The organism is Streptomyces sp. col6 (assembly GCF_008042035.1).
In the GTDB taxonomy this organism is placed as follows: Bacteria; Actinomycetota; Actinomycetes; order Streptomycetales; family Streptomycetaceae; genus Streptomyces.
The window spans coordinates 325948-440610 of sequence record NZ_RDBL01000002.1; the positions used below are offsets into that span (position 1 = coordinate 325948).

Below are 114663 nucleotides of genomic sequence, written 5' to 3' on the forward strand. Positions count from 1 at the left end.
CGCCCCGACCCCGGCCGACCACGAGGCCCCCACTCGGCCCGTGAAGCTGCGCGGCAAGGCCGACGGCAGCCGGGCCGCGACCCTGTCCTGGGGCGGCTCCACGGACGATGTCGGCGTCACCGCGTACGACATCTACCAGGAGGGCTCACGCATCCACAGCGTGCCCGGTACGCAGACCACCGCGCGGCTGACCGGACTGCGCCCCGGCACCGTCTACACCTTCACGGTCCGCGCCCGGGACGCCGCCGACACCTCCTCGCCCGACAGCGACGGCCTCGACATCACCACCGCTTCGGCCCCCGGCGCCCCCGCCTCCACCGCCCCCACCGACCTGCGGATCACCACTGGGGCGGACGGCAAGGAGTACGCCGTCGACCTGGACTGGAAGCAGCCCGAGACGGGCGGCAAGATCCCCGCGTACCAGCTCTACATGAACGGCCGGCTGACGACCACCATCGTCTGGGGAGGCGAGCCGCCCGCCGGCCGGGCGCACTACCGGCTCACCGTCAACGACCCGCGCGGCACCCGCTACACGATGAAGATCCGCGCCAAGCTGCCGGACGGCACGTGGGGCGACTTCTCCGCCGTACGCACGGTGGTGCTCGGGGACTGAGGCATCCGCCGGGAACAGTCCGGGCCCCGGACCGTCCCGAGGGTCAGCCGGGGACCCGGACCGTCTCGATCCACGACGGCGGCTGCGGGGCCTCCGTCCCGATGAGCGCGGCGATGAGCCGGCACGAGGGCGACTCGTCGGGCCAGGGCGTGCAGCCGTCGGTGAGGACCACCACGATGCCGGGCCGCTCCGGGGCGGCCAGCGCCCTCGCGATGCCCACCCGCATGTCGGTGCCGCCGCCCCCGCCGAGCGTGATCTGCTCGGCGGACGTCACGCGCGAGACGGCGTGCACATCGGCGTCGCAGGCCAGTACGGAGACCCGGTTGCCCCGGATGCCCACCTCCCGGAGCACGCCGGTGACCTCGCCCAGCGCGGCGGCCAGCTCCCCTTCGCCCATCGAGCCCGAGGTGTCGACGACGACGGCCACCCGGGGCAGCGGCCTCCGCAGGCTCGGCAGGACGATGCCGCGCAGGGCGGCGCTGCGCCGGGACGGGCGGCGGTAGGTGTAGTCCACCGCCCCGGAGGCCCAGGCCGCCGCCTCCCGTACCGCGCCGGCCAGCGCCTGCCGCCAGTCGACGGTCGGCTCCAGGACCTCGTCGGCCCAACGCCGCCAGCCCTCCGGCAGGTTGCCCCGGGTGCGCCGGTGCGCCCGCATCGCCTCCGCCGTCCGGCGCCGCAGGGCCTCCGCCTCGGTCGCGCTCACCGGCGACGGCCCGTCCGGGCCGGCCAGCTCCCACGGTTCGGGACGGCCGTGCGCGCCCGAACCGCAGTTGTGCGGCGGCGGGCCCGGCGGCAGCGCGGGGAGATACGCCTCGAAGAGCTGCCCGTTCGGGAGGCCGAACAGCGCCGGCTCCATCCGCCCCTCGGGCAGCGCCAGACCGTCGCTGATCAGGTCGTCGTTGATCTCGCAGTCCTGGGCGACGTTGACCCGGTGCGCGTCGCGCTGATCGGCTGCCGGGAGCCGGCCGGCCCTGCCGTGGTGGTCGCGCAGAAGATGCGCGACCTCGTGCACCCACACCCCGGCCAGCTCCGCGACGGGCGTGCGCTCGACGAAGGCGGGCGACACATAGCACCGCCAGTGCCGGTCCACGCCCATGGTCGGCACCCGGTCGCTCTCCACCACCGACAGGGCGTACAACGCCGTGGCGAGATAGGGCCGTTCGCTCGCCGCCCGGTAGCGCGCGGCCAGCAGCTTGGTGTGGTCCAGCCGCGCGGGTACGGGCACGGCTCAGCCGCTCCCCGGCAGCGCGCCGGAGAGCTGGAGCAGTTCCAGGAAGGCGTCGATGCCCTCCGGCACCGGCCAGTCGGTGTCCCGCATCGACGCCAGGTCCACCGCGGCCCGCGCCGCCACATCCGGCACCCCCGCCGCCACGGCCTTCGCCAGCACCGCCCAGCCCGCCTCCCAGCGGGGCCGGGTCGGCTCGGCCTGGACGGCGGCCACCACCGCGATCAGGAAGGCCAGTTGCCGGTCGCCGCGGTCGGGCAGGGCGAAGGCGTCCGGGTCGGCCAGCACCCGGTCGGGGTCGGGCAGGTCGAGGTTCTCCAGATACGAAAGCAGCTCGATGCCCGCCCCGTCCCCCACGGCCCCGGTCAGCGCGGCGGCGACGGCCTCCCGGCCGGTGCCGGTCGCGTACCCGGTGGCGAGCAGCCGCAGCGCCATGTCCCAGGTCCGGGGCGACGGCCAGGCCCTGCCCCGGCTCTCCGCGTCCTCGGGCAGATGGTGGACCAGGCCCGGCCGCGCGGTGAGGAAGCCGGAGACCGCGCCCCGGGCCCGCGCCACCGCACCGGCCGCCCTCGCGGGGTCGACGACCGGGACGGCGGCCTCGGGCCAGGTGCCGGCCATGCCCCGGGCGACGGTGCGCGGGTCGTGCGTCCAGTGCAGGTGCACGAAGCGGTTGGCGAGCGGCGGGCTGAGGTGCCAGCCGTCCGCCGCGCTCGACGGCGGATTGGCGGCCGCGACGATGCGTACGCCGTCCGGCAGCTTCAGGCTGCCCACCCGCCGTTCCAGGACGACGCGGAGCAGGGCGGCCTGCACGGCCGGGGGAGCGGAGGACAACTCGTCGAAGAACAGCAGCCCCTGACCCCGACGGGCCAGCCGGACCGCCCAGTCCGGCGGCGCCATCGGTACCCCGGTCGTGGCCGGGTCGTCACCGACGACGGGCAGACCGGCGAAGTCGGAGGGCTCGTGGACGCTGGCGATCACGGTCTCCAGGTCCAGGCCGAGGCCCGCCGCGAGCTGTTCCAGCCCCGCCGACTTGCCGATGCCCGGCTCGCCCCACAGCAGGACCGGCTGGTTCGCGGTCACCGCGAGGGCCAGCGCCTCCAGCTGGGGGCTGTCGACGGTCTCGGTGCGGGTGGCGCGCAGCCGCTGGTTGAGCGCGTCGGCGGCGTCCAGCGGGTGCGCGGCCGCCTGTGCCGGGGCGCCGGAGGCCATGGTGGTCACGCGTCCTCACCTTCCTCGTCGTCGTTCTCGTCCTCGTCGTCGTCCCACTCGTCCCACCACTCCGCGCCGATGTCCGGGTGGGCCGCGAGCACCCGTTCCGCGAGGAACCTCAGATCGGTCCGCCGGTACTTGCGGATCATCTGCTCCAGCGACAGTTCCGTCTGGTCGGTCACGTCGGTGCGGGCGCCCGCGTCGAGCAGCGCCTGTACGAGGTCCGCCGGGCCCTGGCCCGAGACCGCGACGCTGAGCGGGGTGCGCTGCCGGTGGTCCCGGGCCTCCAGGTCCAGCCCTGCCTTCAGCAGCCGGGGCAGCAGCACGGTGTGGTCGAGCAGGGGCAGGACATGGAGCAGCGTGTGCCGGCCGCCGTCCCGGAGGTGCGGATCGACGCCCGCGTCCAGGAGCGCCACGACGCCTGCGGTGTCCCCGTGCTGGGCGCGCAGGAAGAGGTCGCGGCGCTGGGCGGCGAGCGCCTTGGGGAGGCGGCCGGTGCCGGTGCGGCAGGCGTGCTCCACGGCGAAGCAGCCGGTGACCGCGCCGCCGAACGCGCGCAGGGCGTTCTCGCGCTGCCGCTCCTGCGGGGTGTGCGGCGAGGCGAGTGTCCCGTCCTGGAAGCGCACTTCGTGCCAGTCGCCCCGGCACCGCACCCGCACCGGCGCGGGCGGAGTGGGCTCCGGCGGGCCGAACGGGCCCTCGTGGCCGGGGAAGAGCGCCCCGCCCACCATCGGGTGCAGCTGGGACGGGGTCACGATGCCCTCGGCCAGCAGCTCCAGGTCGGGCAGCCTGCGCCAGACCGCCGCGGGCAGGAACGGCGCGCTCCCGGCCGCCTCGCGGTCGACGATCCTGATCCGCATCCGGCCGCCGGGTCCCGGACGGGTGAAGTCGAGCAGGGCGCGCGCCCGCCAGTCCTGGCCGATCTGGAATTGCTGTGCCGTGCCGAGCGCGGCGAAGCGGCGGACCTCCGCCTCCAGCCGGGCCAGGTCCAGGTTCAGGGCGGACACGATCGATTCGGGGGCGGTCCGGTAGTACGAGGGCATCTCCGGAGGCGTCGGATCCCACTCGATCCCCGCCTCCGCCAGCGCGTCGGCGACCCGGCCCTCCCGGTACACCAGGTGCAGCCACTCGGCACGGCCCACCGGGTCCCCGGCGCCCGGGTCCCGGTCCGGCAGCCGGTCCTCCGGGAGCGGTGAGCCGCCGGTGTCGAGGAACGGCAACCGGTCCAGGCCGCCGGACCGTTCGCGCAGTTCGCCGGCCCGGCTCGCGCGCCACAGGTGCCCGAGGCTCCGCCAGTCGTCGGTGCCGCCGGAAGCGGCCCGGCTGCGCTGCGGGCCGACCCGGAGCAGGACCCGCTGGGGGCCGTCGACCATGGGTACGGTCCGCAGCTGGAGGTACGCGGTGCCGGCGTCCGGGCCCTCCGCCCCGGAGGCGTAGCCCGCGAGGAGCACGGTCCGGTCGGTGGCCAGCGTCGAGCGTCCGGCGAGGATCCGCGGCAGATGCCAGCGCAGCAGGTCCGGCACCAGGTCGCGGAGGTCGTCCAGAACGGCCTCGGCCACCGGGGTGCCGTAGCGGTCGGCGACCTTCGCGAGGTCGATGCGCACATCGAAGCCGGCCGCCGCGCAGGCCCCCTGCCAGTCACCGGCCGCCCGGCGCGCGGCCACGGCCTCGATCATGGTGCGCGGCACCGCGTAGCGGCGGACCTGGCGCCAGCTCGCCGCGTCCTGCGAGCCGAGGAACCATACGGCGTCCCGGGGGCTCATCGGTACAGACTCCTGACCGCCCGCAGATCGGCGTGGGCGCCGCCGTCCGGGCGCAGCAGCGTCGCGAAGGACCGCTTCACCCGGCGCGGCAGCCCCGGGCCGAGCCCCACGTACTCCAGCCGGGAACCGGGCTCGACCGCGGCGAGCAGGGTCTTGGCCCCGCGACCGGTCAGCCCGGTGTGGCTGAGTCCCAGTCGGCGCAGCGGACTGCCCGCCAGCGCCTCGGCCAGCGCGCCCGCGCCGAGGTCGCCGGTGACGTTGGGCGGGGCGCCGAGGCTGCGCTCCGAGGGCGGCCGGCCGAGGTCCAGCGCCTCGATCCCGTCGAGCGCGCCGGCGAGGGCGCGGGCTCCGGCGGGCCCGATCCCGTTGCCGCCGAGACCGAGGCGGACGGGCCGGGCGGGGTCGGCGGCGGCCGCGAGCACGGCGGCGCCCTCGTCGCCGAGGTGGTTGGACGGCAGGTACAGCTCCCGCACCCCGGCGTCCAGGATCAGCCGGGCCAGCAGCGGCGCGTCGGCGGCACCGAGCCCGTTGCCCCCGAGGAACAGCCGCTCGACGGGGCGCGTCCGGGTGGTGAGGACGTCCAGCAGGGCCGTAAGACCGTCGGCCGTGACGCCGGTGTTGACCAGGTCGAGGGTGCGCAGTGCGGTGTTGCGGCGCAGCATCGGGACCAGGGCGCGGACGCCGGCGTCCCCGAGGGGGTTGCGCTTGAGCCAGAGGGCCCGGACGGTGGCGTCGTCCGCCAGGGCGGCGGCGAGCGCGGCGGCCCCGTCGGAGCCGATGCGGTTGCAGCCGAGGTAGAGCGTGTGCAGCCCGTGGTCGCCGCCGACCGCAGCCGCGACGGCCGACGCGCCCTCGTCCCCGAGGGAGTTGGTGCCGAGCAGGACGTGGGTGGCGTGCGCGGACCGGGCGACGGCGGGCATCACCCGGACCGCCCCGGCGGCGCCCAGTCCCTGCTTGCACAGGTCGACCCGGCCGTCGGCCCGCAGCGCGCCCAGCGGGAACGTCTCGTCGGCCCCGACGGGCTCCGCCGCCGCCAGCCGGTCGAGCAGTGGGCCGAGCAGTTCCGGGTCGGCGAGGGGCAGGTCCGGATGTTCAATGGCCGGACAGCGCACCGGCATCGGCTGCGACATCGCTTCTCCCCAGTCCCCCGTCGGGCCGGTTCCCGGCGGGGGAGGGCGACCGTGCGCTCCGCCCGCTCGGGACGAACCGACTCCGTCGACTCTCCTCTACGAAAAGGTGGCAAGACAGGTCGGATTCGAACCGACGTCCTCCAGCTTGCTGCTTGGGCGCGACGACCTCTGCGCTACAGCCTTGCCGTCGATGATCCTAACCATGACACCGGGCAATTCGCACACCTGCGCCATCAGTTGCCGGGGCGCGAGGGGGGTCCCTGTGTCCGAATCTCAAGTGGTCTGTACCTCTTGACGGCTTGGTCCAGACCAATTACCTTCCCGTGTGCTCCATGGCACGACATCCGCACCTCCCCGAGGACCGCCTCACCGGTCCCTGCCGTAAGGGAGAACCATGTTCGAGCACCTGACACTCAGACGGAGGACGGCGACCGCGCTGCTCGCCGTCCTCGGTCTCCTCCTCACCCTGCTCTCGCTGCAGGCCGTCCCCGCGCACGCGGCCGGCAAGCTCACGGCGACCTTCACCTCCGCCGACAACGGCCCCTGGTGGAAGGGCACCTACGTCCTGCACAACGACACGGACACCGCCGTCACCGGCTGGAGCCTGGAGTTCGACCTGCCCGCCGGGGTCGCCATCAGCTCCTCGTACAACGGCACCGTCACCACCCAGGGCAGCCACCTCACGGCGGTCAACGCCCACTACAACGGCACGGTCGCCGCGCACAGCACCACCGAGCCGTACAGCTTCTGGTTCGTCGCCACCGGCCCGATCAAGGCGCCGACCGGCTGCCGGATCAACGGCGACAAGTGCGACGGCTCAGCGGACGCGCCCCCGGGCGTGCCCGGCGGGCTGAAGCAGACCGATGTCACCGCCCGTACCGCGTCGCTGTCCTGGACGGCCGCCACCGCGGGCGACTTCCCCGTGGCCTCGTACGACATCCTCGCGGGCGGCAAGGTCGTCGGCTCCGCCACCGCGGCCACCTCCGCGACGGTCACCGGACTGACCCCGGCGACCACCTACGCCTTCACCGTCCGGGCCAAGGACACCCGGGGCAACGTCTCCGCCGAGAGCGCCCCGCTGACCGTGAAGACCGTCGACCCGGCCACCGACACCTCCGCCCCGACGGCCCCCGGCGCCCTGCGCTCCACCGCCACCGACTCCTCGTCCGTGACGCTCGCCTGGACCGCGTCGACGGACAACCAGCGCGTCGCCGCCTACGACATCTACCGGGGCTCCGCCCTCGCCACCACGGTCTCCGGCACCACGACCACGGCGACCGTCGGCGGCCTCTCGCCCTCCACCTCGTACACCTTCACCGTGAAGGCCCGGGACCCCGCCGGCAACGCCTCGCCCGCGAGCAACGCCCTCACCGTGAAGACCGACGACATCGTCGGCGCCGGCAACTACGCGAAGGTCGGCTACTTCGTCCAGTGGGGCATCTACGGCCGCCAGTACTTCGTCAAGAACCTGGAGACCTCCGGCGCCGCGGCCAAGCTCGACATCGTCAACTACGCCTTCGCCAACATCGACCCCAACAACCTCACCTGCCTCAACGGCGTCACCAAGGGCACGACCGCCGACCCGCAGGACCCCGAGCAGGGCACCGGAGCGGGCGACGCGGACGCCGACTATGCCCGTCCGTTCAGCGCCTCCCAGTCCGTGGACGGTGTCGCGGACGACGGCTGGGGCAAGCTGCGGGGCAACTTCAACCAGCTCAAGAAGCTGAAGAAGCTGCACCCCGACCTGAAGATCGTGGTCTCGCTCGGCGGCTGGACCTACTCCAAGTACTTCTCCGACGTCGCCGCCACCGACGCCGCCCGCAAGAAGTTCGTCTCCTCCTGCATCGACATGTACATCAAGGGCAACCTGCCCGAGTACAACGGCGCGGGCGGTCCGGGCAGCGCGGCCGGCATCTTCGACGGCTTCGACATCGACTGGGAGTGGCCCGGCACCGGCACCGGACACCCCGGCAACCACTACTCGCCCGACGACAGGAACAACCTCACCCTGCTGCTCGCCGAGTTCCGCAAGCAGCTCGACGCGCTGGGCGGCGGCCACCGCCTCCTCACCGCCTTCACCCCCGCCGACCCCCAGAAGATCGACGAGGGCTGGGACCTGTCCAAGGTCTTCGACTCGCTCGACGTCGCCAACGTCCAGGGCTACGACTTCCACGGCTCCGGCAGCGACAACTCCTGGGAGCCGAACCGCACCGGCCACCAGGCCAACCTCTACAACGACACCCAGGACCCGTACGACTTCCACTTCAGCGCGGACAGCGCCATCAAGGCGTACACCGACGCGGGCGTCGAGCCGCGCAAGCTGACCCTCGGCATCCCCTTCTACGGGCGAGGCTGGCAGGGCGTCACCGACGGTGGCGTCGCGGGCGAGTGGCAGCCGGCCGGCGGAGCGGCCCCCGGTCAGTTCGCGGAGGAGGCCGGCACCCGCGGCTACTCCAACCTCATCGGTGCCTATCCGACGATGACGGTCCATCACGACGAACAGTCCATCTCGACGTACGGCTACACCGGAAGCCAGTGGTGGTCCTTCGACGACACCTGGTCCATCGGAAAGAAGACCGACTACGTGAAGGACAAGGGACTGCTCGGCGTCATGGTCTGGGAGATGTCGGGAGACACCACCCAGGGCACGCTGATGGGCGCCCTGGACAACGGACTGAAGTAGCGCCTACCTGCTCATTTCCCTCAAATCGAGACTTACCGCACATAGCGGTAGGCTGGTCGCGGCGGTGCCCCTCGTGGCACCGCCGTGCCTCACCACCGGATCCGGTACGGGGTCCGGCCCCCAGCCATTCGATGCGTGGGAGGAACCATGACCAGTCCCGACCAGGACCCGAACCAGCAGGAAGGCCCCGCGGACGGTGGTGCGGCCGGTACGCCGGGCGTCCACGACGGCGGCGCGGACGGCGGGGCCGAAGGTCCCGCGGACGGCGGTGCCGCGGGCACGCCGGGCGTCCACGACGGCGGCGCGGACGGCGGGGCGGAAGGTCCCGCCGACGGTGGTGCGGCGGGTACGCCCGGCGTGCACGACGGCGGTGCGGACGGTGGCGCCGAGGGTCCGGCGGACGGTGGTGCGGCGGGTACGCCCGGTGTCCATGACGGCGGCGCGGACGGCGGGGCGGAAGGCCCTGCGGACGGCGGCGCGGCAGGCACCCCCGGTGTGCACGACGGCGGCGCCGACGGCGGCGCGGACCGTTCTTGAGTACGTCCCCGGCCGGCATCCAGGACCTCCGGGCCGCGAACGCGCTGCCCGGGGTCCTGGAGTCACGTCTGACGCCCGGCACGAGCCGGGAGGCGTTCGCCCGTGACATCTGGGCCCGCACGGCCCTGCTCACCCGCCGGGCCGGCGACTTCTCCGACCTCTTCTCGGCAGGCGCCGTCGACGAACTCGTCTCGCGGCGCGGACTGCGTACGCCGTTCCTCCGCGTCGCGAAGAACGGGGCCACGCTGCCCGAGGCCTCGTTCACCTCGCCCGCCGGGGCGGGCGCCACCATCGCCGACCAGGCCGACGACACCGCGCTGTGGCGGGAGTTCGCCGACGGCGCCACCCTGGTCCTGCAGGCCCTCCACCGCACCTGGGCCCCCGTGGGCGACTTCACCGCCGCGCTCGCCGCCGAACTCGGCCACCCGGTGCAGGCCAACGCCTACGTCACCCCGCCGCAGAACCGGGGCTTCGACGCCCACTACGACGTCCACGACGTCTTCGTGCTCCAGATCGAGGGCACCAAGCGCTGGATCGTCCACCCGCCCGTGCACCCCGACCCCCTGCGCGACCAGCCCTGGACCGACCACCGGGGGGTCGTCACCGAGGCCGCCCGGGGCGAGCCGTATCTCGACACCGTGCTGGCACCGGGCGACGTCCTCTACCTGCCGCGCGGCTGGCTCCACGCCGCCGAGGCGCAGGGCGAGGTCTCGGTCCACCTGACGCTCGGCGTGCACGCCTGGACCCGGTACGCCCTGGCCGAACAGCTCATGCGTGCCGTGCTGGCGGACCTGCGCGAGGACCCGTGGATGCGCGGCTCCCTGCCGCTCGGCGTGACGGACCCGGCCGCCGAGGCCGCCCCCGTACGCGAACGCCTGCGCGCGGCCCTCGCCGCGGCCGACCCCGTGCCGCACTTCCACCGCACCCGGCGCGCCCAGGCCCGCCCCGCACCGCTCGGCCCGCTGGCCCAGCTCGCCGCCGTGGACGGGCTCGGCCCCGGCACCCCGGTCCGGCTGCGCGACGCGCTGGAGGCCCGCCTCGAAGGCAGGCGCCTGGTGACCCGGGTGGGCTGGCTCGACTTCCCGGACGCCGACCTGCCGGCCCTGGACCGCCTGCTCGCCGGCGAGGTGCGCACCGCCGGCGACCTCGGCCTCGCCTGCGCGGGGAGGCTGCTGCGCGCGGGCGTCCTCGTCCCGGCCGCGCAGTGAGAACGGAACGCTTCTTCTGCGCCGACGCGGCGCGGGCCCGCGGCGACGCGCTCCCGGGCACGGCGCCGTACGGCCTCGTCTGGGTGCTCGTCGAATACCACGCGCCGTGGCCGGCCAACGGCTACGACGGCCTCGCGCTCGACCCCGGCGCCAAGGAGCTCCTCTTCGAGGCGGCCCGCGCGGTCCGCGCCCGCATCCTCCTGATCAGACGCCACGGCCGCCGAGCGGGGGACGCCGGCCCCCGGCGCTGGGCCGTACTGCGGTACGACGCCACCGGCGCCCACCGCCAGCAGTGGGGCACCTGGGAGCGTGACGAGGACCTGGCCAGGATCGCCGACGTACTCGAAGCACCCGGGGAGCCGGGGGAGACGGGCCTCCCACCGGTCGTCCTCGTCTGCACCCACGGCCGGCACGACACCTGCTGCGCCCTGCGCGGGCGTCCGGTGGCCGGCGCGCTGAGCGAGCGGTGGCCGGACCTGGTGTGGGAGTGCACGCATGTGGGCGGCGACCGCTTCGCCGCCAATGTGCTGGTCGCGCCCGACGGCGTCTACTACGGCGGCCTGGACGCCGCTTCGTCCGTCGCCGTCGTCGAACGGCACCTCGCGGGGTGCGTCGACGCCGAGCACCTGCGCGGCTACACCGATCTCTTCCCGGCCCAGCAGGCGGCCCTCGCCGCCGTACTCGCCCGCTACGGCCCGGCCGCCCGCCACGCCTACACGGTCACCGGCACCACCCGCGCGGGCCCCCACTGGCTGATCCGCCTCACCGGCCCCGCCCCGAGCACGACGGCCTACGACGTGGAGGTCACCGCCCACCGCACCCCGCCCCGCCAACTCACCTGCAACGGCCTGGCCACGAGCGCGGCGATGGTTCACGAGGTCACGTCGATCCGGGCGGGCTGAGACGGGGCCCCGTGCGGTGGTGCGGCCGATCGTGGCCGGGCCACCGCTGCTCAGGTGCGGTTCTCCTCGGCGAGCCGCACCAGGACATCCAGGTCCGGGACGTCGAGCGCCGGTATCCGCAGCCAGGCGAACGGGAATCCGTGCGCGCCGCCGTCGACCTCGTACTCCATGCGGAGCATCGCGCCCAGTTCCTCCTCGTCCTCGGAGAAGATGACGAAGCCGTAGTGGCATGAGGTGATGGTGTGCCAGGGGATCCTCGTGCCGTCATGGTGCAGCCCGTCCGCCGTGGCGGTCAGTGGGCCGAAAACCACCTGGCCGCCGGTCGCGAGTGTCGCCTTGGCCCTGGCGAGATGCAGTTCGGTCACCGGAGTGTTGACGCGCTGCATCAGCGACGCGATGGCAGAGGGCGGCGAGGACGACAACCGGCCGGTGCGGAAGGCGGGCTCCGGCGTGGTGACGGGCGGGTCGGCCAGCAGTGAGCCCACGACCGTGCCGTCGGTGAACTCCAGCAGCAGCTCATGCAGCCACTTCGTAATCATCACACCGTCGGCCGCTTCGCCGTCCATGTCGTTGGCGTGCCACAGGTGGGCGACCTCAGACCACTGGTAGGCGCGGCGCTCATCGCCGTCGGTCAGCACTACGCCGTCATCGTGCACGGCGAGCGTCACCGCCCGCCGCCCGCCAGGTCCGTCGATATGCGCGGGCAGCGTGCCGCGTACCGACCCGGCCGAGAAGTCCGGCTCGCCGGTCACCGGCACGCCCTTCTCCGGCGGGGACTTCTTTCGCCACCAACCAGCCATGAGCTCTCCCCCCGGCGCCGGTACTCAACACCGGTGTAGTTCACCGGAGTTGGTCAACTCGGCCTCGGCGATCACACTATCCGGCGGACAGGATTCGGGGCCAGGGCATCACGACAGCCGTGCAGACCGGGGTGATCGTTCCTGGCGGACCGGAACGAGGGGGCGGGCCGTATGGCGGCGAGCGGCGGCGCAGGGCGGACATCGTGCGCTACTGGCGGGCGGTGGAGATGTTCAGCCCGCAGAAGGTGGAGAAGGCCTCGCCGCCGAACGGCATGTACCCCGTGGAGTCCGGGCGCCCGCTGCCGTGGGAGGACGGGCATCCCGTACGGCGGCGGAGTCCCGGCCGGAACATGGTCAGGCAGCACACCGTCTACTGCGGGGTGTACCCGGTCGCGTCCGTCCGGGAAGCCCTGCTCGATGCTGGTCCTTGGCGCGGGCGGGGAGAAAGCAGGCCCATGCGTCCGGGCCGCGTCCACCCCGACGACCGCTCCCGGCGCCGCACGGCACCGGGAGCGGATGGGTATGCGACCGGAGTCAGCGCAGCCGCTCGTACGCCGGCAGCGTCAGGAAGTCCGCGTAGTCCTGGTCCAGGGAGACCTGGAGGAGGAGGTCGTGGGCCTCCTGCCACTGGCCGGCGGCGAAGGTTTCCTCGCCGATCTCCGCGCGGATCGCGGCCAGTTCCTCGGCGGCGACCTTGCGGGCCAGGTCCGCGGTGGCGTGCTCGCCGTTCTCGAAGACCACGTCCGCGTTGATCCACTGCCAGATCTGCGAGCGCGAGATCTCGGCGGTGGCGGCGTCCTCCATCAGGTTGAAGATGGCGACCGCGCCCATGCCGCGCAGCCAGGCCTCGATGTAGCGGATGCCGACGGCGACGGCGTTGCGCAGGCCGTCGTACGTGGGCTTGGCGTGCAGGGTGTCGATGGCGATCAGGTCGCCGGGCGCCACGGAGACGTCCTCGCGCAGGCGCTCCTTCTGGTTCGGCTTCTCGCCGAGGACCGCGTCGAAGGAGGCCATGGCGATCGGGACGAGGTCGGGGTGGGCGACCCAGGAGCCGTCGAAGCCGTCGTTCGCCTCGCGGTCCTTGTCGGCCTTGACCTTCTCGAAGGCGACCTTGTTGACCTCGGCGTCGCGGCGGGACGGGATGAAGGCCGCCATGCCGCCGATGGCGTGGGCGCCGCGCTTGTGGCAGGTGCGGACGAGGAGCTCGGTGTACGCCCGCATGAACGGGGCGGTCATCGTCACGGCGTTGCGGTCCGGCAGGACGAACTTGGCGCCGCCGTCACGGAAGTTCTTGACGATGGAGAAGAGGTAGTCCCAGCGGCCCGCGTTCAGCCCGGAGGCGTGGTCGCGCAGCTCGTAGAGGATCTCCTCCATCTCGTACGCGGCGGTGATCGTCTCGATCAGGACCGTGGCGCGGACGGTGCCCTGCGGGATGCCCAGCTCGTCCTGGGCGAAGACGAAGATGTCGTTCCAGAGGCGGGCCTCCAGGTGCGACTCCGTCTTCGGCAGGTAGAAGTACGGGCCCTTGCCGAGGTCGATCAGGCGCTGGGCGTTGTGGAAGAAGTAGAGGCCGAAGTCGACCAGCGCGCCGGGCACCGGGGTGCCGTCGAGCTGGAGGTGGCGCTCGTCCAGGTGCCAGCCGCGCGGGCGGGTGACGACGGTCGCCAGCTCGTCGGCCGGCTTCAGCGCGTAGGACTTGCCGGACTTCGGGTCGGTGAAGTCGATGGAGTGGTTGTACGCGTCCATCAGGTTGAGCTGGCCGAGGACCACGTTCTCCCAGGTGGGGGCCGAGGCGTCCTCGAAGTCGGCGAGCCAGACCTTCGCGCCCGAGTTCAGGGCGTTGATGGTCATCTTGCGGTCGGTCGGACCGGTGATCTCCACCCGGCGGTCGTTCAGCGCGGCCGGGGCCGGCGCGACCTTCCAGGAGTCGTCCGCACGGATCGCCGCGGTCTCCGGCAGGAAGTCCAGCGTGGAGGTGCGGGCGATCTCGGCACGGCGCTCACCGCGGCGGGCGAGCAGCTCGTCGCGCCGGGGCGTGAACCGGCGGTGCAGCTCGGCCACGAACGCGAGGGCCGCGGGGGTGAGGACCTCGTCCTGCCGGGGCAGGGGCTCGGCATCGACGATGGCCAGCGAGGACGGCGCTGGTGCGGACATGAGCTGTCACTCCTTCAGCGGGCGGTGCGGACGGCGTCACGGCCGCCGGGCCACCCGATTCGGCACGGCGTGCCAGGGCTCCGGGATACGGCTGTGGCCGCCGTCTGAGGTGCAGAGGGCTTCTGATCAGTGGATAGTAGTTTCCTCATGGTGGAAGTTCAATGGTTTGTTGACGTCGAGATTCTTCGGGTCGACACAACCGCCCGCTTGTTGGCGCAGCGTGCCAGGGCCCTCACTCCAGGTGCGAGAGGTCCGCCGGGGTGTCGATGTCGTACGCCTGTGCCACGTCGGCGCACTCGACGAGCCGCAGCTGCGCCCGCTGCTCCCGCAGATAGGCGCGAGCTCCCTGGTCGCCCACCGCACCCGCCGCGATGTCCGCCCACAGGTCCGCCCCGAACAGCACCGGATGGCCGCGTTCCCCCGCGTACGAGGCCGCCACCAGGCTCGTCCGGTCCCGGTACGCCGCGCACACCCGGGCCACCGCCCGCGCGTCGATGCCCGGCTGGTCGACCAGCAGCACGAGCGCCGCGTCCGCCCCCGTGCCCGCGAGCGCGCCGAGCCCCGTCCGCAGCGAGGAGCCCATGCCCTCGGTCCACTCCGGGTTGACGCTCACCGCGCAGCCGGCCAGATCCGCCCGCGCCCGCACCTCGTCGGCCGCCGCGCCGAGCACCACGTGGACCAGGCCGCAGCCGCCCTCGCGCAGGGTGCGCACCGCGTGCTCCACGAGCGGGCGGCCACGGTGTTCCAGCAGGGCCTTCGGGCGTCCGCCGAGCCGCCGGCCGCCGCCCGCGGCGAGCAGCAGCCCGGCGATGTGTGCATGTGTCATACCGCCCTGGATACCCCACCGCGGCCGTCAACGCGCACCGGCTCGTACCCGTACGGCGTGTGTTACGTACGCGGAGTGGCGCCCGGCACCTTTTATGGCGTTAACTTGCCCGCACTCCCGGACACTTGACCACGGTCCGGGAACCGGTCGGAACACTGGCACAAAGGTGTGCGAGGGGGAGCTTTGTTGAAGAGCGTCGGGCAGGAGCGGGTGACCGGCAGCGGTGAGGACCCCAGAGTCGCGGAGCTGCGCACGGCGGTCTCCCGGCTCCGGCGGGCCCTGGCCGGCCACCCCGCGCAGTTCCCCGACCGCGCCATCGCCGAGGACGAGCTGGCGGCGCTGGACGCCATGGCGCTCAGCGGGACGCCCGAGATCCCCCGGTTGCGCCGCTCACTGCTGCTGATCGCGGGGGCGATCGGTTCGGTCAGCGCCCTGGCGTCGGCGCTGCGGGACGTGCGGGTCGCCGTCGACCTCTTCGGCGAGCCGCCGCGCCGCTGACCCCGGCGGGCTCAGCGACGGATCAGCCTGCGGGCCGTCGCCGCCGCCACGGCGGCCGTGCGCGAGTCGACGCCGAGCTTGGCGTAGATGTGGACCAGATGGGACTTCACGGTCGCCTGGCTCAGGAAGAGCCGCTTGCTGATCTCGGCGTTCGACAGGCCCTCGCCGACCAGTTGCAGCACTTCCAGCTCGCGCTTGGTGAGCGCCTGGGCGGGGGTGCGCATCCGGTCCATCAGCCGGTGCGCGACCGCCGGGGCCAGGGCCGAGCGCCCGGCCGCCGCCGTGCGGACCGCCGCGGCCAGCTCCTCGGGCGGCGCGTCCTTCAGCAGATAGCCCGCCGCCCCCGCCTCGACCGCGGCCAGGATGTCCGCGTCGCTGTCGTACGTCGTCAGAATCAGCACCCGGGGCGCGTCCGGCGCCGCCGTGATCGCGGCCGTGGCCTGCGAGCCGTGCATCCCGGCGCCGAACTGGAGGTCCATCAGCACGACGTCCAGCCCGCCCGCGGCCGCACGGGCGACGGCCTCCTCGGCGGTGGCGGCCTCCGCGACCACCCGGAAGTCCGGCTCGGTGTCCAGGACGGCCCGCAGCCCCGCCCGGACCACCGGATGGTCGTCGGCGAGCAGCAGCCGTACGGGCGCGCTCATGCCGCGTCCCGCCCGGTCCGGCCCACCGGGAGCGGCAGCGTCAGCGCGACGGCGGTGCCCTGGCCGGGCGCCGACTCGACGCTCAGGGTGCCGCCGAGCGAGCGGGCCCGGGAGCGCATCGCGGGCAGCCCGAAGCCGCCGGACGCCGTGGAGGCGCGCGCGGGGGCGTCCTGCGCGAAGCCGCGTCCGTCGTCGACCACGTCCAGCGCCACCGAGGTGTCCATGAAGCTCAGCGTGATCTCCGCCCGCCGGGCCCCCGCGTGCCGCACGGTGTTCGCCAGCGCCGACTGGGCGGTCCGCAGCAGCGCCACCTCGTACGGCGTCGGCAGTTCGACCGGTGTGCCGCTGACCGCGAACTGCACGGTGAGCGCGGGCGTGGTGCTACGGGCCGAGAGGCGTTCGAGGGCAGCGGTCAGGGAGCCGTTCTCCAGGTCGGGCGGGGTCAGGGCGCGGACGAAGCGGCGGGCCTCGGCGAGGTTGTCCTGCGCCGCCTCGCGCGCCCGGTGCACATGGGCGGTGGCCGGTGCGTCCTCGGGCAGGGTGCGCTCGGCGGCGCGCAGCAGGAGCTGGATGGAGGACAGGCCCTGGGCGAGGGTGTCGTGGATCTCGCGGGCCAGCCGCTCCCGCTCGGCGAGGGTGCCGGCGGTGCGCTCCGCCTCGGCCAGCTCCGCGCGGGTCGCGACCAGCTCCTCGATGAGCTCGCGGCGCCGCTCGCTCTCCCGGAACAGCGCCTCGTAGCCCAGGACCGTGGCCACGGCGACGGCCGCGCCCAGCAGCGGACCGATGAACGGGCCGGGTGTGACCGCCTGCCCGTGGAGCAGGAAGCTCGCGATGGCGGCCGCCGCCGTCGCCACCACGGCGGGCAGGCTCCAGCGGATCGGCAGCAGGTGCAGCTGGAGGAAGTAGAGAGGGAAGGCCACCCACAGCGCGTCGGGGGACAGGACCAGCAGCACCGCCCACAGCAGACCGAGCAACGCGAGCCATGCGGCGCCCGCCCGGGTCCCCGGCTGCACGGACCCGGCCGCCGCGCCGGCCACGTACACCGCCGCCAGTACACAGGCGAGAGCGGTCACCGCGCCGGGATGCGGGCCGCCGTCCCCGTACGCCTTGGCGGCGGCGAGGGCCAGCAGGCCCAGCATCAGCCCGTGCAGACACAGCCGCAGCGCGGCGGCGACCGGGGGGTGAACGCGCGTTTCCATGATGGATCCAGCGTAGGCGCGGGCCGCCCCGGACCGGTCAATCGAAAGGTTGATGTCGTCACCAGCCCGGGGGCGATGTCTCCCGGCCCGGACGGAACGACGCTGGAGCCATGTTCGTCGCATGGAGAGATCTACGGTTCGCCAAGGGCCGGTTCGCGCTGATGGGCGCGGTGGTCGTGCTGATCACACTGCTCGTGGGCCTGTTGTCCGGCCTGACCGCCGGGCTGGCCCGGGAGAACACCTCGGCCGTCACCGGGCTGAACGCCGACCACCTGGCGTTCGCCGCCCCGCCGGACGGCCGGTCGGTGTCCTTCACCGACTCGTCCGTCGAGGAGTCCGCCTGGCGCGCCTGGGCCGGGCGGCCCGGCGTGGAGGCCGCGCAGCCGCTCGGCATCCGCACCCTGAACGCCACGGCCGGTACGGGGAAGCGCACCGCCGCCGTCTCCGCGTTCGGCGTCGAGCCGGGCGGCAGTCTGGCGCCCGCCGGGGTCGGCCCCGGCGAGGCGGTGCTCTCGCGCGCGGGCGCCGACGAGCTGGGCGTGCGCAAGGGCGAGCGGCTGGGGCTCGGCGACCGGGAGGTCACCGTGGCCGCCGTCGCGGGTGATGCCTCGTACAGCCACACCCCGGTCGTGTGGACCGACCTCGGTGACTGGCAGCGGGCCGGGCACGCGGACGGCGGCGCCACGGTGATCGCGCTGACCACCACGGGCTCCGCCGATCTGGCCGCCGGTGACCGGGCGGCGGGCACCCGCACGCTCACGCTGGACGACTCCCTGACCGCGATCGGCTCCTACCAGGCCGAGAACGGCTCGCTCCAGCTGATGCGCGGCTTCCTCTTCGCCATCTCCGCCCTGGTCATCGGCGCGTTCTTCACCGTCTGGACGATCCAGCGCAGCGGAGACGTCGCCGTCCTCAAGGCGCTGGGCGCCTCCACCCCGTATCTGCTCAGGGACGCGCTCGGACAGGCCGTCGTGATGCTCGTTCTCGGTACGGGGCTGGGCGCCGCCCTCGCCTCCGGCATCGGGGCCCTGGTCGCCGGCGGGGCCGTGCCCTTCGTCCTGGACGCGGCGACGGTCCTCGTCCCGGCCGCCGTGATGACCGCCCTCGGCGCGGCCGGGGCCGCCCTGTCCATCCGGCGGATCACCGCCGTCGACCCGCTCACCGCGCTCGGGAGTGCCCGATGACCCTCACGCTCACCGATGTCACCCTCACCTACCCGGACGGCGACGGGCGCCTCACCGCGCTGGACCGCGTCGCGCTCGACGTGCCCGCCGGCACCCTCACCGCCGTCGTCGGCCCGTCCGGCTCCGGCAAGTCGAGCCTCCTCGCGGTGGCCGCGACGCTGGTCGCCCCGGACGCCGGCGCGGTCGTCGTCGCCGGTACGGACACCACGGGCCTCGGGCGTGCGGAGAAGGCGGCGCTGCGCCGCGAGCGGATCGGGATCGTCTTCCAGCAGCCCAACCTGCTGCCGTCCCTGACCACCGTCGAACAGCTCCAGGTCATGACGCACCTCTCGGGCGGCCGGGCCGGGGCGGCCCGCGCGCGGGCGCTCGACCTGCTCGACGCGGTCGGCCTCGGCGGGCAGGCCGGCCGCAGGCCCCACCAGCTCTCCGGCGGCCAGCGCCAGCGGATCAACATCGCCCGCGCCCTGATGAACGACCCGGCCCTGCTGCTCGTCGACGAGCCGACCAGCGCGCTGGACCACGAGCGCGGGGCGGCCGTCCTGGACCTGCTGGTCTCGCTGACCCGGCAGCGGTCCACCGCGACGGTCCTGGTCACCCACGACCGCACCCACCTGGACCGCGTGGACCGGACGGTCACGATGCTCGACGGCCGGCTCACGGTCCCGGCGCCGACCTGAAACGCGGGCGGGCCCGGACCTCTCGGAGGTCCGGGCCCGCCTTACGGTTTCTCAGCCCGCCGCGCCGCTGCTGGCCAGCGCGTCGGACAGCTCCTTGGCGGCCTGCTGGAGGATCGGCACGATCCGCTCGGTGGCCGCCTCGGTGACCCGGCCGGCCGGGCCGGAGATCGAGATCGCGGCGGAGGTGGGGGAGTTGGGCACCGACACCGCCAGGCACCGGACCCCTATCTCCTGCTCGTTGTCGTCGACGGCGTAGCCCACCCTGCGGACCTGGTCCAGCGCCTCCAGGAAGCCGTCCGGGGTGGTGATGGTCTTCTCGGTGGCGGCGGGCATCCCCGTACGGGCCAGCAGCGCGCGCACCTCGTCCGGCGGGGTGTGCGCCAGCAGCGCCTTGCCGACGCCGGTGGAGTGCGGCAGCACCCGGCGGCCGACCTCGGTGAACATGCGCATCGAGTGCTTGGACGGCACCTGCGCCACGTACACGATCTCGTCGCCGTCGAGCAGCGCCATGTTGGCCGTCTCGCCGGTCTCCTCGACCAGCCGGGCCAGATACGGGCGCGCCCAGGTACCGAGCAGCCGTGCGGCGGACTCGCCGAGGCGGATCAGGCGGGGGCCGAGCGCGTAACGCCGGTTGGGCTGCTGACGTACGTAACCGCACTGGACCAGCGTGCGCATCAGGCGGTGGATCGTCGGCAGGGGCAGTCCGCTGCTCGCGGAGAGCTCGCTCAGACCGACCTCGCCCCCCGCGTCGGCCATCCGCTCCAGCAGGTCGAAGGCGCGCTCAAGGGACTGCACACCGCCGCTGGATCCGGCGGGCTTGGAGTCGGAAGTGCTGGCGTGGGACGGCGGCACGTCAACGGTCCTTTCGAAGCGGAGGAGCAAGGCAGCAGCCTACCGGGCCCTTTCCGATCGGCCCACAGCCGACGGGGGCCGTCCTGGCCGGTCAGCGCCCGTTTGTCCGGGTGTCCGCAGGCCGGGCGGCAGCCCGGCCGCGCCGCACCTGGCCCATTCTACGTTCCGCACTCCGAAATTACCCTTCTACTTTGTGGAAACGTCCAGTGGAGGTGTCGAAGGGCCCGGGGTGCGGGGAAGAGGTCTTGACGGGTCGCGCTCCCGAGTGAAGACTCCTTCAACAGTTCGTTGAAAGTCCGATGTGAGGAGCACAGGTGTCCGGTTCGGACGTGAAGCTGCTACTGCGCTCGACGCGCGTCGTCACCCCCGAGGGGACCCGGCCCGCATCGGTCGCCGTCACCGGCGGGACCATCGAGGCCGTCCTGCCGTACGACACCGAGGCCCCCGCCGGCGCCCGCGTGGAGGACTTCGGCGACGACGTCCTCATGCCCGGCCTCGTCGACACCCACGTCCATGTGAACGACCCCGGCCGCACCGCGTGGGAGGGCTTCTGGACCGCCACCCGCGCCGCCGCGGCGGGCGGCATCACCACGCTGCTCGACATGCCCCTCAACTCGCTGCCGCCCACCACCACGGTTGAGCACCTGCGGGTCAAGCAGGGCGTCGCCGAGCCCAAGGTGCACGTCGACACCGGCTTCTGGGGCGGCGCCGTCCCCACCAACGTCAAGGACCTTCGCCCGCTGTACGAGGCCGGGGTCTTCGGCTTCAAGTGCTTCCTGTCGCCCTCCGGCGTGGAGGAGTTCCCCGAGCTGGACCAGGAGCAGCTGGCCCGGTCCATGGCCGAGATCGCGGGCTTCGGCGGGCTGCTCATCGTGCACGCCGAGGACCCCCACCACCTGGCGTCCGCGCCGCAGCAGGGCGGCCCCGCCTACGCCGACTTCCTCGCGTCCCGGCCGCGCGACGCCGAGAACACCGCCATCGAGGGCCTGATCGCCCACGCCCGGCGGCTCAACGCCCGCGTCCACGTCCTGCATCTGTCCTCCAGCGACGCCCTGCCGCTCATCGCCGCCGCCAAGCGCGAAGGCGTCCGCGTCACCGTCGAGTCCTGCCCGCACTTCCTCACCCTCACCGCCGAGGAGGTCCCCGACGGGGCCACCGAGTTCAAGTGCTGCCCGCCGATCCGGGAGGCCGCCAACCAGGACGCGCTGTGGCAGGGGCTCGCCGACGGCACCATCGACTGCATCGTCTCCGACCACTCGCCCTGCACCACCGACCTCAAGACCCCGGACTTCGCCTCCGCCTGGGGCGGTATCTCCTCGCTCCAGCTCGGCCTGCCCGCCATCTGGACCGAGGCCCGCCGGCGCGGCCACACGCTCGACGACGTCACCCGCTGGATGTCCGCCGCCCCCGCCGCCCTCGCCGGGCTGCACCACAAGGGCGCCATCGAGGCCGGCCGCGACGCCGACTTCGCGGTCCTGGCCCCCGAAGACACCTTCACTGTCGACCCGGCCGAGCTGTTCCACCGCAACCAGGTCACCGCGTACGCCGGCCGCACCCTGCACGGCGTGGTCCGCTCCACCTGGCTGCGCGGGGTACGCATCGCCGCCGACGGCGTCCTCACCGAACCCACCGGCCGCCTCCAGACAAGGGACAACCGAGCATGACGGCGACAGCGCACTTCACCGGCGACGCGAACCCGTACGGGGGCGGCGACCCGTACGCCGACTACCGCGCCGCGGACCTCCCCTTCACCCACCTCGTCGACCTCGCCGACCGGCGGCTCGGCGCGGGCGTGATCGCCGCCAACGACGAGTTCTTCGCCGAGCGCGAGAACCTGCTCAAGCCGGAGCCCGCCCACTTCGACCCGGAGCGCTTCGGGCACAAGGGCAAGATCATGGACGGCTGGGAGACCCGCCGCCGGCGCGGTGCGGGCGCCTCCGAGCCGCACCCGACGGACGAGGACCACGACTGGGCCCTGATCCGGCTCGGCGCCCCCGGCATCGTGCGCGGCCTGGTCGTCGACACCGCCCACTTCCGCGGCAACTACCCGCAGGCCGTCTCCGTCGAGGCCGTCTCGCTGCCCGGTTCGCCGTCCCCCGAGGAACTGCTCGACCCCGGCGTGAAGTGGACGACGCTCGTCCCCCGTACCGCCGTCGGCGGCCACGCGGCCAACGGATTCGCCGTGGACACGGAACGCCGCTTCACGCACCTGCGGCTCAACCAGCACCCGGACGGCGGCATCGCCCGTCTGCGGGTCTACGGCGAGGTCGCCCCCGATCCCGCCTGGCTGACCGCGCTCGGCACGTTCGACGTCGTCGCCCTGGAGAACGGCGGCCGGGTCGAGGACGCCTCCGACCGCTTCTACTCCCCGGCGACCAACACCATCCAGCCCGGCCGCTCCCACAAGATGGACGACGGCTGGGAGACCCGCCGCCGGCGCGACCGGGGCAACGACTGGATCCACTACCACCTCGTCGAAGAGGCGCACATCCGCGCCGTCGAGATCGACACCGCGTACCTCAAGGGGAACGCGGCCGGCTGGGCGCGGCTGACGGCCCGCGACGCGGAGACCGGCGAGTGGACCGAGTTCCTGCCCCGGACCCGGCTCCAGCCCGACACCAACCACCGCTTCGTCCTGCCGGACGCCGTACGCGCCGGCCAGGTCCGGATCGACATCTTCCCGGACGGCGGCATCTCCCGGCTGCGCCTCTTCGGCACGCTCACCGAACGCGGCGCGGCCCGGCTGACCGCCCGCCACACCGAACTCGGCGGCTGACGGAACGGGACCCCGGGGCGCCTCAGAACTCCTCGTGCTCCTCGGGGTCCCCGCCGAACCGCTCCCGCCGCCCGTTCGAGATCCGCCCCAGCTCCTCGGGCGTCAGCTCGAAGCCGAACAGGTCCAGGTTCTCGCGCTGCCGCCCCGGATCGGCCGACTTCGGGATCGGTACGGCACCGAGCTGCGTGTGCCACCGCAGCACGGCCTGGCCCGGGGTGACGCCGTGCGCCTCGGCCACGGCCACCACGTCCGGGTCGGCCAGCAGATCACGGCCGCGCCCCAGCGGGCTCCAGCTCTGCGTGACGATCCCCATCGCCGCGTGCACCGCCCGCAGCTCCTCCTGCGGCAGCCGGGGGTGCAGCTCGATCTGGTTGACGGCGGGCACCACGCCCGTCTCCTCCTCCAGCCGCTCCAAGTGCTCGGCGGTGAAGTTGGAGACCCCGATCGACCGTACGAGCCCCTCCTCGCGCAGCTTGATCAGCGCCCGCCAGGTGTCCACGTACAGCCCCACCTTCGGAAGGGGCCAGTGGATGAGATACAGGTCCACGTAGTCCAGGCCGAGGTTCGCCCGTGACTCCTCGAACGAGGCCAGCGTCTTCTCGTACCCGTGGTGCCGGCCGGGCACCTTGGTCGTGACGAAGACCTCCTCGCGCGGCACCCCGCTGCGGGCGATGCCGCGCCCCGTACCGGTCTCGTTGCCGTAGTTCAGCGCGGTGTCCACGAGCCGGTAGCCGAGGTCCAGGGCTCCGGCGACGGCCTTCTCCGCCGCGTCGTCGTCGAGCGGGTAGGTGCCGAGCCCGACCGCCGGGATCGTACGGCCGTCGTTCAGCGTGTGCGCCGGGGTACCGGACATGATCGTCCCTTCTCGCCTGTTCACCGTCTCGCGGTATGCCTCCCCGCCCAGCGTAGGCGGGGAGGCGGCGAGCGGCAGAGCGACGGGGGCGCCCTCCGGTCAGGCGGCGTGGCCGCCGTCCGCGACCAGTTCGGCCCCGGTGACGAAGGCGGCCTCCTCGCCCGCGAGGTACGAGATCAGCCCGGCGATCTCCGCCGTGGTGCCGAACCGGTCCAGCGCGTTGGCCGTGCGCTGCCCGTCGGCGTACGGGCCGTCGGCGGGGTTCATGTCGGTGTCCACGGCGCCGGGCTGGACCAGGTTGACGGTGATGCCGCGCGGTCCCAGCTCGCGGGCCAGCGGCTTGGTCAGCCCGGAGAGCGCGGACTTGCTCATCGCGTAGAGCGTTCCGCCGGGGCCGCCCGCGTGCCGGCTCAGGGCCGTGCCGACGGAGATGATGCGCCCGCCGCTCTCCATCACCTCGGCCGCCGCCCGGCAGGCGAGGAAGACAGCCCGGACGTTCACAGCGAGCACCCGGTCGACATCGGCGGGCGTGAGAGTGCCGATCGGGCCGAGCACGCCGATCCCCGCGTTGTTCACCAGGATGTCGAGCCTGCCGAGGGACTCGACGGCCCGGTGCACCACCTCGGCGGCGGCGTCCGGGTCGGCCGAGTCGGCGCTTAGGGCGACCGCGCGGCGGCCGGTCGCCTCGATCGCGGCGACGACCTCCTCGGCGCCCCGCTCGTCCCGGACGTAGGTCAGCGCCACATCGGCGCCGTCCCGGGCCAGCCGCAGGGCGGTCGCGGCGCCGATGCCCCGGCTGCCTCCGGTGACGAGCGCGGTGCGGGGCGTGGGGAGGGTGCTGTTCATCGTGGTTCCTGTTCGTCGCCGGTCGTGCTGACGGGAACCAGGAAAGTCGTTCGGCGCCCCGGACACCGGCGGGAATTGGACGCCGAATCCGGTGCGGTCAGCGCCAGTCCGGCGAGCGGCCGAGCGCTGCCAGTACGCGGGGGAGCGGGCCGCCCTCCGCCACGGGCAGCGCGGGCCGGAAGGCGGCGCCCGGCCCCTCGCGCGCCGGTCCGCCCGGGACCCGCAGGGCGACGGGCAGGGCCGCCTCCACCACGTCGTCCGGCAGCGCGAGCGGCAGCCCGAGCGCCGCGGCCACGTCCCAGGAATGCACGACGTAGTCGAGGAAGTGGAACCCCATCGCGGTGGCCGCGGGGAACGTCGCCTCCGTACTGATCTCCGGCAGCGTGAACCGCCGTTGCGACGCCTCCGGCCGGTCGAAGGCGTCGAGCACGGTCCGGGCCGTCCCCCGGTACCAGGCGGCCGGATCGTCCCCGGCCCGCCGGGGCTCCCAGACGGCGGCGTCGCTTCCCTCGCCCCGTGCGGCGGCGGCGAACCCGAGGTGCTGGCCGCCCATGTGCTCCACCAGCGCGCGCAGCGTCCAGCGGTCACAGGGAGTGGGGCGGCTCCAGTCGCCGGGGCCCGCCCGGTCGACGAGGCGTACGGATGCGAGCACCGCGATCCGGTCGAGCCGGATGATGTCCATGGCTGGTGTCCCTTCGTCGTGCGTGTGGTGCGGGCCGGGCGGGCCGTGCGGGGTCAGCGCGTGGCCGCGGGCCACGGCTCCGTGCCCGACACCAGTCGCCACGCGGAGTCGTACACGGCGGACCTGTCGGTGAACGGGGCCGTCCAGGTCGCCGAGCGCAGGGTGCCGCGGCCTTGGTGGGCGCGGACGATCCGCCGGTGGTCGGGGCGGGCGACGAAGCCCAGCAGGTGTGTGTGCGCGGTCCAGACGGTGATCGAACCGGAACGGTTCATCCGCGGGCCCAGGTCCACCCAGAGCCACATGCCGACCGCGCCCGGCGTCCCCGGCCAGGTACGGCGCAGCCGCATCCCCTCGGCGCCCACGGAGAACGTGCTCCAGGGGCGGTGCGTGACGAACTCGGTGACTCCGACGACCACCTCCGCGCCGGGCTCCACGGACCCGGCGGCGGAGCCGGGCTGCCATCGGGTGCTCCAGAGCATCTGCGGCACGGTCGGTCTCCTTCTAGCGCGCGGGTCCGCCCGATGGCGGCTGCTCCGAGCCTATAACTAGACGAACGATCGTGCTAATAGTTTCTCCGGTGAGCTGAGCGTCGTATCCGGACAGGCTCTGGGTCTACGCGCCGGCGGGCAGCGACGCGGGGTCCACCGCCACCGCCCGGAGCCGCCCCAGGATCGCGCGCCACGCCCGCGTATAGCTCTCCGCGCTGCCCCGCAGCACCGAGTCGCCGTTCGCCAGCTCCAGGAACGCGATGATCTCGAAAGCGAGCTGGGCGGCGTCGCAGTCGTCGCGGATCTCGCCCAGGGCCCGTGCCTCCTCGACGCGCCGCTCCACGAAGGCGAACCAGCCGGCCTGTGCGGTCGCCAGCGCGTCGTGCACCGCGCCCTCACGGGCGTCGAACTCGGCGAGCGCGGCATAGAAGAAGCAGCCGCCGGGGAACACCCGGTCCCGCGAGTAGGCGATCCACGCCTCGCACATCCGCCGCACCCGGCCCAGGCCGGCAGGGGTCTCGCGCGTCGGCACGACTACGTGCTCGTCGTGGATCGCGACCGCCGCCCGGACGGTCGCCAGCTGAAGTTCCTCCTTGGAGCCGAAGAGCGCGAACACCCCGCTCTTGCTCAGCCGGAGGTCCGTGGCGAGACGGCCGAGCGACAGCCCTTCGAGGCCCTCCACCGAGGCGACCTCCGCCGCACGGGCGAGGACCAGCTGCCGGGTGCGGTTGCCCCGTTCGACCCTTCCGTCCTGGCGTGTTCCGGCCATCGCGCGACTCCGTGCTCCGTGGGTGCGGGCGGCCGCCGACGGGCCGGTCCCCGGGGCTCGCCATTGTAGGAGGGTGCCCGGTAGCGTGATCGTTCCCCTGTGCGAGCCGGTGCCGTCTCCACGTCGTCCCCTGTGGAGAAACGGGAGTTCCAGGTGTCCTCCGTCGTCGTCACCGTCCCAGTCGTCGCCCCGCCGCGCCGGGCCTGGCTCACCGATCTGCCCGTCCTGCTGGTCGCGGTGGTCTGGGGCTCCAGCTATCTCGCCGCCAAGGGCATCACCACCCCGCAGACCGTCGTCGCCGTCCTCGTGCTGCGGTTCGCCGTGGTGCTGCCCGTCCTGGTGGTCGCGGGCCGGCGCCGGCTGCGCGCGCTGAGCGCCGCCCAGTGGCGGGGCGCCGGGCTGCTGGGCCTCGTACTCAGCGGGATCTTCCTGCTGGAGACGTACGGCATCGTGCACACCTCGGCGACCAACGCCGGGCTCATCATCAGCCTCACCATGATCTTCACCCCGCTCGCCGAGGCCGCCGTGACCCGGGCCCGGCCGACCGGGGCCTTCCTCGCCGCCGCCGGGCTGTCCGTCGCGGGCGTGGTGCTGCTGACCCAGGGCGGCGGATTCACCAGCCCCTCCGGGGGTGACCTGCTCATGCTGGCCGCCGCTCTCGCCCGGACCCTGCACGTCCTGCTCATGGCACGCGTCAAGGCCGTGCAGAGCGCGGACTCGCTGTCCCTGACGACCGTGCAGCTCGGCAGCTCCGTCGCCGTCTTCGCCCTGCTGGCCGCCGCGCCGGGAACGGGTGAGGCGCCCTGGACGGTCGCCGCCGGGTTCGGGGTCCGGGAGTGGGGCGGGCTGCTCTTCCTCTCGGTGTTCTGCACGCTCTTCGCGTTCTTCGTGCAGATGTGGTCCGTACGCCGCACCTCGCCGTCCCGGGTCAGCCTCCTGCTCGGTACGGAACCGCTGTGGGCCGCCGCCGTCGGCATCGCGATCGGCGGCGAACGCCTGGGCGCCGCCGGGATCGCGGGTGCCGTACTCGTGCTGGCCGGAACGGCGTGGGGGCGGCGCGGCGCGGGCCCGGCCGCCCCCTGAGCGCGCCGCCCCTCACTCCTTGATCGCGTCCGAGGCGACCATCACCGCCGCCCCCGCCACCACCAGCACGATGGACACGTACAGGGAGTAATCCGAGGCGAACGGCAGCCGCTGCACCAGGTTGAAGAAGCGGAACCAGTCGAACCATTCATGGAGCAGCCCCGCGACCCCCTGGACGAAGACCAGGAAGCCGACCGTCTCGCAGAGTTTCTTCATGGCCACGAGCCTGGCCGCCGGCCCGCCGCCAGCGCATCGGCCGGTGGGCTGCCCGCCGGGTCCGAAAGTCTCCGACCGCGCGACTTTGGTCGCTCCGGCGCCCCGAAGCCCCGGAAGCCGCCGCCCACCTGCGTAGCTTTGACGATATGACGCGTACGGAGTACCCCTGGCTGCTGCCCTCGGCGATGGCCGACCCCGAGCTGCCGGGCGACCGAGGCCGGTCCCGCCGCACCGTGCGGGACTGGGCCGTCGACCTCACGGCCTTCCTCTGCGCGGCGGGCATCGGCCTGGCGGCCCTCACCACCATCGAGGCCGACCCCACCACATCGGACACCTTCGTGCTGGTGGACTCCCTCGTCGGCGCCGCCGCCTGCTGCGCCCTGTGGTTCCGGCGGCGCTGGCCGGTCGGGCTGGCCGTCGCCCTGACCCTGCTGTCCACCGTGGAGCCCGTCGCGGCCGGGGCCCTGCTGGTGGCGCTGTTCAGCGTGGCCGTCCACCGGCCGTTCCGGCCGGTCGCCCTCGTCGGCGCCGGGGCCCTCGTCGTCGTCCCCGTACAGCCGTATCTGCGCCCCGACCCGAACACGTCGTTCCTCGCGTCCACCATCATCGGGGTCCTGCTGATCCTGCTCGTCCTCAGCTGGGGCATGGTCGTGCGCTCCCGCCGCCAGCTCGTCATCTCCCTGCGGGAACGCGCCCGGCGCGCCGAGACCGAGGCCGCCCTGCGCGCCGAACAGGCCCAGCGGCTCGCCCGCGAGGACATCGCACGCGAGATGCACGACGTGCTCGCCCACCGGCTGACCCTGCTCAGCGTCCACGCCGGGGCCCTGGAATTCCGGCCCGACGCACCCCCGCCCGAGGTCGCCCGCGCCGCCGGAGTCATCCGGGACAGCGCGCACGAGGCGCTCCAGGACCTCCGCGAGATCATCGGCGTACTGCGCAGCCCGCGCGACGGGGACACCGACGGCAACCGGCCGCAGCCCACTCTCGCCACGCTCGACGCCCTGATCGCCGAATCCCGGCAGGCCGGCATGAAGGTCACCCTCGACAACCGGATCGACGACCCCGACGCCGTGCCCGCCGCCTCCGGGCGCACCGTCTACCGCATCGCCCAGGAAGCCCTGACCAACGCCCGCAAGCACGCCCCCGGCGCCGAGGTCACCGTCACCGTCACCGGCGGCCCCGGCCCCGGCATCACCGCCGAGGTGCGCAACCCGGCCCCCACCGAACCCTTCGCCCGGGTGCCCGGCTCCGGCCAGGGACTCATCGGCCTCACCGAGCGGGCCACCCTCGCCGGGGGCAGCCTCGACCACGGGCCGGAACCCGGTGGGGGGTTCGCGGTCCGGGCCTGGCTACCGTGGGCCTCATGATCACCCCCGCCGGGCCCGTCCGGCTGCTCATCATCGACGACGACCCGCTCGTCCGGGCCGGCCTCACCCTGATGCTGGGCGGCGCCGACGACATCGACATCGTGGGGGAGGGCGCCGACGGCAGCCAGGCCGCCGCCCTCGTCGACCGGCTGCGGCCCGACGTGGTCCTGATGGACATCCGGATGCCGGTCATGGACGGGCTGAGCGCCACCGAACTGCTGCGCCGGCGCCCGGACGCCCCCGAGATCGTCGTCCTGACCACCTTCCACGCCGACGAACAGGTCCTCCGCGCCATCCGCGCCGGAGCCGCCGGCTTCGTCCTCAAGGACACCCCGCCCGCCCAGATCGTCGAGTCGGTGCGCCGCGTCGCGGCCGGCGACCCGGTCCTGTCGCCCGCGGTCACCCGGCAGCTCATGGCCCGCGCGGCCGGCCCCGGACGCGAGGAACGGGTGGACCGGACCGCACGGGCGCGCGAACGACTCGCGCTGCTCGCCGACCGGGAACGCGAGGTGGCCGTCGCCGTGGGACAGGGGCGGTCCAACGCGGAGATCGCCGCGACGCTCTACCTCAGCGTCGCCACGGTGAAGACCCAGGTCTCCCGCATCCTCGCCAAGTTCGGCTTCAACAACCGGGTCCAGATCGCCCTGCTCGTCCACGACGCCGGTCTGCTCGACGACGAGAGCGGATCGAGCCTGCCCTGAAGGCTCGTTCCCGGCGGGCCGCCCGGCCTACGCTGAACGGGCCGGCCCCAAGGGCCGGGACGAAGCGACCGGGAGGGTGGGCCCATGTCCGAAGTCGAGGTAGATCTGCGCGGGTTGACCGATTTCACCGCGGATCCCTATCCCTACTACGACCGGATGCGCGCCGCCGGGCCCGTACACCTCATCCGCACCGACGAGTTCGAGCGGGCCTGGCTCGTCGTCGGCTACGACGAGGGCCGGGCGGTCCTCGCCGACCAGCGCTTCGGCAAGGACTGGCGGGCGCTGCCCGGCGAGATGGGCGGCGACCCGATCAACGCCAACATGCTGGAGATGGACGCCCCCGACCACACCCGGCTGCGCAAGCTCGTCGTCCGCGCCTTCACTCCGCGCCGGATCGAGGCGCTGCGCCCCCGGGTCCAGGAGATCACCGACGGACTGCTCGACGTGATGGTCCCGGAAGGCCGCGCCGACCTTGTGGACGCGCTCGCCTTCCCGCTGCCGATGACCGTCATCTGCGAGCTGATCGGCGTCCCCGACCTGGACCGGTCCGCCTTCCGCAAGCTGTCCAACGGGGTGGTCGCCCCCGCGAACGCGCTGGAGGAGGGCGAGTCGATCCGCGCCATGGGCGTCTATCTCGGCGAGCTGATCGAGGACAAGCGCCGCTCACCCGGCGACGACCTGCTGAGCGCGCTGATCGCCGCCCGCGACGAGGACGACGTCGCGCTGTCGCCGGACGAGCTGGTCGGCATGGCCTTCCTGCTGCTCGTCGCCGGCCACGAGACGACGGTCAACCTCATCTCCAACGGCGTCCGCGCCCTGCTCGCCCACCCCGACCAGCTCGCCGCGCTGCGCGCCGACCCGGGCCTCCTCGACGGCGCGATCGAGGAGATGCTGCGCTACGACGGACCCGTGGAGACGGCCACCATCCGGTTCGCCCGGGAACGCGTCGAGATCGGCTCCCGCACCGTCGAGCCCGGTGAAGCGGTGCTGGTCTCGCTCGCCGGCTCCGACCGCGACCCGGCCCGCTTCCCGGAGCCCGACCGCTTCGACATCCGGCGCGACACCCGCGGCCACCTCGCCTTCGGGCACGGCATCCACTTCTGCCTGGGGGCGCCGCTGGCCCGGATGGAGGGCCGCATCGCCGTCCGTACGCTCCTGGAGCGCTGCCCCGGCCTGGAGGCCGATCCGGAAGGCGCCCCGTTCGACTGGCTGCCCGGCACGCTGATCCGGGGAGTGCGCCGCCTGCCGGTGCGCTGGTGAGCGACGCGCCGCCCGCCTCCGCGTGCCCCTCCGGGTGACGGCGGGGCGGGCTCGGGGATACTTGCCCAGCCGGGCCGGGACCACACAGGGCCCCGGCACCACCGGGAGCACAGCGAGCAGCACAAGAAGGGCACGGCGTCGTGGCAAGGGTTCGGACAGGGGTACGTGCGATGGGCGCCGTGCTTGCGGCGGTGCTGGGGGTGTCCCTCATGGGATGCAGCAGCACCGGCGGCAAGCGGGCGGAGGAGCGTGCGGCCAAGGCCGCGGCCGAGGGCCGGGCCGCGGTGAACACGCCCCGCTGGACCTTCGCCATGGTCACCCACTCGGGCGACGGCGACACCTTCTGGGACATCGTCCAGAAGGGCGCCGAGATGGCGGCCAAGAAGGACAACATCAACTTCCTGTACTCGAAGAACGACGAGGGCCAGCAGCAGGCCCAGCTCGTGCAGGCGGCCATCGACAAGAAGGTCGACGGGCTGATCGTCACGCTCGCCAAGCCCGACGCCATGAAGGACGTCGTCGCCAAGGCCGTCCGCGCCGGCATCCCCGTCATCACGGTGAACTCCGGCTCCGCCGAGTCCAAGGCGTACGGCGCCCTCACCCACATCGGCCAGGACGAGTCCATCGCCGGCGAGGCCGTCGGCGAGGAACTGAACAAGCGCGGCCGCAAGAAGGCCCTGTGCATCCTGCACGAGCAGGGCAACGTGGGCCACGAGCAGCGCTGCGCCGGAGTGAAGAAGACCTTCGACGGCCGGCTGCAGAACCTGTACGTGGAGGGCACCAACATGCCCGACGTCCAGGCGTCCATCGAGGCCAAGCTCCAGTCCGACAAGGACATCGACGCCGTCGTCACGCTCGGCGCCCCCTTCGCGGACGCCGCCGTCAAGGCGAAGCAGACCGCCGGCAGCAAGGCCGAGATCGACACCTTCGACCTGAACTCCAAGGTCGCCGCCTCGCTCCAGTCCAAGACCCTCGGCTTCGCCGTCGACCAGCAGCCCTACCTCCAGGGCTACGAGGCCGTCGACCTGCTCTGGCTCTACCGCTACAACCGCAACGTGCTCGGCGGTGGCCGTCCGGTGCTGACCGGCCCGCAGATCATCACCTCCGACGACGCCGCCCAGCTCGCCGAGTACGCCGACCGGGGCACCCGATGACCGCCGGCCCCGGATCGTCCGCCGTCGTCGACGAGCGGCTGGTGCGCACCTCACCGCTGCGCAAGCTCCTCGGCCGCCCGGAGCTGGGCTCCGTCGTCGGCGCGCTCGCGGTCTTCCTCTTCTTCGCGCTTGTCGCCGACAGCTTCCTGCGCGCCACCAGCTTCGGGACCGTGCTGTACGCGGCCTCCATCATCGGGATCATGGCGGCGCCGGTCGCGCTGCTGATGATCGGCGGCGAGTTCGACCTGTCCGCCGGTGTGATGGTCACCAGCTCCGCGCTGATCTCGTCGATGTTCAGCTACCAGATGACGGCCAACGTCTGGGTCGGCGTCTTCGTGTCCTTGCTGGTCACGCTCGCCATCGGCGCGTTCAACGGCTTCATGCTGACCCGCACGAAACTCCCCAGCTTCATCATCACGCTGGGCACGTTCCTCATGCTGACCGGCCTGAACCTGGGCTTCACCAAGCTGATCAGCGGCACCGTCTCGACGAAGACCATCGGCAACATGGAGGGCTTCCCCTCCGCCCGCAAGCTCTTCGCCTCGTACTGGACCGTCGGCGGCGTCGAGCTGAAGGTGACGCTCCTGTGGTGGGCCGGCCTGGTGGCCGTCGCCACCTGGATCCTGCTCCGCACCCGCTTCGGCAACTGGATCTTCGCGGTCGGCGGCGGGGCGGACGCGGCCCGCGCGGTCGGCGTCCCGGTGATCCGGACGAAGATCGGTCTCTACCTCGGCGTCGCCTTCGCCGCCTGGGTCTCCGGGCAGCACCTGCTGTTCAGCTACGACGTCGTGCAGTCCGGCGAGGGCGTCGGCAACGAGCTGACCTACATCATCGCCGCCGTCATCGGCGGCTGTCTGATCACCGGCGGCTACGGCTCCGCGATCGGCTCGGCGGTCGGTGCCTTCATCTTCGGCATGACCAGCAAGGGCATCGTGTACGCGGAGTGGAACCCGGACTGGTTCAAGTTCTTCCTGGGAGCGATGCTGCTCCTGGCCACCCTGCTCAACGCATGGGTACGCAAGCGCGCGGAGGCGACGAAATGACGGCCCCCCAGGCCCAGGACGGGCCGCAGGACGCCGGCCGGCAGGCTCTCGTCGAGCTCGACGACGTGGCCAAGTACTACGGCAACATCAAGGCGCTGGAAGGCGTCTCGCTGGAGGTCCACGCGGGCGAGATCTCCTGCGTCCTCGGCGACAATGGCGCCGGCAAGTCCACCCTCATCAAGATCATCGCGGGGCTGCACCGGCACGACGCCGGGCGGTTCCTCGTCGACGGCGAGGAGACCACCCTCGCCAACCCGCGCGACGCCCTGGACCGGGGCATCGCCACGGTCTACCAGGACCTGGCCGTCGTCCCGCTGATGCCCGTCTGGCGCAACTTCTTCCTCGGCTCCGAGCCGACGACCGGCGCAGGACCGTTCAAGCGCCTCGACGTCAAGCTGATGCGCGAGACGACCCGCTCGGCCCTGCTGCGCATGGGCATCGACCTGCGCGACGTGGACCAGCCCATCGGCACCCTGTCCGGCGGCGAGCGCCAGTGCGTGGCCATCGCCCGCGCCGTCCACTTCGGCGCGAAGATCCTCGTCCTGGACGAGCCGACGGCCGCGCTCGGCGTCAAGCAGTCCGGGGTCGTCCTGAAGTACATCGCCGCCGCCCGGGACGCCGGCCTCGGCGTGGTCCTCATCACCCACAACCCGCACCACGCGTACCTCGTCGGTGACCGGTTCGTCCTGCTCAAGCGGGGCGTCATGGCCGGCAGCCACACCAAGGAGAGCATCACGCTCGACGAGCTGACCCGCCAGATGGCGGGCGGCAGCGAGCTGGAGGAGCTGAGCCACGAGCTGAAGCGCGCCACCGGCCCGGGTCCCGTCGACAAGGCGTAGGACCACAGCCCGTCCGCCCCGTCCGACGGCCGCACCCTCCGGGCAGTGGCAGAATCGGGACGGACGGGCGCCGTCCGCCACCGGGACCACACCCTCCCGGTCACACCGATCCACCCAGGGACGATGAGCACGTACCGCGACTTCGCACACCGCGGCTCCGCCCGCGCCACCGTCCTGCGGACCGTGGGCACCCGGGAGAGGCGCTCCCATCTGACGGCGCCCCGGGTCCCCACCGTCGGTATCGACATCGGCGGGACCAAGGTCATGGCCGGTGTCGTCGACGCCGACGGCACGATCCTGGAGACGGTGCGCACCGAGACCCCGGACAAGTCCAAGAGCCCCAAGGTCGTCGAGGACACCATCGTCGAACTGGTCCTCGACCTCTCCGACCGCCACGACGTGCACGCCGTCGGCATCGGCGCGGCCGGCTGGGTCGACGCGGACCGCTCCAAGGTGCTCTTCGCCCCGCACCTCGCCTGGCGCGACGAGCCCCTGCGCGACGCCATCGCCTCCCGGCTCGTCGTCCCCGTCATGGTGGACAACGACGCCAACACGGCCGCCTGGGCCGAGTGGCGCTTCGGCGCGGGGCGCGGCGAGGACCACCTCGTCATGATCACGCTCGGCACCGGCATCGGCGGCGCCATCCTGGAGGACGGCCAGGTCAAGCGCGGCAAGTACGGCGTCGCCGGTGAGTTCGGCCACATGCAGGTCGTGCCCGGCGGCCACCGCTGCCCCTGCGGCAACCGCGGCTGCTGGGAGCAGTACAGCTCCGGCAACGCGCTGGTCCGCGAGGCCCGCGAGCTGGCCGCCGCCGACTCCCCGGTCGCCCACCAGATCATCGAGCGGGTCAAGGGCAACATCCCCGACATCACGGGACCGCTCATCACCGAACTGGCCCGCGAGGGCGACGCGATGTGCGTCGAACTCCTCCAGGACATCGGCCAGTGGCTCGGCGTCGGCCTCGCCAATCTGGCCGCCGCGCTCGACCCCTCCTGCTTCGTCATCGGAGGCGGCGTCAGCGCCGCAGACGACCTCCTCATCGGACCGGCCAGGGACGCCTTCAAGCGCCACCTCACCGGCCGCGGCTACCGCCCCGAGGCCAAGATCGCGAAGGCGCAGCTCGGCCCGGAGGCGGGTATGGTCGGCGCGGCCGACCTCGCCCGGCTGGTGGCCCGCCGCTTCCGCCGCACCAACCGCCGCCGCGTCGAGCGGTACGAGCGGTACGCGCAGATCTACGACCAGGCCGCGAGCACCCTCCGCAGCAACCGCAACACCCGCACCTCGTAGGGACCCCCACACCCATGACCGCAGCCGAGCACCCCGTCGTGCCGCGCCAGTCCCCGCCGCCGGACGACGAAGAGGGGCGGCGGGGCGAGACCCGCAGGCACCTGATCCGCCGGCGCCTGATCACCGCGACGATCATCGTGCTGCTCATCGGCGTCCCGGCCGGCTATCTGCTGATCTCGGCGGGCCAGAGCCGCCGCTCCGGCCAGGACAAGGCCGCCGAGGCCGCCGCGCAGGGACTGCGTCCCGGCTGGCCGTCGCGGATGCTGCGCCGGATCTTCGAGGTGCCGATCCCCGGCTATGCGACCGAGGTCCAGTACTACGAGACGAACAACTGGAAGGCCAGCCGGATGTACGCGCAGTTCCGTACGACGTCCAACGGCCTGGACAGCTTCCTGACCGCGATCGGCACCGGCCGCGCGGCCCTGGAGCCCGGCAAGGTCACCATCGGCGAGCGCGACACGAAGATCGCCGGCTGGTACTTCGGCAAGGGCGTCTCCTGGGCGGGCACCACCCACACCAACAAGGACCCTCGCCCCACCCAGGACATCACCGTCGACATGACGGACCCGATGTCACCCGTCGTCTACGTCGTCTCCGCCGCGACCCCCTGACGCGGCGGACGGCGCCAGCGCCTGCACGTCCCCGTACGACAGCGTCCCGCCCTTCACCGGCCGGCCGTCGCGGATCGCGGCGGCGGTGGCGACGGCCCCGGACAGCGCCTCCCGGTAGAGCAGTGAGCCGAGGCTGACCCGGCGCACGCCGAGGGCGCTCAGCTCGGCGGGGCCGGGCCCGGCCGGGCTGTACAGCACGTTCAGTGGCGTGACGAGGGCGGCGGTCAGGGCGGCGATGCCCGCCCGGTCGGCCAGCCCCGGCACGAACACCCCGTCCGCCCCGGCCCGCTCGTAGACCGCCAGCCGGTCCGCGGTCCGCCCCTGCTCGCACCCGAGCCAGTACGTGTCCGTGCGGGCGTTCACGAACAGCCCGGGTGCGGCCTCCTTGACGGCGGCGATCTTCGCTGCGTGCAGCCCGACGGGGGTCAGGGTGCCGTCCGGCCGGCCGTCCTCCAGATTGATCCCCGCCGCCCCCGCCTCCTGGAGCCGTCGGGCCAGTACGGCGACCTCGGCCGGGTCGTCGCTGAAGCCCCCCTCGGCGTCCACGCTGAACAGGAACGGACCCCGCCCCAGCCGCCGGGCCAGGGCCACGGTCGCCTCCTCGGTGGCCGCCGCCCCGTCCGCCAGGCCGAGGCCCGCCGCGACCCCGAGGCTGGTGGTCCCCACCGCCTCGAACCCCTCGGCGGCCAGCGCGGCGGCCGACGCGTAGTCCCAGGCATTGGGCAGCAGGAAGGCTTCGCCCCGGTGGTGGAGCCGGGCGAACGCGGTCATCGCGCGCCCGAGCAGCCCGTCGGCGTCCGGCGGGGGAGGGACGAGCGCGGGGTCGGCGGGGGCCGCCCGGGTTTCCGCGTACCGGCTGAACTCATGGGGCGTCGCGTGGCTCATGGCTCCCACGCTAGGGCCGGAACACTTCGGCAGCCGCCGAACCGTCCCTGCGGCACCATGAAGGCATGTCCTCACTCGCCGACACCGCCGCCCTCTTCGCCGACCGCACCCGGGCCGCCTTCTGCCAGGCGCTGCTGGACGGGCGCGCCTGGACGGCGGGCGAGCTGGCGCGGCACGCGGGCGTCGGCGCGTCCACCGCCAGCGAGCAGATCTCCCGCCTGGTCGCCGGCGGCCTGCTGGCCGAGGAGCGTCAGGGCCGGCACCGCTACGTACGGCTGGCCGGCCCGGAGGCCGCCGCCCTGACCGAGGCGCTTGCCGCGTACGCCCCGGGCACGCCCCGCCCGCACACCCTGGCCGCCTCCGGGCGCCAGGACGCCGAGGCACGGGCGCGCACCTGTTACGACCATCTGGCGGGCCGGCTGGGCGTGGCCCTGGCGGACGCGATGACCGCGCGCGGCCTGGTCGACACGGGCTCCGGGATCGCCGTCACCCCGGCGGGCCGGGACTGGCTGGCCGACGCCCTGGACTACCGGCAGCCCGCCGGCGCCCGCCGCCCCCTCGTCCGCACCTGCCTGGACTGGACCGAGCGCCGCTCCCACCTCGCCGGCGCCCTCGGCGCGGCCCTGTGCACGACGGCCCTGGAACGCGGCTGGGTGCGGCGGGTCGGCTCGGGGCGGGCGGTGAAGGTGACGCCGGAGGGGAGCGAGGCGTTCGGGAGACTGCTCGGGGTGGAAGCGTGAGCGGGCGTCAGCGCCAGGCGACCTCGGTGGAGGCGAAGTAGGGCAGGTCCCGGTCGGTCCACAGCCGTCCGTGGTGGGCCAGGCGGGCGCGGTACTCCTCCCACGCGGGAGCCCGCCCGCACCACGCGGCCTCCGCCACCGAGGGCAGCCGCGGCAGCAGGAGCAGGGAGACGTCCTCGAAGCCCTTGAACCGCTCGGCGAAGACCGTGGCCTCCACGCCCGCGATGTTCGCGTCCGGGACGGCGTACGCGGCCGGGTCCCATGCCGCGGTGTGCCGGACGCCCAGCGGCCGGTATCCGTCGAACCCGAGCCGGGCGGCCTCGGCGGCCTGCTCGGGCGGAGCGAACCCGGCCGCGTACGGGCGGTCCAGATACAGGTGCGACTGAGGTGACAGCAGGACGCGTCCGCCCGACTCGACCACCCGCCGGAAGTCGTCGTCGGTGGGGGCGAAGAACTTCTTGAGCGCCGCGATGATCTCCATGGACCGCCCGGCGGCCACGAGTTCGGGGCGCGCGGCCAGCTCCTCCGCCGTGTCCGGGAGGTCCATCATGGCCACGTCCACCCAGTACTGGGCGATGTCCTCGGGCCCGATGCCGGCGCGTGCGGACTCCTGCCAGGCCACCGGGCGCTTGCCCAGCCCGCGGACGAGCGCGCGCAGTTCGCGTACGGAGGCGTCGAAGCTCTCCGGGGTCGCGCCGAACGCCTCGTCGGCGCCGATGTGCACGTACGGGCCGGTCGTCAGCGCGCAGACCTCGGTGAGGATGCGGGTGACAGCGGTGCGGGTCGCCCCGTCGGTGAGGTCGAGCGGGGGGACGAAGGGGAAGCGGTCCGCGAGTCCGGCCGGGGCGGGGGCCGGGGGCAGTCCGGGCACGGCCGCCCGGAGCGTCGCGCAGTGGCCCGGCAGGTCGATCTCGGGGACGACGGTGACGAAGCGCCGGGCCGCGTACTCCTGGAGCGCGCGGTAGTCGGCCGCCGTGTAGAAGTCCGCATCCGCCGCCGTCAGTCCTGGGGTGCCGGGCAGTTCGATGCGCCAGCCCTCGTTGTCGGTGAGGTGCAGGTGCAGGACGTTGAGCTTGTAGAGCGCGGCGAGGTCGATGACCCGGCGCACCTCGTCCGGGGTGAGGAAGGTGCGGGCCGGGTCGACCATGAGGCCGCGCCAGGCGTAGCGCGGGGCGTCCGCCAGTTCCTGGTACGGGAGTTCACCGGTGACGGGGGCGGTGGCGATGAGCTGGAGGGCCGTCGTGGCACCCCGGAACACCCCTTCCGGGGTGCGGGCGAGACACGTGATGCCGTCGGCGTCCACACACAGCCGGTACCCCTCGTCCACCGGGTCCGCGCTACCGCCGGGGGCGATCCCGAGGGGCGCCGCGGACGTCACGTCGTCCAGGCCGAGGGCGAGTTCGCGGGGCGCGCCGCCGGCCGCGTCCGGCAGGTGCGGGGCGAGCAGCGCCCGTACGGTCGCCGCCACCTCCTCCAGCGCCGGGTCGGCCGCCCGGACGTGCCACGCGCCGGCGACGGGCAGGGCGCCGGCGGGGGAGGACGGTCGGGTGTCGGCGTGCGGAATGAGGGCGTTCACGGGCTTCTCCCTGATGCGTGCGCGATGGGCCGGGGAGCCGGAGCGGCGGCGTCGGGTTCCGGCGGGTCCGGCTCCCCTGGCGTTCGGCGGCGGGGCGAGACCGGACCGGCCGCCTCTTCTCCCGTACCGCTGCCACCTGTACGCTAACACGAAAACCGATCAATGAACGTTTTTCGCGGAGTGGGGTCACGGCCCGCCTCCGGGGCGAAAGGAGAACCCGATGGTGAACGAGGCCGGACCCGGTTTCGCGCTGCCGGAAGGCTTCCTCATGGGAGCGTCGACCTCGGCCCACCAGGTCGAGGGCAACAACGTCTCCAGCGACTGGTGGACCCTGGAGAACCACCCCGGGAGCTTCGTCCAGGAGCCCAGCGGGGACGCGGCCGACAGCTTCCACCGGTGGCCCGAGGACATGGACCTGCTGCGCGGACTCGGCTTCGACGCCTACCGGTTCAGCATCGAGTGGGCCCGTGTCGAACCGGAGCGCGGCCGGATCTCGCAGGCGGCCGTCGCGCACTACCGGGCCATGGTGCGCGGGGCACTGGAGCGTGGGCTGACCCCGGTGGTGACACTCCACCACTTCACCTCGCCGCAGTGGTTCAGCGACCTCGGCGGCTGGACGGCCCCCGGCGCGGAGGAGCTGTTCGCCGACTACGTGCGCACCTGCGCCGGCATCCTGCGCGAGGGCGTCCGTCATGTCGCCACCATCAACGAGCCCAACATCATGGCCCTGATGTACGCCCTCAAGCGGTACGCGGCCGAGCACGGCTGGGAGAGCGTCGCGCACGGGGCGAACGCCGCCCGCGAAGCCGGCGCTGCCGCCGTCGACCCGGCCGCCTTCGCCCCGGACCCCGAGGTGATCCGGGCCCTGATCCGCGCCCACCGGGCCGCCACCGCCGTGCTGCGGGAGACCGTGCCCGGGGTCCGGGTCGGCTGGACCGTGGCCAACCAGGTCTACCAGCCCGAACCGGGCGCCGAGGCCGCCGCGACCGCCTACGCGTGGCCCCGCGAGGACGTCTTCCTGGAGGCCGCCCGCGAGGACGACTGGGTCGGCGTCCAGGCGTACACCCGCCACCGGATCGGGACCGACGGCACCCTGCCCCCGCCCCCGGGCGCCGAACTGACCCTCACGGGCTGGGAGTTCTATCCCGAAGCTCTCGGGGATGCGGTGCGGCACACGGCGGAGGTCGTCGGCCGTCACGTGCCGATCCTGGTCACCGAGAACGGCATCGCCACCGACGACGACGAGCGCCGCATCGCCTACACCGCGCGCGCCCTCGCGAGCCTCGCCGAGGCGATGGGCGAGGGCATCGACGTACGCGGCTATCTGCACTGGAGCGCCCTCGACAACTACGAGTGGGGGAGCTACCGGCCGACGTTCGGGCTCATCGCGGTCGACCGGGAGACCTTCGTCCGCACGCCCAGGGAGTCGGCGCGCTGGCTGGGCGGACTGGCCCGGGACCGCCGGCTGCCGGCCGCCGGGCCGCTCGGCTCGGTGACCGCCCCGTCCTCGCGTTAGGGTGACCGGCATGGCGAAACGGGGCCCGTACGAGAAGGGCGAGGCCAAGCGCAGCGAGATCCTGCACGCGGCACTGGAGATCTTTGCCGCCGAGGGGTACCGCGGTACCTCCCTGCGCAAGGTGGCGGCGAAGTGCAGTCTCAGCCTGCCCGGCCTGATGCACTACTTCGACTCCAAGGAGGACCTGCTCACCCAGGTCCTGCGCATGCGTGACGAGACCGCGCGTGCGCGGCAGGTGGAGCGCGCCGATCCGCACGCCTACCGCGAGATCATCCGGGAGGGTGCGAAGACCCCCGGCCTGGTCGAGCTGTTCGTCTCCATGGCCGCCGCCGCCAGCGACCCGGCCCACCCCGCCCACGCCCACTTCGCCGAGCGCTACCCGGTGCTGCGCGAACGCGTCGCCGACTTCGTCCGGGACGGGATCGCGGAGGGGCGGATCAGCTCCACCGTGCCGCCGGAGCGGCTGGCCGTCCTCCTGATCGCCGTGGCCGACGGCATCCAGCTGCAATGGCTGATCGACCGGTCCACGGACATGGAACAGCCCATCGAGGACCTGCTCTCGATTCTGGATCCGCGTACGGCGTCCGAAGGGGCCTGAACCGCGCAAAGGTGGAGGGGCGGCGCGATCGCGCCGCCCCTCCACCTCTCCCCTCAGGGCCCGTACGGGTCAGAGCGCCGTTGCCGTGCGTGCCTCGACCTCGTCGGCCAGGGCGGGCAGGCTCTCGGGGGACAGCGGGCTCTGCGGGAACTCGCAGATGACGTCGAGCGGCACCCCCGCCAGGAACCGCCGCATCACGGGGTCGGCCAGCGCGCCCGCGCCCTCCTGCGAGGAGCCCGTACGGGCCTTGGCGAACGCCTCCCTCAGCAACGGGCCGCCCACCGGGTGCTCGAACCACTCGGCGAGGGTGTTGCGGCCGGTCAGCCGCAGCCCCGACGGGTCGCCCTCCACCTCGGTCTCCGCGCAGGCGCGGATGTCGCGCGAGGAGGCGCCGGCCTCGAAGCGGTAGCGGCCGCCCTCGGTCTTCCAGCGGCCCTCCCGCTCGCTGAAGTACGCCAGGTCGTGCCGTGCCACGCGCACCGCCACCTCGCGGCTCTCGCCCGGCTCCAGGAACACGGAGGCGAAGCCGCGCAGTTCGCGCACCGGCCGCAGGACGCGTGAACCGTCCGGCCCGGCGACGTAGATCTGGACGACCTCGCGCCCTGCGACGGAGCCGGTGTTGGTGACGGTCAGCGTGACGTGGAAGCCGTCGCCGTCCTCCCGTACCGCCAGGTCCGCGTAGTCGAACGTCGTGTACGACAGGCCGTGGCCGAAGGGGAACGCGACCTCGCGGCGCTGGGCGTCGTAGCCCCGGTACCCGACGAAGATCCCCTCGCCGTAGCGGGCCCTGCCCTCCTCGCCCGGAAACGTGAGGTGGCTCGGGGAGTCCTCCAGGCGCAGCGGTACGGTCTCCGCCAGCTTCCCGGACGGGTTGACCGCGCCGAACAGGACACGGGCGAGGGCACCGCCGCCCGCCTGGCCGAGCAGCCAGCCCTCCACGAGCGCGGGCACCCGCTCGTGCCACGGCGAGGTGCGGACGACACCGCCGTTGGACAGCACCACCGCCACGCGCGGGTTGGCCTCCAGGACCCGCAGCAGCAGCTCCGTCTGGGCGGCCGGCAGGTCCAGGTGGTCGCGGTCGAAGCCCTCGGACTCGTCCTGCGGCGGCAGCCCGAGGAAGAGCACCGCCGTGTCCGAGCTGCCCGCCAGCCGCACGGCCTCGTCGGCCAGTTCGGCGTCCGAAGGACCCTTTTCGGCGCCGGGCAGCGTGTACCCGGCGGCGAACCGTACGTCCGCGCCCGTGGCCAGCTCGCGCAGGCTGTCCAGCGGGACGTCGAGCCGGGTGGGGGTCACCTGGGAGCTGCCCGCGCCCTGGAAGCGGGGTGTCCGGGCGAACTCACCGATGACGGCCACGCTGCCCCGCGCCGGGTCCAGCGGCAGCAGCGCGTCGTCGTTCTTGAGGAGCACCACGCACGCGTCGGCGGCCCGCCCGGCGAGGCGATGCGAGGCGTCCGCGTCGAACACTCCGGGGGTGCCGGTCCCGCCCGTCGTGCGGTCGGCGAAGAGGGCGAGGCGGTCGACGGTCCGGTCGAGCAGCGCCTCGTCCAGTGCACCCGACTCCACGGCAGCGGCCACTTCGCGGTCCGTGCGCCCGCCGGGGCCGGGCATCTGGAGGTCCAGGCCGGCCCGGAGGGCGGCGACCCGGTCGCGTACGGCGCCCCAGTCGGAGACGACGATCCCGTCGAACTCCCACTCCTCGCGCAGGATCTCGGTGAGCAGGCGGGTGTTCTGCGAGACGGGCACGCCGTTGACGCCGTTGTAGGAGGCCATGACGGACCAGGGGCGGTCGCGGCGGACGACGCGTTCGAAGGCGCGCAGATAGATCTCCCGCAGCGGGCGCTCGTCGATGTCGGCGCTCACCCGCATCCGGTCGGTCTCCTGGTTGTTGGCCGCGTAGTGCTTCAGGGACGCCCCGACCCCGGCGTTCTGCAGCCCGCGCACCATGGCGCCGCCCAGCTCCGAGGAGACGAGCGGGTCCTCGGAGAAGTACTCGAAGTTACGGCCGCACAGCGGCGACCGCTTGATGTTGATGCCCGGTCCGAGCACGACGTGCACACCGTGCTCCACGGCCTCGGCGGCGATGGCACCGGCGACCTCCTCGGCCAGCTCCGGGTTCCAGCTGCTGCCGAGGGCGACGGCGGGCGGGAAACAGGTGGCCGGGCCGGCGCTGTGCAGGTCGAGCTGGCCGCCGTCGCCGCTCTCGCGGGGCAGCCGCAGCCCGTGCGGGCCGTCGGACATCCGGACGACGGGGATGCCCGCCGCCTCGGACCCCTGGCTGACGAAGTCCCCGGAACCGCTGGTCAGGGCGGCCTTCTCGGCGAGCGGGAGGCCGGCGGCGGGGGAGGGGCGGGGCGCGGATCGCTGAGTCATACGGGTACCTGTCGGGCTTTCGTGAAGGAGGGGCGGCCGGGCGGGCCGTGCCGTCCGGTGGAGCGAATCGGGGCAAGACGGCATGCGACCCAAAAACGTATGGTGATCGGTTTTCGCTGTCAAGGGTCCCCGCGCGCGGCGTCCGGCGGCCCCTCGATCGGCCGGATTTCATTTCGGTCGCGACTCTTGACGGTCAGAAACCGATCACCGTACGGTTTTCGTGCTCGGGCGGTCCGCTCCGATGAGCTCTCTGCTGCCGTCCGCCCCGTCGGCTCCGCTCTCCCATGAATCGAGGAACGGTCATGTCGGTATCCGGTCGGTCGACCACCCCCGCGCGCCGCGAGGCGGGCCACCCGTCCCGCGCCCCGCGCCTGGCCCTCGCGGCGGCGGCGGCCGTCGCACTGCTGGCGGGCGCCGCCTCGCCCGGCGTCGCGGCCCCCGCCGCCCCGGCGTCCAGCGACGCCGTGCGCTACGTCGCGCTCGGCGACTCGTACAGCTCCGGGCCCGGCATTCCGCAGCAGACCGACACCGTCTGCGGGCGCTCCGACCGCAACTACCCCTCGCTCGTGGCGGCGGCGGTGGGCGCCGATTCGTTCACGGACGTCACCTGCGCCGGGGCCGACACCACGCACATGGCGGGCGCGCAGGACACGGTGGCGCCGCAGCTCGACGCGCTGCGGCCCGACACGACCCTGGTCACCCTGGGCGTCGGCGGCAACGACCTCGACCTGGCCGGGGTCATCACCCGCTGCGTGCTGGTGGGGTACCTCGCGCCGCACGGCTCGCCCTGCAGGAGCAGCTTCACCCTGTTCGGCACGGACGAGATCGGCTCCCGCATCAACGCCACCGCACCAAAGCTCGACGCGGTGCTCGACGCGATCCACGCCCGTTCCCCGCAGGCCCGGGTGATGCTCGTCGGCTACCCCTCGCTGCTGCCCGACGACGGCGGCTCCTGCCGCGCCACGATCCCGCTGGCCGAGGGCGACTTCGGCTGGGTGCGGGACAAGGAGAAGCAGCTCGACGCGATGATGGCGCAGCGCGCGGGCACCCACGGGGCCGGGTACGTCGACACCTACGGCCCGTCCGTCGGGCACGACGCCTGTCAGGCCGCCGGTGTGCGCTGGATCGAACCGGCCGACTCGGACCAGGGCGCGGGCTTCCACCCCAACGCGTCCGGACACAGGAGCATGGCCGATGCCGTCCTCGCCGCCCTCGGTCACTGATTCAGCCGCGCCCCGCCTCCACGCCGTACCGCCGGAGGAAGGCGCGGACCTGCTCCGCCATGTCGACCGCCCCGGGCTCCAGCAGCCACTGCGTCTGGAGCCCGTCCATCAGGGCGAGCAACTGCTGGGCCACGGTGGCCGGATCGTCTTGTGCGTCCGCCGCCGCGAACAGCTCCGCCAGCAGGCCGGTCGTCTCGCGGCGCAGGACCTGGTAGCGCCGTACGAAGTAGAGGTGCGCGGGGTGCTCCGGATCGGACGCCTCCGCCGACAGCTTCGCGTACAGCGCGACCAGGCCGGGCGTCCCCGCGTTGCGGGTGACCACGTCCAGCAGCCGGCGCAGCCGCTCCGCGGGTTCCGGTTCCGGGTCACCCGGGGCCAGGACGCCGGGGAACAGCCGGCGTCCGTCCAGCTGGTCGCGCCGGCCCAGCACGTCGAGCAGCAGGGCCTCCTTGCCCGGGAAGTGGTGCAGCAGCCCGGCATGGGTGAGCCCGGCGTGGGCGGCGATGTCGCGCAGCGAGACCGCGAGATAGCCGGAGTGGGCGAACAGCTCGGTCGCGGAGTCGAGGATGCGGGCGCGGGTGCGCTCGCCCTTCGACAGCCGCCGGGTCGCCTCGGGTGCGGGGTCGGTCACTTCGGTCGTCTCCTGCCGCGGTCGGTCCTCGTCGGGCAGAACTTACCGGCTGGTTGATTCCACCGAGCAAAAACCTACCAAGTGGTTAATTCCGTATGTAGGCTCACCCGCAATCTTCGCCGGGGCGGTGCCCCCGGCTCTCCAGACGGAGCGAAAGACATGAGCAGAACCTCCCGAACCGCGACGGTGGCCGCCTGCGTCGCGGCCTCGCTCGCCCTCGCGGGATGCGCCGGCGAAGGCGGCGGCGCCGCGGGCGCCGGATCGTCCACGCTGAACATCGCGACGATGACCCTCCCGCAGAGCCTCGACCCCGCCGTGGCCACCGGCAGCGCCCTGCCGTACTTCCAGGCGGTGTACGACACCCTCATCAAGCGCGAGCCCGACGGCACCTTCAGCCCGATGCTCGCCACGGAGTGGACGTACGACAAGACCCGCACCCACCTCGCGCTGACCCTGCGCAAGGACGTGAAGTTCGCCGACGGCACCGCCTTCGACGGCGCGGCGGTCAAGGCCAACATGGAGCGCTTCCAGAAGGGCGGCGGCGCCTCCGCCAAGTGGCTCGCCGACCTGAAGGCCGTCGACGTCACCGACGCCACCCACGTCACGCTGGAGCTCGCGCAGCCCAACCCGGCGATGGAGTTCTACCTCAGCGACGCGCCCGGCCTGATGGCCAACCCCAAGCGGTTCGCGAACGCCGACAGCCTCAAGACCACCCCCGACGGCACCGGTCCGTACCGCCTCGACAAGACGCGGACCACCGTCGGCACCAAGTGGTCCTACACGCGCAACGCCGGTTACTGGGGCAAGAAGCTTCCGTACAAGAACATCACCTTCAGCTTCTTCGACAACGAGACCGCGATCACCAACGGCCTCAAGACCGGGCAGATCAACGCGGCCCTCCTGCAGACCGCCGACCAGCAGACAGCCATCGAGACCGACGTCACGACGCAGAAGCAGGAGTTCGACTTCCAGGGTCTGCTGCTCTTCGACCGCGACGGCAAGATCACCCCCGCCCTGCGCGACCCGCGCGTGCGGCAGGCGCTCAACTACGCGGTCGACCGCGACACGATGCTCGACCGCATCCGCCAGAACCGCGGGCAGACCACCTCGCAGGTTTTCGGCCCCGAGACCCGGGCGTACGACAAGAAGCTCGACACGTACTACGCGCACGACCCCGCCAAGGCCAAGTCCCTTCTCAAGCAGGCTGGTTATTCCAAGGGCTTCACGTTGAAGCTGCCGAGGATCACCGCGATCGTCAACGACGCGCTGGCCGCATCCCTCCAGTCCGACTTCAAGGCCGTCGGCGTGAAGCTCGTCTGGGACACGCTCGACGGCGCCTCGGCCGTCCAGAAGGTGTTCAAGGACCGCCAGTACTCCGGCATGGTCATGAACATGGGCCAGTCCACCTCGGACTGGGCGGCGGCCGACGAACTGGTCACCCCGGGGGCGTTCAACATGTTCGGCACCACGGACAAGGTGACGCAGAAGCTGCTGCCCGCCCTCAAGTCCGGCACCGAGGCCGAGTCGAAGACCGCCGCGCGCGAGCTGAACCAGCACCTCGTCGAGGACGCCTGGTTCCTCCCCTTCTACCGGATGAGCTACCTGCACGTCTCGGACGGGACCGTGAAGATCTCGCCGCAGTCCGGCATGGCCGTCCCCTCGATCTACAACTATGCGCCCGCCAAGTAGCGCACCCGCGCCGACGGATACCGAGTGTCATGCTGAACTTCATCGCCCGCAGGATCGCCTCGGGAGCCGTGCTCCTGGTGGTGATCTCCTTCCTCTCCTATCTGCTGCTATCCGTCCCGCACATCGACGTGGGCCGGCAACTGCTCGGGGAGAGCGCGTCCCAGAGCGCCATCGACGCCAAGAACGCGTCGCTGGGCCTCGACGAGCCGGTGCTCCAGCAGTACGGGAGCTGGCTCGCCCACGCCGTCCGGGGCGATCTCGGCACCTCCTGGTTCACGAGCGAGGACGTGGGCCAGGCCGTCGGCAACCGCCTCCCGGTCACCGCCAGCCTGATGCTCGGCGTCACCGCCGTCACCACGGTCCTCGCCTTCCTGCTGGGGGTGTGGGCCGGGGTGCGGCGCGGAGCCGCCGATCGCTTCGTGCAGGTGCTCGGTGTCGTGGGGTACGCCCTGCCGGGATTCCTGCTCACCCTGGTCCTGGTCCTGGTCTTCGCGGTACGGCTCCGCTGGTTCCCCGCCATCGGGTACACCGGCTTCACCGAATCGCCCAGTGGCTGGCTGTCCACCATCACCCTGCCGGTGCTCTCCCTGTCGGTGGCCTCCGTCGCGGGCGTCTCCCAGCAGGTGCGCGGCGCCGTCATCGACGCCCTGCGCCAGGACTACGTACGCACCCTGCGCGCCCGCGGACTGCCCGCGTCCCGCATCGTGTTCAAGCACGTCCTGCGCAACGCCTCGGCGCCCGCGCTCTCCGTGCTCGGCATGCAGTTCGTCGGCCTGCTCGGCGGGGCCGTGCTCGTCGAGCAGATCTTCGGACTCCCCGGCATCGGCTCCATGACCGTCACCTACACCACCCGCGGCGACATCCCCGTGATCATGGCCCTCGTCATGCTCACCGTGGTCGGTGTCGTCCTGATCAACCTCCTGGTCGACATCCTGATCGGCTGGCTCAACCCCAAGGCGAGGGTCGCATGAGTACCGGCCGCACCCTGCGCAGGGTCCTGCGCAACCCCCTGGGCGGACTCTCCGCCGCACTGCTCCTGCTCATCGTCGCGGCCGTCCTCCTGGCTCCCGTGATCGCCTCGCAGGACCCGGGCGCCTCCTCGCTGAGCCAGGCGTTCGCCGGCCCGAGCGGCGGCCACCCCCTCGGCATGGACTCGGCGGGGCGCGACATCCTCGCCCGGGTGCTGTACGGCGGACGCACCACACTCGGCGGCGCGCTGCTCGCCCTGGCCATTGCCCTGGCGCTCGGCGTGCCCACGGGACTCTTCGCCGGATACCGGGGCGGCCGGTTCGACTCCGTCGCCAACTGGACCGTCAACCTCGTCATGGCCCTGCCCGCCATGGTCGTGCTGCTCGCCTCCCGCGCCATCCTCGGCCCGGACGTCCACGTCCTGATGATCGTGCTCGGCGTGCTGGTGGCGCCCAGCTTCTTCCGCCTGGTGCGCGGCATCGTCGCCAACGTCCGGGGCGAGCTGTACGTGGACGCCGCGAAGGTCTCCGGCCTCTCCGACACGCGGATCGTCGCCCGGCACGTCCTGACCGTCGTACGCGGCCCCATCATCATCCAGGTCGCGCTGGTCGCGGGCATCGCCATCGCCCTCCAGGCCGGACTCGAATTCCTCGGCGTCGGCAGCGGATCGACGGCGACCTGGGGTGCCATGCTCAACGAGGCGTTCCAGAACATCCAGCGCGCTCCCCGGCTCATCCTCTGGCCCGGCCTCGCCCTCGGCCTCACCAACTGCGCCCTCGTCCTGCTGGCCGGAGCCGTGCGCGACGCCCTGGAGGACCAGGCGCCCCGGCCCGCCCGCCGCCGGCGCGCCGTGCGGGCCGCCGAGCCCGCGGAGTCCGCCGATTCCGCCGCACCGCGCGCCGCGCTGCTGTCCGTGCGCGGCCTCACCGTCGCCTACGCCCGGCCCGACGGCACCGATAAGGAGGTCGTGCACGGCGTCGACCTCGATGTGCGCCCCGGTGAAATCGTCGGCCTGGTCGGGGAGTCGGGGTCCGGGAAGACGCAGACCGCGTTCTCCGTGCTCGGCCTGCTGCCCGAGGGCGGTCGCGTCACCCGGGGCAGCATCACGGTCAACGGCCGCGAGACGGCGGGGATGCGGGAACGCGACCACCGCGCGCTGCGTGGCCGCACCCTCGCGTACGTACCGCAGGAACCCATGAGCAACCTCGACCCCGCCTTCACCATCGGCAACCAGCTCATGGAGCCCGTACGCCACCACCTCGGACTCGGCCGCAAGGAAGCCGCCGACAAGGCACGGGAGTTGCTCCGCCTCGTCGAGATCCCCGACCCGGACCGCACCCTGCGCCTCTACCCGCACGAGATCTCCGGCGGCATGGCCCAGCGCGTCCTGATCGCCGGCGCGATGTCCTGCGACCCCGACCTCCTGATCGCCGACGAGCCGACCACCGCGCTCGACGTACGCGTCCAGGCCGAAGTGCTCGACCTGCTGCGCCGGCTCCGGGACGAACGCGGCCTCGGCGTCCTCCTGGTGACCCACAACCTCGGTGTCGTCGCCGACGTCTGCGACCGGGTGGCCGTGATGAACGCCGGCCGCATCGTGGAGACCGGCACCACCGAACAGATCCTCGGCGCACCGCAGGACCCGTACACCCGCACCCTGCTGGCCGCCGTGCTCGACGACGCCCCGGCCCGCGCCCCCTGGAAGCCCCGAGAAGCAAGGACCGTCACCGCATGAAGAAGACCCCCGACGCCCTGCTCGATGTGCGCGACCTGCGGGTCTCCTTCCCCGGCAAGGGCTGGCGCGCCCCGGACACCGAAGTCCTCAAGGGCGTCGCCCTGTCCGTCCGGCCCGGGGAGACCCTAGGCCTGGTCGGCGAGTCCGGCTCGGGCAAGTCCACCATCGGCCGCGCGGTCCTCGGGCTTGTCCCGGTCCGCTCCGGCTCGGTCACCTTCGACGGCGAGCGCATCGAACACGCCGACGCGCGCCGCCGCCGGGCCCTCAGCCGCGACCTCCAGGTCATCTTCCAGGACCCGTACACCTCGCTGAATCCGTCCCGCACCATCGGCGACACGCTCGCCGAACCGCTCATCGGCCAGGGGACGAGCGCGCGGGAGGCCCGGGGGAGGGTCGCCGGGCTGCTGGAGCGCGTCCATCTGCCGTCCGACGCGGCGGGGCGGCTGCCCCGCGAGTTCTCCGGGGGCCAGCGGCAGCGGGTCGCCATCGCACGGGCACTGGCCCTGCGGCCCCGGCTGGTCATCTGCGACGAGCCGGTGTCCGCGCTGGACCTGACGACCCAGCGGACGGTGCTCGACCTGCTCCTGGAGATCCAGGAGGAGACGGGCGTCTCGTACCTCTTCGTCTCGCACGACCTGGCCGTCGTGCGCTTCATGAGCCACCGCGTGTCGGTCATCCACCGCGGCGAGATCGTGGAGACGGGCGACGCCGCCACGGTCACCACGGAGCCGGCACACCGGTACACGCGCACCCTCCTGCTCGCCTCGCCGGTGGCGGACGTGGCCGAGCAGCGCAGGCGCCGGGAGGCGGCCGGAGCCGGGGCATCCCAGGTCTGACCTGCAGGGAAGGCGGTACGGAACGGGGCGTCCGACGGGCGCCCCGTTCGTGTGTACGGCCCGCTTCGGGCAGAGCCGCTATCGGCTACTCAGGGTACTTGTCGCACTTTTCAGAGTGTTACGCCGTATTTATCCCGAGAGTCATGGCATCTCTTAGGCGATCGGTTGATCAGTACGACAATCATCCCGGCTCGAAGGAGTTCAGCATGCGTATGTCCGCTTCTGCCCGTTCCCGCAGCGCTCGCGCGGCCGCCGCGATCGCCGTCGCCGCAGCCACGCTGGGCGGGGCGTCCGCCGCCTACGCCGCCCCCGGCGACAGCGGTGACATCGACATCCGCTCGGGCGGCTGGGCGGCGCGCGGTGGCGACGGCAACGAGGTCTGCAAGTTCGTCCTCCAGGCCAGCAACTTCGGCGACATGCCGGCCGTCCCGTGGACCATCACCGCGCAGCCCCCGACCGTTCCCCCGGGGGACACCCTGGCCAGCACCCTGCCGCTGGTGAACGGCTCGGCCCGCAGCCAGGAGTACCTGCTCCCCGAGGGCACGTACCAGCTGGTGTGGATCGTTCCGTCCGGCCCGAAGAACAAGGCGTTCAAGGTCGACTGCACCAAGCCGGCCGGCAACAACGGCTCCGCCGGCAACAGCGAGCGCGGCTCGGCCGCTTCGGGCTCCGAGGCCGGTTCCGAGGGCGGCTACGAGCAGCCCTCCGGCGGGGTGCCCGCCGGTGGCGGCGGTGTTCCGGACATGGACAGCGTCAGCTCCGAGAGCGACTCGAACATCGGGACCACCGCCGCGCTGGCGGCCGGCGCCGCCGGAGCCGCTGGGCTGATCATGGTCCGCCGAGCCGCACGCCGCCGTGCCCGCAACGAGGCATAGTCCGCGCAGAAGACGCCGACGGGGCCCGAGCCGGGCATGTCGTCTCACGATGACGTTGTGCGTGACCTTCTCGCTGGTGACCGGCATCGTCTGGGCGAGTTCCGACTCGTCCGACGATCCGGTCGCCGCCGCCCACGGCAATGACGCCGCGGGCGGCGGCGACCGGCCGGCCTCGCACGCACCCCTGTCGCCGTCGCGGCCGGTGAAGGTCGCGGTGCCCGCCATCTTCATCGAGGCGCCGGTCACCGGCCTCGGGCTCGACAAGAAGGGCCACCTGGGGGCCCCGCCGATGAGCAGACCGAGGGAGGTGGGCTGGTACAGCGACGGGCCCTCGCCCGGCGAGCAGGGGACCTCCCTGATCGTCGGCCACCGCGACACGGAGACCGGGCCGGCGATCTTCCTCAACCTCAACGCCCTGCACAAGGGCGACAAGGTGACGGTCACCCGGGCCGACAAGCAGACCGCCGTCTTCTCGGTCGACGCGGTCGAGACGTACACCAAGGACAAGTTCCCCGACGACAAGGTGTACGGCAGCACCGGGCGCCCGGAACTCCGGCTGATGACGTGCGGCGGACGTTTCAACAAGAAGGACGGCTACGCCTCCAACGTCGTCGTCTTCGCCCATCTCACGTCACTGAAGAAGCAGAAGGTCTGACGGGTCCTCACCCCGCCTGCGGCTCCCGGTTGGCGAAGGCGTTGAGGGTCAGGGCCAGGCTCGCGGTGAGCCGCCGCGCGTACGGCACGTGCAGCGACTCGTTCGGCCCGTGGGCGTTGGCCCCCGGGCCCAGCACTCCGCAGGCGAGGAACTGGGCCCCGGGGAACTGCCGGGACAGCTTCCCCATCAGCGGAATGGTGCCGCCCTGCCCGATGCGGGCCACGTCCGCCCCGCCGAAGCAGGCCCGGCTCGCCTCCGACAACGCGTCGCTGAGCCATGGCTCCTCGGCCGGTGCGTGCCAGCCGTCCGCGAGGACCCGGTCGGGCCTGAAGCGGACCGTTGCTCCGTACGGCGGGTCCGCCTCCAGGAGCCTGCCCAGCTCCGCGACGGCCGTCGCGCTGTCCACCGTGGGCGGCAGCCGCAATGTCAGCTTCACCCGGGTGTGCGGGCGCAGCACGTTGCCGGCCGAGCCCACCGGAGGCAGTCCGTCCGCCCCGGTAACCTCCAGGCTGGGCCGCCACGCCCGGTTGAGCAGCAGTTCCCCGGGATCGGCGGCCACCGCAGAGGTGCCCTCGTACCAGTCGAAACGCTCCCGCACCCCGTCGCCGAGCAGTGCCGCCGCCGCGCGGGTCTGTTCCCGGCGGTCCGGCGGGACCTCGGCGTGCAGTACGGCGGGGCGCAGCGTGCCCGTCGCGCTGTCCTCCAGGCGGTCGAGCACCTGCCTCAGCACCCGGAACGACGACGGCACCACGCCTCCGGCGTCCCCGGAGTGAGCGCCGTCACCGAGTACCCGCACGTCCAGCGTGCCGCCGCAGGCCCCGCGCAACGACGTGACCAGCCAGAGCCGTTCGTAGTCGCCCGCGCCGGAGTCCAGGCAGACCACCAGGCCCACCTCGCCGATCCGGCCGGCCAGGACCGCGAACCAGTGGTCCAGGTCGGGGCTGCCCGACTCCTCCCCGGCTTCGAACACACCGACGCACCGGGGCCGGGCCGCGCCCTGTCCGGCCAGGGCGCGGATCGCGGTGAGCGACGCGGGCAGCGCGTAGCCGTCGTCGGCTCCGCCCCGGCCGTACAGCCGGGTGCCGTCGAAGGACGGCTCCCACGCGGTGCGTCCGCCGCTCCACCCGTCGCCCTCGGGCTGCTTGTCCAGATGGCCGTAGAAGAGGACGACCTCCTCGGACCGGGCACCTTCGCCGGGGACCTCGAAGAAGACCAGGGGCGTACGGCCGGGCGCGCGCAGGACCTCGGTCCGCAGTCCCGGCAGCGGCACTGCGCGCAGCCAGGCCGCCGCCGCGTCGACGGCCCGGTCGAGGTGCCCGCGGGCCTCCCACTCCGGGTCGTACGCGGGGCTGACCGCCGGGACGCGGATGTGGTCCCGGACCAGCGGAAGGACCTCGGTCTCCCACTGCGCGTCGCAGAACTCCCGTACGGGGCCCGGGGCGGCGACGGTCGGCTCAGACATGGGCGAGCGCCTGCGCGGCCGGGGCGAACTCGATGCCGAGCAGTGTCTCCACGGGGGCGTACACCTCGGGCATGTACATCGTCGGCGACAGCAGCAGGTTCTCCGCCGGGGCGACCAGGACCTCGACCCGCATTCCCACCTCGACATCGGCGGAGGCGAGCGGCTGCCCGGCCCCGTCGAACGTCGTGATCAGGTCGGGGAACGCGGCCCGGCGCCCGCCGGCCAGGTCGAGCGCCATGTACTCGTTGACGAAGTGCAGCGTGGTGCCCGCCGCGTCGTCGAGGACGGCGACGCCGACGTCCAAGCCCTCGCGCTGCTCGCAGCGGTACTCGCGCACCGTCCCCGAAGCGGCGATCTCGCCGCCCAGGTGCTCTGCCGCGCCGGCCGTGCCCTCGGCCAGGAAGCGGTGCCCCAGCTCGATGGCGAAACCGATGGCGCCCGGTGCGCCGTTGCGGACCGCGTAGCCGACCTCGACCGGATTGCGGGCGACGCCCACCCAGCCGCCCGCCTCCACGGAGGCGCGGCGCACCACATTCGAGGTCGCGTCCAGGCGGCCGGAAACGGCGCCCTCGACGTAGGCGTGCGGCTTGCCGCCCGCGTAGCCCTGGCTGGACCGGTAGCCCTCGCGGCGGTGCAGGCCCATCGCCCCCATCTGGCTGGAGGGATGGGCGCGGCCGTTGCAGGCCAGATCGATGACGGGCAGGCCGGTCAGCGCCGAGTGGAACCAGCCGTTGATCGTGGTCTCCGCCCCGTTCTCGTTCGTGTGCAGCGCGACCAGCGGGCTCGGGAGTTCGCGACGCAGCAGCTCCAGGGCGCGCAGCAGATGGGTCGGCAGCACCTGCGGGTCCGGGGCGGCGGGGGCGCCGACGAGGGCCACGGTCGCGGTGAGGTCGCCGTCGGCGAACTCGTCGGCGCTCCACAGCTCCGGCGTGCCGACCTGGAGGGCGAGTCCGGCGGTCCGCAGGCCGCGCTCGACGAACCCGCCGCCTCCTCCGCCCAGTACGGCACCGCCGTATACGGCCGCGCGGATGTCGTCATGGGTGAGCTGTCGCTTCACGGGTTCTCCCAGGGTGGTGCTGTGCGGGTGGTACGAGTGGGTGGAGTGGGGTCCGGCTACTTCGCGGCCTTGAACACGCCGTTGCCGAAGGAGTAGAGGGCGTCGCCGGCGATCGCCCCGCCGGCGAAGACCTCCAGGTCGCCCTTGACGTCCTTGCCGAAGAGACGCGGGGCGAGGACACGGGTGGTGATGCCGGCGGCGACCATCCAGCCGGCCATCGGGGTGGTGATGAGGAGCCCGGTCGCGAGCAGGATGCCGAGCTGGCGCCTGGACCCGCCGATGATCTGCACGAGCGCGCCGGGGATCGCCCACAGCGCGAGGTGCCGGGCGGTCTCCATGGACGGGCCCGCCTTGATCGCGGCGACGTACGCGGCGTCGATCGGAGCGGTCTGCCCGTTGTCGAAGAACATCCGGTACGAGATCAGAACGACCACGATGGCGACGCCGAAACCGATCATCGCGGCGATCAACTGCTGGCGGCGGCCCTCCAGTTCGAAGGCGGGATCGACGTCCTCGCCGCGCAGCAGATAGCCGGTCCTCAGGTCGTAGCCCATGTCCGCGAAGGCCGGACCGGTCGCGGCCGTGAAGCCGGACAGCACGACCAGCGCCTCCGGCGGGAAGCCGATGAGGATGCCGAGCAGCAGCGTGATCAGGGCGATCGCGAAGGCCGGGAACCAGCCGGAGTGCATGGCCGCGATGCCCACCAGCAGCTCGTGCAGGAACGCCGCGACGGTCGCGTACACCAGGAAGCCGATCAGCATCCCGGGGCTCATGTGCGTCGCCGCGCCGGTGCCGAAGGCCAGGAGCACCGAGATGACGAGGTAGGCGCCAAAACCGAGCCGCATCGAGCGGCCCATCCGCCGGGCGCCCTCGCCGGTGTCCTCCGCCGCGCGGGCCTGAGCCGCGTTCGTGCGCCGGGCCTTGAGGATGGTGTGGCCGACCTGGACCAGGGCGACCAGACCCGCGCCGATCATCATGCCGTGCGGCAGATACATCGCGTCGATGTCGAGGCCGAGCAGCGAGTCCGCGTACTGGCTGAACAGCAGGCCGACGCCGAAGGCGGCCATGGCGCCGAACCCGCCGATCAGGGCCACGCCGAAGGCCGACATCGGCAGAGAGAACGCCGCACCCACCAGACCGGTCAGCAGGCCCAGGCCGAGCACCTTGGCGCGCCTGCCGCCCTCGTCGCCGGCCTTGATCGCCTCGGCGGCGGCGAGCCCGAGCGGCCAGGGGTTCTTCGCGGGGAACGCGGGGGTGTCGTACATCCGGTACAGCAGCCAGGCGTCGACGAGCATCGCGGCGGCCACCCCGATCAGCATCGGGACGATCATGTCGTCCATCCCGAACAGGAACGGGATGCCGATCGGCAGGAACAGGCTGTTCGCGGCGCCGAACGTGGCCGAGGAGATGCTCGTCTGCGCCAGGTTCTGCGCGTGCACCGAACGGAAGCCGCGCAACGCGACGAGCGGCACCCGGGCCAGCGTCATCGCGGCCAGCGCACCGATGAGGGAGGTGCTGGGGGTGACGCCGAGGGTGGCGAGCAGTTGCACGCCCACCACGGCGCCGAACACGCTGAGCACCACGGTCAGGATCAGATTCCCCGGTGCGAGGGCGCGGGGATGGCGCGCTCCGCCGGCCGCTGCGGGCGGGGCGTCTGTGACGGCCTGGGGCGTCGCGTCGGTACTCATGGATCTCCGGTGCTTCCGTGCGGGGCGGCGTGCCCACCACCCCAGAAGTTCTAAAATATGGAACCGTGTGTGAATATCTGGATGTGCTGGATCATCTCCGGGGCACGCCCACCCGTCAAGGGGGTGGCAGGCGGTCTCGCCATGTGGGCGCCGCTTACGATCAGACGCACGAGCTCCGGGAGCTCGGGGGAGGCAGGAGAACGGTGAGCACACTCGCCAACGCGCGGGACGTCCTGCGACTGATGGCGCGCCTGCAGCGGGATCTGACGGTGACCGATGTTGCGGGCGCCCTGGACCTGCCCAAGAGCTCCGTCTCGCGGACACTGAGCATGATGGCCGAGTACGGCTTCCTGGACCGCGACCCGGTGAGCCGCGCCTACCGGCCCGGCGAACTCGTCATGGAGGCCTCATACCACTTCCGCGCCTCGCGCAGCACCGCCTCGCTCCTGGAGGAGGAGCTGGCCCGGCTGGTCGCCGACATCGGTTACACGGGGTACGTAGATGTCCTCGACGGTGCCGAATCGCTGGTGCTCCACATGCGGATCGGCACCGTCGGCGCCCTCCAGGCCTACACCCCCGCCGGCACCCGCGCCCCCGCCTACGCCAGCTCCATGGGCCGCGCCCTGCTGGCGCGCCTGGACGACGCGCAGGTGCTCCGGCTCGTCGACGCCCGCCTTGAGCAGAGCACCGGATCGGCCCCACGCACCCCCGGCGAGCTCGTCTCCTCGCTGGCCCGGGTGCGCGCCGACGGCTGGGAGTCCTCGCGCGGCGAGTTCGTACCGAACGTCGCGGGCATCTCCGCGGCCGTCGTCGACAGCGATACGGGCCAGGTCTTCGGCATCGGAATCGCCCTGCCGGCCCCCGAGCTGCGCCACGAGAACGAAGCGCGCTTCGGCCGTGCGGTGCGGGATGCCGCCCGGCGGGTGGGGAAGCCCCGGAGATGATCCAGCACATCCAGATATTCACACACGGTTCCATATTTTAGAACTTCTGGGGTGGTGGGCACGCCGCCCCGCACGGAAGCACCGGAGATCCATGAGTACCGACGCGACGCCCCGGGTACGAAGGTGGTGGCGGTGAGGTCGGGTCGGTCGAGGTAGCCGTGGGCGAGGCCGTGGCCGGTGAGGTAGAGGTGGCCGGTGACGCCGGGGGGTACGGGCTGGAGGGTGGCGTCGAGGATGTAGGCGGCCTTGTTGGTGAGGGGTGTGCCGATGGGGATGGTCGGGTGGGGTTCAGGTGTCGCCGTGATGGTGTGGGTGGTGGTGAACCCCATGGATTCGGCGGGGCCGTAGCCGTTGACGACGGTGGTGTGGGGCGCGAGTTGCTGGAGCCGGTGGACGTGGGCGGGGGAGGCTGCCTCGCCGCCGGTGTAGGCGACGGTGACCGAATCGAATGCTTCGGGGTGTTCGTCGGTGAGGTAGTTGAAGAGGCCGGCGGACAGCTGGAGCATGGTGACGCCGTGCCGGCGGGACAGGTCCGCGATGAGGGCGGGTTCTGGCTTCTGGCCGGGCTGGAGGACGGTGGTGCCGCCGTGGAGGAGGGCGCCCCAGAATTCGAGGCTGAAGGCGTCCCAGGAGACGGGCGAGCACTGGAGGAAGACCTCGTCGGGTCCGAAGGTGCCGTAGGTCTGCGCGCTGACGGTCGAGACCAGGTTGCGGTGCGAGGAGACGATGCCCTTGGGCCGCCCCGTGGACCCCGAGGTGAACATCACGCACGCCACGTCCTGGGCGCCGATCGGCACATCGAGGTTGCCGGAGTCGTGGCCCAGCACGTCGTCGGGGCCTTCGGTGCAGGTGGTCCAGGTTCCGGGGAGGCGGTCGGCCGACTCCGGCCGCGTGACCAGGTGGCTGATGGCGGCCTGGGTTGCCGCCGACCGCAGTCGCTCGTCGGGGAAGTCCGGGTCGAGCAGTACATGTCCGGCGCCGGTCTTGAGTACGGCGATGAGGGCGGCGGCGAAGGTGGCGTTGCGCTCAAGGAGGATGCCGGCCAGCTGCCCGCGTCCCAGGCCGTGTGAACGCAGCGCGCGTGCCCAGCGGTTGGCGGTCGCGTTGAGCTCCGCGTACGTGATCCGCTGATCGCCGTCGATGAGCGCGACGGCCTTCGGTGCGCGGGCGACCTGCTCCTCAAATCGCCGTACCAGTGAGGTGTCCGCGATGGTGGCGGACGATCCGGCCCACGGCCCGAGCAGCAGTCGCCGCTCGTCCTCCGACACCACCTCCAGCGCTCCGAGGCGCACGTCGGGATCGGCCAGCGCCTGGCGCAGGACCGTGGCGAGCACGTTCACCATGCGCTGGACGGTGGCGTGGTCGAACAGGTCCTCCGCGTAGAGGACCGTGCCGTGCATCCCCTGGCCGTCCTCCGTACGGAGCAGGAATTCCAGGTCGAACTTGGCCGCCCCGCTCGTGACCTCCGGGATCGCGGTGGCCCGGGTGTCCCCGAGCCGCAGTTCCGGTACGGCTCCGGATTCCAGGGTGAGGCAGATCTGGAAGAGGGGGTGGCGGGAGAGGGTGCGGGTGGGGTTGAGGGCGTCGAGCACGAGGTCGAAGGGGGCGTCCTGGTGGGCGAAGGCGTCCAGGTCGGCGGTCCGGACGCGGCCGAGGAGTTCGCGGAAGGTGGGGTCGCCGTCGGTGTGGGTGCGCAGGACGAGGGTGTTGACGAAGAAGCCGACGAGGTCGCGGAGTGCTTCGTCGGTGCGGCCGGCGACGGGGGAGCCGATGGCGAGGTCCGTGCCGGCGCCGAGTCGGGTGAGGGCGGTGGCGAGGGCCGCGTGGACCACCATGAAGGGGGTGCAGCCCTCGGCGCGGGCCAGCTCTCCGACGCGTTCGAACAGGTCGTCACCGAGGGCGACGTCGACCTGACCGCCCCGGTGCGAGGCCCGTGCGGGGCGCGGGCGGTCCAGGTTCAGGGCGTGCTCCTCGGGGAGCCCTTCCAGGGTCTTGTGCCAGAAGGCCAGCTCCTGCGCGAGCACGCTGTCCGCGTCGTCGGACGCGCCCAGCACGCGCTGCTGCCACACCGCGTAGTCCGCGTACCGCACCGGCAGCGGCTCCAGCGCGCTTGCGGTCGCACCCGCGCTCCGGGCCTCGTAGGCCCGTGACAGGTCGTCGAAGAACACACCGGTGGACCGGCCGTCCGTGGCGATGTGGTGGACCAGGAGGAAGAACACCCAGGAGTCGTCGTCGGCCTCGAACAGTGAGGCGCGTACGGGGAGTTCGCTCCGGAGGTCGAAGACATGGCGAGCAGCCTCGGTGATCTCCCCGGCCAGCTCGTCGGCAGTCACCTCGCGCCGCTCGATGGGCACCTGGGCTTCTGCGGCAGGAAGGACGTGCTGGCGGGGTTCGCCGTCGACCGTGGTGAACACGGTCCGCAGTGGGGTGTGGCGTGCGACCACGTCGTGCAGCGCGGCTTCGAGCAGATCCGCGTCCAGGGGGCCGGTCAGCCGTACGGCCATCGGGACGTTGTACGCGGCGCTGCCGCCGTCCAGTTCGGCCAGCAGCCACAGGCGGCGCTGGGCGAAGGACACGGGCGCGTCGCCCTCGCCGGCCCAGGCGTCCGGGGTGAGGGGCGGCAGCGCGGGCCGCCCGTTCAGCGAGGCGATGTGCTGGGCGAGGCGTGCGGGCGTCGGGTGCTGGAACACGTCCCGGATCGTCAGCCGGATGCCCAGGACTTCAGCGAGGTGGTTGGTGAGGCGGGCGGCGAGCAGGGAGTGCCCGCCGTGGGCGAAGAAGCTGTCCTCGACGCCCACCGGCCCCTGCGTGCCCAGGACCTTGCTGAACAGAGCGACCGTGACCTCTTCGAGCTGGCTCTGCGGCGCACGGCCCTCGGACACGACAGCCGTCGGCTCGGGGAGCGCGCGCCGGTCGATCTTCCCGTTGGGGGTGAGCGGGAGCCGGTCGAGGACGGTGAGGTGCGCGGGGACCATGTGCTCGGGCAGCCGGTCCGCGAGGTGGCGGCGCGCGTCCTCCACGGTCACCGTGTCGGTGTCGAGGACGACGTAGGCGGAGAGCTGGTCGTGGTGCGTGGTGACGGTGGCCTGGGTGATGTGGGGGTGGGTGAGGAGCGCGGCCTCGATCTCGGCCGGCTCGATCCGGAAGCCCCGGATCTTGATCTGCTGGTCTGCCCGGCCCTCGTAGTGCAGCCGCCCGTCACGATCGAACCGGGCGAGGTCGCCGGTGCGGTAGAGGCGGGTGCCGGGGGTGCCGTAGGGGTTGGGTACGAAGGTGGTGGCGGTGAGGTCGGGTCGGTCGAGGTAGCCGTGGGCGAGGCCGTGGCCGGTGAGGTAGAGGTGGCCGGTGACGCCGGGGGGTACGGGCTGGAAGCCGGAGTCGAGGATGTAGGCGGCCTTGTTGGTCAGGGGTGTGCCGATCGGGATGGTGGGGTGCGGGGCATCGGCGGGCTCGACGGTGTGGGTGGTGGTGAAGCCCATGGATTCGGCGGGGCCGTAGCCGTTGACGACGGTGGTGTGGGGCGCGAGTTGCTGGAGCCGGTGGACGTGGGCGGGGGAGGCTGCCTCGCCGCCGGTGTAGGCGACGGTGACGGTGGTGAACGCTTCGGGGTGTTCGTCGGTGAGGTAGTTGAAGAGGCTGGCGGAGAGCTGGAGCATCGTGACGCCGTGCCGGTGCGAGAGTTCGGCGATGAGCGCGGGTTCGGGTTTCTGGCCGGGCTGGAGGACGGTGGTGCCTCCGTGGAGGAGTGCGCCCCAGAACTCCAGGCTGAAGGCGTCCCAGGAGACGGGCGAGCACTGGAGGAAGACCTCGTCGGGCCCGAAGGTGCCGTAGCTCTGCGCGCTGACGGTCGAGACCAGGTTGCGGTGCGAGGACAGGATGCCCTTGGGCCGCCCCGTGGACCCGGACGTGAACATCACGCACGCCACATCGTCACCCCGGACCGGCACACCCGGGTTGCCGTCCGACGCGTCCGCCGGTGCCCCGCCGGAGCAGGAGACAACGGTCCAGGGGCCCTCCACACGCGGCCCGAGGGCGTCGTCCGTGAGGAGCAGGGCGATACCCGCGTCGTGCGCGGCGGAGCGCAGGCGCTCGTCCGGGAAGTCCGGGTCGAGCAGGGTGTAGCCGGCCCCGGCCTTGACCACCGCGATCACGGCACCGGCGAAGGTGGCGTCGCGCTCCAGGAGGATGCCGGCCAGGTCACCCCGGCCCAGGCCGCGCGCACGCAGCTGGTGCGCCCAGCGGTTGGCCGTGGCGTTGAGCTCCGCGTAGGTGATCCGCTGCTCGCCGTCGATGAGGGCCACGGCGTCCGGGGTGCGGGCCACCTGCTCCTCGAACCGCGCGACGAGTGAGGTGTCGTCGATGGCGGCGGCGGTCCCGGCCCACGGCCCGAGCAGCAGTTCCCGCTCGGCGTCCGACACCACCTCCAGCGCCCCGAGACGCACCTCCGGGTCGGTCAGCGCCTGACGCAGCACCTCGCCCAGGGCGGTCACCATGCGCTGGACGGTGGCCTGGTCGAACAGGTCCTCCGCGAAGACCACCGCACCGTGGAGGCGGCGGCTGTCGTCCGAGCGGAGCAGGAATTCCAGGTCGAACTTGGCCGAGCCGTTGGTCAGCCCGCGCACCTCGGCCGTACGACCACCGCCCAGTTCCAGCGCCGGCGCCTCCCCGGCCTCCAGGGTGAGGCAGATCTGGAAGAGGGGGTGACGGGAGAGGGTGCGGGTGGGGTTGAGGGCGTCGAGCACGAGGTCGAAGGGGGCGTCCTGGTGGGCGAAGGCGTCCAGGTCGGCGGTCCGGACGCGGCCGAGGAGTTCGCGGAAGGTGGGGTCGCCGTCCGAACTCGTTCGCAGGACAAGCGTGTTGACGAAGAAGCCGACCAGGTCACGCAGTGCTTCGTCGGTGCGGCCGGCGACGGGGGAGCCGATGGCCAGGTCCGTGCCGGCCCCGAGTCGGGTGAGGGCGGCGACGAGGGCCGCGTGGACCACCATGAAGGGGGTGCAGCCCTCGGCGCGGGCCAGCTCTCCGACGCGTTCGAACAGGTCGTCACCGAGGGCGACGTCGACCTGACCGCCCCGGTGCGAGGCGACCGCCGGACGGGGGCGGTCGAGGCTCAGCCCGTGCTCCTCCGGCAGGTCCGCCAAGGCGGCCTGCCAGAAGTCCAGTTCCGCCGAGAGCGCGCTGTCCGCGTCCTCGGGCGTCCCCAGCACGCGCTGCTGCCACACCGCGTAGTCCGCGTACCGCACCGGCAGCGGCTCCAGCGCGCTTGCGGTCGCACCCGCGCTCCGGGCCTCGTAGGCCCGTGACAGGTCGTCGAAGAACACTCCGGCGGAGCGCCCGTCCGTCGCGATGTGGTGGAAGAGCAGGAAGAGGACGGTGTGCCGGTCACCGGTCTCGAAAAGAGTGGCCCGCAGCGGGTTCTCCGTCCGGAGGTCGAAACGGTGCCGGCCGGCCGCGTCAAGGTCGCCGTCCAGCGACTCCGGCGTGGACGCCCGCCGCTCGACGGCGACGCGGGCCCGCTCGGCCGCCTGGACGAGCTGCCTCGGCTCGCCGCCGACGCTCGCGAACACGGTCCGCAGGGGAGCGTGGCGTTCGACGACGTCGTTGAGTGCGGCTTCGAGCGCGTCGACGTCGAGCGGCCCTTCCAGGCGCACGGTCATCGGCACGTTGTACGCGGTGCTCCCGCCGTCCAGTTCGGCCAGCAGCCACAGGCGGCGCTGGGCGGACGAGACCGGGCTGTCGGAGCCGTCACCCGCCTCACCGGCGACCGGGGACGGCAGCGCGGGCCGGCCCTTCAGCGAGCCGATGTGCTGGGCGAGGCGTGCGGGCGTCGGGTGCTGGAACACGTCCCGGATCGTCAGCCGGACGCCCAGGACCTCGGCGATGTGGTTGGTGAGGCGGGCGGCGAGCAGGGAGTGCCCGCCGTGGGCGAAGAAGCTGTCCTCGACGCCCACCGGCCCCTGCGTGCCCAGGACCTTGCTGAACAGAGCGACCGTGACCTCTTCGAGCTGGCTCTGCGGCGCGCGCTCACTGCTCCCCACCGCGACCGGTTCGGGCAGCGCGCGCTTGTCGATCTTGCCGTTCGGTGTGAGGGGGAAGCGGTCGAGCGGGGTGAGGTAGGCGGGGACGAGGTGTTCGGGGAGGCAGTCGGCCAGGTGGCGTCGGAGGTCGGCCGTGTCGCCGCTCGCCACCACGTAGGCGGAGAGCTGGTCGTGGTGTTTGGTGACGACGGCCTGGGTGACCTGCGGGTGTGCGAGGAGCGCGGTTTCCACCTCGGCGGGTTCGATGCGGAAGCCCCGGATCTTGATCTGCTGGTCCGCTCGGCCTTCGTAGTGGAGGCGTCCGTCGCGGTCGAAGTGGGCGAGGTCGCCGGTGCGGTAGAGGCGGCTGCCGGCGGGCCCGTAGGGGTTGGGTACGAAGCTCGCTGCGGTGAGGTCGGCGCGGTTGAGGTAGCCGTGGGCGAGGCCGTCACCGGACACGTACAGCTCACCGGTGGCGCCGGGTGCGCACAACTGGAGTGCAGGATCGAGGACGTAGAGCGGCTTGTTGACCAGCGGCGTTCCGATCGGGATGACGGTGTGCGGCTGATCGCTCGGCTCGATGGTGTGGGTGGTGGCGTAGATCATCGCCTCCGCCGGGCCGTACCCGTTCATCACCCTGATGCCGGGGCGTGCCGTCTGGAGCTTGTGCACGTGGGCGGGCGAGGCGGCCTCCCCGACGGTGTAGGCCGTGGTGACCGACGCGAACGTCTCGGGGTGTTCGTCGGTGAGGTAGTTGAAGAGGGTGGCCGACAGCAGGAGCGTTGTCACGTGGTGCTTGGGGGCCAGTTCCGCGATGAGCGAGGGTTCCGGCTTCTGCCCCGGCTGGAGTACGACACGCGCGCCGTGCAGGAGCGGGCCCCAGAATTCCAGGCTGAAGGCGTCCCAGGAGACGGGCGAGGACTGGAGGTACACCTCGTCCGGGCCGGTCGGGAGGTAGGTCTGGCCCACCAGGGTCGATACAAGGTTGCGGTGCGAGGAGAGGATGCCCTTGGGCCGGCCGGTGGACCCGGAGGTGAACATCACGCAGGCGAGGTCGTCTCCCTGGATCGGCACATCGAGGTTGCCGGAGTCGTGGCCCAGCACGTCGTCGGGGCCTTCGGTGCAGGTGGTCCAGGTCCCGGGGAGGCGGTCGGCCGACTCCGGCCGTGTGACCAGGTGGCTGATGGCGGCCTCGGTCGCTGCCGACCGCAGTCGCTCGTCGGGGAAGTCGGGGTCGAGCAGTACGTGTCCGGCGCCTGTCTTGAGTACGGCGATGAGGGCGGCGGCGAAGGTGGCGTTGCGCTCAAGGAGGATGCCGGCCAGCTGTCCGCGTCCCAGGCCGTGTGGACGCAGCGCCCTGGCCCAGCGGTTGGCGGTCGCGTTCAGTTCCGCGTACGTGAACGTGCGCTCCCCGTCGATCAGCGCGACCGCGTCAGGGAACCGCGCCACCTGCTCCTCGAACCGGGCCACCAGCGACACATCGTCCCGGTCGGCCACCGCCCCGGCCCACGACCCGAGCAGCAGCCCCCGCTCGTCCTCCGACAGCACCTCCACCTCACCGAGGTGCGTCTCCGGGTCGGCCAGCACCCGACGCAACACCTCGTCGAGCACGTTCACCATGCGCTGGACGGTGGCGTGGTCGAACACGTCCTCCGCGAAGATGACCACACCCCGCAGCCCCTCGCCGTCGTCCGAGCGCAGCAGGAACTCCAGGTCGAACTTGGCCGAGCCGTTGGCGAACGTCCGCACGGCCGCCGGACTCGTCCCGGGCAGAGCCAGCACAGGTGTGCCGGTCTCCAGGGTGAGGCAGATCTGGAAGAGGGGGTGGCGGGAGAGGGTGCGGGTGGGGTTGGCGGCGTCGAGGACGAGGTCGAAGGGGGCGTCCTGGTGGGCGAAGGCGTCGAGGTCGGTGGTGCGGACGCGCTCCAGCAGCTCACGGAAGGTGGGGTTGCCATCGGTCCGGGTGCGCAGGACCAGCGTGTTGACGAAGAAGCCGACCAGGTCGCGGAGCGCTTCGTCGGCGCGGCCGGCGACGGGTGAGCCGATGGCGAGGTCCGTTCCGGCACCGAGCCGGGTGAGGGCTGCCGCGAGTGCCGCGTGCACGACCATGAAGGGCGTGCATCCCTCGGCGCGGGCCAGCTCACCGATGCGGGCGAACAGGTCGTCGCCCAGCTCGACGTCGACCTGACCGCCCCGGTGCGAGGCGCGTGCGGGGCGCGGGCGGTCCAGGTTCAGGCTGTGTTCCTCCGGCAGGCCGGCCAAGGCCTGGCGCCAGAAGCCGAGTTCCCGGGCGAGTACGCTGTCCGCGTCGTCGGGCGAGCCCAACACCCGCTGCTGCCATACCGCGTAGTCCGCGTACTGCACCGACAGCGGCTCCAGCACCGGGCCTTCGGCGCCCGCGACCCGCGCCTCGTACGCACGGGCCAGGTCCGTGACGTACACCTCGCCCGACTGGCCGTCCGTGGCGATGTGATGCAGCACGATCACCAGGTGGTGCACGGTCTCGGCCAGCCGGAACAGGTCGACGTGGAGCGGTAGTTCGTTGCGGAGGTCGAAGGCGCGGCGGCCGGCCTCGGACAGCGCACCGTCCAGCTCCTCCGCGTCCACCTCACGGCGGTCCACGACCACCCGCGCCTCGGTGGCCGGGAGGACGCGCTGCCGTGGTTCGCCGTCGATCGTCTCGTACAGGGTCCGCAGGGGAGCGTGGCGCTCGATGACGTCGTTGAGCGCGGCCTCCAGGGCATCGGTGTCGAGCGGCCCTTCCAGGCGCACGGTCATCGGCACGTTGTACGCGGTGCTGCCGCCCTCCAGGTCCGCCAGCAGCCACAACCGCCGCTGGGCGAACGACATCGGGGCCGAGCCCTCGCCCGAGCCCTCACCGGCGGTCAGCGGAGGCAGCGCGGGCAGGCCCTTCTCCGTACTCACCTTCTCCGCGAGCCGTGCCACGGTCGGGTGCTCGAACACATCCCGGATCGTCAGCCGTACGCCCAGCACCTGGGCGATCCGGTTGGTGAGACGGGCGGCGAGGATCGAGTGCCCGCCATGGTGGAAGAAGTCGTCGTCGATCGTCAGGGCGCCGGGCACGTCGAGCGTGCTGGTGAAGAGGCCGGCCAGGGTCTCCTCCAGCAGGGTGCGCGGGGCACGACCGCCCGTCGAGGCCAGGACCGGTTCGGGCAGCGCGCGCTTGTCGATCTTGCCGTTCGGTGTGAGGGGCAGGCGGTCGAGCGGGGTGAGGTAGGCGGGGACGAGGTGTTCGGGGAGGCGGTCGGTCAGGTGGCGTCGGAGGTCGGCCGTGTCGCCGCTCGTGACCACGTAGGCGGAGAGCTGGTCGTGGTGTTTGGTGACGACGGCCTGGGTGACCTGCGGGTGTGCTAGGAGGGCGCTCTCCACCTCGGCGGGTTCGATGCGGAAGCCCCGGATCTTGATCTGCTGGTCCGCTCGGCCCTCGTAGTGCAGCCGCCCCTGGCGGTCGAAGTGGGCGAGGTCGCCGGTGCGGTAGAGGCGGCTGCCGGCGGGCCCGTAGGGGTTGGGTACGAAGCTTGCTGCGGTGAGGTCGGCGCGGTTGAGGTAGCCGTGGGCGAGGCCGTCACCGGAGACGTACAGCTCACCCGTCGCACCCGGCGGGCACAGACGCAGGGCAGCGTCGAGGACGTACAACGGCTTGTTGACCAGCGGTGTGCCGATCGGGATGACGGTGTGCGGCTGATCGCTCGGCTCGATGGTGTGGGTGGTGGCGTAGATCATCGCCTCCGCCGGGCCGTACCCGTTGACCACCTTGATGCCGGGGCGTGCCGTCTGGAGCTTGTGCACGTGGGCGGGGGATGCCGCCTCACCCACCGTGTACGCGGTCGTGACCGATGCGAACGTCTCGGGGTGTTCGTCGGTGAGGTAGTTGAAGAGGGTGGCCGACAGCAGCAGGGTCGTCACGTGGTGCTTGGGGGCCAGTTCCGCGATGAGCGAGGGTTCCGGCTTCTGCCCCGGCTGGAGTACGACACGCGCGCCGTGCAGGAGCGGGCCCCAGAATTCCAGGCTGAAGGCGTCCCAGGAGACGGGCGAGGACTGGAGGTACACCTCGTCCGGGCCGGTCGGGAGGTAGGTCTGGCCCACCAGGGTCGATACGAGGTTGCGGTGCGAGGAGAGGATGCCCTTGGGCCGGCCGGTGGACCCGGAGGTGAACATCACGCAGGCGAGGTCGTCTCCCTGGATCGGCACATCGAGGTTGCCGGAGTCGTGGCCCAGCACGTCGTCCGGGTCCTCGGTGCAGTTGGTCCAGGCGCCCGGCAGGCGGTCCGCCAGCCCCTCACGCGTGACCAGGTGGCTGATCCCGGCCTCGCCGGCCGCCGACCGCAGCCGCTCGTCCGGGAAGTCCGGGTCGAGCAGCACATGTCCGGCGCCGGTCTTGAGTACGGCGATGAGCGCGGCGGCGAACGTGGCGTCGCGCTCCAGCAGAATCCCCGCCAGCTGTCCGCGTCCCAGGCCGTGTGAACGCAGCGCCCTGGCCCAGCGGTTGGCGGTCGCGTTCAGTTCCGCGTACGTGCAGCTCTGCTCCCCGTCGATCAGCGCGACCGCGTCAGGGAACCGCGCCACCTGCTCCTCGAACCGGGCCACCAGCGACACATCGTCCCGGTCGGCCACCGCCCCGGCCCACGACCCGAGCAGCAGCCCCCGCTCGTCCTCCGACAGCACCTCCAGCTCCGCGACGCTCCGGTCACCCGGCTCCGCCGCGTCCAGGGAAGCGGTGAGGAACGCGGCGAAGCGGTCCTGGTGTGCGGCGACCGCCTCGGCGTCGACACCGTCCACGGGTGTGTCGAAGTCGATCCGCAGGCCGTCCGCCGCGCCCAGGTCGTACACCGCGACGCTGAGGTCGTCCACCGGGCCGTTGCTCACGTTGTGGTTGACCGTGGGATGGCCGCAGACGGTCAAGTCCGCGTTGAAGCCCATGATGTTGAGCACAGGACCGGTCAGCCGGCGGCCTCCGGTGAGCGTGCCGGCGTCCCGTCGCAGGTCCTCGTAGCGGGTCAGCTGGTGGCGCAGACCGTGCTTCACCTCGGCGGACACCGCACGCACCAGGGTGCGCAGCGTGTCGTCGGCGCCCACCCGCAGCCGCAGCGGGACGACGTTCGACGCCATGCCGGGCGTGCTGCGGGCGGTCTTCGTGGTCCGGCCCGCCACCGGCAGGGCGACCATCAGCTCGTCCTGGGCAGTCACCCGGTGCAGGTACACCGTGAACAGGGCGACCGTCAGCACCGGCCACGAGACCCGCTCCGACCGCGCGACCGTACGCAGCCGGTCCGCGTCCCGCGCCGGGATCAGGACCGTACGCCGCGCGAAGGGCAGCGCGCTCCGGGACGGGACCGCCCGTCCGGCACCCCGCACCAGGCTCGGCGCCGTCCCCGGAGCGCCGCCCAAGTGCCCGCGCCACGCGGCCCGTTCGGCGGCGGCTTCCTCGGAGCACCGGTAAACGGCGTCCTCGGCGTGCAGGTCCGTCAGCCGGCCGAACGGGGAGTCGCCCCACGGCTCACCCGCGACCGCCCGCTCGTACAGCTCGACCAGCCGGTGCAGGAGCATCGACACACTCGCGCCGTCGACGAGCAGGTGGTGGAAGCCGTAGAAGTAGAAGTACCGGTCCTCGGCCAGCTTGATCAGCGCGCAACGGACCGGGGACTCGCGGGTCAGGTCGAACGGTGCGCCGATCGCCGCGTCCACCAGACCCCAGGCCGCGCCCTCCGGGTCGGCCTCGCCGCTCACATCGGTGTATGTCAGGGTGCGGTCGCCCGGCTCGGTGTCGATGACCTGCCACACCTGCTCGCCGTCGTCCTCGAAGCGGCGGGTGCGCATGACGTCCGCCTCCTCGACGAGGCGGCGCCAGGCGGTGCTCATCAGGGCCGGGTCGACCGGGCCCAGGATGTCCCGGCACTCGGCGACGTTGTACTTCAGACCGGTGGGGTCCAGGGTGTGGGCCGTCCAGATGTCGCGCTGGGCCTCCGAGAGCGGCAACCGGAAGGCGGCCGGAGCGGGTGCGACGGTCGCGTCGGACGGCATGGGGTCTCCTGTGTGGGTCGCGGCGGGAGGGGCGGGAGCCCGGGAGCGAGGGCGGTGCTCGGCGGGCCGGAGTCTCCGGGCCGGGCGGGCAGTGCCATACAACCGCCGGGGCCGGGCCGGGACCGGCAGTTGTTCCGGCGGTAGGGCCAGCAGTTCGCCGGTGCTGCGGCAGTCCGACGGCAGCCGCACCGCGCCGCGCGGCGCTGCGGCAGTCAGACCGAGGCCGCCGCGTCGGCCGCCGCCCGCACCACGCACAGCACACGGAACGCCGAGCGGCCGCCATCCGTGCAGGTCCGGATCACGCCGCCGACCAGCAGCTCCCGGATCAGCCGGCCGCACTCGGGAAGCGGGCGGCCGGTGAGCCGGACGACGTCCTGGAGCAGGAAGTCCCCGTCACCCACCTGGCACAGGTCGCCGATGAGCGTCCGGTACGGGGCGGGCAGCGCGGCGAGGGTGCGGCCGACCCGGACCTGGAGGCGGGAGCCGTCCGGGCCGCCTGCCAGGTGGTCGAGGAGCGGGGCCGGGTCCGAGTCCACGATGTTCCGCAGCGTCGACAGGTCGCAGACCGTGAGCCAGGAGGCGGCGGCACCGAGCGCCGCCGGGTGGCCGTCGAGGCGGTGGCAGATCCAGGCCACATCGGCGAGCGCCTGCTCGTCGGGCACGAGATCGGGGCGAACCCGGCGGAGCTGGCTGAGGAAGAACCGCAGAGCGGGCGCGTCACTGTGCCCGGCGGCCGGGGCGGGCGCCTCCAACGGGGAGAGCAGGAAGAGGCGTTCACCCGGTACGTTCCACGGCCGCTCCCCGGTGATCAGCAGCCGCAGGCCGGGGAATGCACGCAGCAGGCGGCTCAGACGGCCGAAGTCGAGGACGGCGGTGTCGACCCCGTCGAGGACGAGCACCGCCGAACCTCCCTCCGCAGCCTCGCCGTTGAGCGAGGCAAGCGCCTCGGCGAGTTCGGGCAGCAGGTCCCCGGGTTCGCCACCGCCCCGCAGGAACCCGGCGCAGGCGTCGGCGAGCCGGGGCAGCGGGTCGTCGTCGGCCCGGAGGAAGTCGGTGCCGACGCCGTCGCCGTAGTGCCACAGCACGGGCAGCCCGGTGTCGTGCAGCCGGGCGGCGGCCTCCAGGGCGAGCCGGGTCTTGCCGACACCACTCAGCCCCACGACGGTGACCAGCCGTTCCGCGCCGGAGCCCAGCTCCTCCACGAGGACACCGGTCTCCGCCTCCCGCCCGACCAGCGGGTACAGCGGCACCGGCGGCGCGGCGCGCTCCATGGACAGGCGCCGGACGTCACCGCTCGCCCGGGGGCCGCGCCGGGCCGCCGCCTCCAGCGCGGTCCTGGACCGGGGGCCGAGTCTCAGCGCGTCGGCGATGAGCCGCACCGTGTCCGTTCTGGGGCGCTGGGCCTTCCCCTTCTCCAGGTCCCGGATGGCCCGCACGCTGATGGTGGACAGGTCCGCCAGTTCCCGCTGGGTGAGGCCGATACGGAGCCGGTGGCCGCGTATCAGGGAACCGAGCGGGGCGGTGGCGGCCGGGGTGTCCTGCGGGGGGTGGCTGAGCGTCATGGAAGGACTCCTGCTCGTCGGGAAGTGGCGCCCTCGGGAAAGCGGCTTCGAGCCAGGGCGCCGTAGGGGACGGCTGTCGTGCCTTGCTGCTGGCCGAATCGTCTCCACGCCGGCTATCCGGGAGGCATCGCGCCGCCAACGCCGTCCCGGCCCGGCCGGCCCCCGCGGAGATAGCGGCGGAGCGCGTACGAGCCGCTGGTCACGGCCCTGTCACCCGTGGGAGCGCGACCAGTGATAGCGGGGCCCGACCTGCGGCACAGGGCACTCGATCCGTGATAGCGGGGGGATAGGGCCGGGACCGGTGCGGTGAATCCGGCCGTTCCTAACGTGGTGTCCACAAGCAGGCGGAACACCGACGAAGGGACAGTCCGATGACGAAGAACACCACCACCCGCAACGCCCTCCGCGCCGCTTTCGCCACCGTCGCGGTCGTGATCGTCACCGGCATCGGCGTCCAGGTGGGCTGGGCCGACGACGCGTCCGGCACCGGCACCCAGCCGGCCACCACCAGCAGCACCCCCACCCCGGGCAGCACCGGCTCCACGGACAACAACCCCTGGGACTGACCCCCACCGGGCGCCGACCGCGCCCCGCCCTCGGTCCGCGTGGCCCTAGCCCGCGCCGAGCAGCCGCCGGGTCTCCGCCAGTTCCCGCTTCATGCCCCGGCTCGTGAAGACCTCCAGAGCGGGGGTCAGCAGTTCCCGGGAACGCCCCGGTTCGTCGTCCAGCAGCCGGGCCAGATCCAGGCGGGCCAGAGCGCCACCGCCGAAGTCCATGATCTGCTCCCGGGCCGCGACGGCCCGGTCGAAGAAGTACGTGGCCCGGTCGGGCCGGCCCATCAGCACGAAGGCCTGGCCCAGATCCCGCAGCAGATGCCCCTCGCCTATCACGTCACCGGAATCCCGGCACAGCTCCAGGACCTCCGTGAACGTCAGCACCGCGAGATCCAGCTCGCCCCGCTCCAGCAGCAGTTGGCCCACCCGGCGCAGGGTCCGCGCCCGGCCGCCCAGGTAGCCCACCCCGTCGTAGATCTCCAGCGCCTCGTCCAACTGCGCCTGCGCCGCGTCCGTCTCGCCCCGGCGCATCCGGATGTGCGCGCTCTGCGTCAGTACGATCGCCCGCCCCACCACGTCACCGGCCCGGTCGAAGTCGGCCAGCGACCGGTCGTACAGCTCCAGCGCCGTGTCGTCCTCACCGTTCGTCCGGGCGATCAGCGCCATGTCGCGGCGGCACAGCGCCTCGCCCTGCGGCTCGTCGAGCGCCTGGAACACGTCGAGCGCCGAACTCAGCGCCTGGCGCGCCATGTCGAACTCGTTGCGGCTCATGTACAGGGAGCCGAGCGAGGCCCGTACGGCCGCGGTGCCCCGCAGATTGCCGGCCTTGCGGACAGCGGCCAGCGCCCGCACATGGGTCTGTTCCCACAGGTCGTAGTGGCCGCGCACCTCGAACAGCGTGACCAGTGTCGTCGCCAGATTCCAGCTGACGTCGTGCAGGCCCTCGTCGGCGGCCTGCTCCACCATCCCGCACAGGGCGCCCTGCTCCGCGTCGAACCACGCCAGCGGATCGGTGAGCAGCTCCTCGGTGCAGGACGGGGGCGGCGCCCAGCGCGGGGCGTCGCCGTGCAGCACGGTGAAGTCACCGCCGTACACCTTGCGATGGGCCTCCTGCGCCAGGTACATCCAGCCGCCCGCCATCCGCACGAGCGCGTCGCGCCGCAGCTCCGGTGTGTCCTGCGCGGCCAGCTGCTCGCGCGCGTACACCCGGATGATCTCGTGGAACTGGTAGCGGTATCCGCCGGTGCGCTCCACGCCGACGACGTCCAGCATCTGCATGTCGACGAGCGGTTCCAGCAGGTCCGACGGCACGGGGCGGTCGTCGTCGAGCAGCGCACCGGCCAGCCAGCCGGGCAGCGTCGGTGTCCGCGCCATGCTCAGCAGCCGCAGCAGCCCCCGGTCCTCCGCCGCCAGACCGTTGTACGTGAGCGAGAGGCTGGCCCGCATCGTCATCTCGCCGTGCGCCAGCTCGTCCAGCCGGTGCCGCTCGTTGGCCAGCCGGTGCACCATCGACGCGAGCGTCCAGTGCGGGCGGGCGGCCAGCCGGGCGGCCACGATCCGCAGGGCCAACGGCAGCCGTCCGACCGTACGCACCAGCGCCTCCGCCGACGCGGCCTCGCCCTCGACCCGCTCCTCCCCGATGATCCGGGAGAGCAGCTTCAGCGCCCGCTCCTCGTCCAGGACATCCAGCTCCACGCGGTGCGCGCCCGGCAGCGCCGTCAGCCGCGCCCGGCTGGTGACCAGGACGGCGCAGTCGCGGCTCCCCGGCAGCAGCGGCTGCACCTGGCTCTCCGTCGCGGCGTCGTCCAGGACCACCAGGACGCGGCGGGAGGCGAGCCGGGTGCGGTACATCTCCGCCCGCTCGTCCAGCGAGTCCGGGATCAGCTGGCCCGGGATGCCCAGCGCCCGCAGGAAGCGGCCCAGCACCTCCAGCGTGGTGGCCGGGGTGCCGGTGCCGCGCAGGTCGCAGTAGAGCTGCCCGTCGGGGAAGCCCGTCTCCGCGAGGCGGTGCGCGAGGTTCACGGCCAGCGTGGACTTGCCGGTGCCCGGCTTCCCGGTGATCACCGCGAGCCCGACCGCCTTGCTCTCACGGCCGCCGGTCAGCGCCTTCTCCAACGCGGCGAGCTGGGCGTCGTCGGCCACGAAGTCCGAGGTGGAAGCGGGCAGTTGCTGCGGCCGGGCGTCGTGCGGCTGCGGTTCGGCGCGGGTTGCGGGGGAATCCTGGGCGGCGGGGGCGGTCCGCCCGTCCGCGTCCCCGGTTGCGGTCCGGTCCCCGGCGGGCCCGGTGGCGTCGGCCGGCGCCGGTGCCGCCGGCGGCCGGCGCGGGGCAGCAGCGGGAGCGGCGGTCCCACTCGCCTCGGGCTTGTCGTCACGGCTCCGGGGCGGCTGTGCCCGTACCGGCGGGGGCAGTTCACCGGCGAGGATCGCCCCCTCCAGGCGCCGCAGCTCCCTGCCCGGTTCCAGGCCCAGCTCCTGATCGAGAATCCTGCGCCCGGTCCGGAACGCTTCCAGCGCCTCCGCCTGCCGGCCCGACCAGTACAGGGCGCACATCAGCTGACCGCGCAGCCGTTCGCGCAACGGGTTCTCATGGGTGAGGAGCTGGAGTTCTCCCACGAGCCGGTCGTGCCGTCCGAGCTCCAGCTCCAGCTGCATCCGCAGTTCGACGGCGCTCAGGCGTTCCTCGTCGAGCTGACGCGCCTTGTTGGCGAGCGGGCCGCTCTCCAGTCCGCTCAGGGAGTCGCCCTGCCACAGCGCGACCGCCGACTTCAGCAGCGCCACCGCCTTCTCCGTCTCGCCTTCGTCGCGCTGCCGCCTGGCCATCGCGACCAGTCCGGTGAAGAGCAGCGAGTCGACGTCCCCGGTGTCGACGTGCAGGACGTATCCGGGCGGCCGGGTCGATATGGAGACCGTACTGTCCGCACCGGCCAGCAGTTTCCGCAGCCGGGAGACGCAGATCTGCACCTGGGTGCGGGCGGTCTCCGGGGGGTTGTCCTCCCATATGAGGTCCACCAGGTAGTTCGTGCCGACCACCCGGTTCGCCTCCAGCAGCAGCGCGGCGAGGATGACTTCCTGCCGGCCGGGCGGCACCCGCAGCGGACCGGTCTTGCCCCGCACCTGCAGGGGGCCCAGCAATTGAAAGGGTGGTCTCGCCGCGCCGGGGGCATCCTGGACCGTGTGCGTCGTACCCTCGGCCACCGAGACCCCCAGCTCGTAAGCGCGTTGATACTCCGGGATCAACGTCCCCAAAGTTTTCACAATCCTCACGCATCTGTCCATCCTGCATGCCCAGCGTGACCGAACGGCGAATAGCGGCGCGATAGGCGGGGGTTGGCGCGGCCCGGAAGAGTGCCGGGTGAAGGAGAAAGGAGGCGTCCATGCACACCGACGCCTGGACGAGCACAGACCCGTACACGGTGGGCGACCTGGTCACCGCGGCGGGCACCGACCACGTCCGCCTCGTCTACGACTACCTCGACGCCGGGGACCTCGACGCGTGTGCGTCGCTGCTGCACGAGCACGTCGAACTGGACCTGCCCGGTGCCCCGACGGCCCACGGGCGGACCGCGTTCGTGCACACCCACCGCGACCACCTCGGATCCCGCGCCCGCCACGAGATCGATCACGTCGTCGCCCACGCCCGGACCGTGGTGGCGGCCGGCCGCCGTATCGACACGGACGCCGGCGGGGCGGGGGTGCGCTTCGTGGACTTCTTCCGCATCGCCGAGGACGGCATGGTGGAATCCTGCACGCGCTACTACCACGCGGCGCCCTGAGCGGCCCCGGCCCGGTGCATCCCGGGCGGGACCGGTCACGGCCTCAACGGCCCAGGTCCGCCGTCTTCTCGGCCCGCAGGGCGAAGACCTCGTCGCGGTGCTCGGCCATCTGCCGGAGCGCTTCCTTGCGGTCCCGCTTGGAAAGCCGGTCCAGGTAGGTGTGGCCGAGCAGGTGGTCGCTCTCGTGCTGGAGGCACCGGGCGAAGTAGCCCGTCCCCTCCACGACGACCGGGCTGCCGCTCCGGTCGAATCCGCGCACGACGGCCCGATCGGTGCGGGGGACCACCATGCCCGCGCCGGGCACGGACAGGCAGCCCTCGTACTCGTCGACGAGCCGGCGGTCACCCGGGGCGGGCAGCTCCAGGACCGGGTTGACGATGTGACCGGTATGGCGGACCCCGTGGTCGTCGGGGCAGTCGTACACGAACAGCCGCAGCCCGACGCCGACCTGATTGGCGGCCAGCCCGGCGCCGTCGGCGATCCCCATCGTCACGAACATGTCGTCGATCAGGCGCGCCAGTGCGGGAGTGCCGAACTCGGTCACCTCCTGGCAGGCGCGGCCCAGGACTTCCTCGCCCACCTCCGTGATCCGCCGCACCGCACCGTTGTCCCCAACTCCCTGCACGGACATGGACATCCCTTCATCACGGTTGCCAGATGCTTTGCAAAGTAGCAGAGTTTGCAAAGTGCCAGAAGATGAAGTGACCCAGGACGACGTCGGTACCGCGCCCGCCCGCTCCGCCGGCGGGGAGGGGCTGCGCGAGCACGAGGTCCGCACCGCGCTGCTGGACCTGCTCGCCGAGGTCGGCGCCGTCACGGCGACCGAGGCCGCCGCCCGGCTCGGTCACAGCTCCGGACTCTGCTCCTTCCACCTGCGACAGCTCGCGCGGTACGGCTACGTCGAAGAAGCCCCCCACAGCGGCGGCCGTGCTCGTCCCTGGCGCCTGAAGCGGCCCGCCCCGGACACCGGCCGGCCCACGGAGGACGAGGCGTTCGGCGACCTGGCCCGGGGCCTGGAGGACGAGAGCTGGCAGCGGTGGCGGGACCGGCGGGACGAGGTGCCGTCCGAGTGGCGCCACGACGAGGCGTTCAGCGCCGTCGCGTATCTGACGCCCGAGGAGATGAGCCGCGTCGCCGAAGTGATCCGGCGGACGCTCGCGCCCTACCGGGACCGCGAACAACGGCCCCTGGCCCGGCCCGTCGGTGCCCGGCCGGTGGCCCTCGTCACCCGCCTGTTCCCGCTCCTTCCCGCCGCCCGGGACGAGAGGGAGGAGGAGTGAGACCGCTCGCTGTCACACGCCTCCGTCCGCCCGTCGCAGGGCGTCCGCGCGGTAGTCGCGGGGCGTGACGCCGTACGCGGTACGGAACGTGCGGCTGAAGGCCGACGCGCTGGTGAAGCCCCAGCGGGCGGCGACGGCCTGGATCGACTGCCGGCGCAGCGCGGGGCGGGCGAGGTCCGTGCGGCACCCCTCCAGCCTGCGCCGGCGGATCGTCGCGGCGACGCCCTCGGGCTCGTCGTGGAACAGCGCGTGCAGGCTCCGCAGCGACAGGTGGTGGCGGCCCGCGATGAGGCCCGGAGTCAGATCGGGGTCCGCGATGTGGTGGTCGATGAACGCGCTGACCCGGCGGAGCAGCACATGCGACCGCAGCTCGGCCGGCGGCTCCACCGAGGAGCCGAGCCGCCCGGCCAGACAGGACGCGGTGAGGTCCACGGCCATCTCGCCGAGCATGTCGAGCTGCCGCGGCGAACAGTCGGGGCCCGTGGCGGCGAGGTTGCCCAGGAACCCGGCCAGGATCGCGGCGAAGCCCGCGGTGCCCGGGATGCGCCGCGCGAGGAGCCGGTCCACCCGCTGCGACGGCAGGGGCATCCGGGCCTTCGGAATCTGGAGGACGACGACCTCGACATCGCTGCCGTCCATCCCCGAGCCGGACTCGTACGGCTTCGAGGTGTCCCACAACGCCATGCCCCCGACGCCCAGTTCGGCCTCGCCGCCCTGCTGGGCGAACCAGGCGGTGCCGCTGGTCACCAGCCCGAGCTGGTACTGCTCCGGATCCCCCTTGCGGATCAGCGCGGGTGTCCTGCGCGAACTCAGGGGCGCGTAGCTGAAACGTGCCAGCTGCGCGGCCCCGAGGTCGAGCATCCCGCCGCGCGCGTCGAACCCGCCGGGGTCCGCGGCGCGGAACTCCGTGGGCAGCAGGACGTCGGACACCACCTGCTCGAACCACTCGAACCTGTTGTCCGGCGCCATCTCGGCCGCCGCCATCTCGTGCCACACCGTCGAACTCCCCCTCACGGCTGACCTGCACCGGAGGAGATCGGACTCCGGCCGTGTGCAGTCTGGGGGATCGGCCGAGATCGCGCCAAACGGCGCCACGGCCCGTTCCGTCAGGCGGTGGGTGACTCCGGCCGCTGCGGCGAGCGCAGGACCAGCAGCGTGATCTCGCTGGGCGCGAAGACGCGGAAGGGCGGGCCCCAGAACCCGGTGCCCCGGCTGGTGTAGAGCAGGGTGCGGTCGCCGTGCCGGCTGAGCCCGGCGACGGCCGGCTGGTCGAGCCGGACCAGGTAGTGGAACGGCCAGATCTGGCCACCGTGGGTGTGGCCCGAGAGCTGGAGGTCGACGCCGCCCTCGGCGGCCCGGTCGATGAATTTGGGCTGGTGCGCCAGGAGCAGGACAGGCAGAGCGGGGTCGGCGCCGTCCAGGGCCCCCGCGAGATGTGCGCGGTGACCGGCCAGGCCCGAGGACTCGGCGGTGACGTCGTCCACACCGGCGACCACGAGCGTGTCGCCGCCGCGTTCCAGGAGCACATGGCGGTTGCGCAGCGGCTGCCAGCCCAGCTCGTCCATCAGGTCGACCCAGCCCTGGGCCTCGCTGTAGTACTCGTGGTTGCCGGTGACGTAGACCCGGGCGTGATTCGCGCGCACGGTGCCGAGCGGGGCGGCCTGGGCCCGGCGGCGCTCGGCGGTGCCGTCCGCGATGTCCCCGGTGTGGCAGACCAGGTCCGCCTCCAGGGCGTTGACCTCCGCGCAGACCCGCTCCGACCAGCGGACGCGGTCGAGCGGCCCGTAGTGGGTGTCGGTGATGAGGGCGACCCGGGTGCCGTCCAGCCCGGTCCCCAGCCGCGGCAGTTCGACGTCGAGCCGGCGCACCCGCGGCACCCGGCGCGCCTCGGTGTACCCCCATACGAGCAGCACGGCGGCGACACCGAGCACCGCCCAGGTGACGGTCCGGGCCCGGTCCTGCCCGTCGCCCGCACCGGCCACGGTCAGGGCGAGCCGCAGCAGCACACCGAACAGGACGGACCAGGTGAACAGCACCCAGGCGGAACCGAGCAGGGTGTCCCCGAGGATCGCCGCCCGGTCCTGCTGCCGCTTGCCGTGCCCGCGCACCATCGCGAACGGCATGGTGACCAGGCCGAGGGCGAACACACAGGTGCCGCCCACCGTCACGGGCAGCGGCCAGTCCTGGCCGCCGTACAACAGCACCCAGCAGGGCACGGCCCACAGCAGAACGGGTGCGACCAGGGGGATGTAGCGCATGAGACGGCGCAGCCGGCTCTGCGGCGCCGTGCCGCCCGCGGACCGGGCCTCGCTGGTGTCGGTCACGTTTCCCTCCTCGGACGGCCGGAATGCCGCCGGGCACTGTACCCGGTGGCCGAGTCGGGGAACGTACCGGCGGTATGAGAGCGTGAGGCAGGTGAGCGAAACACCACCGAACACCCTGCAATACCGCTTCGACGGCCCCGAAGACGCCCCCGTCCTGGTGATCGGGCCCTCCCTGGGCACGACCTGGCACATGTGGGACCGGCAGATACCCGAGCTCACCCAGCACTGGAGAGTCTTCCGCTACGACCTCCCCGGCCACGGCGGGGCGCCCGCCCGGCCCGCGACCGCCGTGTCGGAGCTGGGGGACCGCCTGCTGGCGACGCTCGACGGGGTCGGCGTCCAGCGGTTCGGTTACGTGGGGTGCTCGATCGGCGGGGCGATCGGGGCCGACCTCGCGCTGCGCCACCCGCACCGGGTCGCGGCGCTCGCCCTGGTGGCGTCCTCGCCCCGGTTCGGCAGCGCGGACGAGTTCCGGCAGCGCGGGGTCATCGTCCGGACCAACGGACTCGAACCGATGGCGCGCACCGCCCCCGAGCGCTGGTTCACGCCCGCCTTCGCCTCGGCGCAGCCCGCCATCGTCGAGTGGGCCGTCCAGATGGTGCGGACCACCGACCCGGGGTGCTACATCGCCGCCTGCGAGGCCCTGGCGGCGTTCGACATCCGGACGGAACTGGGCCGCATCCCCGTGCCCACCCTGGTCGTGGTCGGCGCCGAGGACCGGGTGACGGGACCCGGTGACGCGCGCACCCTGGTCGCGGGGATACCGGACGCCCGGCTCGCGCTGGTGCCCGGCGCCTCGCACCTGGCACCCGTCGAGCAGCCCGGAGCGGTCACCGATCTCCTGCTCACCCACTTCTCCACCGCCTGGCAGGACACACAGGCGGCGATCCCGATGCCCGATTCCGTGCCCCGGCTCTCCGCCCCCGTGCAGCCCGTCGCGGAGATCGGCGCGGCCGAGGCGGTCCCCGAGGCCGTGGCCGGCGGGCGCCCCGACCCGTACACGCCGGGCATGCGGCTGCGGCGGGAGGTGCTGGGCGACGCACAGGTGGACGGGGTGATGGCCGCCGCCGACGACTTCACCGGGGACTTCCAGGAGCTGGTCACCCGGTACGCCTGGGGCGAGGTGTGGAGCCGCGAGGGTCTGGACCGGCGCACCCGCAGCACCGTGACGCTCACCGCGCTGGTGGCCTCCGGGCGGCTGGAGAGCCTGGCCGCGCACACCAGGGCAGCCCTGCGCAACGGCCTCACCCCCGCCGAGATCAAGGAGGTGCTGATGCAGACGGCCGTGTACTGCGGGATACCGGCGGCGAGCGCCGCGTTCACGATCGCGCAGTCGGTGATTCAGGCGGAAACGACGCCACCGGCGTAGCAGGATGGGGGTATGAGCACTCAGTACGCCGAGAACACCGAGCGCCCCGGGCCGGCCGCGCTCACGCTGACCAAGCAGTCGCACTCCTGCATCCGCCTGGAGAAGGACGGGCGCACGCTCGTCATCGACCCGGGCGGGTTCTCGGAGCGGGACGCCGCGATCGGCGCCGAGGCGATCCTCGTGACGCACGAGCACCCCGACCACTTCGACGAGGAACGGCTGCGGGCCGGTATGGAAGCCGACCCGGCCGCCGAGATCTGGACCCTGCGCAGCGTCGCGGAGCGGCTGAGCGCGGCCTTCCCGGGACGCGTGCACACGGTCGGCCACGGCGACACCTTCTCGGCCGCCGGCATCGACATCGAGGTGCACGGCGAACTGCACGCGGTGATCCACCCGGACATCCCGCGCGTCACCAACATCGGCTTCCTCGTGGACGGCCAGGTCTTCCACCCCGGTGACGCGCTCACCGTGCCCGGCCGGGCGGTCGACACGCTGATGCTCCCGGTGATGGCGCCGTGGAACAAGATCTCCGAGGTCATCGACTACGTCCGCGAGGTGAAGCCGCGCCGCGCGATCGACATCCACGACGCGCTGCTCACCGATCTCGCCCGGCCGATCTACGACCGGCAGATCGGCGAGCTGGGCGGCTCCGACCACGGCAGGATGACGCCGGGCGACTCGAAGGCCCTGTGACGGCGGCCGCCCCGGCGGCTGTCAGTGGCAGGCGTTAGGTTGGCGTACATGCGCATCGCCACCTGGAACGTCAACTCGATCACCGCCCGTCTGCCGAGGCTGCTGGCCTGGCTGGAGAGCAGCGGCACAGACGTGCTGTGCCTCCAGGAGACCAAGTGCACCGCCGAGCAGTTCCCGGCCGAAGCGCTCCGCGAGGCCGGGTACGAGTCCGCGGTCAACGCCAACGGGCGGTGGAACGGGGTCGCGCTGATCTCCCGCGCCGGCCTGTCCGACATCGTGACGGGGCTGCCCGACGGCCCGGCCTACGAGACCGCGCAGGAGCCCCGCGCGATCAGCGCGACCTGCGGCCCGGTGCGGCTCTGGTCGGTGTACGTGCCCAACGGCCGCGAGGTCGCCCACGAGCACTACGTGTACAAGCTGCGCTGGCTGGAGGCGCTGCGCAAGGCGGTGGCCGCCGACGCCGCGGGACCGGCCCCGTTCGCCGTGCTCGGTGATTTCAACGTGGCCCCGACCGACGAGGACGTCTGGGACCCGGCCCTGTTCGAGGGGGCCACGCATGTCACGCCCGCCGAGCGGGAGGCCCTGGCGGCCCTGCGCGCCGAGGGCCTGTCCGATGTGATGCCGCGGCCCCTGAAGTACGACCGTCCGTACACCTTCTGGGACTACCGCGAGCTGCGCTTCCCGAAGAACAAGGGCATGCGGATCGACCTTGTCTACGGCAACGACCCGTTCACCGCCGCGGTGAAGGACAGCTACGTGGACCGCGAGGAGCGCAAGGGCAAGGGCGCGTCGGACCATGCCCCGGTGGTCGTCGACCTCGACCTCTGAGCGGTCCCGGCGCCCCGCTCTGCGTGAACGCACGGTGACCGTGTGGTGTTCGGCACTCGAACGACAGGCCGCGCGCCCTGTGGTGCGCGGGCGCGCCGGGATGCGATTCTGAGCGGATGAAGATCCCCTTCTTGGACAACTGGCGTAAACGTCACGGCGGGACGCGGGAGGCGGGCCTCGCGGGCGTCGCCGACGCCGACCCGGACGGCGTGGCCGAGCTGCTCGCCGAGTGCGAGCTGCTCCGGGTCCGGGTGGGGGAGCGCGGGATCGAACTGGACGACAGCCCGGCCTCGTTGGCGGCCCTCGACCAGCTGCCGCCGCGCTGGCGCGACGACCCGGAGGAGCTGCCCTGGCTGGGCAACGACGCCGGGCTCTACCTGGGCACGGTCCTGGTGCGCAACGTCGCCGGGGCGCACTGGCACATCTGGCCGAGCGGCCAGCCCGTCGTGCGGCTCGCCTCCGGCCGTGAGATCGACGTCGTCGAGGCCGGACTGGACTGGGCGATCTCCGGCAGTCCCGAGCTGTCCCAGGTCTACGCGGAGTCCGCCGAGGGGTGACCCGTACGCCCGGCGGACCGGGCGAAGCGATAAAACGCCTTATGCCCCATTGGTGCGTGTCGGTCGAGAAGTCCCTTGCCGGGCTGGTTAGTTTGCGCTGACCTCGACCGAGCGACAAGTGGGTAGGGCAGCGTATGGCCGTCGATCCGTTGATCGAGCTGCGAGACGTCAACAAGTACTACGGGAAGTTGCACGTCCTGCAGGACATCAATCTCACCGTCGGCCGCGGGGAGGTGGTGGTGGTCATCGGCCCGTCCGGCTCCGGGAAGTCGACGCTCTGCCGGACGATCAACCGGCTGGAGACGATCGAGTCGGGCCGCATCACCATCGACGGCCAACCCCTCCCCGAGGAGGGCCGCGGGCTGGCCCAGCTGAGGGCCGAAGTCGGCATGGTCTTCCAGTCGTTCAACCTCTTCGCGCACAAGAGTGTGCTGGCCAACGTCTCCCTGGCGCAGATCAAGGTCCGCAAGCGCAAGAAGGACGAGGCGGACCGGCGCTCCCGCGAACTCCTGGACCGGGTGGGGCTCGGCGCGCACGCCGACAAGTACCCCGCCCAGCTCTCCGGCGGGCAGCAGCAGCGCGTTGCCATCGCCCGCGCCCTGGCCATGGACCCCAAGGCGCTCCTGTTCGACGAGCCGACCTCGGCGCTCGACCCGGAGATGATCAACGAGGTCCTGGAGGTCATGCGGCAGCTCGCCCGCGAGGGCATGACCATGGTCGTCGTCACCCACGAGATGGGCTTCGCCCGCTCCGCCGCCAACCGCGTCGTGTTCATGGCCGACGGCTGCATCGTCGAGGACCGCACCCCGGAGGACTTCTTCACCGCCCCGGAGAGCGACCGGGCCAAGGACTTCCTGTCCAAGATCCTCAAGCACTGACGGGAGGCCCTGAGTTGCGTACGAGGAAAGCACTGACCGCCTGCGCCGGCCTCCTGCTCGCCGTCCTGGCCGCCGCGTGCGGCAAGGAGGGCAGCCCGCCGGTCAAGGGACCCAAGGCCGAGCAACTGCCCGTCTACCAGGTCGACAAGGACTTCCGGCTGCCGGACTCCCGGACCTGGCGGAACGCGAAGAAGCGCGGCTATCTGCGGGTGGGCGCCAAGGAGGACCAGCCCTACCTGGGCGAGAAGGACCCCGCCACCGGAATCTACTCCGGGTTCGACATCGAGATCGCCCGGATGATGTCCGCCTCACTGGGCTTCGATCCGAAGACCATCCGCTTCAAGACGATCGCCTCCGCCAACCGCGAGACCGCCCTCCAGAACGGGCAGATCGACTACTACGTCGGCACCTACACCATCAACGACATGCGCAAGAAGCTCGTCGGCTTCGCCGGTCCGTACTACATGGCCGGCCAGGGACTGCTCGTGCGCAGCGACGAGGACGACATCCACGGCCCCCAGGACCTGGCCGGCAAGACGGTCTGCTCGGCCGCGGGCTCGACCCCGTACCAGCGGATCGCCGCCGACTACCCCAAGGCGAAGCTGGTCGCGTACGACACCTACTCCATCTGTGTCGACAACCTGCTGACGTTCCAGGTCGACGTCGTCACCACCGACGACGCGATCCTGCTGGGCTTCGCCGCCAAGGCGCCCGACGAGATGAAGGTCGTCGGCAAACCCTTCTCCGAGGAGCCGTACGGCATCGGAGTCCCGCGCAGCGACAACGCGCTGCGCTTCGCACTCGACGACGCGCTGGAGGAGAACGAGAAGAACGGCAACTGGAAGAAGGCGTTCGACGCGACCCTCGGCCTGTCCGGCGCACCCGCGCCCAAGCCGCCGCCCATCGACCGCTACCCGGCGAACTGAGAGGACGGCCACCCCCATGGACGTACTCACCGACAACTTCTCGCTCTACGGCAAGGGCTTCCTCGGCACCCTCGAACTCACCGTCTACGCCTCGATCCTGGCGCTGGTCCTCGGCTTCGTCATGGCCTCGTTCAGGGTGGCGCCCGTCGGCTCGCTCCGGGTGTTCGGCACCGTATGGGTGACGGTCCTGCGGAACACCCCGCTCACCCTGCTCTTCTTCGCCGTGCTCCTCGGCCTGCCACGCTTCGGGCTCGTCCTGCCGTTCAACGTGTTCGCGATCCTCGCGCTCGGCTGCTACACCTCCGCTTTCATCTGCGAGGTGCTGCGCTCCGGCATCAACACCGTGCCCACCGGGCAGGGCGAGGCGGCCCGCAGTCTCGGGATGACCTTCGGGCAGAGCCTCGGCTCCATCGTCCTGCCGCAGGCGTTCCGCTCGGTGATCCCGCCCGTCGGCTCGACGCTCATCGCGCTCGCCAAGAACTCGGCCATCGCGGGGGCGTTCAGCGTCACCGAACTCCTCGGCACCTACAAGACCCTCAACGAACTGGGATACAGCATCATCTGGACCTTCGTCTGGATCGCCGTCGGGTACCTGATCATCACCCTCGCCATCAGCGCGCTCTTCCATGTGCTGGAGAAGCGCTGGGGAGTCGCCCGATGACCGCCCACTCCGCACCCACCGCTACCGTCCTCTACGACATCCCGGGGCCGCACACCCGCAGACGGCACCGCGTCTACGGGATCGTGTCGACCCTCGCGATCCTCGCCCTGGTCGGCTGGGTCGTCTACCTCCTCTTCGACACCGACCAGTTCACCGCCGCCAAGTGGACGCCCTTCGAGTACAAGGGCATCCAGGAACTCCTGCTGCGCGGCCTCGGCAACACCCTCAAGGCGTTCGCGTACGCGGCGGTCCTCTCGCTGGTCCTCGGCGCCGTCCTCGCGGTGGGGCGGCTGTCGGACCACCGTCCGGTGCGCTGGGTCGCCACGATCCTCGTCGAGTTCTTCCGCGCCATGCCCGTCCTGGTGATGATCTTCTTCATCTTCGTGGCGCTGAAGGTGCAGCCGCTGCCCGCCCTGGTCGCCGGACTCACGCTCTACAACGGCTCGGTGCTCGCCGAGGTGTTCCGTACGGGCATCAACTCCGTGGAACGCGGCCAGCGCGAGGCGGCGTACGCGCTGGGCATGCGCAAGACGCATGTCACGACCTACGTCCTGGCTCCGCAGGCGGTACGGGCGATGCTGCCCACCATCATCAGCCAGCTGGTGGTGGCCCTGAAGGACACCTCGCTCGGCTACCTGATCACCTACGAGGAATTCCTTCACGCGGGCAAGCTCATCGCCTCCAACCTGGACTACGATCTGCCTTTCATCCCCGTGGTGATGGTGATCTCACCGATCTACATCGGGATGTGCATGCTGCTCTCCTGGTTCGCCACCTGGGTGGCGAGGCGGCAACGGCGCAATCCGAAGACGGAGGCGGTGGGCGTCGGACCGGCACAGCCCGGCACCTGATGCCGGGGATGGCAGACACGGGAGCCGGGTCCGCCCGGCAGCAGCCGGTGATCACTCCCCGCCGCGGCGGGGAGAAGGTCAGCTGCGTGCCGGCCGGCCCGGTCAGCCGAGAGCGCTCCTGTCCTGCCAGTCGGCCCAGGAGACATTCCACGCCCCGTATCCGTTGCCCTCCGCGACCGTGCCCTTGGTTTCCGCGCCGGTGATCTCGAACGGGTCACCGACGCGGGCCTCGCGGTAGAGGGCCGCGGCGTTCGCGTCGCTCATGCCGACGCACCCCGAACTGTGGTTGACCCGGCCGAAGTACGGCGCGTTCCACGGGGCGGCATGCGCGTACATGCCCGACCAGGTCAGCCGCATCGAGTAGTCGACCATCTTGTCGTAGGTGTGGCCCAGGCCCACCGTCTCGGAGCGCATGTTGATCGTGCCCTCCTTCGCCATCAGCACCGCCGTGCCCCGCCACGACCGCTTGTCGCCGCCCGGGGTGCCGCCCGACACCGGGACGTCCATGACCGTGCGCCCGTCCCGCTTCAGCGCCAGCCGGTGGCTGTCCAGGTCCACCTTGACCACCTGGCTCGCGCCCACGGTGAACGTCGTGGCGTAGTCCCGTACGAAGAAGCCGCCCGCCGGGCCCGAGTCGACGCCGTTCAGAGCGGCGTCGAGCGTGATGCGCGTACCGGACTTCCAGTACTCCTTGGGGCGCCAGTCGACGCGGTCCCGGCCCGAGTAGTCCTGCAGCCAGCCCCAGGAGCCCTCGGTGTGGTTCGAGGTGGTCACCTTGAGCGCCTTCTCGACGGCCGCCTTGTCCTTGACCGGGTTGTCGAAGACGATCGACAGCGGCTGGGCGATGCCGACCGTCGTGTTCTTGCCTGGCGCCAGCGTCAGCTTGTTCACCTTGTCCGCGGCCTTCGTGGTGAACGAGGCCGTGTCGCTGCCGCCCTCGGTGTCGCGCGCCTCGACGCGGTACGCGGTGCCGGGCGCCGCCACCCGGTCGGACGTCCAGGCCCGGCCGTCGGCGGATATCCGGCCGGTGAGCGCGCCGCCCTTGCCGGCCGCGACGGTGACCTCGCGCAGCTTCCCGGACGCCAGCGTCACGGTCACCGGCTTGCCCGCGGCCGCCGAGGTGCCGCGCAGGTTCACCGAGATGCTCGCCCGCGCCGCCTTCGAGGGAGCGGCGTCGCCGCCCTTGCCCGCCTCCCGGCCGGAAGCGGCGGCCCCGCCGGAGCAGGCCGTGAGGGTGACGCCGAGTACGGCGGTGCCGGCGATCAGCGCGAGCCGGGCGGGGCGCGGCGGGCGCACGGGAATCAGGAATGCGGGAATCAACGGAAAACCTCCAGAGAACGGCCCGGCTCCGGCGTCCGGCACGGGCGTCGAAGAAGAGGAACGAACGGGAGCCTAAGTTCCGTAAATCCGCGGAAAAACAGGAATGCGATGTGTGACGGGAAGCGCAGCGCAACGGTCATGGTCCGGTCACATTCGGCGCGCGGAGCCGTCACGGACCGCTGTGAGCATCCTGTGCAGCCCCGCAGAGCAGACCGCGGGGCCCACGAGGGAGGGCCACCGACATGTCAGCGCTGCTCGCGACCGGAGACCGCAGCCGAGAACGGGATCTACGCATACACGGCCTCGGCGCGGACGAGCACCGCGCGCACCTGGCCTCGCACGCGGACGCCGCTTTCCTCCAGCACCCCTCCTGGGCGGAAGTGAAAGAGGGCTGGTCCTCTGAAAGCCTCGGCTGGCACGACGACGACGGTGCGCTGAAAGGCAGCGCGCTCGTCCTCTACCGGCAATTCCCGGGCACCCGGAAATACTTCGCCTATCTCCCGGAGGGCCCGGTCGCGGACTGGGCCGACCCGGACATGGACCGGTGGCTGCGCCCGCTGCTCACGCACCTGCGGGCCGCCGGGGCGTTCGCCGTACGGATCGGGCCCTCCCCGGCCTACCGGCGCTGGGACGGCGCCCGGCTCAAGGCCGCCACCGGACCCGGCCGCACCGTCGGTGACGTCCTGGCGAGCGAGGTCGACCCGCTCGGCGCCGCCGTGGCCGACCGGCTGCGGGCCCGCGGCTGGCGGCGCTGCGGCGAGGACGGCGACGACACCGACGCCCAGCCCCGGTATGTCTTCCGGGTGCCGCTGGCCGGCCGCACCACCGAAGATCTGTGGTCCGGGCTCAACCAGGAGTGGCGTCGCAACATCCGGCGCGCGCGCAAGGCCGGGGTGCGCGTCGTGACCGGCAGCGCGGCCGAACTGCCCGAGTTCCACCGGCTGCTGCGGATCACCGAGGAGCGCGACGGCTTCCGGCTCGGCCGCTCGCTGGCCTACTACCAGCGCCAGTACGCGGCGCTCAACGCCGAGGTGCCGGGCCGGATGAAGCTCTGCCTCGCCGTGCACGACGGTGAGATCCTGGCCGCGCACACCCTGATCAGCACCGGCCGGCGCGTCTGGTACCAGACGGGCGCCTCCGCGGACCACCGCCGCGAGGTCCGCCCCAGCAACGCCCTGCAGTGGCAGATGATGTGCGACGCCCTGGACAGCGGCGCCGAGGTGTACGACATGCGCGGGGTATCCTCCACCCTCGATCCCGGTGACCGCCCCTTCGGGCTGCTGCGCTGGAAGCTCGGCACCGGCGGGCAGGTCGTGGAGACCCTCGGAGAGTGGGAGACATCGGTGGGCGGAGCCGCCAACAACACGCTGTACCGGGCGTTCCAGGCGTACCTGGCACGCCGGTGACGGCCGCGGGCACCGCCCCCGGGGCGGTCGCGCCCGAGGAGTCCGGCGCGCGCGGCTCCGGCTCGGTGCTGCGCAGCGGTGCGGTGATGGCCGCCGGGTCCATCGTGTCGCGGGCCACGGGGTTCATACGCTCGGCGGTCGTCGTCGCCGCACTCGGCACCGGACTGCGGGCCGACGGCTACACGGTCGCCAACACCGTGCCCAACATCCTCTACATGCTGCTCATCGGCGGCGCGCTCAACGCGGTCTTCGTCCCCGAACTCGTCCGCGCGGCCAAGGAGCACAGCGACGGCGGCGCCGCCTATACCGACCGCCTGCTCACCCTGTGCACCGTGGGCCTGCTCGCCCTCACCGCGCTCGCCGTCCTCGGCGCACCGCTGATCATCCATGTGTACGCCCCGACCTACGGAGGCGAACAGCTCGGACTGACCGTCGCGCTCGCCCGCTACTGCCTGCCGCAGATCCTCTTCTACGGTCTGTTCACGCTCCTGGGCCAAGTACTCAACGCCCGCGACCGGTTCGGCGCCATGATGTGGACGCCCGTCCTCAACAACCTCGTGATCATCGCCGTGTTCGGGCTGTACCTCTGGACGGCGGCCACGTCCGACGGCACGATCACCGCCGCGCAGGCGCAGTGGCTGGGCTGGGGCACCACGGCGGGCATCGCCGTGCAGTCCCTCGCCCTGGTGCCCTCGCTGCGCGCGGCGAAGTTCCGCTGGCGGCCCCGGTTCGACTGGCGCGGCAGCGGGCTGACCCGCCCGCTGCGCGCCGCCGGCTGGCTCGTCATGCTCGTCCTGACCAACCAGGCCGCCTACTGGGTCGTCACCCGGCTCTCCACAGCGAGCGGCCAGCACGCCCTGGACCAGCACGTCGCGGGCGGCGCCGGGTACACCGCGTACAGCTACGCCTACCAGCTCTGGGTCGTCCCGCAGGGCATCGTGACCGTCAGCCTCGTCACCGCGCTGATGCCGCGCATGAGCCGGGCGGCGGCCGGCGGCGACCTCGCCGGGGTGCGGCGGGACCTCTCGTACGCCCTGCGCACCTCCGCCGCCGTGGTGGTCCCGGCCGCCGCGCTCATGCTGGCCCTCGCGCCCTGGGTGATGGGCTCGGTCTTCGGCTACGGGCGCACCGGTCCGGCGGACATCACGGTGATGGCGGGCATGATGGCGGCGTTCGCACCCGGCCTCATCGCCTTCTCCGGGCAGTACGTGCTCTCCCGGGGCTTTTACGCCATGAGCGACACCCGCACGCCGTTCCTGCTGAACCTGGTCATCGCGGCCCTCAACGCCGGTCTCGCGATCGTCGCCTATCTGACGTTGCCCGCGCGCTGGGCGGTGACCGGTATGGCGGGCGCGTACTCCGTGGCTCTCCTCACCGGCTTCGCCGTCACCGCGTACGTGCTGCACCGCCGGGTCTCCCCGCCCGGTGCCGCGCGCCCCTCGCTCGCCCGCTCGCCCGGGGTGGGGGCACATGTGCGGCTGATCGTCGCCTGCGTGCCGGCCGGGCTGCTGGCGTACGGGGCGGCCCGCGCCGTCGACACGGAGGGGTCCGGGCTCGGGGATCTCACCGCGCTGGCCACCGGGACGGCCGTCCTCGCGCTGGCCGTGGTGGCGCTGGCCCGGCCGCTGCGGCTCACCGAGGTGACCGCCGCGGTGAACGCCGTACGGGGGCGGCTGCGGCGCGGCTGAACCGGCCCGCTCCCGCCCGCCCGTTCGAATCCATTCCTTGATCGCTGGGATACTGACGCCATGCCTCGCGTGCTCCTGATCGAAGACGACCCCTCCGTCCGGGAAGGGGTCGAACTGGGCCTGCGCAGGCGCGGACACGAGCTGCGGGCCGTCGGCACGGGCGAGGCCGGGCTCGCCGCGCTGGGGGAGTTCCGGCCCGATCTGGTCCTCCTCGACCTGATGCTCCCCGGCATGAACGGCGTCCAGGTCTGCCGCAGCATCCGCGAGACCAGCCAGCTGCCCGTCATCATGCTCACCGCGCGCGGCGACGACTTCGACGTCGTCGTGGGCCTGGAGGCCGGCGCCGACGACTACATCGTCAAGCCCGCCCGTACCGAGGTCATCGAGGCTCGCATCCGGGCCGTACTGCGCCGCCTCACCGCCCCCGCCGGGCGCGGCGGCACCGAGTCGCACGGCGCACTCACCGTCGACCGGGCGGGCCTCGCCGTCTCCAAGGCCGGCGAGCGGCTGCTCCTCGCCCCCTCCGAACTCAAGCTCCTGCTCCACCTCTCGGCCTCGCCCGAACAGGTCTTCAGCCGCCAGCAGCTGCTGGAGTACGTGTGGGAGCACAGCTACCACGGGGACGCCCGGCTGGTCGACGCCTGCGTGCGCAGACTGCGCCAGAAGATCGAGGACGTGCCCGGCAGCCCCCGCTACATACAGACGGTCCGGGGCTTCGGCTACCGCTTCGGACCGCTCACGTGAAGCTCTTCGCCGCCCGGCTCGGCCTGCGCACCCGGCTGATCGCGGCCTTCCTCTTCGTCGCCGCCGTCAGCGCCGCGACCACCGCCGCCCTCACCTACCGCGAGGCCCGCTCGGCGATCCTCCAGCAGGCCCAGGACACCGCGGTCGCCCAGTTCCGCGACCGGGTCGCGGCACAGGGCATCACCATTCCGCTGGACCGGGTCTGGATGCGGGACATATGCCTCAGGCTGGCCCGGCAGGGCACCTCGCACACATGGACCGTCTTCGCCGAATACGGGAACCTGCGGGCCTCCTCCTCGGACCGGACGACGTCCACCGTGATCACTCCCGGGCTGCGCGCGGGTGCCCGCAGCAACACCCACGGCTCGTTCCAGCGGGTCGTCAAGGACGGCAAACCGTGGCTGACCGTCGGCATGCCCACCCTGTTCGACCGGGGCGACGGCAGGCAGCCCACCGGCCTCGTCCTCTACGCCGTGATGCCGCTGTCCACCGAGGAGGCCAACGTCGAGGCCATGGTGACCGCCGCCCGGGACGGCGCCCTGCCCGCCCTGCTCGTCGCCCTGGTGCCCGCGCTGCTCGCCTCCCGCAGCGTCCTGCGCCCGGTCCGCGACCTGCGCAGGGCCGCCGCCGGCATCGGCAGGGGCGAGCTCCACACTCGTATAGCGGTCCGCGGCAACGACGAACTCGCCGACCTGGCCTGGACGTTCAACGAGTCCTCGACCAAGCTCCAGGAATCCGTCGACGAACTGCGCCGGGCGGAGGAGCGGGCCAGGCGCTTCGCCTCGGACGTCTCCCACGAACTGCGCACCCCGCTCGCCGGCATGCTCGCCGTGACCGAGGTCCTCGACGAGGACGCCGCCGAACTGCGCCCCGACACCGCCGCAGCCGTCCGGCTGATCAGCGCGGAGACCGGCAAACTCGCCACCCTCGTCGAGGACCTGATGGAGATCTCCCGCTTCGACGCCCGCGCCGCCGACCTGCACCTGGACGAGGTCGACGTCGCCGAGACCGTACGCAAGACCCTCCAGGGCCGCCGCTGGGAGGGCCGGGTCACCACCGAACTCCCCGACGGCGTACGGGCGGTGCTCGACCCGCGCCGCTTCGACGTGGTCGTCGCCAACCTGGTCGGCAACGCCCTGCGGCACGGCGCCGAACCCGTCACCGTACGCGTGTCGGGAGGTGACCGGCTCGTCGTGGAGGTGGAGGACGGCGGACCCGGCATCGACGAGGCGGTGCTCCCGCACATCTTCGACCGGTTCTACAAGGCCGACGCCGCGCGGACCCGGTCGGCGGGCAGCGGACTCGGCCTCGCCATCGCCCAGGAGAACGTCCGGCTGCACGGTGGTACGGTGCGCGCGGCGAACCGCCCCGTGGGGGGCGCGGTGTTCACCGTGGAACTGCCTATGGGGGAGCGATGAGGGGCCGGTACGCGCTGCTGTCCGTGCTGCTGCTCGCCACCGGGTGCGGCATCCGCCCGACCGACGTCGTCGAGGCCGGAGAGCCGGCGACGGTGGAGGTGGCCCCGGCCGGTCAGCTCGGCACCCTTCTGTACTTCGTCTCCTCGTCCACGGCGTCCCGGCTGCTGCCGGTCATCAGGCCCGTCGATCCGAAGGTCTACAACAGCGGAACGGGCTGGGAGGCCGACAGACTCAAGGGCGCGCCCGCCGCACTCGCACTGCTCTTCGGGGGCCCCAACAGAGCGGAACGCGATGCCGGTCTGCGCTCGGAGCTGCCCCCCAGCGGCCGGGTGAAGGCGGGCATCGAGCTGAGCGCGCAGGGGGTGAAGGTCAATCTGGACATCCCGGTCGTCGGCCTCTCCCAGGCGGCCCGCCAGCAGCTCATCTGCACCGCGGCACGGGCCCGTACGGCCGACCGGACCGAGGCGGTGACGGTGAGCGGCACCGACGGCGTCATCGGCCCGGACCACTGCTCGGTGTGACTGCTCCGACCGCCTGCCTGCCGTTCAGCGGGCCTTGCGGGCGACCGCTCCGTAGACGCCTATCGTGGCCGGCCACGTCCCCGACGGCGCGTCCGGTCGCCAGGACGGGACGGGAACGAGGCCGGGCGCCAGGAGTTCGAAGCCGTCGAAGAACTTCTCGATCTCGGTGTGCGAGCGCGGGGTGAGGGGAGTGGTGGCCGTGTCGTAGACGGCTTGTGCCGCGCTGCAGTCGGCGAAGTCGTCGGTGGCGTGCGAGAGCACCAGGCAGCTGCCGACCGGGAGCGCGTCGCGGAGGGTGGCGACGACCTGTTCGGGCCGCTGCCCGTCGGTGAGGAAGTGGAGCACGGAGGTGAGGAGCAGGGCCACGGGCCGGTCGAAGTCGATGACGTCGCGGACGTGGGGATGTTCCAGGACGGACTGCGGATCGCGGAGGTCGGCGAGCGCGACACCGACCGCGTCGGAGCTGCGCAGCAGCGCGTCCGCGTGTGCGGTGACGATCGGGTCGTTGTCGACGTACGCGACGCGCACGTCGGGCGCCGCTTCGAGGGCGACCTCGTGCACGTTGGGGGAATGGGGCAGCCCGGTGCCGATGTCGAGGACCTGCCGCAGGCCCGCGCCGACGACGTGGCGGACGGCGCGCCGCAGGAAGGCACGGTTGGCCCGCGCACCGGCCCGCTCCTGGGGCGCGGCGGCGACGAGGTCTTCACCGGCCTGCTGATCCACCCGGTAGTTGTCCTTGCCGCCGAGCAGGTAGTCGTAGATCCTCGCGGAGTGAGGTCGGCCGGTGTCGATCACCGGGGTGGGTAAGCCGTGCTGCCTCAAGTGGCGCTCCTCTTCGCGTCCGCGTACAGGTTGACACCAGGGTCTGCCGATGCTGCGATCCTGCCCTTGCGTCCGACAACGTGTCAACTAAAGTACACAAGAGCAAGATCGATGAGTGCGAGAGAGATCACCTACGTGAGTGCGAGCCGCGGCGAGGGAGAGTCCCAGGGGGGCGCTGCCGGCGAAGCGCGGTACCCGCGACCGCATTCCCTCGCCGAGAAGCTGAAGTCGCTCATGGCCCAGCGGAAGGACGCACGGGGCAGGGCCTACGTCTCCCGCACCCTGTCGCAGGCCGTCGACGAGCTGCCCGACCCGCCGGCGACAACGTCGTTCGCGCTCATCGCGAAACTGGCCGGGGGCCAGCAGGACAACCCGACGATCAAGACCGTCCTCGCCCTGTGCCGAGCCCTCGGAGACGTACCGCCGGCCTATCTGCTGCCGCACGCCGGCTACGACGACCTCGCGGCGCTCGAAGCCTTCGAGGCCCCCCTCGCCCGTCGCGTGCTCGCCCTGCTGAACGACCTGCCCGAGAGCGAGGTCCGCAAGGTGGTCGCAGACCTGGAGCACCGGCGTGAAACCCTCGGCCTGTCCTCCGTGCCGGACGACGGACCGAGCGCCGCGAAGCCGGGGAAGGCCCGGCGCCGGCGCACTGAAACCGAAGCCGCCCAATACGCGGCCGACGCACTGGAAGGTCTCTGATGGACGGCATCATATTCGGCTCCTGCACCGTCGCGGGAGTGATCGTCACCGTGCTCTGCGCCCGCAGAGCCATGCGCCGCCCACGCGTGTTCACCTGGTTAATCGCCGTGGCCTTCGGCGTCTGCACCCTGGGAGTCTTCTTCGCCGTACCCGCGGTCGCGAGGGCGGCCGAGGACGTCACCGGCCTGGACAACGCCGGGAAGCTGGTCGCGCACGTGTGCGCCATCCTCTGGTGTGCGGCCCTGCAGATCACGATGGTGGACCTGGCCTACCGCCCGGAGTACCTGCGCACCGCCATGTACCAGCGCATCTTCGCGGCCGCCGTCGAACTGGCCGTGATGGTGCCGCTGTTCCTCGCCACGAACGACCAGGACGTGGAGTTCACCACGGCGTACGCCGACCACCCGTCCGTGGCCGCCTATCTGCTCGTCTACCTCTCCTACGTCCTGGTCACCTGCGGCGAACTCGCCTTCATGTGCGGCCGTACCGCCCTCCGGTGCCGGACCGTCCGGCCCTGGACCGGTGCCGGCTTCACGCTGTGTGCGGTCGCGGCCGTCCTGGGCGTCGGCTACACGATGTGCAAGGGGGCGTACATCGTCTTCTACGCCCTTGACCGCCCGTGGTCCCTCGACGTCGAGGAGGCACTGAGCCCGGCACTGAGCGGGCTCGCCGTCCTCTTCCTCTTCGTCGGTCTGACCATGCCGATGCTCGGCGGGCTGCTCCAGCGCCTGCGCGGACGCGAGCAGACCGAGCGGGGCCCTCGGTCAGTAGTCGACCTGTAGGGCCGTCAGACTGCGGGAGCGCAGCGAAGGGCGCCGGCGGGGCTCGACGTCCGCCGCCACCCTGAGATCGGGCAGACGCGCGAACAGCGTCGCGAGGGCGATCTCCGTCTCCGTCCGGGCCAGGGTGGCCCCCAGGCAGTAGTGGATGCCGAGGCCGAGCGCGAGATGGCCGGTAGCGGTACGTCCGATGTCGAGCCGGTCCGGATCCTCGAACCGCTCGGGATCACGGTTCGCGGCGGCCAGGGACAGCAGGACCGTCTGTCCCGCCCCCACGGTGACGCCGCCGAGCACCAGGTCCTCGGTCGCGAAGCGCCGGATGGCGAGCAGCGCGGGTCCGTCGAACCGGGCGAGCTCCTCGACGGCGCCCGGCAGGAGAGCGGGGTTCTCCCGCACGAGCGCCAGCTGCCGGGGATGGCGCAGGAGCGCGAGCACCGCGTTGCCGAGGAGATGGACGGTGTTCTCGAAGCCGGCCAGGAGGAGGAGAAAGGCGAGCGACATGAGCTCGTCGTCGCCGAGCGCGTCGCTCGCCTCCCGCACACCGATCAGGTCGGAGAGCAGATCGTCCGCGGGCCGGCGGCGTTTGTCCGCCAGCAGCTCGGTGAAGAAGCCGAGCATCGCGGCGACGGCTTCACGGGTGGCCGCCGGCCGGGCGGGGTCGGGAGCGACGAGAGCGTGGGTCCAGCCCCGGAAGTCGACGCGGTGGTGGTCCGGGACGCCGAGCAGATCACAGATCACGGTGATGGCCAGCGGCGCGGCGTACGACGCGATCAGGTCGGTGCGACCGTGTTGGCCCAGGGGGTCCAGGAGTTGTTCCGCGGTCTTCCGTATCGGCTCCCGCAGCCGCTGGATCCGGCCCGGCGTGAACGCGGACCCGACCAGGCGCCGAAGGCGTGTGTGGTCGGGCGGATCCATGTTGAGGAGGTTGGCATCCAGCGCGGGCGGCAGCGCGAAACCCGCGTAACCGCCCGTGGAGTGCCGCTTGTCGAGCGAGAGCCGCGAATCCTGGAGCGCCTGCCGCACATCGTCGTAACGGGTGACGATCCAGGCCGGACTCCCGTCCGGGCCGGTGATCCGATGCACCGGCGAAGCGCTGCGCAGGCGCTGGTACACCCCGTACGGGTCGTTGATGAGATCGTCCCCAGCCATGCGCCCACCCTAGGGGGTCGTCTCGCCGGTCAGGGCCGCCCGGGTGTTCCGGCCGTCCCCGCCCCCGCGGTTCAGGTGCCGGCGCGGTGCGAGGTGCGCGGTGCCGGTATCGGGGCCTGGGCCGCGCGGGTGACGTCGGCGACCAGTTCGACCACGTCGGGGCCGTAGGCCTGGGAGTTGACCACCTTCAGCAGCAGACAGAAGGTGTTGTTGCCGTGCTTGCGGGCGAGACGTTCGTAGTTGCGGGCCAGATAGCGGGAGGCGGCCTGGTTGGTGATGGCCTGCTGGCCGCAGAAGAGGAAGACGGGTCTCGCCTCCTGACCGGTGGTCAGCCGGGCCAGCATCACGTATTCGCTGACGCCCTTCTCGGCCCGGTAGCGCTCCGAACCGATCTGGAAGGCACCCCGGTCCGGGCCGGGCTCCGGGTCCGTGTTGATCCGCACGCCGGGCAGCAGGGAGTGCAGATGCGCGGCCATCCGGCGGTTCGACACCGGACCGCCCACGCAGAACTCGGTGCGTTCGCCGATACCCTGCTGCGCGATGTCGTGGGACAGGATCTGGGCGTGTGCCTCGCAGTCCTTGATCAGCGCGGACAACTCCAGCAGCGCGAAGACGTCATGGCGGTGGACCGAGCCCTCGCCGCCCGCGTCGCGGTTGACGACGAGCAGGCACTCGGAGTTGCCGGGCAGCCCGAAGAACGCCTGCTTGCGGCGGAGTTTGCGGCGCCACAGGTAGGTGCGCGCGAGCCAGCCGAGAGCGGCGCTGATGCCTGCGGCTACCACGCCCAGCACGATGTTGCGTACGTCGTCAGTCATGGGCGGGCATGTTAGCGGGCATTCGGCCTCAAGTTCGAGGCGGTCCTGACGAGGCAGCGGGGACGGCGTTACCCTGCGCGGACGATCCTTCACCGGAGGTTGCACGTGCGACGTTCCATCAGGCGAAATGTGTCGTTGGCGGCGGTTGTCGCCGCCGTGGTGTCCGTCGGGGCCGCCGCCCCGGCCTCGTCAGGACCGCCTCGAACTTGAGGCCGAATGCCCGCTAACATGCAACATGCGACCGCTCCCCCGTATCCCACCGCCCAAGTCACCCGTGGCGGTGGGATACGGGGGAGCGGTCTCCAGCGTCGACGCCGATGCCACGGCCGCCGGCATCGAGGTGCTGCGCAAGGGCGGCAACGCGGTCGACGCCGCCGTGGCGACCGCCGCCGCGCTCGGGGTGACCGAGCCGTACTCGGCGGGGCTCGGCGGCGGTGGCTACTTCGTCTACTACGACGCCCGCACCCGCACCGTCCGCACCATCGACGGCCGCGAGACCGCACCGCGCAGCGCCGACTCCTCCCTGTTCCTGGAGAACGGCAAGCCGCTCGCCTTCGAGGACGCCGTGACCAGCGGGCTCGGCGTCGGCACCCCAGGCACACCCGCCACCTGGGACACGGCCCTGAAGGAGTGGGGCAGCACCTCGCTGCGCCAGGTCCTCAAGCCCGCCGAACGCCTGGCCGGGGACGGCTTCGTCGTCGACGAGACGTTCCGCTCGCAGACGGCGGGCAACGAGGCGCGGTTCCGGGACTTCCCGGCCACCCGCAAGCTCTTCCTGCCCGGCGGGAAACTGCCGGAGGTCGGCTCGGTCTTCAGGAACCCGGACCTCGCGCGCACCTACGCGCAGGTCGGCCGCGAGGGCATCGACGAGATCTACCGGGGCGACCTCGCCGACGACGTCGTACGGACCGTGCGCAAGCCGCCCGTCGACCCGGCGTCCGGCCGGAACGTCCGGCCCGGCGACCTGACCGCCAAGGACCTGCGCTCCTACCGCGCGCTGCGGCGGGAGCCCACCAAGGTGAACTACCGGGGGCTCGACGTGTACGGCATGGCGCCGTCCTCGTCCGGCGGTACGACGGTGGGCGAGGCCCTCAACATCCTGGAGTCCACGGACCTCTCGCGGCTGAGCGAGACCCAGTACCTGCACCGTTACATCGAGGCCAGCCGCATCGCGTTCGCCGACCGTGGGCGCTGGGTCGGTGACCCGGCGTTCGAGGACGTGCCGACCAAGGGTCTGCTCAGTCAGCGGTTCGCGGATTCCCGGGAGTGCCTGATCAAGGACGACGCGGTGCTCACCAGCCCGCTCGCGCCGGGCGACCCGCGCCACCCGGGGGCCTGCCGCTCCACGGGGAAGGCCGCGCCGACCACGTACGAGGGGGAGAACACCACCCACCTCACCACCGCCGACAAGTGGGGCAACGTCGTCGCGTACACCTTGACCATCGAGCAGACCGGCGGCAGCGGGATCACCGTGCCGGGGCGCGGGTTCCTGCTCAACAACGAGCTGACCGACTTCTCCTTCGCACCGGCCGACCCGGCCGTCCACGACCCGAACCTGCCCGGCCCCGGCAAGCGCCCCCGCTCGTCCATCTCACCCACCATCGTGCTGCACCACGACCGGCCGGTGCTGGCTCTGGGCTCACCGGGCGGCGCCACCATCATCACGACCGTCCTCCAGTCTCTGATCGGCAAGGTCGACCGTGGGCTGCCGCTGGTCGACGCCATCGCGGCGCCCCGGGCCAGCCAGCGCAACGCACCGGCCACCGAACTGGAACCGGCGCTGTGGAACAGCCCCCTGCGGGCCAAGCTGGAATCCCTCGGCCATGTCTTCAAGCTCAACCCGGAGATCGGCGCGGCGACCGGTGTGCAGCGGCTGCCCGACGGGCGATGGCTCGCCGCGGCCGAGAAGGTGCGGCGCGGCGGCGGCTCGGCGATGGTGGTGAGGCCGAGCGGGCGGCCCTGACCGCCGCGGACCGACTGAAGCACGGGGGCGCGGGCGCGGGTTTCAGAGGGCCGTGAGAATCCTCGGCCCGTCGTCCGTGATCGCCACGGTGTGCTCCGCGTGCGCGGCCCGGCTGCCGTCCGTCGTGCGCAGGGTCCAGCCGTCGCGGTCCGCCCGGTAGGTGTCCACCCCGCCGCCGATCAGCATCGGCTCGATGGCCAGCACCATGCCGTGCCGCAGCGGCATTCCGCGCCCCGGCCGCCCCTCGTTGGGCACGCCCGGGTCCTCGTGCATCTCGCGGCCCACGCCGTGCCCGCCGAACCCCTCGGGGATGCCGTAGCCGGCGGTGCGGCAGACCGTGCCGATGGCGTGCGCGATGTCACCGATCCGGTTGCCGACGGTGGCCGCCGCGATGCCCGCCTCCAGGGCCTCGTACGCCGTGTCGATGAGCCGGGTGTCGGCGGGGCGGGCGCGGCCCACGGTGAAGCTGATCGCGGAGTCGCCGGCCCAGCCGTCCAGCGTGGCGCCCGCGTCGATGCTGACCAGGTCGCCGTCGCGCAGCCGGTAGTCGGTCGGGATGCCGTGCACGATCGCGTCGTTGACCGACGCGCAGATGACCGCGGGGAAGGGGACCGGGGCGAAGTGCGGCCGGTAGTTCAGGAACGGCGAGCCGGCGCCGGCCTCGCGCAGCACCCCGCGTGCCACCTCGTCGAGTTCGCGCAGCGAGACGCCGACGCCGGCGGCCTCCCGGGTGGCCGTCAGCATCCGCGCGACGACGCGGCCGGCCGCACGCATGGCTTCGATGGATGTGTCCGTCTTGAGTTGCACCATGCCAATTACAATACCGCAATTACTATACCGGTCCGAGCGGTATTAGAATGACGGCATGGTCCGTACCCCCCTGACCCCCGAAGAGCGCCTGCGCGGCGAACGGCTCGGCCTGCTGCTGCGCGAGGCGCGCGGTGCCCGCAGCATGACCGACATCGCCGCCCGCGCCGGGATCTCCGCCGAGACGCTGCGGAAGATCGAGACCGGCCGCGCCCCCACCCCCGCGTTCTTCACCGTCGCCGCCCTGGCCGGCGCGCTCGGGCTCTCCATGGACGAGCTGCTGCTGCGCTGCGTCCCGGAACCGGCGGCCGTACCCCTGGCGGGTTAGGGCGCCTAGGCTGGGCCCATGAGCCTCCAGGACTTCGCGCGCAGCGAGTACGTCAGCCTCACCACGTACCGCAAGGACGGCACGCCCGTCGCCACCCCGGTCTGGGCGGCGGTCGACGGCGACGAACTGTTCGTCTGGACCAGGACCGACTCCTGGAAGGTCAAGCGGCTGCGCAACGACAGCCGGGTCCGGGTCACCGTCTGCGACGTGCGCGGCCGTATCGAGGAGGGCGCGGCCGGCGCCGACGGGACCGGCAGGCTGCTCGACGAACGGGGAACGGCCGCCGTGCGCCGGGCCATCGGCCGCAAGTACACCTGGAAGTACTGGCTGCTCGACTACCCGGCGATGATCGTCCGGCTCGGCAAGCGCCCGCACACCGGGATCGCCATCACCTTCTGACGCCCGCACCCGTACTGCCTCGCCTCTGCACTGCCCGGGATCCGCACCGCATCGGACCCGCAAAGTGCGTGTAGCCGTCCCGTAACACGGCTGCGGTCGAATGCCCCGGACTGGAGGGTTCCAGCCGACGGCGGCCTAAGGCGACGGTGACGGTGCATCAAGAGGCGGTATCGGTACAGGAGTTCGCGCGGTACCTGCGGGAGCTGGTGGCGCTCCTCGATCCCGGACGAGGCTGGTACGGGGTCTTCCGCCGACGCGATCCCGCCGGGATGGACGCCTGTCTGGACGGCGTGGAGCTGCCGCCCTGGGACGTGGTGGAAGCGCTCTTCTCGGACCTGGTGGAGGTGCGGGGCGCCGCGTACGCGGAGCAGGCGGCGACGCGTGCCGCCCGGCTCCACGCGGACTGCGCCCTCAGCCACGACCGCCGTCCCGGCGGGCGCGCACAGCTGGTGGAGCGGCTCGGTCTCATGCTCCGCGAGCAGGCGTACGCCGCCGAGCGGCTGCGGGCGGCCCAGGAGGAGGGGAGCGGGGACCCGGCCGCCGAAGCACTCGCCTGGGCCCGCGACGATCATACCCGCGCCTCGGCCCGGTGCGCGGAACTCCGCCGGCGCCTGTCCGCCGTGCCCCGGCCCCCGGACCGCATCGGCGCGGGCTCGGAGCCCCCGAGGAGCCACGCCCCAGCGGCCTCGGAACATGAGCCCGCGCCCGCCCCCGTGCCCAGCACGGCGTCCCGCGACGCCTCGTCCGCCCGGAAGCGGAAGCCGACCGGGGCGCGGTTCGCCGGGCTGGAGGCCGAGGACAGGGGCGGCGTCGCCGGCGAGGCGCCCGTCCTGCCCGCCGTACCGGACGCGTCACCACGCGGCGCCCGCTTCGGCGGCGCACCCGCCACGGAGCGCGCGGAGCGGACCACGGCCTCGCCGGACCCGGCCGCCCTCCGGTTCGCGCAGGCCACCGTCGGCGCGCTGCTCCGGTTGCGGACCGAGGGCCGCAGCGGCGAGGCGCACGCCGTGCTCTGCGAGGCGGCGGCGCTCCCCGCGCACCGGCTGCCGCTCCTGGCCGTCGAGCTGCACCGGGCGGGCCTCGGCGCGGACTGGGCGACCCTGCTGTGGGAGGTCGCCTCGCTGCCGCCGGACGGACTCGCGGCCGCGGTGGACGCGCTCGCGGCCGCGGGGCGCGCCGAGGACTGCGGGCAGCTCCTGCGCCAGGGCGTCGCGCGTCCGGCCGCCGAGATCGCCGAGGCGGCGGCCGCGCTCGACCGGGCGGGCCGCGGTCCGCTGACGCAGACGCTGCTCGGCGCCTTCGTCCGGGTGCGCTCGCCGCAGGAGGCTGCCAGGGTCGCGGAGAGTGACCCGCCGCGGCTCGTCCCGCAACTGCTCGCGGCGGCCCGGACGGTGTCCGAGGCGCGCGAGCGCGGCGTCGAACACGCCCTGCGCGTGGCCGGCCTCGGCTGAGGCGCGCGCCCGCACTGGCCCGCACGGGTGTGAAACATGATCGACTCAGCTGGTTCACGGCGATGGTCTTGCCCCGCGGTGTGACGGGGCTTACGTTCTCCCGTACGCACGTGTCTACGGGCGTAGAAGAAGCACGAAGAGGCTCTCTGACGCCGCGTCGAAGGAGCAGCTCATGTCCCACGTCGTACGCGCCGCACTCGTCCAGGCGACCTGGACCGGCGACACCGAATCCATGATCGCCAAGCATGAGGAACACGCCCGCGAGGCCGCCCGGCAGGGGGCGCAGATCATCGGCTTCCAGGAGGTGTTCAACGCCCCCTACTTCTGCCAGGTGCAGGAGCCGGAGCACTACCGCTGGGCCGAGGCGGTGCCGGACGGCCCGACCGTGCGGCGGATGCAGGACCTGGCCCGTGAGACCGGCATGGTGATCGTCGTCCCGGTCTTCGAGCTGGAGCAGTCCGGCTTCTACTACAACACCGCCGCCGTGATCGACGCGGACGGCTCCTACCTCGGCAAGTACCGCAAGCACCACATCCCGCAGGTCAAGGGCTTCTGGGAGAAGTACTACTTCAAACCCGGCAACGCCGGCTGGCCCGTCTTCGACACCGCGGTCGGCAGAGTGGGCGTGTACATCTGCTACGACCGGCACTTCCCCGAGGGATGGCGGCAACTGGGCCTCAACGGAGCGCAGTTGGTCTACAACCCGTCCGCGACCTCGCGCGGCCTGTCCGCCTACCTCTGGCAGCTGGAACAGCCCGCGTCCGCCGTCGCCAACGAGTACTTCATCGCCGCGATCAACCGCGTCGGCCAGGAGGAGTACGGCGACAACGACTTCTACGGCACCAGCTACTTCGTGGACCCGCGCGGTCAGTTCGTCGGTGACGTCGCCAGCGACAAGGAAGAAGAACTCCTCGTCCGGGACCTGGACTTCGGGCTCATCGACGAGGTCCGGCAGCAGTGGGCGTTCTACCGGGACCGACGGCCCGACGCGTACGAGGGGCTGGTCGAGCCGTGAGCAGCCTCCACCACCGCCACCTCGCCGTCAGCCCCGAGTGGCTGGCGCTCTACTACCGGCACCCGCTGGAGATCACCCACGGCGAGGGCCGTCACGTCTGGGACGCCGACGGCAACCGCTACCTCGACTTCTTCGGCGGCATCCTCACCACCATGACCGCCCACGCCCTGCCCGAGGTCACCAAGGCCGTCAGTGAGCAGGCCGCCCGGATCATCCATTCCTCCACGCTCTACCTCAACCGCCCGATGATCGAGCTGGCCGAACGCGTCGCCTCGCTCTCCGGCATCCCCGACGCCCGGGTCTTCTTCACCACGTCCGGCACCGAGGCCAACGACACGGCCCTGCTCCTGGCCACCACGTACCGCAGGTCGAACCAGATCCTCGCGATGCGCAACAGCTACCACGGCCGGTCCTTCTCCGCCGTCTCCATCACCGGCAACAACGCGTGGTCGCCCACCAGCCTCTCACCGCTCCAGACCCTGTACGTGCACGGCGGCGTCCGCAACCGCGGCCCCTACGCGCACCTGAGCGACGAGGAGTTCACCGCCGCCTGCGTGGCGGACCTGGAGGACCTGCTCGGCCACACCAGGACCCCCGCCGCCCTGATCGCCGAACCCATCCAGGGCGTCGGCGGCTTCACCTCACCGCCCGACGGCCTGTACGGCGCGTTCCGCGAGGTCCTGAACCGGCACGGCGTGCTGTGGATCTCCGACGAGGTGCAGACGGGCTGGGGTCGCTCCGGCGAACACTTCTGGGGCTGGCAGGCCCACGCCCAGAACGGGCCGCCGGACATCCTCACCTTCGCCAAGGGCATCGGCAACGGCATGTCCATCGGCGGTGTCGTCGCCCGCGCCGAGGTCATGAACTGCCTGGACGCCAACTCCATCTCGACGTTCGGCGGTTCCCCGGTCACCATGGCGGCCGGCCTCGCCAACCTGTCGTACCTCCTCGAACACGACCTCCAGGGCAACGCCCGCCGCGTCGGCGGTCTGCTCATCGAGCGGCTGCGCGCGATCGGCGTCACCTCGGAGCGGGTACGCGAGGTGCGCGGCCGGGGCCTGATGATCGGCATCGAACTGGTGAGGCCCGGCACCGATGAGGCCGACCCGGAAGCGGCCGCGGGCGTCCTGGAGGCGGCCCGCGAGGGCGGACTCCTCATCGGCAAGGGCGGCGGCCACAACACCAGCGTCCTGCGCATCGCCCCGCCCCTCTCGCTCGCCATCCCGGAGGCGGAGGAGGGCGCGGAGATCCTTGCCGACGCGCTGCGCGCGGTGGGCTGACCGCTGACCACGGCGCCGGTGCGGGGCCCGGCAGGGCCCGCACCGGCGCTCCACCCGCAGGACAACGAGGAGGGGTACTCATGAGCCGTACCGTCATCCGCGGCGGCCTGGTCGTCACCGCGTCGGACGAGATGCACGCGGACGTCCTCGTCGACGGCGGGCGCATCGCCGCGCTCGCCGCCCACGACAGCGACGAGGCGGCCGGCTGGACCGCCGGCCGGACCATCGACGCCACCGGCAAGTACGTCATCCCGGGCGGCGTCGACGCGCACACCCACATGGAGATGCCGTTCGGCGGCACCTACGCCGCCGACACCTTCGAGACCGGCACCCGCGCCGCGGCCTGGGGCGGCACCACCACCATCGTCGACTTCGCCATCCAGTCCGTCGGGGGTTCCCTGCGCGAGGGCCTGGACGCCTGGTACGCCAAGGCGGACGGCAACTGCGCCATCGACTACGCCTTCCACATGATCCTCGCCGACGTGAACGAGTCCTCGCTCAAGGAGATGGACCTCCTGGTGGCGGAGGGCATCACGTCCTTCAAACTGTTCATGGCCTACCCCGGTGTCTTCTACAGCGACGACGGGCAGATCCTGCGCGCCATGCAGCGGGCCGAGTCCAACGGCGGCCTGATCATGATGCACGCGGAGAACGGCATCGCCATCGACGTCCTCGTCGAACAGGCGCTCGCCGCCGGCCGCAACGATCCGCGCTACCACGGGGACGTGCGCAAGGTGGCGCTGGAGGCCGAGGCCACGCACCGCGCGATCCAGCTCGCGCGCGTCGCCGGCTCACCGCTGTACGTCGTCCACGTCTCCGCCGACGAGGCCGTCGCCGAGATCGCCGCCGCCCGCCACAAGGGGCTGCCCGTCTTCGGCGAGACCTGCCCGCAGTACCTCTTCCTCTCCACCGACAACCTCGCCGAACCGGACTTCGAGGGCGCCAAGTACGTCTGCTCCACCCCGCTGCGGCCCCGGGAGCACCAGGAGGTCCTGTGGCGCGGTCTGCGCAACAACGAACTCCAGGTCGTCTCCACGGACCACTGCCCGTTCTGCTTCTCCGGGCAGAAGGAAATGGGGCGGGGCGACTTCTCGAAGATCCCCAACGGCATGCCGGGCGTCGAGAACCGTATGGACCTGCTGCACCAGGCCGTGGTGGACGGGCACATCTCGCGCCGCCGCTGGATCGAGATCGCCTGCGCCTCCCCGGCCCGGATGTTCGGCCTCTACCCCAAGAAGGGCACGATCGCGCCCGGCGCGGACGCGGACATCGTCGTCTACGACCCGGCCGCCCGGCAGACGGTGTCCGCCGAGACCCACCACATGAACGTCGACTACTCGGCGTACGAGGGGAAGCAGCTCACCGGCCAGGTCGAGACGGTGCTCTCGCGCGGCGAGGTCGTCATCGACAACCGCACGTACACCGGGCGCGCCGGCCACGGCAGCTACACCCCACGCGCCACCTGTCAGTATCTGAACTAGGAGCAACGGGCATGGACTTCGGACTCGTCCTCCAGACGGACCCGCCCGCATCGGCCGTGATCAGCCTGATGCGCCGCGCCGAACGCAACGGGTTCCGCTACGGCTGGACCTTCGACTCGGCGGTGCTCTGGCAGGAGCCGTTCGTCATCTACAGCAGCATCCTCGAACACACCGACCGCCTTGTCGTCGGCCCCATGGTCACCAACCCGGGCACCCGCACCTGGGAGGTCACCGCCTCCACCTTCGCCACCCTCAACGACATGTACGGCAACCGGACCGTGTGCGGGATCGGCCGGGGCGACTCCGCGATGCGCGTCGCCGGGCGCCCGCCCAACACCCTGGCCCGGCTCGGCGAGGCCATCGACGTCATCCGCGACCTGGCGGAGGGCCGCGAGGCCGAGGTGGACGGCAACCCCATCCGCATCCCCTGGATCAAGGACGGAAAGCTCCCCGTCTGGATGGCCGCCTACGGCCCCAAGGCCCTCGCGCTCGCCGGACAGAAGGCCGACGGCTTCATCCTCCAGCTCGCGGACCCGTACCTCACGGAGTGGATGATCAAGGCGGTACGGGAGGCGGCGGCCGGCGCCGGACGCGACCCCGACTCCGTCACCATCTGCGTCGCCGCCCCCGCCTACGTCACCGATGACGACTCGCCCGAGGCCCTGGCCCACGCCCGTGACCAGTGCCGCTGGTTCGGCGGGATGGTCGGCAACCACGTCGCGGACCTCGTCGCCAGGTACGGCGAGCACTCGGACCTCGTCCCGGACGAGCTGACCGCGTACATCAAGGACCGGCAGGGCTACGACTACAGCCACCACGGGCGTGCCGGGAACCCCGACACCGCGTTCGTCCCGGACACCATCGTGGACCGCTTCTGCCTGCTCGGCCCGGCCGCCGCCCAGGTCGAGAAGCTGAGACACCTCAAGGGTCTGGGCGTCGACCAGTTCGCGGTGTACAACATGCACGACGCCCGCGAAGCAACCATCGACGCCTACGGCTCCGCCGTCATCCCCGCCCTCACCCACTGACCGCCCCCACGGTCGTACGCACCCCCCGGTCGCACGCGAAACCCCCCGCGCCCCGCCCCGCACGGCACCGCCCCGAGCGAAGGGTCCAGCCGCCATGACATCGACCGCACCTCCGTCCCCGTCCTCCGCACCGGAACCCATACCGGCGTCCTCCGACCGCGTCGAACTCGCCCCCGGCGCCGTCCCCGACGACAACCGGTTCGTCAACGCCGACCTGCTGCCCGTCCCACTCGCGCGGCGCGTCTGGACCACGTACAACTTCACCGCCCTGTGGGTCGGCATGGCCCACAACATCCCGTCCTGGCTGCTCGCCTCCGGTCTCGTCGCGCTCGGCATGGACTGGAAGCAGGCCGTCTTCACCATCGCGCTCGCCAACCTGATCGTGCTCGGGCCCATGCTGCTCACCGGCCACGCCGGACCCAAGTACGGCATCCCCTTCCCGGTGCTGGCGCGGGCGTCGTTCGGGTTGCGCGGCGCCAACCTCCCGGCCCTGATCCGTGCGGCGGTCGCCTGCGCCTGGTTCGGCATCCAGACCTGGATCGGCGGCGTGGGCATCTTCACGCTGCTCGGCAAGGTGTTCGGCGGCTGGGCCGAGGCGTCCGAGATCGGCGGACAGCCGTGGACGCTCTGGCTGTGCTTCGTGCTCTTCTGGGTGCTCGAACTCGCCATCATCTACCGGGGGATGGACGCCCTGCGCCGGTTCGAGAACTGGGCGGCGCCGTTCGTCATCGTCGGCGCGGTGGTGCTGCTGGTGTGGATCGCGGTCAAGGCCGGCGGCTTCGGGCCGCTGCTCGACCAGCCGTCGGAGCTGGGCTGGGGCAAGGACTTCTGGCCCGTCTTCTTCCCGTCCCTGATGGGCATGATCGCCTTCTGGGCCACGCTCTCCCTCAACATCCCCGACTTCACCCGCTTCGGCGCCGGCCAACGCGCACAGATCCGGGGCCAGTCGCTCGGCCTGCCCACCACGATGACCCTGTTCGCACTGCTCTCGGTCCTCGTCACCTCCGGCTCCCAGGCCGTCTACGGCAAGGCCGTCTGGGACCCGGTCGAACTGGTCGCCCACACCGACAACGTCTTCGGACTCCTCTACGCCCTGGTGACCGTCCTGGTCGCGACCATCTCCGTGAACATCGCGGCGAACGTGGTCTCACCGGCGTACGACCTGGCGAACCTCGCGCCGAAGTTCATCAGCTTCCGCACGGGGGCACTGATCACCGGGGTCGTCGGCGTCGTGATCATGCCGTGGAAGCTCACCGAGACGCCCGAGCTGTACATCTTCACCTGGCTCGGCCTGGTCGGCGGGCTGCTCGGTACGGTCGCGGGCATCCTGATCGCCGACTACTGGATCGTCCGCCGCACCGTGCTCGACCTGGCGGACCTCTACCGGCCCGGCGGGCGCTACTGGTACACGGGCGGCTGGAACTGGCGTGCCGTCACCGCGTTCGCGGTGGGCGGTGTGCTGGCCATCGGCGGCTCGCACTCGAAGCCGGGCGAGGGACCCTTCCCCTCGGACGGCGTCATCCCGTTCCTGAAGCCCCTCGCCGACTACGGCTGGGCGGTGGGCCTCGCGGCGTCGCTCGTCGTGTACGTCGCGCTGATGGCGGGCCGCGCGGAGATCACGTCGGGGCGGAGGTCCGGCTCAGCAGCGCGCTGACGTCGTACGAGTCGGCGGGTGACGGCGTGTTCCTCGGCACCGGTTCGTCGAAGGCCGACAGGTTCACCACCGCGTCCGTGCCGTCCCCGCCGTGCAGCGAGAGCCGCAGCGGATAGGGCTTGCCGGTCGCCGCCACGTCCACGGTCAGCGTCATGTCGCCGCGCATCCGGGTCAGCGGCACGACGGGGTTCTCGCCGAGCGTGGTCTTCGGGCCCTTGTTGAGGGTGCCGGTGTCGTCGTTCGCGTTGTCGCTGACCAGCTTCTGGAAGGTGTTGAGGTCGCACGCCTTCGTCAGGCCGCGCAGCCGCGGACTGTCGGCGGGCGCCTTCAGATAGCGGTCGCCCACGATCGCCGCGAAGGCCGAACCGCCGTTGGGCACCTGGTTCTTCCAGAAGTCCGCGTCCGGTTTGAGCCACACGTCGTCGCCGCGCTTCACGATGAGCACCGAGCCCTGGCTGCTGCCCAGGTCCACCGACCCGTTGCAGTTGCCGTGCCGGTCCACGGTCAGGTCCAGGGACATGGACGGGCTGCCCTTGCCGAGATCGCCCCGCGTGGACACATGCAGGGAGTTCGCGCCGAGCAGCGCGTCCCGCGAGCGGTCGGCGATCTGCTGCGCGGTGAGATGGTCGATGTCCTCCGCATGGGCCACGCCGCCGAGGACGCCGGTGCCGGCGGCGCCGATCAGGAACGCGGCGGCCCAGGCGGCCGGGCGGGTGCCGAAGGGGGAACCGGTCACGTCGCCTCCTCGGAGGGAAGGGTCGTGGGGTACTGCCGGGTGACCGCTGTCCGGTCCAGTCGAGCGTACGCCGGGGGAGTGAACACCGCCCGTTCGGCGTACCGGCGCCCCGGCGCGTCGGCACGGTGGCGTCTACGCAGCGTGACGTTTTCCGGCGCCCCCGGGTTAGGCAGGCCGCGGGCGGTCCGCTACCGGCGCCCACCCGCACCAGAGCCGAACGAGACCGTTCGCGGACCGCCACGGCGGTCACGGGCGGTCACCACCGAAAGGGCACCATGAAGAAGACCCTGGAGAGCCTGTCCCGTGCCGCGCTGCGCGGTGCCGCCGTCACCGGCCTGTCCACGGCCCTCGCCGTGGCGGGCGGTCTCGCCACCGCGGCCACGGCCGCCGCCACGCCGCCCGGCCTGTCCTGCGAGACGGGCAAGCACGCGATCGACGACTACACCGGCTACGCGCTGTGCAGGAACAACGGTTCCAGCACGCAGACGTTCTGGGTACACCTGGTCTGCGGCTGGTCGCCGGACGTGGACGGCGAGCACGTCACCCTTGCACCGGGCCAGTCCGGCCAGTCCACCGCGCACTGCGCCGGCCTCGGCACCGGCATCGGCGAGATCAGCGTGCAGCCGTAAGGACCCTCGTACCGAACGGTTGAGGGCGGCGCGCCCACTCGTTACCCTCCAGTAAGTCCGTTCGCGCGGACAGGTGCACTGACGCACCTGCCGGTACGAGGAGGCGAGCCGCCCATGTCCTCAGCCCACACCACCCGAACGGCCGAAGAACCTGTGCCGGACCCGGCGGCCCCGGCTGCGGAATCCCTGGACACCGCCCAGCGAGGGCTCGCCGGCAGTGTGCGGGCCCTCGCGGACGGGCGGGTCACCTCCACGGAACTCGTCACCGCGGCGCTGACCCGGATCGCGGCGAGCCAGGGCACCCTCAACGCCTTCCGCCACCTGCGCACCGAGGCCGCGCTCGCCGAGGCGGCCGAGGCGGACCGCAGGCTCGCCGCGGGGGAGAGGCTGCCGCTGCTCGGGGTGCCGGTCGCGGTCAAGGACGACACCGATGTCGCCGGGATGCCCACCCACTTCGGCTGCGCGGGGGACCGGGTCGCGGCCGACGCGGACAGCGAGGCCGTCCGCAGGCTGCGGGCGGCCGGGGCCGTGATCGTCGGCAAGACCAACTCCTGCGAGCTGGGCCAGTGGCCTTTCACCGAGGGCGCCGCGTTCGGCGCCACCCGTAACCCGTGGCACACCGGCCACACCCCCGGCGGCTCGTCCGGCGGTTCGGCCGCCGCCGTCGCCGCGGGCCTGGTGCCCGCCGCCCTCGGTTCGGACGGCGCCGGCTCCGTCCGCATCCCCGCCGCGTGGACCCATCTCGTCGGCATCAAACCGCAGCGCGGCCGGATCTCCGTGCACCCGCACAGCGACGCCTTCCAGGGCCTCACCGTCAACGGCCCGCTGGCCAGGACCGTGGAGGACGCCGCCCTGCTGCTCGACGCCGTCGCCGGGCCGCATCCGGAGGACCCGCACCGGCCGCCGCCCGTGGACGCCTCGGCCGCAGCCCGCCGCGATCCGGGCCGGCTGCGCATCGCGCTCGCCTGGCGGCCCCCGCTCACCCTCACCGGCACGGCGCCCCACCCCGAGGTGCGCCGCGCGGTCACCGCGCTCGCGGAGGCGCTGGCCCGGCTCGGCCACGACGTGGTGGAGGCCCGGCCACGCTACGGGCTGATCGGCCTCGGCTTCGTGCCCCGCGCCACCGCCGGCATTGCCGAACTCGCGGCCCTGCACCCCGAGCCCGCGCTCCTGGACGCGCGCACCCGCAGTGCTCTGCGCACCGGCACCCGGCTCGGCGGCCGGGTGGTGCGGGCCGCCCGCGCCCGCGAGGTGCACCAGCACCGGCGGATCGGGGCGCTGTTCCACCGGGGGCGGGGCGGGGCCGGGTTCGACGTGCTGCTCACGCCGACGACCGCGCTGCCCCCGCCCCGTATCGGCACGTTCGACGGGCTGAGCGCCTGGCGCACCGATGTCGCGATCACCGAGGCGTGCCCGTATGCCTGGCCGTGGAACGTGCTCGGCTGGCCCGGTGTGAACGTCCCGGCCGGCTTCACCCGGGACGGCCTCCCGGTCGGCGCCCAGCTCCTCGGCCCGTCCCGCAGCGAGGAACGGCTCGTATCGCTGGCCGCCCAGCTGGAGGCGGACCTGCGCTGGCACGACCACCGGCCGCCGCCCCTGGGTTAGGGCACACGGGCCGTCCACTCGTCGCTGGAGAACTTCGTGCGCACCAGGTCCTGCGCACGAGCCAGCTCCTCCGGCGTCACCTCGCCCCTGGTCAGCCCGTGCCGGTTGCTGAAGGACTCGATCATCCGCTCGATGACGGCCTGGCGCGGCAGGCCGGTCTGGCGGCGCAACGGGTCGACGCGCTTCTTGGCGCTCTTCGTGCCCTTGTCGGACATCTTCTCCTTGCCGATGCGCAGCACCTCCAGCATCTTGTCGGCGTCGATGTCGTACGACATGGTCACGTGGTGCAGCACCGCGCCGGGGCCGCCGTCCGGGCCGACCACGCGCTTCTGCGCCGCCCCGGCGATCTTGCCGACCTCGGTGGCGATGTCGTTGAGCGGCTGGTACCACGCCTTGATGCCCATGTCCCCGAGGGCTTCGAGCACCCAGTCGTCCAGATACGCGTAGCTGTCGGCGAAGGAGAGCCCGGAGACCAGGGACTGGGGCACCGCGAGCGAGTACGTGATGGTGCTGCTCGGCTCCGCGAACATCGCGCCGCCCCCGGAGATCCGCCGGACCACCGTGACGCCGTGGCGGTCGACGCCCTCGGCGTCCACCTCGTTGCGCAGGGACTGGAAGCTGCCGATGATCACCGCGGGCGCGTCCCACTCCCACACCCGCAGCGTCGGCGGGCGCCTGCCCGCCGCGACCTCCGCCGTGATTACCTCGTCGAGCGCCATGTGCAGGGCCGGGGACTGCGGGGCGTCGTGGATGAGCTGCCAGTCGTAGTCGCTCCACTCCGTGGCGTGCGCCAGCGCCCGGCGTACGGCGACGGCGACGCCCTCCGAGGTGAGGCCGAGCATCACCGTCGACTCCGGGAGCGCCGCGTCGATGCGGGCCGCGAGGGCCACCGTGTCGGTGGTCGCGGGGGCGCCCTCCAGTGCCGCGTCGATCGCGAGGATCGCCTCGTCCGGCTCCAGGAAGAAGTCACCGGCCACCCGGACGTCGCGCAGTGCGCCGCCCTCGACCTCCAGGTCCACCACGACCAGCTTGCCGCCGGGGATCTTGTACTCACCGTGCACAGCCCTGCCTCCACTTCCGCCCGGCCCGCTCGCCGACGTACGGGCTCCGACCAGGCACAACGCCACCGTCACGCGGAATAGTCCGGCGACCGGCCCGCCGACCGGCAGCGAGCGATTACGTACAAATCATGATCTGTCCGGGCTGTTTGCTACGGCGGTATTGCGAGGTCGTGGCGGGACCCCTCCGGACCTGGTGCGGGCTCCGGACCGAGGACCAGACTGACGCTCGCACGTCTGTGCACCGATCTCCCGACCCCCCAGAAAGCACCACCGCGCATGCATACGCCCCCCAGACCCGGCGCCCCGACGGCGCACCTCATACGCGCGGTGAGGAGGTGCCACCCGTGCTGCGCCATGTGACGCGCAAGGCGGCGGGCTGGCTCCTGATGATCGTGGTCGCGACCAACGCCACCTACTTCCTGGCCAGTTGGTTCCTCGACCCCAGGTCCAACTTCAAGGAACTGCGGCCCGTCCGCACCGAGGCCCAGATCGACCGGGCCCTCGCGCCCTACAACCTCGACCCGTCGGTGCCCGTCGTCCAGCGGTGGTGGGACTGGCTCACCGGCGTCGTCACCCGCTTCGACTGGGGCATGTCGCCCACCGGGGTCTCCGTCAACGGCGAGATCGGCTACCGCTCGCTCGTCAGCGCCGAACTGGTCGTCATGGCGACGGTCCTGTCCGTCGTCATCGGCGTCACGCTGGGCGTCTACACGGCGTCCCGCCAGTACGGCTGGGCCGACCGGGTCTCGCAGGCCGTGTCCATCGCGGTGTTCAACGTACCCACGTCGGTCGCGGCGCTCGCCGTGGTCTTCGTCGCGATCTGGCTCAACCAGCACGCCGGGCTGCATTTCCTCTACGTCGCCGGCGAGAACTCGCCGAACGTCGAAGGGCTGCTGCCCACCATCGGCGACCGCCTGCTGCACCTGATCCTGCCGACCCTCACGCTCACCCTCATGGGATACGTCGGCTACCACCTGACGCAGCGTTCGCTGCTGCTCGACACCCTCAACGCCGACTACGTCCGCACCGCACGGGCCACCGGACTCACCCGCGCCCAGGCGATCCGCCGGCACGCCCTGCGCACCGCGCTCATCCCCACCGCGACCTCCGTGGCGTTCAGCATCCCGGCCGTCTTCACCGGCGCCGTCATCACCGAGACGATCTTCGGCTGGAACGGCATGGGCCGCTACTTCATCCAGACCATCGGCAAGAACGACATCCACGGCACGGTCGCCACGGCCGCCTTCGCCGCCGCCCTGACCGCGATCGGCGCGATCCTCGCGGACATCGCCACCGTCTTCCTCGACCCGCGCGTGAGGGTGAGCTGACATGACTGTGGTCGAACCGACAGAACTCCTGAAGCCCGCCCCGGCGGCGCCGGCGGTGGACCGGCGCGGCTCCGGTCTCGCGCGGCTCTACGCGCGGCGATTCCTGCGCAACCGGCTCGCCGTCGCCGGGGTGGCGATCTTCGTCCTGCTGGTGCTGTTCAGCGTGTTCGGCGGCCTGTTCACCCCGTACGCGTACTCCGACGCCGACTTCGCCGCGCTCACCCAGCCACCGAGCGCCGCCCACTGGTTCGGCACCAACCAGGGCGGCAACGACATCTACGCCTCCGCCGTGCACGGGCTGCGGCGCTCACTGGCCATCGCGGTCAGCGTCTCCGTCCTGACCATCGTCGTCGCCGCGGTCATCGGCTCCAGCGCCGCGTACTTCGGCGGCCGGGTGGAGAAGGCGACGCTCGCCGTCATCCACTTCCTGCTGGTCGTGCCCTCCTTCCTCATCCTCGCCCTCGTCTCCCACCGCCTCGCCGGTGACTGGCGGGTCCTCATCGTCGTACTGACGGTGTTCGGCTGGATGTCCACCGCGCGCGTCATCTGGTCCGTCTCGACCTCGCTGCGGGAGCGGGACTACGTCACGATCGCCGAGTTCATGGGGGTGACCCCGGCGCGCATCATCCTGCGCCACATCATCCCCAACCTCGGCTCCCTGCTCATCGTCAACCTGACCCTCGGCGTCGTGGCGACC

At 72.5% G+C, this 114663-nt stretch carries 95 protein-coding genes, 1 tRNA gene and 3 pseudogenes (1 of these 99 only partly in view); 61 read left to right on the forward strand and 38 right to left on the reverse strand.

The genetic code is table 11. The features are described from left to right. The coding region (locus EAO73_RS01600; RefSeq protein ID WP_147969977.1) for a fibronectin type III domain-containing protein at window positions 1–613 on the forward strand (613 nt) is incomplete at its 5' end. Window positions 614–656: 43 nt separating this feature from the next. Here the strand turns inward: EAO73_RS01600 and EAO73_RS01605 are convergent. From EAO73_RS01605 to EAO73_RS01625, 5 genes are all read right to left on the reverse strand, one after another. Then, window positions 657–1838, reverse strand: coding sequence for a DUF2201 family putative metallopeptidase (locus EAO73_RS01605; protein WP_147969642.1), 1182 nt, complete (start codon window positions 1836–1838; stop codon window positions 657–659). A 3-nt stretch (window positions 1839–1841) separates the two neighbouring features. After that, window positions 1842–3047 (reverse strand): AAA family ATPase, encoded by a 1206-nt coding sequence (locus EAO73_RS01610; RefSeq protein WP_191133913.1) that lies wholly within the window; start codon window positions 3045–3047, stop codon window positions 1842–1844. A 5-nt stretch (window positions 3048–3052) separates the two neighbouring features. Continuing rightward, window positions 3053–4810 carry an ankyrin repeat domain-containing protein gene (locus tag EAO73_RS01615; RefSeq protein WP_147969644.1) on the reverse strand — a complete coding sequence of 586 codons (1758 nt, stop codon included), beginning with the start codon at window positions 4808–4810 and terminating at the stop codon, window positions 3053–3055. Beyond that, complete coding sequence (locus EAO73_RS01620) at window positions 4807–5940, reverse strand: gala protein (protein WP_147969645.1); 1134 nt, start codon at window positions 5938–5940, stop codon at window positions 4807–4809. The genes EAO73_RS01615 and EAO73_RS01620 overlap by 4 nt, the downstream gene beginning before the upstream one ends. A gap of 107 nt (window positions 5941–6047) precedes the next feature. Next, window positions 6048–6123 (reverse strand) — tRNA-Cys (locus EAO73_RS01625). A gap of 211 nt (window positions 6124–6334) precedes the next feature. Between EAO73_RS01625 and EAO73_RS01630 the strand changes: the two genes are divergently transcribed. The 4 genes from EAO73_RS01630 (at window position 6335) to EAO73_RS01645 (ending at window position 11270) form a co-directional block, all read left to right on the forward strand. Further along, a complete protein-coding gene (locus EAO73_RS01630) occupies window positions 6335–8623 on the forward strand; it encodes a glycosyl hydrolase family 18 protein (RefSeq protein WP_147969646.1) in 2289 nt (762 codons plus the stop codon). 147 nt (window positions 8624–8770) lie between these two features. Then, complete coding sequence (locus EAO73_RS01635; protein WP_132900964.1) at window positions 8771–9160, forward strand: BatC protein; 390 nt, start codon at window positions 8771–8773, stop codon at window positions 9158–9160. Further along, entirely contained in the window at window positions 9157–10368 is a 1212-nt protein-coding gene (locus tag EAO73_RS01640; protein WP_147969647.1) for a cupin domain-containing protein, read from the forward strand. The genes EAO73_RS01635 and EAO73_RS01640 overlap by 4 nt, the downstream gene beginning before the upstream one ends. Further along, window positions 10365–11270: a sucrase ferredoxin gene (locus EAO73_RS01645; protein ID WP_147969648.1), complete on the forward strand. Its 906-nt coding sequence runs from the start codon at window positions 10365–10367 to the stop codon at window positions 11268–11270. Before EAO73_RS01640 ends, EAO73_RS01645 begins: the two co-directional genes overlap by 4 nt. A 50-nt stretch (window positions 11271–11320) precedes the next feature. Here the strand turns inward: EAO73_RS01645 and EAO73_RS01650 are convergent, their stop codons facing one another. The 4 genes from EAO73_RS01650 to EAO73_RS01660 form a co-directional block, all read right to left on the reverse strand. Further along, window positions 11321–12070: a hypothetical protein gene (locus EAO73_RS01650; RefSeq protein ID WP_147969649.1), complete on the reverse strand. Its 750-nt coding sequence runs from the start codon at window positions 12068–12070 to the stop codon at window positions 11321–11323. 208 nt (window positions 12071–12278) lie between these two features. Next, on the reverse strand, window positions 12279–12422 hold the full coding sequence (locus EAO73_RS35825; RefSeq protein WP_191133896.1) for a hypothetical protein: 144 nt from the start codon (window positions 12420–12422) through the stop codon (window positions 12279–12281). Between the two features lie 182 nt (window positions 12423–12604). Then, a complete protein-coding gene (gene aceB / locus EAO73_RS01655) occupies window positions 12605–14224 on the reverse strand; it encodes a malate synthase A (RefSeq protein ID WP_147969650.1) in 1620 nt (539 codons plus the stop codon). A 232-nt stretch (window positions 14225–14456) separates the two neighbouring features. Next, on the reverse strand, window positions 14457–15050 hold the full coding sequence (locus EAO73_RS01660) for an NTP transferase domain-containing protein (RefSeq protein ID WP_147969651.1): 594 nt from the start codon (window positions 15048–15050) through the stop codon (window positions 14457–14459). Window positions 15051–15233: 183 nt separating this feature from the next. On the opposite strand from EAO73_RS01660, the gene EAO73_RS01665 reads away from it, so the two are divergent. Then, a complete protein-coding gene (locus tag EAO73_RS01665; protein ID WP_147969652.1) occupies window positions 15234–15548 on the forward strand; it encodes a DUF5955 family protein in 315 nt (104 codons plus the stop codon). An 11-nt stretch (window positions 15549–15559) separates the two neighbouring features. On the opposite strand, the gene EAO73_RS01670 is transcribed toward EAO73_RS01665, so the two are convergent. Further along, complete coding sequence (locus tag EAO73_RS01670; protein ID WP_147969653.1) at window positions 15560–16192, reverse strand: response regulator; 633 nt, start codon at window positions 16190–16192, stop codon at window positions 15560–15562. Continuing rightward, on the reverse strand, window positions 16189–17391 hold the full coding sequence (locus tag EAO73_RS01675; RefSeq protein ID WP_147969654.1) for a sensor histidine kinase: 1203 nt from the start codon (window positions 17389–17391) through the stop codon (window positions 16189–16191). Before EAO73_RS01675 ends, EAO73_RS01670 begins: the two co-directional genes overlap by 4 nt. Before the next feature lie 110 nt (window positions 17392–17501). Here EAO73_RS01675 and EAO73_RS01680 point away from each other — a divergent pair, with 110 nt between their 5' ends. Both EAO73_RS01680 and EAO73_RS01685 read left to right on the forward strand, forming a co-directional pair. Then, window positions 17502–18575 (forward strand): ABC transporter permease, encoded by a 1074-nt coding sequence (locus EAO73_RS01680; RefSeq protein WP_147969655.1) that lies wholly within the window; start codon window positions 17502–17504, stop codon window positions 18573–18575. Beyond that, the gene (locus EAO73_RS01685; RefSeq protein ID WP_147969656.1) at window positions 18572–19252 is read left to right on the forward strand and encodes an ABC transporter ATP-binding protein; all 681 of its coding nucleotides are present in this window, start codon (window positions 18572–18574) and stop codon (window positions 19250–19252) included. The genes EAO73_RS01680 and EAO73_RS01685 overlap by 4 nt, the downstream gene beginning before the upstream one ends. A gap of 51 nt (window positions 19253–19303) precedes the next feature. On the opposite strand, the gene EAO73_RS01690 is transcribed toward EAO73_RS01685, so the two are convergent. Continuing rightward, window positions 19304–20104, reverse strand: a complete 801-nt coding sequence (locus EAO73_RS01690; RefSeq protein WP_147969657.1) for an IclR family transcriptional regulator — start codon at window positions 20102–20104, stop codon at window positions 19304–19306. A 314-nt stretch (window positions 20105–20418) separates the two neighbouring features. Between EAO73_RS01690 and allB the strand changes: the two genes are divergently transcribed. Beyond that, a complete protein-coding gene (allB, locus tag EAO73_RS01695) occupies window positions 20419–21768 on the forward strand; it encodes an allantoinase AllB (RefSeq protein WP_147969658.1) in 1350 nt (449 codons plus the stop codon). Next, entirely contained in the window at window positions 21765–22880 is a 1116-nt protein-coding gene (gene alc / locus EAO73_RS01700) for an allantoicase (protein ID WP_147969659.1), read from the forward strand. Before allB ends, alc begins: the two co-directional genes overlap by 4 nt. Window positions 22881–22902: 22 nt before the next feature. On the opposite strand, the gene EAO73_RS01705 is transcribed toward alc, so the two are convergent. The 5 genes from EAO73_RS01705 to EAO73_RS01725 form a co-directional block, all read right to left on the reverse strand. Next, the gene (locus EAO73_RS01705) at window positions 22903–23733 is read right to left on the reverse strand and encodes an aldo/keto reductase (RefSeq protein ID WP_147969660.1); all 831 of its coding nucleotides are present in this window, start codon (window positions 23731–23733) and stop codon (window positions 22903–22905) included. A 99-nt stretch (window positions 23734–23832) separates the two neighbouring features. Continuing rightward, window positions 23833–24579: an SDR family oxidoreductase gene (locus EAO73_RS01710; protein WP_147969661.1), complete on the reverse strand. Its 747-nt coding sequence runs from the start codon at window positions 24577–24579 to the stop codon at window positions 23833–23835. Window positions 24580–24676: 97 nt separating this feature from the next. Continuing rightward, window positions 24677–25261: a TIGR03086 family metal-binding protein gene (locus EAO73_RS01715; RefSeq protein WP_147969662.1), complete on the reverse strand. Its 585-nt coding sequence runs from the start codon at window positions 25259–25261 to the stop codon at window positions 24677–24679. 53 nt (window positions 25262–25314) lie between these two features. Next, the gene (locus EAO73_RS01720; RefSeq protein WP_147969663.1) at window positions 25315–25749 is read right to left on the reverse strand and encodes a hypothetical protein; all 435 of its coding nucleotides are present in this window, start codon (window positions 25747–25749) and stop codon (window positions 25315–25317) included. Between the two features lie 124 nt (window positions 25750–25873). Then, the gene (locus EAO73_RS01725) at window positions 25874–26518 is read right to left on the reverse strand and encodes a TetR/AcrR family transcriptional regulator (protein ID WP_147969664.1); all 645 of its coding nucleotides are present in this window, start codon (window positions 26516–26518) and stop codon (window positions 25874–25876) included. Between the two features lie 153 nt (window positions 26519–26671). Here EAO73_RS01725 and EAO73_RS01730 point away from each other — a divergent pair, with 153 nt between their 5' ends. Then, complete coding sequence (locus EAO73_RS01730) at window positions 26672–27601, forward strand: DMT family transporter (RefSeq protein WP_147969978.1); 930 nt, start codon at window positions 26672–26674, stop codon at window positions 27599–27601. Window positions 27602–27613: 12 nt separating this feature from the next. Here EAO73_RS01730 and EAO73_RS01735 read toward each other — a convergent pair whose 3' ends face one another. Then, window positions 27614–27817, reverse strand: coding sequence for a hypothetical protein (locus EAO73_RS01735; RefSeq protein ID WP_147969665.1), 204 nt, complete (start codon window positions 27815–27817; stop codon window positions 27614–27616). A 146-nt stretch (window positions 27818–27963) separates the two neighbouring features. Between EAO73_RS01735 and EAO73_RS01740 the strand changes: the two genes are divergently transcribed. The 8 genes from EAO73_RS01740 (at window position 27964) to EAO73_RS01775 (ending at window position 36079) form a co-directional block, all read left to right on the forward strand. Further along, entirely contained in the window at window positions 27964–29184 is a 1221-nt protein-coding gene (locus EAO73_RS01740) for a sensor histidine kinase (RefSeq protein ID WP_147969666.1), read from the forward strand. Next, window positions 29181–29885 (forward strand): response regulator, encoded by a 705-nt coding sequence (locus EAO73_RS01745; protein WP_147969667.1) that lies wholly within the window; start codon window positions 29181–29183, stop codon window positions 29883–29885. Before EAO73_RS01740 ends, EAO73_RS01745 begins: the two co-directional genes overlap by 4 nt. Before the next feature lie 84 nt (window positions 29886–29969). After that, window positions 29970–31145 carry a cytochrome P450 family protein gene (locus tag EAO73_RS01750; RefSeq protein WP_147969668.1) on the forward strand — a complete coding sequence of 392 codons (1176 nt, stop codon included), beginning with the start codon at window positions 29970–29972 and terminating at the stop codon, window positions 31143–31145. A gap of 170 nt (window positions 31146–31315) precedes the next feature. After that, on the forward strand, window positions 31316–32299 hold the full coding sequence (locus EAO73_RS01755) for a sugar ABC transporter substrate-binding protein (protein WP_147969669.1): 984 nt from the start codon (window positions 31316–31318) through the stop codon (window positions 32297–32299). Continuing rightward, window positions 32296–33342, forward strand: coding sequence for an ABC transporter permease (locus EAO73_RS01760; RefSeq protein WP_147969670.1), 1047 nt, complete (start codon window positions 32296–32298; stop codon window positions 33340–33342). The genes EAO73_RS01755 and EAO73_RS01760 overlap by 4 nt, the downstream gene beginning before the upstream one ends. Beyond that, a complete protein-coding gene (locus EAO73_RS01765; RefSeq protein WP_147969671.1) occupies window positions 33339–34181 on the forward strand; it encodes an ATP-binding cassette domain-containing protein in 843 nt (280 codons plus the stop codon). Before EAO73_RS01760 ends, EAO73_RS01765 begins: the two co-directional genes overlap by 4 nt. Before the next feature lie 123 nt (window positions 34182–34304). Continuing rightward, window positions 34305–35468 carry an ROK family glucokinase gene (locus tag EAO73_RS01770; protein WP_147969672.1) on the forward strand — a complete coding sequence of 388 codons (1164 nt, stop codon included), beginning with the start codon at window positions 34305–34307 and terminating at the stop codon, window positions 35466–35468. Window positions 35469–35482: 14 nt separating this feature from the next. Next, window positions 35483–36079, forward strand: coding sequence for a hypothetical protein (locus EAO73_RS01775; RefSeq protein WP_147969673.1), 597 nt, complete (start codon window positions 35483–35485; stop codon window positions 36077–36079). Here EAO73_RS01775 and EAO73_RS01780 read toward each other — a convergent pair. Beyond that, a pseudogene (locus EAO73_RS01780) lies at window positions 36041–36874 on the reverse strand (isocitrate lyase/PEP mutase family protein); the annotation flags it as partial. The gene EAO73_RS01775 and the pseudogene EAO73_RS01780 sit on opposite strands and share 39 nt — an antisense overlap. A gap of 155 nt (window positions 36875–37029) precedes the next feature. Between EAO73_RS01780 and EAO73_RS01785 the strand changes: the two are divergent. Further along, entirely contained in the window at window positions 37030–37704 is a 675-nt protein-coding gene (locus EAO73_RS01785) for a winged helix-turn-helix domain-containing protein (protein ID WP_147969674.1), read from the forward strand. Window positions 37705–37711: 7 nt separating this feature from the next. Here EAO73_RS01785 and EAO73_RS01790 read toward each other — a convergent pair whose 3' ends face one another. Further along, complete coding sequence (locus tag EAO73_RS01790; RefSeq protein WP_147969675.1) at window positions 37712–39280, reverse strand: family 20 glycosylhydrolase; 1569 nt, start codon at window positions 39278–39280, stop codon at window positions 37712–37714. Window positions 39281–39500: 220 nt separating this feature from the next. Here EAO73_RS01790 and EAO73_RS01795 point away from each other — a divergent pair, with 220 nt between their 5' ends. Both EAO73_RS01795 and EAO73_RS01800 read left to right on the forward strand, forming a co-directional pair. Next, window positions 39501–40796 (forward strand): glycoside hydrolase family 1 protein, encoded by a 1296-nt coding sequence (locus EAO73_RS01795; protein ID WP_147969676.1) that lies wholly within the window; start codon window positions 39501–39503, stop codon window positions 40794–40796. A gap of 10 nt (window positions 40797–40806) precedes the next feature. After that, complete coding sequence (locus tag EAO73_RS01800; protein WP_147969677.1) at window positions 40807–41394, forward strand: TetR/AcrR family transcriptional regulator; 588 nt, start codon at window positions 40807–40809, stop codon at window positions 41392–41394. A 69-nt stretch (window positions 41395–41463) separates the two neighbouring features. Here the strand turns inward: EAO73_RS01800 and EAO73_RS01805 are convergent, their stop codons facing one another. Beyond that, entirely contained in the window at window positions 41464–43764 is a 2301-nt protein-coding gene (locus EAO73_RS01805) for a glycoside hydrolase family 3 C-terminal domain-containing protein (protein ID WP_147969678.1), read from the reverse strand. Between the two features lie 302 nt (window positions 43765–44066). Between EAO73_RS01805 and EAO73_RS01810 the strand changes: the two genes are divergently transcribed. Then, window positions 44067–44987: an SGNH/GDSL hydrolase family protein gene (locus EAO73_RS01810; protein ID WP_147969679.1), complete on the forward strand. Its 921-nt coding sequence runs from the start codon at window positions 44067–44069 to the stop codon at window positions 44985–44987. 1 nt (window position 44988) lies between these two features. Here EAO73_RS01810 and EAO73_RS01815 read toward each other — a convergent pair whose 3' ends face one another. Further along, window positions 44989–45618, reverse strand: a complete 630-nt coding sequence (locus tag EAO73_RS01815; protein ID WP_147969680.1) for a TetR/AcrR family transcriptional regulator — start codon at window positions 45616–45618, stop codon at window positions 44989–44991. 159 nt (window positions 45619–45777) lie between these two features. On the opposite strand from EAO73_RS01815, the gene EAO73_RS01820 reads away from it, so the two are divergent. The 6 genes from EAO73_RS01820 (at window position 45778) to EAO73_RS01845 (ending at window position 52377) form a co-directional block, all read left to right on the forward strand. After that, a complete protein-coding gene (locus EAO73_RS01820; RefSeq protein WP_147969681.1) occupies window positions 45778–47307 on the forward strand; it encodes an ABC transporter substrate-binding protein in 1530 nt (509 codons plus the stop codon). A 29-nt stretch (window positions 47308–47336) separates the two neighbouring features. Beyond that, a complete protein-coding gene (locus EAO73_RS01825; RefSeq protein WP_147969682.1) occupies window positions 47337–48278 on the forward strand; it encodes an ABC transporter permease in 942 nt (313 codons plus the stop codon). Continuing rightward, window positions 48275–50011: a dipeptide/oligopeptide/nickel ABC transporter permease/ATP-binding protein gene (locus tag EAO73_RS01830; RefSeq protein WP_147969683.1), complete on the forward strand. Its 1737-nt coding sequence runs from the start codon at window positions 48275–48277 to the stop codon at window positions 50009–50011. Before EAO73_RS01825 ends, EAO73_RS01830 begins: the two co-directional genes overlap by 4 nt. After that, window positions 50008–50847: an ATP-binding cassette domain-containing protein gene (locus EAO73_RS01835; protein WP_147969684.1), complete on the forward strand. Its 840-nt coding sequence runs from the start codon at window positions 50008–50010 to the stop codon at window positions 50845–50847. Before EAO73_RS01830 ends, EAO73_RS01835 begins: the two co-directional genes overlap by 4 nt. 206 nt (window positions 50848–51053) lie before the next feature. After that, complete coding sequence (locus EAO73_RS01840; protein ID WP_147969685.1) at window positions 51054–51722, forward strand: hypothetical protein; 669 nt, start codon at window positions 51054–51056, stop codon at window positions 51720–51722. Window positions 51723–51771: 49 nt separating this feature from the next. After that, window positions 51772–52377, forward strand: coding sequence for a class F sortase (locus EAO73_RS01845; protein WP_147969686.1), 606 nt, complete (start codon window positions 51772–51774; stop codon window positions 52375–52377). Between the two features lie 7 nt (window positions 52378–52384). Here EAO73_RS01845 and EAO73_RS01850 read toward each other — a convergent pair whose 3' ends face one another. From EAO73_RS01850 to EAO73_RS01860, 3 genes are read right to left on the reverse strand one after another with little or no spacing between them, the layout of a single operon-like run. Then, window positions 52385–53839 (reverse strand): M20/M25/M40 family metallo-hydrolase, encoded by a 1455-nt coding sequence (locus EAO73_RS01850; RefSeq protein WP_147969687.1) that lies wholly within the window; start codon window positions 53837–53839, stop codon window positions 52385–52387. Beyond that, entirely contained in the window at window positions 53832–54896 is a 1065-nt protein-coding gene (locus EAO73_RS01855) for a DUF917 family protein (protein WP_147969688.1), read from the reverse strand. Before EAO73_RS01855 ends, EAO73_RS01850 begins: the two co-directional genes overlap by 8 nt. Window positions 54897–54952: 56 nt before the next feature. Beyond that, window positions 54953–56584 carry an OPT/YSL family transporter gene (locus EAO73_RS01860; protein WP_147969689.1) on the reverse strand — a complete coding sequence of 544 codons (1632 nt, stop codon included), beginning with the start codon at window positions 56582–56584 and terminating at the stop codon, window positions 54953–54955. A gap of 203 nt (window positions 56585–56787) precedes the next feature. Between EAO73_RS01860 and EAO73_RS01865 the strand changes: the two genes are divergently transcribed. Beyond that, entirely contained in the window at window positions 56788–57528 is a 741-nt protein-coding gene (locus EAO73_RS01865) for an IclR family transcriptional regulator (protein ID WP_147969690.1), read from the forward strand. Window positions 57529–57641: 113 nt separating this feature from the next. Here EAO73_RS01865 and EAO73_RS01870 read toward each other — a convergent pair. Both EAO73_RS01870 and EAO73_RS01875 read right to left on the reverse strand, forming a co-directional pair. Then, a pseudogene (locus tag EAO73_RS01870) lies at window positions 57642–69584 on the reverse strand (amino acid adenylation domain-containing protein); the annotation flags it as partial. Between the two features lie 212 nt (window positions 69585–69796). Continuing rightward, window positions 69797–71146, reverse strand: a complete 1350-nt coding sequence (locus EAO73_RS01875; RefSeq protein ID WP_147969692.1) for a helix-turn-helix domain-containing protein — start codon at window positions 71144–71146, stop codon at window positions 69797–69799. Window positions 71147–71517: 371 nt separating this feature from the next. On the opposite strand from EAO73_RS01875, the gene EAO73_RS01880 reads away from it, so the two are divergent. After that, window positions 71518–71712: a hypothetical protein gene (locus tag EAO73_RS01880; protein ID WP_147969693.1), complete on the forward strand. Its 195-nt coding sequence runs from the start codon at window positions 71518–71520 to the stop codon at window positions 71710–71712. Window positions 71713–71757: 45 nt separating this feature from the next. On the opposite strand, the gene EAO73_RS01885 is transcribed toward EAO73_RS01880, so the two are convergent. Further along, window positions 71758–74832, reverse strand: a complete 3075-nt coding sequence (locus tag EAO73_RS01885; RefSeq protein ID WP_147969694.1) for an AfsR/SARP family transcriptional regulator — start codon at window positions 74830–74832, stop codon at window positions 71758–71760. A gap of 242 nt (window positions 74833–75074) precedes the next feature. Here EAO73_RS01885 and EAO73_RS01890 point away from each other — a divergent pair, with 242 nt between their 5' ends. Further along, a complete protein-coding gene (locus EAO73_RS01890) occupies window positions 75075–75473 on the forward strand; it encodes a nuclear transport factor 2 family protein (RefSeq protein WP_147969695.1) in 399 nt (132 codons plus the stop codon). Window positions 75474–75516: 43 nt separating this feature from the next. Here the strand turns inward: EAO73_RS01890 and def are convergent, their stop codons facing one another. Then, window positions 75517–76104 carry a peptide deformylase gene (gene def / locus EAO73_RS01895; protein WP_412074556.1) on the reverse strand — a complete coding sequence of 196 codons (588 nt, stop codon included), beginning with the start codon at window positions 76102–76104 and terminating at the stop codon, window positions 75517–75519. 70 nt (window positions 76105–76174) lie between these two features. Here def and EAO73_RS01900 point away from each other — a divergent pair, with 70 nt between their 5' ends. Then, window positions 76175–76753 (forward strand): ArsR/SmtB family transcription factor, encoded by a 579-nt coding sequence (locus EAO73_RS01900; protein WP_147969697.1) that lies wholly within the window; start codon window positions 76175–76177, stop codon window positions 76751–76753. Window positions 76754–76765: 12 nt separating this feature from the next. Here the strand turns inward: EAO73_RS01900 and EAO73_RS01905 are convergent, their stop codons facing one another. Then, a complete protein-coding gene (locus tag EAO73_RS01905; RefSeq protein ID WP_224756143.1) occupies window positions 76766–77749 on the reverse strand; it encodes a helix-turn-helix domain-containing protein in 984 nt (327 codons plus the stop codon). Window positions 77750–77859: 110 nt separating this feature from the next. Then, the gene (locus EAO73_RS01910; RefSeq protein ID WP_147969698.1) at window positions 77860–79077 is read right to left on the reverse strand and encodes a metallophosphoesterase; all 1218 of its coding nucleotides are present in this window, start codon (window positions 79075–79077) and stop codon (window positions 77860–77862) included. A 91-nt stretch (window positions 79078–79168) separates the two neighbouring features. On the opposite strand from EAO73_RS01910, the gene EAO73_RS01915 reads away from it, so the two are divergent. The 8 genes from EAO73_RS01915 to EAO73_RS01950 all read left to right on the forward strand — a co-directional run bounded on the left by EAO73_RS01915 (window position 79169) and on the right by EAO73_RS01950 (window position 85840). Continuing rightward, on the forward strand, window positions 79169–80446 hold the full coding sequence (locus tag EAO73_RS01915) for an alpha/beta fold hydrolase (protein ID WP_147969699.1): 1278 nt from the start codon (window positions 79169–79171) through the stop codon (window positions 80444–80446). A 12-nt stretch (window positions 80447–80458) separates the two neighbouring features. Then, window positions 80459–81139 carry an MBL fold metallo-hydrolase gene (locus EAO73_RS01920; protein WP_147969700.1) on the forward strand — a complete coding sequence of 227 codons (681 nt, stop codon included), beginning with the start codon at window positions 80459–80461 and terminating at the stop codon, window positions 81137–81139. Between the two features lie 48 nt (window positions 81140–81187). Further along, window positions 81188–81967 (forward strand): exodeoxyribonuclease III, encoded by a 780-nt coding sequence (locus EAO73_RS01925; protein ID WP_147969701.1) that lies wholly within the window; start codon window positions 81188–81190, stop codon window positions 81965–81967. 116 nt (window positions 81968–82083) lie between these two features. Then, window positions 82084–82524, forward strand: a complete 441-nt coding sequence (locus EAO73_RS01930) for a DUF6278 family protein (RefSeq protein WP_147969702.1) — start codon at window positions 82084–82086, stop codon at window positions 82522–82524. 134 nt (window positions 82525–82658) lie between these two features. Next, on the forward strand, window positions 82659–83402 hold the full coding sequence (locus tag EAO73_RS01935) for an amino acid ABC transporter ATP-binding protein (RefSeq protein WP_147969703.1): 744 nt from the start codon (window positions 82659–82661) through the stop codon (window positions 83400–83402). Window positions 83403–83416: 14 nt separating this feature from the next. Beyond that, window positions 83417–84328 (forward strand): glutamate ABC transporter substrate-binding protein, encoded by a 912-nt coding sequence (locus tag EAO73_RS01940; RefSeq protein WP_147969704.1) that lies wholly within the window; start codon window positions 83417–83419, stop codon window positions 84326–84328. A gap of 16 nt (window positions 84329–84344) precedes the next feature. Next, the gene (locus EAO73_RS01945; RefSeq protein WP_147969705.1) at window positions 84345–84989 is read left to right on the forward strand and encodes an amino acid ABC transporter permease; all 645 of its coding nucleotides are present in this window, start codon (window positions 84345–84347) and stop codon (window positions 84987–84989) included. Further along, window positions 84986–85840 carry an amino acid ABC transporter permease gene (locus tag EAO73_RS01950; protein ID WP_147969706.1) on the forward strand — a complete coding sequence of 285 codons (855 nt, stop codon included), beginning with the start codon at window positions 84986–84988 and terminating at the stop codon, window positions 85838–85840. The genes EAO73_RS01945 and EAO73_RS01950 overlap by 4 nt, the downstream gene beginning before the upstream one ends. 102 nt (window positions 85841–85942) lie before the next feature. Here the strand turns inward: EAO73_RS01950 and EAO73_RS01955 are convergent, their stop codons facing one another. Further along, complete coding sequence (locus tag EAO73_RS01955; RefSeq protein ID WP_147969707.1) at window positions 85943–87160, reverse strand: L,D-transpeptidase; 1218 nt, start codon at window positions 87158–87160, stop codon at window positions 85943–85945. A 242-nt stretch (window positions 87161–87402) separates the two neighbouring features. Here EAO73_RS01955 and EAO73_RS01960 point away from each other — a divergent pair, with 242 nt between their 5' ends. From EAO73_RS01960 to EAO73_RS01980, 5 genes are read left to right on the forward strand one after another with little or no spacing between them, the layout of a single operon-like run. Continuing rightward, on the forward strand, window positions 87403–88566 hold the full coding sequence (locus EAO73_RS01960; RefSeq protein WP_147969708.1) for a lipid II:glycine glycyltransferase FemX: 1164 nt from the start codon (window positions 87403–87405) through the stop codon (window positions 88564–88566). Further along, window positions 88563–90254: a murein biosynthesis integral membrane protein MurJ gene (murJ, locus tag EAO73_RS01965; protein WP_147969709.1), complete on the forward strand. Its 1692-nt coding sequence runs from the start codon at window positions 88563–88565 to the stop codon at window positions 90252–90254. The genes EAO73_RS01960 and murJ overlap by 4 nt, the downstream gene beginning before the upstream one ends. A 60-nt stretch (window positions 90255–90314) precedes the next feature. Beyond that, window positions 90315–90998, forward strand: coding sequence for a response regulator transcription factor (locus tag EAO73_RS01970; RefSeq protein WP_147969710.1), 684 nt, complete (start codon window positions 90315–90317; stop codon window positions 90996–90998). Beyond that, window positions 90995–92416, forward strand: coding sequence for a sensor histidine kinase (locus tag EAO73_RS01975; RefSeq protein WP_147969711.1), 1422 nt, complete (start codon window positions 90995–90997; stop codon window positions 92414–92416). The genes EAO73_RS01970 and EAO73_RS01975 overlap by 4 nt, the downstream gene beginning before the upstream one ends. Then, window positions 92413–92937 carry a hypothetical protein gene (locus EAO73_RS01980; RefSeq protein WP_147969712.1) on the forward strand — a complete coding sequence of 175 codons (525 nt, stop codon included), beginning with the start codon at window positions 92413–92415 and terminating at the stop codon, window positions 92935–92937. The genes EAO73_RS01975 and EAO73_RS01980 overlap by 4 nt, the downstream gene beginning before the upstream one ends. 24 nt (window positions 92938–92961) lie before the next feature. On the opposite strand, the gene EAO73_RS01985 is transcribed toward EAO73_RS01980, so the two are convergent. Next, window positions 92962–93759, reverse strand: coding sequence for an SAM-dependent methyltransferase (locus EAO73_RS01985; protein WP_224756144.1), 798 nt, complete (start codon window positions 93757–93759; stop codon window positions 92962–92964). A 234-nt stretch (window positions 93760–93993) separates the two neighbouring features. Between EAO73_RS01985 and EAO73_RS01990 the strand changes: the two genes are divergently transcribed. Further along, complete coding sequence (locus tag EAO73_RS01990) at window positions 93994–94458, forward strand: hypothetical protein (protein WP_147969713.1); 465 nt, start codon at window positions 93994–93996, stop codon at window positions 94456–94458. After that, complete coding sequence (locus EAO73_RS01995) at window positions 94458–95240, forward strand: MAB_1171c family putative transporter (RefSeq protein ID WP_147969714.1); 783 nt, start codon at window positions 94458–94460, stop codon at window positions 95238–95240. Before EAO73_RS01990 ends, EAO73_RS01995 begins: the two co-directional genes overlap by 1 nt. On the opposite strand, the gene EAO73_RS02000 is transcribed toward EAO73_RS01995, so the two are convergent. Both EAO73_RS02000 and EAO73_RS02005 read right to left on the reverse strand, forming a co-directional pair. After that, the gene (locus tag EAO73_RS02000; RefSeq protein ID WP_147969715.1) at window positions 95223–96386 is read right to left on the reverse strand and encodes a cytochrome P450 family protein; all 1164 of its coding nucleotides are present in this window, start codon (window positions 96384–96386) and stop codon (window positions 95223–95225) included. The genes EAO73_RS01995 and EAO73_RS02000 overlap by 18 nt on opposite strands. A gap of 71 nt (window positions 96387–96457) precedes the next feature. Further along, window positions 96458–97201, reverse strand: a complete 744-nt coding sequence (locus EAO73_RS02005) for a hypothetical protein (RefSeq protein ID WP_147969716.1) — start codon at window positions 97199–97201, stop codon at window positions 96458–96460. A 105-nt stretch (window positions 97202–97306) separates the two neighbouring features. Here EAO73_RS02005 and ggt point away from each other — a divergent pair. After that, window positions 97307–99164 (forward strand): annotated as a pseudogene (gene ggt, locus EAO73_RS02010) (gamma-glutamyltransferase). A 42-nt stretch (window positions 99165–99206) separates the two neighbouring features. On the opposite strand, the gene map reads toward ggt, so the two are convergent. After that, entirely contained in the window at window positions 99207–99974 is a 768-nt protein-coding gene (map, locus tag EAO73_RS02015; RefSeq protein ID WP_147969718.1) for a type I methionyl aminopeptidase, read from the reverse strand. A gap of 55 nt (window positions 99975–100029) precedes the next feature. On the opposite strand from map, the gene EAO73_RS02020 reads away from it, so the two are divergent. The 8 genes from EAO73_RS02020 to EAO73_RS02055 all read left to right on the forward strand — a co-directional run bounded on the left by EAO73_RS02020 (window position 100030) and on the right by EAO73_RS02055 (window position 108607). Further along, window positions 100030–100299: a helix-turn-helix domain-containing protein gene (locus EAO73_RS02020; protein ID WP_147969719.1), complete on the forward strand. Its 270-nt coding sequence runs from the start codon at window positions 100030–100032 to the stop codon at window positions 100297–100299. Between the two features lie 18 nt (window positions 100300–100317). Continuing rightward, window positions 100318–100698, forward strand: a complete 381-nt coding sequence (locus tag EAO73_RS02025) for a PPOX class F420-dependent oxidoreductase (protein ID WP_147969720.1) — start codon at window positions 100318–100320, stop codon at window positions 100696–100698. Between the two features lie 146 nt (window positions 100699–100844). Beyond that, window positions 100845–102149: a hypothetical protein gene (locus EAO73_RS02030; protein WP_191133898.1), complete on the forward strand. Its 1305-nt coding sequence runs from the start codon at window positions 100845–100847 to the stop codon at window positions 102147–102149. A gap of 172 nt (window positions 102150–102321) precedes the next feature. Next, window positions 102322–103164 carry a nitrilase-related carbon-nitrogen hydrolase gene (locus tag EAO73_RS02035; protein ID WP_147969721.1) on the forward strand — a complete coding sequence of 281 codons (843 nt, stop codon included), beginning with the start codon at window positions 102322–102324 and terminating at the stop codon, window positions 103162–103164. Beyond that, the gene (locus tag EAO73_RS02040) at window positions 103161–104444 is read left to right on the forward strand and encodes an aspartate aminotransferase family protein (protein ID WP_147969722.1); all 1284 of its coding nucleotides are present in this window, start codon (window positions 103161–103163) and stop codon (window positions 104442–104444) included. Before EAO73_RS02035 ends, EAO73_RS02040 begins: the two co-directional genes overlap by 4 nt. Before the next feature lie 80 nt (window positions 104445–104524). Then, window positions 104525–105925 (forward strand): dihydropyrimidinase, encoded by a 1401-nt coding sequence (gene hydA / locus EAO73_RS02045; RefSeq protein ID WP_147969723.1) that lies wholly within the window; start codon window positions 104525–104527, stop codon window positions 105923–105925. Between the two features lie 11 nt (window positions 105926–105936). Continuing rightward, on the forward strand, window positions 105937–106953 hold the full coding sequence (locus tag EAO73_RS02050) for a TIGR03842 family LLM class F420-dependent oxidoreductase (protein WP_147969724.1): 1017 nt from the start codon (window positions 105937–105939) through the stop codon (window positions 106951–106953). A gap of 94 nt (window positions 106954–107047) precedes the next feature. Next, window positions 107048–108607 carry an NCS1 family nucleobase:cation symporter-1 gene (locus tag EAO73_RS02055; protein ID WP_147969725.1) on the forward strand — a complete coding sequence of 520 codons (1560 nt, stop codon included), beginning with the start codon at window positions 107048–107050 and terminating at the stop codon, window positions 108605–108607. On the opposite strand, the gene EAO73_RS02060 is transcribed toward EAO73_RS02055, so the two are convergent. Next, on the reverse strand, window positions 108570–109343 hold the full coding sequence (locus EAO73_RS02060) for a hypothetical protein (protein WP_147969726.1): 774 nt from the start codon (window positions 109341–109343) through the stop codon (window positions 108570–108572). The genes EAO73_RS02055 and EAO73_RS02060 overlap by 38 nt on opposite strands. Window positions 109344–109618: 275 nt before the next feature. On the opposite strand from EAO73_RS02060, the gene EAO73_RS02065 reads away from it, so the two are divergent. Beyond that, complete coding sequence (locus EAO73_RS02065) at window positions 109619–109972, forward strand: hypothetical protein (RefSeq protein WP_147969727.1); 354 nt, start codon at window positions 109619–109621, stop codon at window positions 109970–109972. A gap of 114 nt (window positions 109973–110086) precedes the next feature. Then, entirely contained in the window at window positions 110087–111577 is a 1491-nt protein-coding gene (locus EAO73_RS02070) for an amidase (RefSeq protein ID WP_147969728.1), read from the forward strand. On the opposite strand, the gene EAO73_RS02075 is transcribed toward EAO73_RS02070, so the two are convergent. Continuing rightward, window positions 111574–112638 carry a biotin/lipoate A/B protein ligase family protein gene (locus EAO73_RS02075; RefSeq protein ID WP_147969729.1) on the reverse strand — a complete coding sequence of 355 codons (1065 nt, stop codon included), beginning with the start codon at window positions 112636–112638 and terminating at the stop codon, window positions 111574–111576. The genes EAO73_RS02070 and EAO73_RS02075 overlap by 4 nt on opposite strands. 344 nt (window positions 112639–112982) lie before the next feature. On the opposite strand from EAO73_RS02075, the gene EAO73_RS02080 reads away from it, so the two are divergent. Next, on the forward strand, window positions 112983–113966 hold the full coding sequence (locus EAO73_RS02080; RefSeq protein ID WP_147969730.1) for an ABC transporter permease: 984 nt from the start codon (window positions 112983–112985) through the stop codon (window positions 113964–113966). A 1-nt stretch (window position 113967) separates the two neighbouring features. Further along, window positions 113968–114663, forward strand: partial view of an ABC transporter permease gene (locus EAO73_RS02085; protein ID WP_191133899.1) — the 5' portion only. It continues 234 nt past the right edge of the window; only the first 696 of its 930 coding nucleotides appear in the window; the start codon lies at window positions 113968–113970; its stop codon lies off the right edge, out of view.

What these genes read in the sequence shown, in the direction of transcription:
- EAO73_RS01970 (WP_147969710.1), top strand. Translation starts at nt 90,315, where the DNA reads ATGCCTCGCGTGCTCCTGATCGAAGACGACCCCTCCGTCCGGGAAGGG.
- EAO73_RS01820 (WP_147969681.1), top strand. Translation starts at nt 45,778, where the DNA reads ATGAGCAGAACCTCCCGAACCGCGACGGTGGCCGCCTGCGTCGCGGCC.
- EAO73_RS02025 (WP_147969720.1), top strand. Translation starts at nt 100,318, where the DNA reads ATGAGCCTCCAGGACTTCGCGCGCAGCGAGTACGTCAGCCTCACCACG.
- EAO73_RS01785 (WP_147969674.1), top strand. Translation starts at nt 37,030, where the DNA reads ATGTCCTCACTCGCCGACACCGCCGCCCTCTTCGCCGACCGCACCCGG.
- EAO73_RS01705 (WP_147969660.1), bottom strand. Translation starts at nt 23,733, where the DNA reads ATGTCCGGTACCCCGGCGCACACGCTGAACGACGGCCGTACGATCCCG.
- EAO73_RS01755 (WP_147969669.1), top strand. Translation starts at nt 31,316, where the DNA reads ATGGGCGCCGTGCTTGCGGCGGTGCTGGGGGTGTCCCTCATGGGATGC.
- hydA (WP_147969723.1), top strand. Translation starts at nt 104,525, where the DNA reads ATGAGCCGTACCGTCATCCGCGGCGGCCTGGTCGTCACCGCGTCGGAC.
- EAO73_RS01805 (WP_147969678.1), bottom strand. Translation starts at nt 43,764, where the DNA reads ATGACTCAGCGATCCGCGCCCCGCCCCTCCCCCGCCGCCGGCCTCCCG.
- EAO73_RS01635 (WP_132900964.1), top strand. Translation starts at nt 8,771, where the DNA reads ATGACCAGTCCCGACCAGGACCCGAACCAGCAGGAAGGCCCCGCGGAC.
- EAO73_RS01890 (WP_147969695.1), top strand. Translation starts at nt 75,075, where the DNA reads ATGCACACCGACGCCTGGACGAGCACAGACCCGTACACGGTGGGCGAC.
- EAO73_RS02020 (WP_147969719.1), top strand. Translation starts at nt 100,030, where the DNA reads ATGGTCCGTACCCCCCTGACCCCCGAAGAGCGCCTGCGCGGCGAACGG.
- EAO73_RS01845 (WP_147969686.1), top strand. Translation starts at nt 51,772, where the DNA reads ATGACGTTGTGCGTGACCTTCTCGCTGGTGACCGGCATCGTCTGGGCG.
- EAO73_RS01795 (WP_147969676.1), top strand. Translation starts at nt 39,501, where the DNA reads ATGGTGAACGAGGCCGGACCCGGTTTCGCGCTGCCGGAAGGCTTCCTC.
- EAO73_RS01775 (WP_147969673.1), top strand. Translation starts at nt 35,483, where the DNA reads ATGACCGCAGCCGAGCACCCCGTCGTGCCGCGCCAGTCCCCGCCGCCG.
- EAO73_RS01765 (WP_147969671.1), top strand. Translation starts at nt 33,339, where the DNA reads ATGACGGCCCCCCAGGCCCAGGACGGGCCGCAGGACGCCGGCCGGCAG.
- EAO73_RS35825 (WP_191133896.1), bottom strand. Translation starts at nt 12,422, where the DNA reads ATGTTCCGGCCGGGACTCCGCCGCCGTACGGGATGCCCGTCCTCCCAC.
- def (WP_412074556.1), bottom strand. Translation starts at nt 76,104, where the DNA reads ATGTCCGTGCAGGGAGTTGGGGACAACGGTGCGGTGCGGCGGATCACG.
- EAO73_RS01960 (WP_147969708.1), top strand. Translation starts at nt 87,403, where the DNA reads ATGTCAGCGCTGCTCGCGACCGGAGACCGCAGCCGAGAACGGGATCTA.
- EAO73_RS01995 (WP_147969714.1), top strand. Translation starts at nt 94,458, where the DNA reads ATGGACGGCATCATATTCGGCTCCTGCACCGTCGCGGGAGTGATCGTC.
- alc (WP_147969659.1), top strand. Translation starts at nt 21,765, where the DNA reads ATGACGGCGACAGCGCACTTCACCGGCGACGCGAACCCGTACGGGGGC.
- EAO73_RS01880 (WP_147969693.1), top strand. Translation starts at nt 71,518, where the DNA reads ATGACGAAGAACACCACCACCCGCAACGCCCTCCGCGCCGCTTTCGCC.
- EAO73_RS01650 (WP_147969649.1), bottom strand. Translation starts at nt 12,070, where the DNA reads ATGGCTGGTTGGTGGCGAAAGAAGTCCCCGCCGGAGAAGGGCGTGCCG.
- EAO73_RS02050 (WP_147969724.1), top strand. Translation starts at nt 105,937, where the DNA reads ATGGACTTCGGACTCGTCCTCCAGACGGACCCGCCCGCATCGGCCGTG.
- EAO73_RS02070 (WP_147969728.1), top strand. Translation starts at nt 110,087, where the DNA reads ATGTCCTCAGCCCACACCACCCGAACGGCCGAAGAACCTGTGCCGGAC.
- EAO73_RS01800 (WP_147969677.1), top strand. Translation starts at nt 40,807, where the DNA reads ATGGCGAAACGGGGCCCGTACGAGAAGGGCGAGGCCAAGCGCAGCGAG.
- EAO73_RS01685 (WP_147969656.1), top strand. Translation starts at nt 18,572, where the DNA reads ATGACCCTCACGCTCACCGATGTCACCCTCACCTACCCGGACGGCGAC.
- EAO73_RS01745 (WP_147969667.1), top strand. Translation starts at nt 29,181, where the DNA reads ATGATCACCCCCGCCGGGCCCGTCCGGCTGCTCATCATCGACGACGAC.
- EAO73_RS01620 (WP_147969645.1), bottom strand. Translation starts at nt 5,940, where the DNA reads ATGTCGCAGCCGATGCCGGTGCGCTGTCCGGCCATTGAACATCCGGAC.
- EAO73_RS02035 (WP_147969721.1), top strand. Translation starts at nt 102,322, where the DNA reads ATGTCCCACGTCGTACGCGCCGCACTCGTCCAGGCGACCTGGACCGGC.
- EAO73_RS01715 (WP_147969662.1), bottom strand. Translation starts at nt 25,261, where the DNA reads ATGGACATCATCCGGCTCGACCGGATCGCGGTGCTCGCATCCGTACGC.
- EAO73_RS01615 (WP_147969644.1), bottom strand. Translation starts at nt 4,810, where the DNA reads ATGAGCCCCCGGGACGCCGTATGGTTCCTCGGCTCGCAGGACGCGGCG.
- EAO73_RS01735 (WP_147969665.1), bottom strand. Translation starts at nt 27,817, where the DNA reads ATGAAGAAACTCTGCGAGACGGTCGGCTTCCTGGTCTTCGTCCAGGGG.
- aceB (WP_147969650.1), bottom strand. Translation starts at nt 14,224, where the DNA reads ATGTCCGCACCAGCGCCGTCCTCGCTGGCCATCGTCGATGCCGAGCCC.
- map (WP_147969718.1), bottom strand. Translation starts at nt 99,974, where the DNA reads ATGGTGCAACTCAAGACGGACACATCCATCGAAGCCATGCGTGCGGCC.
- EAO73_RS01675 (WP_147969654.1), bottom strand. Translation starts at nt 17,391, where the DNA reads ATGGAAACGCGCGTTCACCCCCCGGTCGCCGCCGCGCTGCGGCTGTGT.
- EAO73_RS01630 (WP_147969646.1), top strand. Translation starts at nt 6,335, where the DNA reads ATGTTCGAGCACCTGACACTCAGACGGAGGACGGCGACCGCGCTGCTC.
- EAO73_RS01980 (WP_147969712.1), top strand. Translation starts at nt 92,413, where the DNA reads ATGAGGGGCCGGTACGCGCTGCTGTCCGTGCTGCTGCTCGCCACCGGG.
- EAO73_RS02005 (WP_147969716.1), bottom strand. Translation starts at nt 97,201, where the DNA reads ATGACTGACGACGTACGCAACATCGTGCTGGGCGTGGTAGCCGCAGGC.
- EAO73_RS01660 (WP_147969651.1), bottom strand. Translation starts at nt 15,050, where the DNA reads ATGACACATGCACACATCGCCGGGCTGCTGCTCGCCGCGGGCGGCGGC.
- EAO73_RS01935 (WP_147969703.1), top strand. Translation starts at nt 82,659, where the DNA reads ATGGCCGTCGATCCGTTGATCGAGCTGCGAGACGTCAACAAGTACTAC.
- EAO73_RS01835 (WP_147969684.1), top strand. Translation starts at nt 50,008, where the DNA reads ATGAAGAAGACCCCCGACGCCCTGCTCGATGTGCGCGACCTGCGGGTC.
- EAO73_RS01610 (WP_191133913.1), bottom strand. Translation starts at nt 3,047, where the DNA reads ATGGCCTCCGGCGCCCCGGCACAGGCGGCCGCGCACCCGCTGGACGCC.
- EAO73_RS01860 (WP_147969689.1), bottom strand. Translation starts at nt 56,584, where the DNA reads ATGAGTACCGACGCGACGCCCCAGGCCGTCACAGACGCCCCGCCCGCA.
- EAO73_RS02055 (WP_147969725.1), top strand. Translation starts at nt 107,048, where the DNA reads ATGACATCGACCGCACCTCCGTCCCCGTCCTCCGCACCGGAACCCATA.
- EAO73_RS01810 (WP_147969679.1), top strand. Translation starts at nt 44,067, where the DNA reads ATGTCGGTATCCGGTCGGTCGACCACCCCCGCGCGCCGCGAGGCGGGC.
- EAO73_RS01750 (WP_147969668.1), top strand. Translation starts at nt 29,970, where the DNA reads ATGTCCGAAGTCGAGGTAGATCTGCGCGGGTTGACCGATTTCACCGCG.
- EAO73_RS01925 (WP_147969701.1), top strand. Translation starts at nt 81,188, where the DNA reads ATGCGCATCGCCACCTGGAACGTCAACTCGATCACCGCCCGTCTGCCG.
- EAO73_RS01710 (WP_147969661.1), bottom strand. Translation starts at nt 24,579, where the DNA reads ATGAACAGCACCCTCCCCACGCCCCGCACCGCGCTCGTCACCGGAGGC.
- EAO73_RS01950 (WP_147969706.1), top strand. Translation starts at nt 84,986, where the DNA reads ATGACCGCCCACTCCGCACCCACCGCTACCGTCCTCTACGACATCCCG.
- EAO73_RS01920 (WP_147969700.1), top strand. Translation starts at nt 80,459, where the DNA reads ATGAGCACTCAGTACGCCGAGAACACCGAGCGCCCCGGGCCGGCCGCG.
- EAO73_RS01990 (WP_147969713.1), top strand. Translation starts at nt 93,994, where the DNA reads ATGGCCCAGCGGAAGGACGCACGGGGCAGGGCCTACGTCTCCCGCACC.
- EAO73_RS01850 (WP_147969687.1), bottom strand. Translation starts at nt 53,839, where the DNA reads ATGTCTGAGCCGACCGTCGCCGCCCCGGGCCCCGTACGGGAGTTCTGC.
- EAO73_RS01740 (WP_147969666.1), top strand. Translation starts at nt 27,964, where the DNA reads ATGACGCGTACGGAGTACCCCTGGCTGCTGCCCTCGGCGATGGCCGAC.
- EAO73_RS01825 (WP_147969682.1), top strand. Translation starts at nt 47,337, where the DNA reads ATGCTGAACTTCATCGCCCGCAGGATCGCCTCGGGAGCCGTGCTCCTG.
- EAO73_RS01945 (WP_147969705.1), top strand. Translation starts at nt 84,345, where the DNA reads ATGGACGTACTCACCGACAACTTCTCGCTCTACGGCAAGGGCTTCCTC.
- EAO73_RS01670 (WP_147969653.1), bottom strand. Translation starts at nt 16,192, where the DNA reads ATGAGCGCGCCCGTACGGCTGCTGCTCGCCGACGACCATCCGGTGGTC.
- EAO73_RS01770 (WP_147969672.1), top strand. Translation starts at nt 34,305, where the DNA reads ATGAGCACGTACCGCGACTTCGCACACCGCGGCTCCGCCCGCGCCACC.
- EAO73_RS01680 (WP_147969655.1), top strand. Translation starts at nt 17,502, where the DNA reads ATGTTCGTCGCATGGAGAGATCTACGGTTCGCCAAGGGCCGGTTCGCG.
- EAO73_RS01760 (WP_147969670.1), top strand. Translation starts at nt 32,296, where the DNA reads ATGACCGCCGGCCCCGGATCGTCCGCCGTCGTCGACGAGCGGCTGGTG.
- EAO73_RS01930 (WP_147969702.1), top strand. Translation starts at nt 82,084, where the DNA reads ATGAAGATCCCCTTCTTGGACAACTGGCGTAAACGTCACGGCGGGACG.
- EAO73_RS02065 (WP_147969727.1), top strand. Translation starts at nt 109,619, where the DNA reads ATGAAGAAGACCCTGGAGAGCCTGTCCCGTGCCGCGCTGCGCGGTGCC.
- EAO73_RS02000 (WP_147969715.1), bottom strand. Translation starts at nt 96,386, where the DNA reads ATGGCTGGGGACGATCTCATCAACGACCCGTACGGGGTGTACCAGCGC.
- EAO73_RS01830 (WP_147969683.1), top strand. Translation starts at nt 48,275, where the DNA reads ATGAGTACCGGCCGCACCCTGCGCAGGGTCCTGCGCAACCCCCTGGGC.
- EAO73_RS01875 (WP_147969692.1), bottom strand. Translation starts at nt 71,146, where the DNA reads ATGACGCTCAGCCACCCCCCGCAGGACACCCCGGCCGCCACCGCCCCG.
- EAO73_RS01725 (WP_147969664.1), bottom strand. Translation starts at nt 26,518, where the DNA reads ATGGCCGGAACACGCCAGGACGGAAGGGTCGAACGGGGCAACCGCACC.
- EAO73_RS01840 (WP_147969685.1), top strand. Translation starts at nt 51,054, where the DNA reads ATGCGTATGTCCGCTTCTGCCCGTTCCCGCAGCGCTCGCGCGGCCGCC.